Raw genomic sequence first — 109,305 nt, forward strand, 5'->3', positions numbered from 1 at the left:
ACCGATGCGCCCCAGGGAGGCGTGCCCACGCAGCCGCCGCTGCCGACCCTCGCGCCACAGGCGCCCACCGCTGCTCCCCAGGCACCGACCTTCACGCCGCCGGTTCCCACCGGCGCTCCCTTCGCGGTGCCGACCCTCGCGCCGACCCTGGTGCCGACGGCTGCACCGCCCCTTCCCACCGGTGCCCCCGCGGTGCCGACCCTTGCGCCATCCCTGGTGCCGACGGCTGCACCGCCGCTGCCCACCGGTGCTCCCGTGGTGCCGACCCTTGCGCCATCCCTGGTGCCGACGGCGGCGCCGCCCCTTCCCACCGGCGCTCCCTTCGCGGTGCCGACGGCTGTACCGCCGCTTCCCACCGGCGCCCCCGCGGTACCGACCCTTGCGCCATCCCTGGTGCCGACGGCTGCGCCGCCGCTTCCCACCGGTGCTCCCGCGGTGCCGACCCTCGCGCCACAGCCGCCCACCGCTGCTCCCCAGGCACCGACCTTCACGCCGCCGGTTCCCACCCCAGCTCCCTACGCCGTTCCGACGGCGGCGCCGCCGCTCCCCACCCAACCGCCGTCCACCGGCACGCCGACCGACGCGCCACCGGCGATTACACAGCCGCCTCAGACCGGTGCGCCCACCCAGCCGCCGTCCACCGGCACGCCGACCGACGCGCCGCCGGCGATCACACAGCCGCCACAGACCAGCGCACCCACCCAACCGCCGTCCACCGGCACGCCGACTGACGCGCCGCCGGCCATCACGCAGCCGCCTCAGACCGGTGCGCCCACCCAGCCGCCGTCCACCGGCACGCCGACTGACGCGCCGCCGGCCATCACGCAGCCGCCACAGACCGGCGCACCCACCCAACCGCCGTCCACCGGCACGCCGACCGACGCGCCGCCAGCGATCACCCAGCCGCCCACCCAGCTCACCCAGCCACCCTCTGAAGCAACCAGCGCGCCCCCACCAGGGCAGCTAACCGCGCCTCCGGGGTTCCCAACCGACTGGCCCATCAAGCCATGGAGCGTGCAGTGGTGGATCGATCACCATCCGACGCAACCCCCAGTCCACACGCAGGCGCCCACGCAGCCGCCCAACGGCGGCGGCACGGAGACACCGACACAGCCGCCCGGTGGTATCACGCAGCCGCCCCAAGGCACACCCTCCACACCCGACCCCCTCACCGAGCCGCCCAACGCGGTACCCACCCAGCCGCCGTACATCGTTCCGCCGCAGTTCCGGCCCACGGTTCTGGATCCCGACAAACCACCGACGGGGACCCTCGCGCCGCCACTCGACCCGCACGGCAGCATTCCAGCCGTGGGCTTCGGCAACCCCGAACCAGGCCACCGCTGGGAGATCACCCAACACGGCCAGCCACCACCAACCGGTGGAGCGCCACAACAGCAGGCCGGCAGCGATTGGGGCCGGGTCACGATCGACAACACCGGTCAGGTTGGCTTTGAGCGCAATCAGGACCTGATCGAACAGTGGGCCCGCCAACATCCTGAGGATGTTGAAAGCCAGACGAGCACCACCACCCATCACAGTGGCAGTGGCAGCACCACGACCACTGCCGGTGAAGTGGTGAATCCCGGAGGACATGCCAGCGCCAAGCTGGCCTTCCAGACGGGCAATGCCTGGTGGAAACATCCCTCGGCACCGCAGCAGGGTCCGGAGGGCCACGAAGAATCGCGGTCGGAAGTAGCTGCGATGAGCTACTCCCATGTGTACGACGTCTACCGGGATGGCCAGTACGTCGGCAGCTATCTAATGACCGGCGATCTCAAGCGGGAGACCTCCACAACAGAGACCGTCACCAACCAATGGACTGGCTATTCAAGGCAAGGTGGTGGACACGTTGTCTATCAGGACAATCAGCCGCCTGGATCGGGTCACGGGGCCAATGCCGTGCACTACCAACTCACCCAGACAGGTGTCGTGGATCCTGGCTCGGTGCACACAACCAGCCAACTGGACATCGGCTACGTCGCCCCCCAGAACCTCGGAGCCATTGGCCCCAATGCCCAGGTCGTCACGGGCGACATCCACGATCCCCTCGCGCCGTCGCCAGCGCCGCCGCCGCCACCCCCAGGCGGCCTCGACGCGGAGGATGAGCCCGATCCGCTGGCGCCCCAGGGTGCCGGCAGCGGAGCTGCTGCAGCCCCGAACCCCATGGCCAATGCCCTGGCAGAAGCCGTGAAGAGCGTGGCCAGCGGCGAGATCCTGCCCGCTGCAGGAGCAGCCGACATCCCCAGGCCCCCCGAAGATCCAGCCCTGACGCCGCCGGATCCCCAGCAGCTGGCGGAGGCTGTTCAGGAGCTGGGCACAGCACCACCCAACCTGGCTACCGCCAACACGGCGACCCAGGCGGGTACCGGCGAAGCCGTACCCGTCACCAGCAACGTGGATCCGATGGCCGAGCCGATGCCGCAACCGACGGAATCGCTGGATTCGGACACTCCCAGCGACGATCCGCTCGCCGATACGCTGGGATCAGCGCCGGATGACAACGACGATCCAGGATTGCCCCCAGCCTGAGCTGGGGGCAGCGGGGCCTTGACTACATCTGCACGTTGAGCCGCTGCCAGAGGGAACGCACGTCATCAAAGGTCAACGGGGCTGCATCCAGTTGCCGCGTTTCCTGATGGCCCTCAGCCATGGCAGCCCCGGCACGCAGGGCCTCACCCACTAGGTCAGGATGGCCGGCGCGCGGTGAATAGAAGCGCTCCAAGGGCTCAGCAAAGCGCTCCAGAAACTCATCGCCAACGACAATCCGCCCACCCAGAGCCACATTGCGGAGGAATGCATCCAGGTCGAACGAGTACCCTCTCTTGCCAGACCAATGGCAGCCCCGTAGAGCCGGGTCAAGCAGAACCTGGCCTCCCTGGCGCCAATACTTCAGCTGGATATAGATCTCATCGCCACCGTAACCGCGGAATCCCGGATTGAATCCCCCCAACCGCTGCCAATCCGCACGGCGGGTCAACAGTGCCCAGTTACCGGACGCCGCCACGGGATAGGGATCAGCACACCCCTCGGGCAGCAACAGCTCCCAGGCCCCCCAGAAGTTCTCGTCGAGGGTTAAGCGGTAGCCACCATAGATATTTGGCCCTCCAAAGCTGATCCCGAAGTGCACCAGAGCGCCCTCAGGATAGGAACCCGCGGCGATGCGCCGGCTGAGGTCATCAAAGGTTCCTGGCTGAAGCAGCACATGGGAATCAATGGTCAGCAGCCAGTCTCCAGTAGCTTGCTCAGCCCCCACGGTGCGCGGGTAGTTGACCGACGCCACCTCCCCCGCAGGGATGTAGCGGAGCCAGGGCCTGTCGTAATAGCGGCAGACCTCCTCAACGTCAGCATCGGGTTCATTGTCGACCACGATGATCTCACTGGCCTCTCCAAATCCGGCATGGGCCAGGCCCTGCAACGTAAACCAGAGCTCGTTGGGCTTACCCCGAACAGGGATGATCACACTCACCAAGGGAGCCATGGTCAAACATCCTCACTGCGAATGAATTCATCCTTGGCGGCGCTTGCCACGGCCTGAGTCTGATCATTGATATAGCGACTCAGCAAAAGACCGATCATCAGACTCATATACAAGGTGCCAGCAATACTCAGGACAACCGCAAAGAACTCAGCCGGAGGGGTGGCCGGCAGGATATCTCCATAGCCGATGCTGCCCAGCGTGATGAAGCTGAAATACGTGAGCCGTTCAACAACCTCCGAACCAGGCAGCATCGTGCCGAGATTGAAGCTCCGAGGCTGTAGGACCTCAAGAAATGTGGCCAACTGCCCCGCCGTCAAGCCAAGGTGAACATAGCCAGCCGCACCAAGACACAGCGTGCTGACACTCACGCCTTCAACGCGTGCCAGGATCTTGACAATTCGCGTCACCGTGAGCAGGTAGAACCCGCAGCCCCCAACCAAGAGCAACAGCACAAGCCCATGGGACGCATTGCGGCCGAGAACATAGGGGAGGAAACCCGAGATCACCGTACAAATGGCCAGCCCGCGATAAGCGTAAGCCCCACCAGGGAGATGGCCAGCCTGAATGGAGGCCGGCATGATCCGCAGCGACTGCAACACAAGATTAGCCCCCACCACTGGCAGACACAGTCGCTCGAAAAGATTGCCATCCAGCCTGGTAAAGGGCATGGCCAGAATCGGCAAGAGCACAGCCAGCAGAAACCAGGGGAAGCGATGCTCCCTGGCGCGGATCTGCTCAGCCTGGCGCCTGGACATGACACTCATGGGCGCAGGGCCTCGTCTTCAACCTCGCGGATGGCCAGCTTGGTGCGCGAGTCAATGTAGCGACTCAGCAGAAGACCGATCAACAGACTCACGTAAAGCGTACTTGTGATGCTGAGAAGCACCACAAAGCTTTCACCAATGGGGCTCGCAGGCACCACATCGCCATAGCCGAGGGTGCCGATCGTCACAAAGGAAAAATAAGAAAGCCTGGCCACCAGCTCCTCGCCTGCCGCCATCGATCCCAAGCGAAAGCTATCGGCATCAATGACCTGGAGTGCCGTCGCCAGCTGACCACCGGTCAGACCCAGATGGATGTAGCCGGCGGCCCCCAGCATGAGGCTGCGAGCATTCACCACCTGACTCGCCGCCAGAACCTGAACGACGCGCATCGCCGTCAGGACAAAGAATGCGGCACGGATTGCGATGAAGACAAATCGCAGACCCAAGGGCACATTGTACCCCAGTAGAAACGGAATCCACGCATTGATGACACCCAGCCACCCCAGCCATCGATACAGATCATTGACCTTCAAGGGCCCGATGCACGACTGCCAGGCCGGCATTGCCCGCATCGACTGCAGAATCAGCAGATCCACGGCCAACGGCAGGCTATAGCGCTCCAGAAAAGAACCCTGAACGTCAGCAAACGGCAGCGCGACAAGGGGCAGCAGGGTGCAGAGCAGAAACAGCGGAAACTGCCGCTCCTTGGCCTGGATCTGACTGCCCCGCAGGCGCCGCATCTCCGCCTGAAACATCCAGACTCCCAATCGTGGTCAGGCTAGTGGGGCCTGGGTCCCCTGGCTCACCCTTGGGATCAGCGTCGGGGCCATTCCGGGGTTCGCGTCGGGCTGGGGGTGGCGGACGGTGGGAGCCGATGGATCCGTCATCCCCAACCCAGCAGGTTCGCCCCCTGGAAGAACACGAAGCTCACCAGCCAGGCCAGCAGCAGCGACCACAGCACGCTGAACACCGTGAAGCCCAGCCGCTTCGACTCGCTGCGGATCACCGCCACCGTGGAGAGGCAGGGCGTGTAGAGCAGGGTGAACAGCATGAAGCTGACGGCCTGGGTCCAGCTCACATCGCTGGCGACCGCGCGGCCCAGGGCCGCCGGATCGGCCTGGCCATAGATCACCGCCAGCCCGCCGAGCACGATCTCCTTGGCGATGAAGCCGAACAGCAGCGCCACGGTGAGCTTGGGGTTGATGCCGATCGGTCCGAGCAGGGGCTGCAGCAGCTCCCCCAGCCGACCCGAGAGCGAGGCGGCCGAGGCCGGCGCCACCCCCAGCGGCAGGTTGTTGAGCAGCCACACCGCCACCACGCCGAAGATGATGAAGCGACGCGCCCAGAACCAGAAGTGCCGCACCTCGGCCCAGGCGCGGTTGAACATCTGGCGCAGGGTGGGGAAGCGGTAGGGGGGCAGTTCCAGCACCAGCGGCTCATCGCTGGCGAAGCGTCCCTTGAACAGCAGGGCCGTGAGGATCGCCGCCGCAAAGCTCATCAAATACAGGCCGAAGATCACCAGGCCCCCCTGACGCGACGGGAAGAAGGCCGCCGCCATGAACAGGAACACATTCAGCCGGGCCGAGCAGAGCGAGAAGGGAATGATCAGCATCGAGAGCAGCCGCAGGCCGCTGCTGCGCATCACCCGGGTGCCCAGGATCGCCGGCACGTTGCAGCCGAACCCCATCAGCGACAGCACGAAGCTGCGGCCATCGAGGCCGAGCCGCTCCATGAAGGCATCCATCAGGTAGGCGGCCCGCGAGAGATAGCCGCTGTCCTCCAGCACGCCCATGGCCAGGAAGAACAGGAAGATCACCGGCAGGAACGCCGTGACCGTGCCGAGGCCCTGGTAGAGGCCATCGAGCAGGAAGCCCTTCAGAAACGGCGGCAGGCCGGAGAGCAGCGGCGTCAGCACGCCCTTGCCGAAGGCGTCGAGCAGGGACCCGAGGGCCTCCTGCAGCGGCACGCCGAGGGCATAGATGGCCTGGAACATCAGGGCCATCGCCAGGAAGAACAGCGGCAGCCCCAGCCACGGGTGCAGCAGCAGGCCATCGAGCCGGCGGGTGAGCCGGTCGCGCCACTGGGGCGGCAGGCGCACCGCCGCGGCCAGCAGGGCCGCCATCCGCTCCGGCAGCTCCGCCTCGCCGGCCTGCAGGATCGGCTCCAGCAGCGGAATGGGCGCGGGCCGGGCCGCCGCAGCGGAGGCCCCGGCGGGGACTGAGGGGTCTGAAGGTGGGGCGAGCTCACACACCATGGCCTGGCGCACCTGGGCCAGGCCGCGCCGGTACTTGGCGCTCACCAGCAGCACCGGCAGGCCCAGCTCAGCCCCCAGGCGCTCGGCATCGATGCTCACCCCGAAGCGGCGGGCCTCATCGGCCATGTTCAGCAGCAGCACGGCCGGCAGCCCCAGCTGGCGCACCTGCAGGGCCAAGCGCAGCTGGCGGTCGATCTGGCTGGCGTTGAGGATCACCACCACCAGGTCGATCGGGGTGGATTCGAGGAAGCGGCGCACCACGGCCTCGTCCTCGGAGTGGCCGCGCAGGTCGTAGATGCCGGGCAGATCCACCAGCTGGGCGGGGCGACCCTCCAGGTCGAGGTCGGCCTGCAGCAGATCCACGGTGAGGCCAGGCCAGTTGCCGATATGGGCGTGGCTGCCGGTGAGCTGGCTGAAGAAGGTCGACTTGCCCGTGTTGGGCATGCCCAGCACCGCGATGGTGGCCTGGCCGGCGGGGGCACTCCAGACGGGGCTCTGGCAGTGGCTCACGCGGCCCCTTCCAGGGCGATGAGGTCCACCCGGGCCGCGTCGCGGCGGCGCAGCATCAGCTCGGTCATGCCGACGCGCAGGTGCAGCGGCCCTCCCCAGGAGGCGCGGCGCAGCAGCTCCACGCGCTGGCCGGGGCGCAGACCGAGGGCAGCGAGGCGCTGGCCCAGGCCGGAGTCGGCCGCCAGGGAGCCGATGGTGGCGGACTGGCCGGGGGCCAGATCGGCGAGCCGGGGAGGCGTTCGCATCGACGCCGCTTATTGCAAGTGAGTTGCAATATCCTATGTCGGACCGGTCGCGCCCCCGTCTCCGGCCAGGGGCTCCAGCAGGCCGCTGGCGCCGTAGCGGCGGCTGATCTCCAGCACCAGCCCCGGCTCCGGACTCCAGCGCAGGCTTGTGCACACCGGATCCCCCAGGCAGCGGCCACTGGCCGTCGTGATCTCCAGCCCCGGCTCCGGACTCCAGTGGCCTGGGCCCAGCAGGGCCGCCACCAGGGGCGCTGCCGGCGCCGGATCCGCCAGGCCCGGCCGCGCCTCCACCACCACCAGGCTCTCGGGGTTCTCACTGCCATGGCGCAGCACCACCCGCCGCCGGCGATCGCCATGCACCAGGCACAGCTCCGCGAAGAAGGGCCAGGGCCCGATCCGATCGGGCCCGAGGCTCCAGTGGCCGGCGGGGCTGATCTGCATCTCCGGCGGCGGCTCGGCGAAGCGCATGCTGCGCACCTGGCCGGTGTGGACGTAGGTCAGGGAGGCGTCGATCGTGCCGTCCTGCTCCTGCACCGCCAGGCGGGTGGGGAACCGCTCCTGCTCCAGGCCATCGGCGCCGCAGCGGATGAAGGTGCCGTGCCAGGCGCCGGCATTGGGGCCCAGCAGCCACTGGCGGCGCTGCTGGGGGCTGGGCTCGGCGGGGCTGGGCGGAGCAGGGTTGGGCGCCGATCCGTTCGGCTGGGACACGACCACGGGGCAGGGCGGCACGGAGGCGCCGATGCTGGCAGGCCTGGCCCGGGCCCGCGCCGGCCGGCCCAACCCCGGCACCCCGCTGCTGCCCTGGGCCTGCCAGGCTGATGCCGCTTTGCTTCGCCGCGGTGATCACGCGTCGCCTGCGCTCCGGCTTCCAGCTGTCACTCCTGCTGGTGGGGGTGGCCTGGGCCCAGGAGCTGGTGGACCAGCTGCTGTTCGGCGGGCGCTGGAACCTGCCGATGCTGCCCGCGGCGGCCGGCGGCAGCCTGCTGGGCGTGTTCACCGCGCCCTTCAGCCACGGCGGCTTCGGCCACCTGATCAGCAACACGCTGCTGTTTCTGCCGCTCTCCTGGCTGGTGCTGGCCAAGGGCCGGCGCGACTACCTGGCGGTGTGGATCGGCGTCTACGCCACGGCCATCCCGGTGTGGCTGCTCTGGCCCAACGGCAGCCACGGCCTCTCGGGAGTCGTCTACGGGCTGCTGGGCTTTCTGATGGTGATCGGCTTTCTGGAGAAGCACCCCCTCAGCCTGCTGCTCTCGGTGTTCTGCCTGCTGACCTGGGGCGGCATCCTGCCGAGCCTGCTGCCCTTCGCCTCGCCGCCGGGGGTGAGCTGGATCGGCCATGTGGCGGGCTTCGCCGGCGGCGTGCTGGCCGCCTTCGCCATCCACCGGGACCCGGCCGGTCGCCCAGCCCGCTGATCCCCTGCCGCCGCTGCGTTAACAAGTGATGGCACGGCTTGGCCGCCATGGGAGACCCCGATAGGGTCGACCCACCGCCAAGGGAGCCATGATCGTCGGGGAGATCTACCTGGAGAGCGTCGCCACCGGCGTGATCACCGCCGAGGAGATCGCCTGGATCACCAGCCACCAGAGCGGCTTCGACCGCCAGGAGGAGGCCTTCGCCCTCAAGCTGGGCCGACTGCTGGATGAGGGCACCATCCAGATCGGCTGCCGCCTGCTGGGCAAGGCCTGAAGTCCGGGCCGGCAGGATGGAGCCATGAGCAGCCACCCTGAAACCCAGGCCAGCAGCGCCTTTGAAACCGCCGCGTTTGAAACCGCCTTCATCGACCTGTTGCGGTTGGCGCCGGGACCGATCTTTCCCCGGGCACGCCAGCTCTACTTCCGCAAGTACGCCCTGGAGGGCCAGGGCCACGACGGCTCCTTCCGCACCCACCTGCTGGCCGAACAGGTGGAGGAGGCCGAAGGGCTGGAGCAGCCCGGCTATCGGGTGCGGGCCGTGAGCTTCGCGGTCGTCTACTGGGATGGCACCCCCACCCGCAGCGATCCCGACTTCGCGGGCTATCTGGGCGAGCGCTGGGCCCTGGAGGCCCCTGACCTCACCCCCGAGCCCGACCTGTGGTTCCGCGGCGAAGGCCACTACGCCCGCTTCAGCGCACCGGCGCTGTACAGCAGCGCCGGCTGAGCCGGCACCGCCGGAGCCGGGCCACGCCGCCGATCCGGCCTCAGCCGGGGATGAAGGTGCGCAGCTTGCGGGCGTCCTGGCCGGCGCGGCGCTGCAGCTCCTCATCGCTGAGGCTCTCCTCCTCGCGGGCCTGGGCGGCGATCACATCCGCCTCGCTCACCGCAAAGCCCTCGGCGGCCGCCAGGGCCAGCAGCGCCTCCAGCTCCAGGGGCTGCTGCAACTGCTCCATCAGGCTGGGGCTGCGGCGGGCGTGGGCCAGGAAGGCGTCGAGTTGCTCAAGGGACAAGGGAGGGACCGGGGCGCAGTGGCCCTGTCCTAGCGACCGCTGCACCCACCTGGCAGCGCAGACCTGGGGACGCCGCCCCCACCCAGGGGCACCACGGCGGTCCGGACCGCTCGCCAGCGGCGCGACCAGCCCCCAGACTTGGCCTGCCAGCCCCCGGGCCGCCCCCCAGCGCCTCTCGCATGTCCGCCAGTCCCAGCTCGCCGCCGCCCGCCGCCGCCCGGCCCCTGGACCCCAGCCCCCTGCCCCCCTGGATGCGCTGGCTGGGCACGGGGCTCACCGCGATGGTGGCGGTGCTGTTCCTGGTGCTGCTGCAGCAGGTTCGCCAGCAGGCCGGCCGGCTGGAGGCCCTCCAGGGCCGGGTGCAGTCGCTGGAGAACGCCCGCGACCTGGAGCGCACCAACGCCCTGGAGGAGCAACTGCGCTCCACGGTGCAGCGGCTGCACCGCTTCGATGGACTGGAGGGCGCCGTGGAGGAGCTGCAGGCCCAGCAGGAGAGCCTGCGCCAGCAGCTGCGGCAGCGCCCGGCCACACCGGGCCCGCAGTCCCCATCGCTGCTGCCCCGCGAGGACCTGGGCGGCGGTCTGACGCCCCTCGCCCCCGGCCCGGCCCCGGCGCGGCCGGCGGCGCCGCCCCAGCCGTGAGCGCCACCTCCGGCCGGGGTGCCGGAGCGGCCCAGCGCCTGGCCGCGGTGCAGACCCCGGTGATTCCGGTGATGGGCGCCCTGATCCGGGACACCCCCGGCACCCTCTCCCTGGGCCAGGGCATGGTGAGCTGGGGGCCGCCGCCGGCGGTGCAGGCCGCCCTGGGCGACGCGCTGCTGCACGACCCGACGGGCACCGCTCCCCCACGGAGCCATCCCGACCTCAACGCCTACGGGCCGGTGGAGGGGGAGCCGGAGCTGCGCGCCGCCATCGCCCACCACCTGCGCCGGGAGCACAACCTCGACCTCGAGGGCAGTGCCCTGCTGGTGACCGCCGGCAGCAACATGGCCTTCAACGCCGTGGTGCAGGTGCTGTGCGACCCCGGCGATGAGCTGATCCTGCCGGTGCCCTACTACTTCAACCACGCCATGGCGATCCAGCTGGCGGGCGGGGTGCCGGTGGCGGTGGAGGCGGGGGTCGTGCCCGACCCCGAGCGGCTGGCGGCGGCGATCACGCCCCGCACCCGGGCGATCGTGACCGTGTCGCCCAACAACCCCAGCGGGGCGGTGCTGCCGCGGGCGGTGCTGGAGGCGATCAACCGGCTCTGCGCCGAGCGGGGCCTGCTGCACCTGCACGACGAGGCCTATGCCCTGTTCGGGTACGGCGGGGCCCAGCCCTGGAGCCCGGCCAGCCAGCCGGGCAGCGGCGCCCACACCGTGAGCTTCGGCTCCCTGTCGAAGAGCCACGGCATGGCGGGCTGGCGCCTGGGCTGGGCCGTGGTGCCCGAGGCCATGATGCCGGCCCTCGCCAAGGTGCAGGACACGGTGCTGATCTGCCCGCCGCGGCTGGTGCAGCACGCGGCCGTGGCGGCCCTGGAGGCCGGTGGCGACTGGTGCCGCGAGCGGATCGCGACCCTGGCCGACCGGCGCCGGCAGGTGCTGGAGGCGCTGGCCATCCCCGGTGCCCCCTGGCGCCTGATGGTGCAGCCGCAGGGCGCCTTCTATGCCCTGCTGGAGCTGCAGGCACCGCTCGCCGCCGACACGGCAATGGAGCGACTGATCCGCGAGCACCGGGTGGCGCTGGTGAGCGGCAGCAGCTTCGGCCTGGCGGGCTGCTGCCTGCGGCTGAGCTACGGGATGCTGGGGCCGGCGGACCTGGCGGAGGCCCTGGTGCGGCTGAGCCGGGGCCTGGAGCAGCTGGCCGCGGGCTGAGGGGCCAGGGCCTGCCGTTTCAGCCCTTCACCGCATCCCCGGCAGCGCTGGGCAGGATGTAGCGCTGCAGGCCGATGAACAGCACCAGCACCGGCAGAATCGAGACCACCGCACCGGCCGCCACCAGGCGCCAATCCAGGGAGAAACTGGTGGCCAGCTGCTGCAGTCCCAGCGGCAGCGTGTAGAGCTTGGGGTCGTCGAGGATCACCAGCGGCCAGAGGAAATCACTCCAGGTGCCGATGAACACGAACATCGCCAGGGTGATCAGATCGGCCCGTGCCGCCGGGATCATCACGTTCCACCACTCCCCCAGGGGCGTGCAGCCGTCGATGCGGGCCGCTTCCTCCAGCTCCACCGGCACCCCGGCGAAACTCTGGCGCAGCAGAAAGATGCCGAAGGCCGTGGCGGCCTGGGGCAGGATCAGGGCCCAGAGGGTGTTGCGCAGCCCCAGCTGCACCATCAGCAGGTAGAGCGGGATCATCACCACCTGGAAGGGGATCAGGATCGTGGCCACCACCAGGGCCAGCACCAGGCCCCGGCCGGCGAAGCGCATCCGCGCCAGGGGGTAGGCCGCCAGGGAACAGAACAGCAGGTTGGCGAGCACCGCCAGCCCGCTGACAATCGTGCTGTTGAGGATGTAGGCGCCGATCGGGTTCTCCCCGAACAGCCGGCCGTAGGCCTCCAGGCTGGGCTGGGCCGGCAGCAGGGCTGGCGGCATGGTGAAGATGTCCTCCGCCGGCCCCTTGAGCGAGGTGCTCACCAGCCAGAACAGGGGCACCAGCATGGCGATCGCCAGCAGCAGCAGCAAGGCCAGCTGCAGGGCACTGGCGAGAGGGGGGCGGGGCCGGCCGCTGGCTGGATCAGGCATCGGGGTCAGGCTAACTGCGGCCGCGCCGGCTCAGGGCTGGGCGAGCCATCGCTGCACACTGCGCAGGAACACCTCCATCGAACCCAGCGCCAGCACGACACTGAGCAGATTCACCAGCCAGCTGAACAGATAGAGGGCCGGCAACAACCCGCTGGCCAGGCCCTGCTGCAGGGAAGCGAACAGATAATCGAACGCCCCATCGAGAACCGAGAACAGCGAGGCCATGAACATGGCCAGCGCCGCCTGCAGGACGCGCCGGGAGTCCTGCGGATCCGGTCCCTGGGCCAGGTACCGCGCGAAGCTGAGCTGAAAGCTGGCCACCAGAAACAGCACCGCGAAGACGGTGATCTGCGTGAGCTGCCGCTGGGTCGCCACCTCCCTGGCCTCGAGGGCCAGATAGGCCAGCCCCGCGGCCCAGAGCAGCAGACGCAGGGCGCTTGAGCTCCAGCGTTGAAGGACCAGCAGCGCGGGGCTCATCGGCCTAGAGCCTCGGGATCTCGGCCACCGGCAGGGGTGCCTTCTGGGGATGGAGCGGGCTGCGCTGGGTGCCGGCCACCAGACGGTTGAGGGCGTTGACGAAGGCCTGGGCCGCCGCCACCACGATGTCGGTGTCGGCCGCGTGGCCGGAGTAGAGCACGCCGTTCTGGCGCAGGCGGATCGTCACGTCGCCCATGGCGTCGATGCCCTCGGTGACCGACTTGACGGAGAACTCCACCAGTTCGTTCGGCACCTGGGCCAGGCGGTTGAGGGCCTGGCAGACGGCATCCACCGGGCCTGTGCCGATGGCCGCCTCCCGGAGCTCGGCCCCATCGGCGCTGGTGAGGGTCACCGTCGCGGTCGGCAACAGATCCGTGCCGCAACTCACCTGCACGGCCTTGAGGACATAGCGGGCCTCATCCTGCTGCTGCACCTGCTCGCTCACGATCGCCTCGAGATCGCGGTCGGTGATCTCGCGCTTGCGATCGGCCAGCTCCTTGAAGCGGCTGAAGGCCTCATCGAGGTCCTCGCGATCGAGGTTGTAGCCGAGCTCCTCGAGGCGGGCGCGGAAGGCACTGCGGCCGGAGAGCTTGCCCAGGGAGATGCGGTTATCGGCGAGGCCGATGGTGCGGGCGTCGATGATCTCGTAGGTGAGGCGGTTCTTGAGCACGCCGTCCTGGTGGATGCCCGATTCGTGGGCGAAGGCATTGGCCCCCACGATCGCCTTGTTGGGCTGCACCGCCATGCCGGTGAGGTTGCTCACCAGCCGCGAGGTCTTGTAGATCTCCTCGGTGCGGACGCCCGTGAGCGGCTCGGTGCTCTCCACCGGCCGGCCCAGGAAGGGATTGAAGTAGCTGCGGCGCACGTGCAGCGCCATCACCAGCTCCTCGAGCGAGGCATTACCGGCCCGCTCACCGATGCCGTTGATCGTGCACTCCAGCTGGCGGGCGCCGTTCTTGACGGCCTCGAGGAAGTTGGCTACGGCCAGGCCCAGGTCGTTGTGGCCGTGCACGGAGATCACGGCCTGGTCGATGTTGGGCACATGGCGGTTGATGCCGTCGATCAGGGCACCGAACTCGGCCGGCGTGGTGTAGCCCACGGTGTCCGGAATGTTGACCGTGGTGGCACCGGCGGCGATCGCCGCCTCGATCACCTGATAGAGGAATTCCGGGTCGGAGCGACCGGCGTCCTCGCAGGAGAACTCCACGTCGTCCACGAGGGAACGGGCGTAATCCACCATCTCGGCGGCGATCTGCAGCACCTCGGTGCGGCTCTTGCGCAGCTTGTGCTCGAGGTGGATGTCGCTGGTGGCGATGAAGGTGTGGATGCGCCGGTGGGCGGCGGGGGCCACGGCGTCGGCGCAGGCCTTGATGTCGCCGCGGGCCGCCCGGGACAGGCCGCAGATGATCGGCCCGTCGGGGGTGCCGACGCTGGCGGCGATGCGCTGCACCGCGTTGAAGTCGCCGGGGCTGGCGAAGGGGAAACCCGCCTCGATCACGTCCACACCCAGCCGGGCCAGCTGCTGCGCAATCGCCAGCTTCTCCTCGAGATTGAGGCTGGCGCCCGGGGACTGCTCCCCATCGCGCAGGGTGGTATCGAAGATCAATACCCGGCCGGGATCGCGGGCCATGGCGGTTACAAAGCGGAATGGATATGACTTAGCCCCATCCTAGGGGGCGGCTGGTCGAGCGTTCAGGTGCGGCTGAACACCGGCGCCTGCAGCGCCTCGGCCTTCTCCAGCTGGGGCCGCAGCGTGGCCAGATCCACGAAGCGGTCGGCGGCGTTGCGCAGCTCGCGGGGCACCATGCCGTCGGTGTTGAACACCGTGATCCGCAGCCCCCGGGCCCGCAGCACCTCCACCAGACGCTCCAGGTCGCGGCTGCCGCTGAGCAGCCACAGCTCGTCGCTGCGGTGGGCCACCGCCATCAGGTCGATGGCGATCTCCACGTCCAGGTTGGCCCGGGCGAACTGGCGCTGTTCGGGGTCGTGGCCGAATTCCCGCAGCGGCTTGGTGCGCACCGTGTAGCCCAGGGAGGTGAGCGCGTCGCGAAACGGGCGCTGGTCGGTGGGATCCTTCAGGCCCGTGTACCAGAAGGCGCTGCCGATCTCCACCCCCGGGGTGGCCGTGGCGTACTCCAGCAGCCGGCGCGGATCGAAGAACCAGCCCAGCTTCTGCTGGGCGTAGAACATGCTGTGACCATCCACCGCCAGGGCCAGCTGCATCGGCGCTCCATCGCGGGGTTCAGCCTAGGTGCAGCGCCTAAGCTGGCCTCCAATCCGGGGGAGTGCCGTGGCCGGCGGCGAACGGGCACCAGCCCATGGTGATCCGGCTCTGGCCAGCGGCCCAGCAGCCTTGGCCAGCGGCCCAGCGGCAATGCCCGGCGATGGCCCTCGGGCCAGCAGCGGCGACCTGGCGATCGTCCTGCACGCCCACCTGCCCTACGTCCACAGCAGCCAGCCCGGCTCCCTCGAGGAGGACTGGTATTTCCAGGCCCTGCTGGAGTGCTACATCCCGCTGCTGGAGGTGCTGGAGGCCGCCGCCGCCGATCCGGCCCAGCGACCGCGCCTGAGCCTGGGGCTCTCTCCCACGCTGCTGTCGCTGCTGGCCAGTGCCGAGCTGGCGGCCCGCTTCGTGCCCTGGCTGGAGGTGCGCCTCGAGCTGCTGGCCCAGGCGCCGCCGAGCCACGCCGCCGCCGCCAGCGCCCAGGCCGCCCGCCTGGAGGCCACCATCGCCGCCTGGCGGGCCTGCGGCGGCGACCTGCTGCCCCGCTTCCGCCGGCTGCAGCAGGCCGGCGTGCTCGATCTGCTCACCTGTGCCGCCACCCACGGCTACCTGCCGCTGCTGCGGGAGTTCCCCGAGGCGGTGCGCGGCCAGCTGCTCACGGCGGTGCGCGAGCACGAGCGGTTGCTGGGGGTCCGGCCCCAGGGGATCTGGCTGCCGGAATGCGCCTACTACGAGGGGCTGGATCGGATCCTCACGGGCGCCGGCCTGCGCTACGCGATCCTCGATGCGCACGGCCTGCTGCATGGGCTGCCGCGGCCCCGCTTCGGGGTCTACGCCCCGATCGTGAGCCCGGGCGGCATGGCCTTCTTCGCCCGCGACAGCGGCTCCACCCTGCCGGTGTGGAGCGCCCGCGACGGCTACCCCGGCCAGGCCGCCTACCGGGAATTCCACCGCGACCTGGGCTGGGACCTGCCCGCCGACGCGCTGGTGGAGCGGGGCATCGGCAGCCCCCGGCCCCTGGGGCTGAAGCTGCACCGCGTCAGCGGCCGCGACTGCCCCCTGGAGCAGAAGCAGGCCTACGAGCCGGAGCGGGCCGCCGCCACCGCCGCCGCCGATGCCGGCCACTACCTGGATGGACGGCACCAGCAGCTGCAGCAGCTGGCCGGGGCCATGGAACGGCGGCCGCTGCTGGTGGCCCCCTTCGACGCCGAGCTGTTCGGCCACTGGTGGTACGAGGGGCCGGCCTTCCTGGCCGAGCTGTTCCGCCAGGCGCCGGCGGCCGGCGTGGGTCTGGTGACCCTGCGGGAGAGCCTGGGCGGCGGCCAGACCCTGCAGCTCTGCCAGCCCTCCCCCTCCAGCTGGGGCCAGGGCGGCTACCACAACTACTGGCTGAACGAGACCAACGCCTGGATCGTGCCCGAGTGGCACCGCGCCACCGGCGCCATGGTGGCCCGGGTGAACCGGGGCGTGGCCAGCACCCAGGCGCGGGACCTGCTCAACCAGGCCGCCCGCGAACTGCTGCTGGCCCAGAGCTCCGACTGGAGCTTCATCCTGCGGGCCGGCACCACCACCGAGCTGGCCCGGGAGCGGATCCACCGCCACCTCAACCGCTTCTGGCGGCTGCTGGCCGCCGTGGATGGCCGCGACACGCTGCCGCCCGACTGGCTGGCGGCGGTGCAGCGGGAGGACGGCCTGTTTCCCCTGGTGAATGCCGCCGACTGGGCCAGCCTGACGCTCCGATCACCGCCCGCGGGGTGAGGGTGCCGCTGCTGGGCCCCGCCCCTCAGGGCCACAGCAGCCGGCCCAGCAGCGCCAGCTCCCGGCCGCGGGGTTCGATCAGACCCCAGCGCACGCCCCAGGGGGCCGTGACAAACAGCCGCAGCATCGCGGCGATCAGCTGCTGCAGGGGCAGGGTGTTGGTGAGAAAGCCATACCACTGGGCGGTGGGCATGGCGAAGAAGTTGGCGAAGAACGCCCGCAGCTGGGCCTCGGGGAAGCGCATCAGCTTCTCGAGGCCGAAGCGGTAGAGGGCGTGCTTGCGGCGCAGCTCCAGGGGCCAGAGCGCCGCCCAGGCCAGGCGAGCCACGCTGGCGGACTCCAGCCCCGGCGTGCGCAGGCCGGCGGCGATCGCGGCCGCCAGATCGGGGGCCCGGCGCAGCAGGGAGCCCACCATGTAGCCGGAGGCGGGATGCACCATCGAGGCCGCCCCGCCGAAGCCCACCACCTGCTGGCCGAGATCCGGCAGGGGCAGGTTCATCGGGAACAGGCAGAACTCCTCGTGCTGCACGTCCAGCACCTGCACGCCGCGATGGGCCAGCCGGCGCTGCAGCCGCTGCTTGAGCGTGTCGTAGGGAACGGGCGGCGCCAGGGCGAGTGACGTCTCCTCGACGAAGAACACGCCGCCGCCGAGATCCATGGCGTAGAGAAAGGTGGGCGGCTCCAGGCGCTCCTCCGGCGTGAGGTGATCGCAGCGGTAGTCCATGAGCACGAACTGGCCGGGCTGCACCGGCGGGGCCGAGAAGGTGCCCACCACCCCATAGGCGGCCTGGCCCGCCACCGGGCCGTCATCGGGGCGCTGCACGAACACCGGCTGATGGCCGCTGGCGTCCACCACCAGCCGGGCGCTCAGCTCCAGGCCCTCCTGGGTGGTGACGGTGGACTGCAGCGCCCCATGCCGGATCGCGGCGGCCAGGCCGCGGTGCCAGCGCAGCCCACCGGCGCGGCACTGCTCCAGCCAGTGCTGCTGGAGCCTGGTCTTGTCGAACAGGCCGTAGTCGATGCCATGGGCCACGACGCCGGGCTCCACTGCCCCTGGGGTAAGCGCCGCGCCGAAGTCGCTGCGGGTGTCGCTCCAGCGGTGGCCCAGCAGGGCCTCGAGGCCCTGGGCATCCACCTCGGGGCCCCAGATGCCGTAGGTGTTGGCCCAGGGCGCCTCGGGATCGGCGGCGGCCAGGGCTTCCACCGTGAGGCCCTGCTCCAGCAGGGCGGCGGCGATGGCCAGGGCAGCGGGCCCCGCGCCGACCACGAGCACGTCAGCCGGCATCACACCACCACATCCAGGGCGGCCCGGTTGTTGGCCTGCAGCTCCGGAGCCTCGAGGATCTCGCCCTCGGGGTCGGCGATCACCTCCAGCCGATGGGCGCCGGCCGCCAGGGCCAGGGGCACGCTGAACCGTTCGCTCGCGCCGGCGGCCAGCCAGGGCAGGCGCAGGTAGCGGTGGCCGGCATAGCGGTCGTCGATCACCACGGCGACCCCCACATCGTTCACATCCAGCGAGCCGCGGTTGGCCACCGTGAACCGGGCGGATCCCGCCTCAACGCGCAGGTCCTCCACCGCCAGGTCGCTGGCCAGATGATGCAGCTGCCCCAGCGGATAGATCGCCAGCGACTCCAGACTGCCCAGGCGGCTGCCGGGATGTTCGTGGTGCAGGTGCCCGCCATGGCGCAGATCGGTGCTGCAGCCATGCAGGTGCAGATGGGCACCGGCCTGGGGCACGGTGACCCGGCCGCTGCCGGGGTCGGTGTCATAGAAGCCGCAGCAATCCCAGTGCAGGGAGCGGCCGAGGAACCGGATCGGATCGGCGGGATCGCCCGGATCCTCGGGGGCGAGCCGGTAGTGCTGCAGCAGGTCGTAGAGGCTGCGGCCGGCCGTGCCGTAGCTGGTCGCGCTGCTGGCCACGGCGGTGTTGCGGCGCTGCTGGCCCATGCACAGCTTGGAGGCCACCGTGATCACCAGCGAATGCCACTGGGCCATCAGGCGCACGCCATAGATGGGGGCCTCCGCCAGCCGTCCGTCGGAACGCAGCCGGGCGATGGCCGCGGCCACCAGCTCCTGCAGCGGTCGCCCCTCCACCGGGCCTAGCGCGGCCGGATCGAGCGGCACCCGCAGGGCTGTGGCATCACCGCTGAAGCACACATAGGGGAAGTGGCCGCTGCCATCACCGGACCGCAGCGCCCGGATGCCACCGTCACCGGCCTGGCATTTCCAGATGGTGGTGTCGCCGGCGGCGTTGCGCAGGAAGGTGAGCTCGCCGTTGTCAACGCTGGTGGTGGTGCCCAGCCCCAGCACATCCCCCTGCAGGGGAATGGCCTCCAGGGGGAGATGCTCCTTCACATCCCCCTGGATCAGGTCGCTGATGCTGTTGGCGATCCAGAGCTCGCCGCTGCGATCAGGCATCGGGCTCGGGAGCCTCGGCCTGGGCCGCATCCGATGGCGTGGCATCCGCTGGCGCCACATCCGATGAAGCGGCATCCACTGGGGCCTCGTCGTCCTCACCCTCCGGCGCGGGCGGCACCAGCACCACCTCGGCCAAGCGGTCGCCGGAATCGAGCTTCTGCAGCCGCACGCCCGTGGCGGCGCGGGACTGCTGGGGCACCGCATCGGCCTGCATGCGCACGATCACACCCCGCTCGCTCACCAGCAGCAGCTCCTCGCCGGCGCCCAGCACCTTGAGGCCCACCAGCACATCGCCGTCGCGGCGGAACTTGATCGCCCGCAGGCCCATGCCGGCCCGCTTCTGCAGCCGGAACTGGTCCACCGGCACCCGCTTGCCCAGGCCGCTGGCGGAGGCCACCAGCACCCAGGGCCCCTCGCTCGGGGTCACCTCATCGCCTTCGGGGTCGCTGTCGTCGCCCGCGGCGGCGGCGGCACCTTCCACCCGGTCGGCCAGCTCCACCGGCAGCACGTCCATGCTCACCAGCGAATCGCCCTCGCGCAGGTTCATCGCCCGCACGCCGCGGGCGGTGCGGCCCAGGGGACGCAGCTCCTCGTCGCTGAGACGGAAGTGGATCGTCATGCCGTTGCGCGAGCCGATCAGCACGCTGTCGCCGGGCATTGCCAGCCGCACCCAGGTGAGGGCATCGCCATCCTCCAGGGAGATGGCGATCAGGCCGTTGGAGCGGATGTTGGCGAAGGCCGAGAGGCGGGTGCGCTTCACGTAGCCGCCGCTGGTGAGCATCACCAGCACCATGTTGTCCTCGAAGGCACCCACCGCCAGCAGCGAGGTGATCAGTTCCTCGCGGGGAATCGGCAGCAGCTGCACGATCGGCGTGCCCTTGGCGGCGCGGCTGCACAGGGGCACCCGGTAGGCGGGCACCGAATACACCACGCCGCGATCGCTGAACAGCAGCAGGTTGTCGTGGTCGTTGCAGCTGATGAACAGCTTCACGGCCTCCTCGCCCTGGCCCTTGGCGCCGGGGCTGCGGGTGCCGGCCTTGCCGCGGGTGCCGCGGCTGGTGGCCTCGAATTCGCTCACCGGCATCCGCTTGAGGTAGCCGTTTTCGGTGAGCAGCACCACCGAGCGCTCGTTGGCGATCAGGTCGATGTCTTCCAGGCCGCCCTCGAGGTCGAGGATCTCGGTGCGGCGGGGGGAGTCGTAGCGGCTGCGGATCGCCTGCAGCTCGTCGGTGATGATGCCGAGCACCCGCTCCTTGCGGGCCAGGATGTCCTGGTAGTCGGTGATCTTGGCCAGCAGATCCTCATGCTCGAGCCGGATCTTGTCGGCTTCGAGGGCCGTGAGCCGCCGCAGCTGCATCTGCAGGATCGCGTCGGCCTGGATCTCGCTGAGGCCGAACTGCTCCTGCAGCTCCAGGCGGGCCGTGGCGGTGTCGGCGGCGCCGCGGATCAGGGCGATGATCGCGTCGAGGTTGTCGAGGGCGATCAGCAGACCCAGCAGGATGTGGTCGCGCTCCTCGGCCTTGCGCAGCAGGTAGCGGGTGCGCCGCTCGATCGTCTCGACGCGGAACTCGAGGAACACCTCGAGCATCTTGCGCAGGGTGAGCAGCACTGGCTCGCCCTTCACCAGCGCCAGCATGTAGGCGCTGAAGTTGTTCTGCAGCGGCGTGAGCTTGAACAGGTTGTTGAGCACCACCTGCGGGTAGGCATCCCGGCGCAGCTCGATCACGATCCGCATGCCGTCGCGGTCGGATTCGTCGCGGATGTCGGCGATGCCCTCCAGCTTCTTGTCGTTCACCAGCTCGGCGATGCGCTCGATCAGCGCCGCCTTGTTGGTCTGGTAGGGCAGCTCGGTGATGATCACCGCATCGCGATCGGGGCGGCCCTTGGCCTCGATGGTCTCGATCGAGGCTACGCCGCGCATGGTCACCGAGCCACGGCCGGTGGTGTACATCTCGCGGATGCCGCGGCGCCCCAGGATCTGGCCGCCGGTGGGGAAGTCGGGGCCGGGAATCAGCGACGTCAGCACGCGATCGTCGACGTCCGGGTCGGCGATCAGGGCCAGCAGGCCATCGATCAGCTCGGTGAGGTTGTGGGGCGGGATGTTGGTCGCCATCCCCACGGCAATGCCGGTGGAGCCGTTGAGCAGCAGCTGCGGGATGCGCGCCGGCATCACCGTGGGCTCCTGCTGGGAGCCGTCGAAGTTGTCGATGAAATCGACGGTCTCGCTCTCGATGTCCTCCAGCAGGCTGTCGGTGGTGAGCGCCTGCAGCCGCGATTCCGTGTAACGCATGGCGGCCGGCGGATCGTTGTCCACCGAGCCGAAGTTGCCGTGGCCGTCGATCAGCGGCATGCGCATGGAGAAGTCCTGCGCCATGCGCACCAGCGCGTCGTAGACGGCCGTGTCGCCGTGGGGGTGGTACTTACCCAGCACCTCGCCCACCACACGGGCGCACTTGCGGTAGGGCCGGTCGCTGGTGAGGCCCAGCTCGTACATCGCGTAGAGGATGCGCCGGTGCACCGGCTTGAGGCCGTCGCGGGCATCGGGCAGGGCCCGGCCCACGATCACGCTCATCGCATACTCCAGATAGGAGCGCGACATCTCGTTGCGGAGGTCGGCCTGGATGATCCGGGAATCCCCGTTGTTGCCGGATTCGCCGGGACCTGTGGGACCGGTCCCTACTGGATCCGCCATCGATGACCGCCTGAGTTGACGCCATTTTATCGAGTGTTGCGGCCATGACCCCCCAGTCCCGGCTCCTGGAGCCCCGCAGCGAGTTGGAGCTGCGGGAACGGCAGGGTCGGGGGGAGCTGCGGGTGTGCACCGGGGCCGCCTTTCGCGGGCGGGTGGCGGCCGAGGGCCTGGAGGCCGCCTACGCCGCCACCGACGTGGTGGTGGCGGCCAACGCCGAGTTCACCGACCAGGCCTCACTGCTGCTGGGCCTGGGCCCGAGCGACCCGCCGATCCGCGTGCGCGAATTCCGACTGGGGGGCGTGGCGGGCCTGGGTGGCAGCGGCGCCACCGATCTAGTGCTGCCCATCGGCGGGGGGCTCACGGACCCGGGCCACCGCGGCGGCGCCCAGGTGCTGGCCGATCTGCTGACGGGGGCGGAGCTGCCGCTCACGGCCAGCGGCGAGGCCACGCCGCTGCACCCCCGCCGCGAACTGGAGACCCGCCTTTCCCTGGAGCGCATCGGCAGCGGCCGGCTGCTGCTGCACCGCGGCATCGGCGAGAACGGCGTGGTGGCGGTGAGCAGCGCCGAGGGGCTGACCCGCAGCCCCCTGGGCCCCCTGCTGGGCCCCTACACGACGGCCCTCTACAGCTGCGGCGGCAGCGCCAGCATCGGCCTGACCATGCCGGGGCTGTCGCTGCTGGGGCCAGGCTCGCCGGTGCTGGTGGGGGGAGCCCTGGGCTGGGTGCTGGGCCCCGGCAGCGGCCACAACCCCGCCCCCCGGCGCCTGCCCAGCGGCCACGCCCGCGTGCCCGGCGCCGCCTGCGCCCTGGCCGTCGACCTGCAGGGCCTGCGGCCCGCCTGGGTGCGGGCCACCCACTTCGAGGGCCACGGCAGCGGCCTGCTGGTGGGGGTGGCGGCGCCGGTGCCGCTGCTGGATCTGGCGGTGGCGCGCCAGGCCGCCGCCGGCGACCACGAGCTGGAGGCGCCGGTGCTCGACTTCTCGATCCCGCGGCGGATCAAACCGAGCTTCGGCTGCGTGCCCTACAGCCAGCTGCTGGCGGGCGAGATCCAGGTGGACGGCCGCAGGCTGCGCTGCGCCCCGGCCCACAGCCCGCGCATCGCCGCCGAGATCGCCGCCGAGCTGGTGGCCCAGCTGCAGGACGGCCGCTTCCCGCTGCGGCTGCCCCTGGCGCCCCTGGGGGAGCGACCGGGCCTGATTCCCCTGGAGGGCTAGGCGGAGGGCGGGAGCGGTCCAGGCGGCGGCCCCGGGGGAACCCTGAAGCCGGGAAACGGCCGTAAACTCCCGCACCGACCTGCGCGCTCCGGATCCATGGCTGATGCTTTCGCCGCCTCGAACGAAGGCCTCCAGCCCACCGACTCCAGCCCCGAGGGCGCGACCGGCTCCGGCCAGGGCGACACCCCCCTGGAACCCCCGAGCCCCCTGTTCCGGCACACCGAGACACCCGTCAGCACCGACGCACCGATGGCTGCGGAGGCACCGCTAGCGAGCGAGGAGGCCCCCGTCTCCCAGGACGCCCCCACCGGCGACCCCCAGCCCCTGGAGCCCGCCGAGGCCACGGCCAGCGCCTTCAGCGCGCCGGCACCGCAGCCCAGCGAGCCCGTGCCAGCGCCCCAACCCGTCCCAGCGGCGGCCTCCGAAACGGCTGCGAGCCCGGTGGCAGCCGCCGCGCCGGTCGAAGCCAGCGTCGCCAGCACGATCGAGATTCCAGCGCTGGAGCCCGGCGACGGCGGTGAGTGGGAGCTGCTGGTGGCCAAGGTCCGCCAGTGGCTCGCCAGCGGCCAGCTGCAGGAGCTGGTCGACACCGCCCGCACGCCGCTCACCCTGCTGGCCTACCTGGTGGTGGCGGTGCTGGTGCTGCAGATCTACACCGCCCTGCTGGATGTGCTCGAGGGCCTTCCCCTGGTGCCGGGCCTGCTGGAGCTGGCGGGCGTGGTCACCGTGGTGCGCTTCGCCCTGACGCGCCTGGTGCGCAGCAGCGACCGCCAGCAGGTGATCGCCGGCCTCAAGAGCCGCTGGAACGCCTTCCGCGGCCAGGGCTGAGCGGGGCTGAAGCCGCCGGCCCGGAGCGGACGCCATCGGGCCGGTTGATAGCTTGGCCCGATTGCGTCAACGTTCCCGGTGGACATTCAGCTCGGCCGTTCCCGTACCGTCCGTCGCGCCTATGGCATCGACGAGATCGCCCTGGTGCCAGGCGGTCGCACGGTCGATCCAGCCGTCACCGACAGCAGCTGGACCCTGGGCGGCATAACCCGTGAGATCCCGATCATCGCCAGCGCCATGGACGGCGTGGTGGATGTGGGCGTGGCGGTGGAGCTCACCAAGCTCGGCGCCCTGGGGGTGCTGAACCTGGAGGGGGTCCAGTGCCGCTACGACGACCCCAATCCGGTGCTGGATCGCATCGCAGCGGTGGGCAAAGACGAGTTCGTGCCGCTGATGCAGGAGCTCTACAGCCAGCCGGTGCGCGAGGACCTGATCCGCAGGCGCATCGCCGAGATCAAGGAGCGGGGCGGCATCGCCGCCGTGAGCGCCACCCCCGTGGCAGCCCTGAAGTTCGGCAAGGCGATCGCAGAGGCAGGCGCTGACCTGTTCTTCGTGCAGGCCACGGTGGTCAGCACCGAGCACATCGGCCCCGAGGGCCAGGAGACCCTGGACCTGGCGGCCCTCTGCCGCGATTTCGGCGTGCCCGTGGTGATCGGCAACTGCGTCACCTACGACGTGGCCCTGCAGCTGATGCGCGCCGGCGCCGCCGGCGTGATGGTGGGCATCGGCCCCGGCGCCGCCTGCACCAGCCGCGGCGTGCTGGGCGTCGGCATCCCCCAGGCCACCTCCGTGGCCGACTGCGCCGCCGCCCGCGACGACTACTTCGCCGAGAGCGGCCGCTACGTGCCGATCGTGGCCGACGGCGGCATCGTCACCGGCGGTGACATCTGCAAGTGCCTGGCCTGCGGCGCCGACGCTGTGATGATCGGCTCGCCGATCGCCCGCGCCGCCGAGGCCCCCGGCCGTGGCTTCCACTGGGGCATGGCCACCCCCAGCCCGGTGCTGCCCCGCGGCACCCGCATCAAGGTGGGCACCACCGGCAGCCTGGAGAAGATCCTGCGCGGCCCCGCCGGCCTCGACGACGGCACCCAGAACCTGCTGGGCTGCATCAAGACCTCCATGGGCACCCTCGGCGCCCGCACCCTCAAGGAGATGCAGAAGGTGGACGTGGTGGTGGCCCCCTCGCTGCTCACCGAGGGCAAGGTGTATCAGAAGGCCCAGCAACTGGGCATGGGCAAGTAGGGAGGATCCCCGCCCCGGGACCGGTTCAGGCCCCCCGGGGCACAGGACCTAATCTGAGGGTGTGCGGGCTTCGGCCCACACACTCCTCACACCCCCAAGCCCGGCGCGTCCGGGCCTTTTGTCTTCATTACGAGCCCCCTGCGCCACCGGGGCAAACCCGGGGGGCATTGCTAGATTTCAGCCATCCTGATCCTCCTTCGGATGTCCAGCGCAGCCGCCGTCACCGACGCGTCCTTCGAGCAAGACGTGCTCAAGAGCGAGGTGCCCGTGCTGGTGGATTTCTGGGCTCCCTGGTGCGGCCCCTGCCGCATGGTGGCTCCGATCGTCGACGAGATCGCCAAGGAGTTCGAGGGCAAGATCAAGGTGTTCAAGCTCAACACCGACGAGAACCCCAACGTCGCCAGCCAGTACGGCATCCGCAGCATCCCCACCCTGATGGTGTTCAAGGGCGGCCAGAAGGTGGACACCGTGGTCGGTGCCGTGCCCAAGACCACCCTGTCGGGCACCATCTCCAAGTACCTCTGAATCCCCCGTTCTGAGTTCCGCTTTCTCGCCCGCCTACTCCACAGGTCAGAGTCCACTGGAGGCCCTGGGGTCCCTGCTGCGGGGCCACCCCCAGCGCCGTGAGATCGAGCGGACCATCGTCAGCCTGCTGGAGATCAGCCGCAGCAGCACGGACGCCAACGAGTGGCGCCTGATCCGTGGCGCCCTGGCCGACATCCGCGACGGCCTGGCGGTGTTCGGCCCGCGGCGCCAGACCCGCAAGGTCACGGTGTTCGGCTCGGCGCGCACCGCCACCGAGGACCCGGCCTACAAGCTGGCCGAGCAGCTGGCCACCGAGGCGGTGGCCCAGGGCTTCGACGTGATGACCGGGGCCGGCGGCGGCATCATGGAGGCGGCCAACCGGGGCGCCGGCTGTGAGAACAGCATCGGCCTCAACGTGGACCTGCCCTTCGAGCAGCACGCCAACCGCTACGTGAGCGGCTGCGACGGGCGCCTGCTGCACTTCCGCTACTTCTTCACCCGCAAGCTGTTCTTCCTGCGCGAGAGCGATGCGCTGGTGGTGCTGCCGGGGGGCTACGGCACCTTCGACGAGCTGTTCGAGTCCCTCACGCTGATCCAGACCGGCCGCACCCCGCCGATCCCGCTGGTGATGCTGGCGCCCCCCGGGGACGACTTCTGGCCCACGTTGATGCGGGATGTGCAGGCGGGGCTGGCGGCCCGGGGCCTGATCTCGGCCGAGGACACGGCCCTGCTCAAGCAGGCCACCACCGCCGCCGAGGCGATGGAGCACATCTGCACCTTCTACCGGGTGTTCCACGCCGCCCAGCTCGGCGAGGACCGCATGGAGCTGCTGCTGCACGTGCCGATCCCGCCCGACCTGCTGCCGGATCTGAACCGGGAGTTCGCCGATGTGGTGAGCGAGGGCACGATCAGTGCCGGTGAGAGCTCCGATGAGGAGGGGATCCTGCGGCCCTGCCTGCGCTTCCAGCTGGATCGGCGCCGCATGGGCCGGCTCTATCAGCTGATCGACCGCATCAACGCCATTCCCCTGCCGGCCTCACCGGCCCTGGAGCAGCCGTGCCAGCGGCTCGGGGTCAGCGTCGTCTGAGGATGGGCACCTTGCCTGCGACCGGCTTGACCATGGCCAGCCCGACCCCGCTCCGCATCGGCCTGATCGACTACGGCATGGGCAACCTGCACTCGGTGCAGCGGGCCTTCGAGCGGCTGGGGGCTGAGGTGGTGGCCGTCCACGGCACCGCCGACACCGCCGGCTGCCGGGCCCTGGTGCTGCCGGGGGTGGGCGCCTTCGATCCGGCGATGGAGCGGCTGCACCGCTCGGGCCTGGTGCCGGTGATCGCCGACTGGTACGCCGCCGGCCGGCCCTTGCTCGGCATCTGCCTGGGCCTGCAGCTGCTGTTCGAGGCCAGCGACGAGGGCCAGGCGGCCGGTCTGGGCCTGCTGAAGGGGCGGGTGCGGGCCCTGCCCCGCAGCCCGGGCCATCCGGTGCCCCACATGGGCTGGGCGCCGCTGCTGCCGGCTGAGCCCAGTCCCCTGCTGCCGGCGGGCACCCCGGCGAGCTGGGTCTACTTCGTGCATTCCTATGCCGCCGAGCCCAGCGACCCGGCCTGCACCACCGCCCGGGTCGACTTCGCCGGCAGCCCCGTGACCGCGGCGGTGTGGCAGGGGAGCATCGCCGCCTGCCAGTTCCACCCGGAGAAATCGAGCGGCACGGGCGAGGCGATGCTGCGCCGCTGGCTGGACTGGCTGGCGGCGGGGCGCCTCAGCCCATGAGCCTGCGCCTGAGCGGCGGTCGCCGGCTGCAGAGCCCGCCCGGCGCCACCGCCCGTCCCACCCCCTCACGGCTGCGCCTGGCGGTGATGAACATGCTGGCGGCTGAGCTGCCGGGGGCCCGGTGGCTCGACCTGTTCAGCGGCAGCGGCGTGATGGGCTGCGAGGCGCTGCAGCGCGGCGCGGGGTGCGTGGTGGCGGTCGACCAGGACCGGCAGATGGCCGCGACCAGCCGCGCCAACCTGGAGGCCGTTGCCCAAGGCCTGGCCGGCCGGCCCCAGGGATCCGAACGGAGCGCCGCAACGGTGGAGGTGGCGCAGCAGGAGGTGCTGCGCTGGCTGCAGGCTGGTGCGCTGCAGCGGGGCCAGGGCCGCGACTGGAGCGGCGGTTTCGAGCTCATTTACGCCGACCCGCCCTACGCAGCGGGCCTCTACGGCCCCGTGGCGAGGGCCGTGGCGGCGGGGGGCTGGCTGACCCCTGGGGGAGAGCTGCTGCTGGAGTGCGCCTCCAGTGCCGTTACCGAGGTGCCCGAGGGCTGGCTGTTGCACGACCAGCGCCGCTACGGGAGCAGCACCCTGGTGCGGCTCAGGCTGGAGGGCTGAGCGGACCTCAGCCGCCGAGGGCGCCGCCGCGGCGGTACTGGTTCCAGGCGGCGACGAACAGACCGGCCAGGGTCACCGGGATCAGACCGAGCACGATGCCGCAGAGCAGGGGTTCGATCATGGCGCGCTGGAACGGGATGGCGTTGCAGAATTGTCCCACGGCCCAGGCGGCCACCGAGACGCCCGTAGAGCAACTGTGATCGCCGAGCCCAACGCCATTCCGCCGCCACCGCTTCCCTCCGCCTCGGCGCTCACGCCGGCGCTCGCCGCCCTGCCCATGGCGAGCGCAGGGAGCGTGGACAGCGCCGCCGGCACCAGCGATGCCCCTGCGGGCGGAGCCCCGTCGCGCCGCGGCCTGATCGGCGCCCTGGTGCTGCTGGCGGCCATCGCCTCGATCCTGCTGGTGCTGCTCGGGGCCCTGCCGGCGGCCCGCAGTGATCCCTACACCCGCAGCACCCTGCAGCTGGCGGGCTCCGAGGAGCGGGGCGGCCAGCTGTTCATGATCAACTGCGCCGGCTGCCACGGCATCGCCGCCCAGGGCCTGGTGGGCCCGAACCTGCATGGCGTGGCGGGCCGCAAGAACGACCGGCAGCTGATCCAGCAGGTGGTGAGCGGCCGCACGCCGCCCATGCCCCGCTTCCAGCCCGAGCCCCAGGCCATGGCCGACCTGCTCGCCTACCTGCACGCACTGGCGTGAGCGCGCCCGCGGCGCGGCAGTCCGCCCGCCCCCCGGCCCCCGTCGTGGTGGTGCTGGTGGAGCCGGCCGGCCCGCTGAACGTGGGCGGCGTGGCCCGGCTCTGCGCCAACTTCGCCATCGCCGAACTGCGGCTGGTGGCCCCCCGCTGCGACCACCTCGGCGAGGAGGCCCTGCGCATGGCTGTGCACGGCGGGGGGCTGCTGCAGCGGGCCCGCCTGTTCCCCGACCTGGCTGCAGCCCTGGCCGACTGCCGGCGCGTGGTGGCCAGCTGCGGCCAGGTGGCCCGCGACAGCCTGCCCCTGCACAGCCCCGCCGATGCCCTCGGCTGGCTGCTGGCGGCAACCGCCCTGCCGGCCGGCGAGGCGCCGCCGCCATCGGCGCTGGTGTTCGGGCGCGAGGACCGGGGGCTGAGCACCGATGAACTGCTGCAGGCCGGCCGGGTGCTGCGCATCGCCACCGGCGAGGCCTACGCCTCCCTGAACCTCGCCCAGGCGGCGGCCATCTGCCTGCACGAACTCCACCAGGCGCAGCTGCGGCAGGCATGCCCGGACGAACCGGGCCCAGGGGCCCCCCTGCCCGCGCCGTCCGCCGTGGCAGCGGCCACGCCGCAGGCCCGTGACTCCCCGGCCGATCCCCTCGGGGATCCGGCCCCCCGCGCCGCCGTCGAGGCCATGCTCCAGGACGCCGAGGAGCTGCTGCTGGCGGTGGGCTTCCTCTACCCCCACACGGCCCACGCCCGCATGGCCAAGCTGCGGGGCCTGCTGCAGCGCGGCCAGATCCGCGACGGCGAGGTGGCCCTGGTGCGGGGCATGGTCCGGCAGCTGCGCTGGGCAGCACAGCGGCGAAGCCCCTAAGGTCTGGCCCTGCCTGGATCCGCCCGCCCGTGAGTTCCCCTCGCCCCGCCCGCTCCGGCTCCGGCACCTGGGGGCCGCTGCGCCTGCTGCTGCGGTTGCTGGTGATGGGCATCGGCCTGGGGCTGATCAGCGGCACGGCCCTGAAGCTGCTGGCGCCGCGGCTGGCCCAGGGCTCGATCAACGCCCCCCGCCTCACCGGCAGCCCTGCCGGCCAGCCCCTCCAGGCCCTGCAGCGGGGCATCCCCCTGGGCCGCTTCGAGCCCCACCGGGAACTCACGGGCCTGAGCAGAAAATGGGCCGCCCTGGCGGCGGTCCACAAGGACCTCAAGGCCAGCGGCTACCTGCTGGTGCTCGATGACGGCCGCTTCGCCCAGCTGCAGAGCGAGCTGCCCCTGCCGGCCGCCAGCTCGATCAAGACGCCGATCCTGCTGGCGGCCCTGGAGGACCTGGACGCCGGCCGCGTGCGCTGGGACCAGCCCCTGACCATGACCAAGGAGGTGGTGGGGGCCGGCGCCGGCTGGATGGCGAACAAGCCGGTGGGAACGCGCTTCCCGTTCCACGAGGCCGCCACCGAGATGATCCGCGTGAGCGACAACACCGCCACCAACCTGCTGATCAAGCGGCTCGGCGGCAAGACGGCCCTCAACGCCCGTTTCCAGGCCCTGGGGCTGCCGGGCACGGTGATCAACAACTGGCTGCCGGACCTGGAGGGCACCAACACCACCAGCGCCCACGACCTGGCCCGGACCATCGCCCTCGTGGACACCGGCGAGAAGCTCAGCCCCCGGGCCCGGGACCTGTTCCGCCAGGTGATGGGCACCTCGCGCACCAACACCCTGCTTCCCCTGGGCCTGCTCCAGGGCCTCGGTGGCGACTCGGCCGATCCCGACGCCGATCTGATGCCCTACGGCGTGACCGTGCTCAACAAGACCGGCGACATCGGCATCGCCTATGCCGACGGCGGCCTGATCGAACTGCCCAATGGCCAGCGGGCCGTGGCCGCCTTCATGGTGAAGGGCCCCTTCAACGACCCCCGCTCCACCGACCTGATCCGGGCCATGGCCGCCGAGGCGGCCAAGCTGCTGGTGCCCCGCGGCGCCGCGGCCGCGCAGCCCGCCACGGCGTCCGCACCCCCGTCCGCCACGACACGATCCACCGAGCCCCGCTGATGCTGTCCATCCTGCTGGCCGCCGCCCTGCCGGCCCCCGTGGCCGCCCCCGCTCCGGCAGCGGCCAACCCACCGCCCGCCACCACGCTGCTGCGCCCCCAGACGGTGGCCCCCCTGCCGGGCGGCCTGGACCCGGTGCTGCTGGTGAACGACAACAACCCGGAGCTGATCACGGCGCCGGGGATCCTGCTCTCCACCTTCCCCCGGCAGGGCCGGGGCGTGCCGGAGGCCCACCTGGATGTGCCGCTGAGCGGTCGCTTCGACCTGTTCAGCCACCACGTGTATGCCGGCCGGCCCGAGAGCCTCGATTCCACCCTGTGGCTGGCGGTGCTGGCCCAGCCCCGCGGCAGCCAGCCGGTGAGCCTGCAGCTGCTGGCCGGCTCCACTGCCCTCTCCCAGGCCACCGACGCGGTGCAGCCCTCGGCCCCCTTCCTGCCCCTGCCGGAGCTGCTGCCCCAGGACGGCACGGTGTTCTCCGGCCCCGGCAGCCGCGTGGCCACGGAACTGCTGGACCGCTACCGCAGCCCGCTGCTGCCCGCCAGCTGGACCCTGCAGCCCGGAGCGCCCACCACCCTGGTGGTGCTGCCCCTGCCGGTGAAGGGGCTCGATCCGCTGCTCAACGGCCGCAACCTGCAGCTGCGGCTGCAGAGCCAGGGCCCCGTGAGCCTGGCCACCCTGGCGGCCTTCGGCACGGGCGATCAGCCGCCGCCGCCCGGGAGCTGGGCGGCGCTGCTGGAGGGTCCCCTGAGTCCCAAGGAGCACCAGCCCACCCCCCGCGGCAGCAAGGGCAAGCTGATCTACTCGCGGGTGAGCGGGGTGCAGATCGGCAGTGTCTGGCGCACGACCCTCACCGATCCGGGCCGGCGCTGGCTCAGTGCCAGCCGTGCCCCGATCTCCTGGCCGATCAGCTCCCTGGAGCGCGGCAGCCTCGGCACGGGCCAGGTGCAGACCGCCGAGCTGCAGGCCCTCTACTCCGGCACCGCCTGGGCCGCCCACGGCAACTACGGCGTGGAGTACGACCTGGCCATCCCCCTGCGCAACGACACCAAGGCCCCCGTGCAGCTGCAGCTGGCCCTGGAATCGCCGCTCAAGACCGATGCAACGGTGGGGGGCCTGCGCTTCAACGCCAGCCCGGCGCGGGCCGTGATGTTCCGCGGCAGCGTGGAGGTGAGCGGCCTCGATGCGGCCGACGGCCAGGCCGCCGGCCGCCGCAGCTTCCACCTGATCCAGCGGGCGGGCCAGCAGGGTCCGGTGCTGGGCACGCTGAGCCTGGCCCCCGGCAGCCAGCGCCAGCTGCGGGTGCGGCTGATCTACCCGGCCGATGCCACCCCGCCCCAGGTGCTGAGCCTGCTGCCGGTGGCCGTCCCGGTGCCTCAACCGGCTGTGAAACAATCGCCTGCTCCCCCAGCCAGCAGCCAACCGTGACGCAAGCCCGCAAGCGCCGGGTCTTCCCCTTCACCGCCATCGTGGGTCAGGAGGAGATGAAGCTGGCCCTGCTGCTGAACGTGATCGATCCGCGCATCGGCGGCGTGATGATCATGGGCGACCGGGGCACGGGCAAGAGCACCACGATCCGGGCCCTGGCCGATCTGCTGCCCGAGATCGACGTGGTGGCGGGCGACCCCTACAACAGCTCCCCAAGCGACCCGGATCTGCAGAGCGCCGAGGTGCGCCAGCGGGCCGAGCACGGCGAATCGCTGCCGATCGAGCAGCGCCAGGTGCCGATGGTGGACCTGCCCCTGGGCGCCACGGAAGACCGCCTCTGCGGCACCATCGACATCGAGAAGGCCCTCAGCGAGGGCGTGCGGGCCTTCGAGCCCGGCCTGCTGGCCAAGGCCAACCGCGGCCTGCTCTACGTGGATGAGGTGAACCTGCTGGACGACCACCTGGTGGACGTGCTGCTGGATTCGGCCGCCTCGGGCTGGAACACGGTGGAGCGCGAGGGCGTGAGCGTACGCCACCCGGCCCGCTTCGTGCTGATCGGCTCCGGCAACCCCGAGGAGGGCGAGCTGCGGCCCCAGCTGCTCGACCGCTTCGGCATGAGCGTGGAGGTGCGCACCGTGCGCGACCCCGAGCTGCGGGTGCAGGTGGTGGACCAGCGCACCAGCTTCGACAACGACCCCGACCGCTTCAACGACGGCGTGCAGCCCACCCAGGACGCCCTGCAGGAGCGCGTGATCGCGGCTCAGACTCTCCTGCCACAAGTCCAGATCGACGACGACCTGCGCATCCGCATCAGCGCCATCTGCGGCGAGCTGGATGTGGACGGCCTGCGCGGCGACATCGTGACCAACCGCGCCGCCCGCGCCCTGGCCGCCTTCGAGGGCCGCACGGAGGTGACGGAAGACGACGTGGCCCGGGTGGCCGCCTGCTGCCTGCGCCACCGCCTGCGCAAGGACCCGCTGGAGCAGATCGACTCGGGCGACCGGGTGGTGAAGGTGTTCTGCAAGGTGTTCGAGCGGCCCGAGGCCAGCGACCGCAGCGCCTTCGAGCTGGCCCTGGCGGCCTGAGCGGCGGCCGGCCCGCGCCGGCTCCTGCACACTGGGCCGATCGCCGCCCGCCCATGCGCATCCTCGGCCTGGATCCGGGCCTGGCCCGCGTCGGCTACGGCGTGATCGACACGGGCGGCGGCCAGCAGCGCCTGCTGGACTGCGGCATCATCCGCACCGACCCCGGCCGCAGCGAGGGCGAGCGGATGGTGGAGATCGCCCGGGACCTGCGCCAGCTGATCCGCGCCTGGCGGCCGGAGCTGGCGGCGGTGGAGAAGTTCTTCTTCTACCGCTCCAGCACCACCATCGCCGTGGTGCAGGCCCGCGGCGTGCTGATGATGACCCTGGCCCGCTTCGCCATTCCGGTGGTGGAGTTCCCGCCGATGCAGATCAAGCTGGCCCTCGCCGGCCACGGCCACGCGGGCAAGGACGACGTGCTGGCGGCGGTGATGCGCGAGCTGAACCTCGAGATTCCCCCGCGGCCGGACGACGCCGCCGACGCCCTGGCCGTGGCCCTGACCGGCTGGTTCCAGCGCTGAGCCGGGGCGCGGCGGTTACAACAGGGCTGGAAGCTGCCGAAGCCCATGCCGATCCGCCTCCTGCCGCCATCCCGCCGCGCCGTGCTGCGCTGGGCCCTGCTGGGGGGGCTGGCCCTCACGGGGAGCGTGGCCGTGACGGCGCTCCTGGGCGTGGCCGGCTCCCGGGACGCCATGGCCGCAGGCCGCGGGCCCAGCCGCGTGCGCCTCGACTATGCCGCCTACAACCCGGTGAGTCTGGTGCTCAAGGAGCGCGGCATCCTCGAGCAGGCGCTCAAGAAGCAGAACATCCAGGTGGAGTGGGTGCTCAGCCAGGGCAGCAACAAGGCCCTCGAATACCTGGCAGCCCGCCGCATCGACTTCGGCTCCACGGCGGGTGCGGCGGCCTTCGTCGGCAGGGCCAACGGCGCCCCGATCAAGGCCATTTACGTCTACTCCAAGCCGGAATGGACGGCGCTGGTGGTGCGCAACGACTCCAAGCTGCGCACCGTGCGGGATCTCAAGGGCCGACGGGTGGCCGCCAACCGCGGCACCGATCCCTACATCTTTCTGCTGCGGACCCTGGATCGCAACGGCCTGGCGCCCCGCGACGTGACGATCGTGCAGCTCTCCCATGCCGACGGAAAGACGGCCCTGGAGCGGGGCTCCGTGGACGCCTGGGCTGGCCTGGATCCGCTGATGGCCAAGGCCGAGGTCGACAGCAAGGCCAGGCTGCTCTACCGCAACCCCGACTTCAACACCTACGGGATCCTCAACGTGCGGGACCAGTTCGCCAGGGAGAACCCCGCCACGGTGCAGACGGTGCTGCGGGCCTACGAACAGGCACGCCTCTGGGCCCTGAAGAATCCCCAGGAACTCCGGAAGGTGCTGATGCGGGAAGCGCAGCTCAGCGACGCCGTGGCCGCCCGCCAGCTGCAACGCACCGACCTGCGCCACAACAGCATCGGTGCCCCCGAGAAGGCCTCGATCCTGGCCGCCGGGGATGTGCTCAGGAAGTCCGGCGTAATTCCGGCCAGCACCGATGCCAAGCAGGTGCTCAAGGACCTGATCGACACCCGCTACACCACCAAGCTCAGCGGTGGGCGATGACCAACCGGGGGCACCGGGCCCGGCCGTGGCCGTGAGTTCCGCGAGTAAGTCCGACCTGCGCCAGCAGTTCCGGCAGCGCCGGCTGCAGGCCCTGCCGGCGGTCGAGGCGGCGATCCAGGCCAACGCCCGCCGTCACCTGGCGCCGCTGGTGCCGGCGGACGCGTTCCTGGGGCTCTACTGGCCCCTGGCCGGCGAGGCGGATCTGCGCCGCCTCGCCGATCCCCTGGCGGACCGCCTGGCCCTGCCGGCCATCGAAGGCGGTTCCCCCGACCAGGCGCGGATGGTCTACCGCCCCTGGCGGGCGGACAGGCCCCTGCGGCCGGACGGCTGCGGCATTCCCGCCCCGGAGCCCGGCGAGGGCAACGAGCCACCGCTGGCGCCGGAGCGGATGGCGTTGCTGCTGGCCCCGTCCCTGGCCTGCGATGCCAGCGGCATCTGCCTGGGCTACGGCGGCGGCTGGTTCGACCGGCTGCGCGCCGACCCGGCCTGGGCCGCCGTGCCCACCCTGGCGGTGCTGCCTTCGGCTTGCCGGCTGCCCGCCCTGCCCCGCGACCCCTGGGACATCCCGCTGCAGGGCTGGCTGGATGAGACGGGCCTGCACTGGTTCTGAGCCGGGCCAGCCCTTGGGGCTTGATTGCAAGCTGTGTCGCGCGGCGGCCGGGCCACGCGCCGCTGGGGGCTGTTTGGCAAGATCGGACTGTTGCTCCCCCGAGACGCCGTGGAACCCCAGGCCGAGTCCTCGCACCTCTTCCGCGGCACCACCTCCGACAACAACGCCTTCAGCAGCACGGCCTTCGGCAGCTCCAACGGCAGCGCAGTGCTCCCCAGCCCGGCGAGCCGCCACCACAGCGCCAGCAGCGGCTCCGCCGTGCACCACGTGATCGCCTCCGAGCTCAAGAACCGCAACCAGCCGAGCGATGCCCTCTCGATGATGGTCAACTCGATGGTCTCGATGGTGCAGGCCGGCAAGGCGAGCCGCAGCCGCTGGTCCGCCTCCTGAGCGCTGCTGCGGCCCATCGGCCCGTCCCGTACGCGCCATCCGAGGCCCACAAGCTCCCTGGCCAGGCCTCCCGTTCTTGAGCTCTCCCTTCACGGGGGCTGGCGGTTCCAGGAGCCGACTCGATAGCCTCCCTGCAACGGTTGGTTCCACCGCGGCCATGGCCCGTTCCCTTCCCCTGGTCCTGATCACGGCAGCCCTGGCGCTGGCCCCCAGCGGCGCCCGGGCCCATGGCATCGAGACCAGCCTCAGCCGCCTGCCCTCCCTCAGCGAGGGCCTGCTGCTTCAGAGCCAGTTCTCCAGCGGCGAACCCACCCGCGATGCCGTGGTGCGGCTGGTGCCCCCCGGCGGCGCACCCATCGAGCTGGGCCGCACCGATGCCCAGGGGCAGCTGAGCTTCGCCCTGCCCAAGGGCGCCAGCGGCGACTGGGAGCTGCAGGTCGACGGCGGCCCCGGCCACCGCGACTTCCTGGAGATGCCCGTGAGCCAGGGGCGCCCCGAGCTGGACCGCCTCAGCGAGACCCACGCCCCCGGCCTCCGCGGCCTGCTGGCTGAGGCCGGCGAAAACCGGGATCGCCTGCTGCTCGGGGCCGTCGCCGGTCTGGCGGGCCTCGGCGGTGCCGGCCTGCTGCGGCGCCGCTCGCGCCGGCCCCTGCGGGGGCCCTCCGCCAGCGAGGGGCACCAGTCCTGATGGCCACCGGCAGCGAAACCCTCGATCGGATCGTCGAGCGGCTCAAGGGCACCGCCGATCCCAAGCGCCGCTACGAGTACGTGCTCTGGCTGGCCAAGAAGCTGGAGCCCCTGCCCGGCGAGTTCCGCAACGACGCCTTCAAGGTGAAGGGCTGCGTCTCGCAGGTGTACGTGGTGGGGCAGCTGGTGGACGGCAGGCTCCACTGGCAGGGCGATTCCGACGCCGCCATCACCAAGGGCCTGCTGGCCCTGCTGATCCAGGGCCTGGAGGGCCTGGAGCCCGCCACCGCCGCGGCCATCGATCCGGCCTTCCTCGGCGAGATGGGCCTGCAGGCCAGCCTCACGCCCTCGCGGGCCAACGGCTTCCTCAACATCCTGCGGGCGATGCAGGCCCAGGCCCTGGCCCTGGCGACCGGAGCCAGTGAGCAGGCTGCGGCCGCCGGCAGCAGTGCGGATCCCGTCAGCGCCTGAGGCCCGCCGGCCGATTTCTAGGATCGGCGCCACGACGGCAACACAGGCATGACCATCGGCATCGGCTTGCTCGGGCTCGGCACGGTGGGGGCAGGGGTTGCCGGCATCCTGGCCACCCCGGAGGGGCGCCACCCGCTGGTGGGCGATCTGGCCCTGCGGCGCGTGGCCGTGCGCGACCTGCAGCGGCCCAGGCCGGTGGAGCTGCCCGCCGCGATCCTCACCACGGACCCCGAAGCCGTGGTGGACGACCCGGCGGTGGACATCGTGGTGGAGGTGATGGGCGGCCTGGAGCCGGCCCGCAGCCTGATCCTGCGCGCCATCGCCGCGGGCAAGCCGGTGGTGACCGCCAACAAGGCCGTGATCGCCCGCTACGGCGAGGAGATCGCCGCGGCCGCCGCCGAGCAGGGCGTGTACGTGCTGATCGAGGCGGCCGTGGGCGGCGGCATCCCGATCATCGAGCCGCTGAAGCAGTCGCTGGGGGGCAACCGCATCCAGCGGGTGAGCGGCATCATCAACGGCACCACCAACTACATCCTCAGCCGCATGGCCGATGAGGGTGCGGCCTATGGCGACGTGCTGGCCGACGCCCAGCGCCTGGGCTACGCCGAGGCCGATCCCGCCGCCGACGTGCAGGGGGGCGACGCGGCCGACAAGATCGCCATCCTGGCGGGCCTGGCCTACGGCGGCTCGGTGCAGCGCAGCGCCATCCCGGCCGAGGGCATCGATCGGCTCGACTCCCGCGACGTGAGCTACGCCGCCCAGCTGGGCTTCGTGGTGAAGCTGGTGGCCGCGGCCCAGTTCCTCGGCACCGACGCCGATGGCACCGTGCAGCTGGACGTGCGCGTCAGCCCCACCCTGCTGCCGAAGGAGCATCCCCTGGCGGGGGTGCATGGGGTCAACAACGCGATCCTGGTGGAGGGCGACCCGGTGGGCCGGGTGATGTTCTACGGCCCGGGAGCAGGCGCCGGCCCCACCGCCTCGGCCGTGGTGGCCGACATCCTCAACATCGCCGGCATCCGCCAGGTGGGCGGCAGCGAGGCCGGGCTGGATCCGCTGCTGGCCGCCAGCCGCTGGCGCCAGTGCCGCCTGGTGGATCCCGGCCTCACCCAGCACCGCAACTACGTGCGGCTGCGCACCAGCGACGAGCCCGGCGTGATCGGCCGCATCGGCACCTGCTTCGGCGATCAGCGGGTGTCGATCCAGTCGATCGTGCAGTTCGAGGCCAAGGGCGGGGCGGCAACCGGCGCTGGCCCCGATGCGGCGGGCGGCGCCGCCGAGATCGTGGTGATCACCCATGAGGTGGGTGAGGCCCGCTTCCGCGCCGCCCTGGCCGCGATCGAGGCCCTGCCCGAGGTGGTGAGCGTGGCGGCTTGCCTGCGCACCCTGTAGGGAACACCGGCCGCCGAGCCACGCACGGGGGCGTCCCTGGTGCAAAGTGGAAGCAAATGTGTAGGAGGCCTGAGCGCTGCCCTGTCCGTCCCGCGTCCCGGTCATCCCAGGTCGGGAACCCCTGACGCGGACCCGGCTTCGTATCGCATCGAACCCTGGGCTGGGATAAGACGAAGAAGGCTGGTTCCACCGGCCCTCTCAGCCATCCCCGGGCCGGCACTCCAGCCGCCCCCCAACCGCCAGCTGCCCACCGTCACCCCGCCCCCTTGACCGGGGCCGCAGCCCGGCCATCACCGCCCCAACCCCTCCAAGCCACCACCACCGTCCCCGTTCCGCCCCAGCGACGGACCCGCCCCTCGATCCTTTCCCGCCTGAACCGATGACTCTCCATCAGGGCGACTGCATCCAGCTCACCAGCGACGAACACCTGTACCAGGTGGTCGGCGTGGATGATCGCCACAACCGCTACTGGGTGCGCCGCTGGCCCCTGGCCCGCCACGGCTGTCCCGTGTTTGAAATTTCCCTGCAGCAGGTGGCCACCCCGGCCCACAACCACCCGCCACGCCAGCTCCAGAACGCTTGAATGGCGCGGTCAGTGCCCGTGCCGGACCCATCGCAGCCCTGACCCCACCACCAACCCAGAGCCGCGGCCGGGCCGCGTTGCGCCCGCTGCTGGGGCTCCCGCTCCTCGGCCTGGCGGCCCTGGCGCTGCAAGCCTGCCAGCCCAGCCACCCGGCGGGCCGCCTGATCGTCGCCACCCGCAGCGGCAGCAGCTTCGACTCGGTGGACCCGCTGGACATCACCAGCTTCGCCGGCGCCCAGCTGCTCAGTGCCGTCGGCGACCCCCTCTATGGGAGTGACGCCCAGGGCCGCATCCAGCCCCGGCTCGCCACCGCCCTGCCGCGGCTGAGCGCCGATGGCCGCACCGCCACCATCCCCCTGCGCCGGGATGTGCGCTTCCACGACGGCAGCCGCTTCGATGCCGCCGCCATGCTGTTCAGCCTGGAGCGCTACCGGGCCAAGGGCAAGTTCAGCTACCTGCTGGCGGGCCGGATCGAGAGCATGGCCACCCGGGGTCCCGACGAGCTGGTGCTGCGGCTCAAGCGCCCCTACAGCGCCCTGCCGGCCCTGCTGAGCTCGGTGAACCTGATCCCGCTCTCGCCCAGGTCCTACCGGGACCACGCCCGCAGCTCGCTGCGGCAACGGCTGGTCAGCACCGGCCCCTACCGGCTGACGAACTTCAACCCCCAGCAGCAGACCCTCGAACCCTTTGCCGGCTACTGGGGAGCGCCGCCCGCCAACCGCGGCCTGCACCTGGTGAGCCTCAGCAACTCCACCGCCCTCTACGGCGCCCTGGTGAGCGGCGAGATCGACGTGCTGCTCTCCGATGGCCTGGAGACCGACCAGCTGCGCTCGCTGCAGCGGCGGGCGGCCCGCGGCGAGTTTGTGGAGGGCACCGGCCCCTCGGTGGAGATCGGCTACCTCACCCTGCTGGCGGACCGCCCGCCCCTGGACAACGCCCTGCTGCGCCGGGCCGTGGCCCTCAGCCTCGACCGCCGCCTGATCAGCGAGCGGGTGAGCTTCGGGCTGCGGGATCCCCTGCGCACCCTGGTGCCCGCGCCCCTGCCGGGTTCGGCCACCCCGCTCTACCCGGGCTACGACCCGCCGGCGGCCCGCGCCCTGTTCCGCCAGGCGGGTTACTGCAACGGCCGGAAGCTGGCCCTGCCGCTCACCTTCCGCTCCAACGTGCCCGCCGATCGCCTGTTCGCCCTCACCTGGCAGGCCCAGCTGCGGCGCGACTTGGGCGACTGCGTGGCCCTGGAGATCAGTGGCGTGGAATCCACCACCGCCTACAACCAGCTCGACAAGGGCGTGTTCCCGATGATCCTGCTGGAGTGGCGGCCCGACTATCCCGACCCCGACAACTACCTGGTGCCGCTGCTGGGCTGCGACAGGTCCCGGGGCACGGTGTGCCTGGAGGGCAACAGCGCCCTGAGCGGCAGCTTCTGGACGGCTCCCGGCCTGGAGCAGCAGCTGCAGGCCACCGAGACCGCCACCGGACCGGCGCGCACCCGGCTGTTCGAGACGATCCAGCGCCAGGCCGCCGCCGGGGCCTCGTTCCTGCCCCTGTGGCGGGTGCCGCCCCGGGCCTGGGCCCAGCCCGGCCTGGAGACGCCCCGCTTCGACGGATCGGGCCGGGTGCTGCTGCAGGCCCTGCGCCGGAGCCAACCATGAGCCGGCGCCGCGCCCTGCTGGGCTACCTGGCCAGCCGCCTGGCCCTGCTGCCGCTGATGCTGTGGCTGATCGCCAGCCTGGTGTTCCTGCTGCTGCGGGTGGCCCCCGGGGATCCGATCGACGCCCTGCTGGGCAACCGGGCCCCGGCCGAGGCCCGGGCCGCCCTGCGCCAGCAACTGGGGCTGGATCAGCCCCTGCTGAGCCAATACGGCCACTACCTCGCCGATCTGCTGCACGGCCAGCTGGGCACCTCCCTCACCAACCAGGAGCCGGTGACGGCGGTGATCGGCCGCAGCCTGCCCGCCAGCCTGGAGCTGGGGGTGGTGGCCCTGGTGATCGCCGCCGTGGTGGGCCTGGCGGTGGGCTTCAGCGGCATCGCCAGGCCCGAGGGGAAGCTGGATCTGGCCGGCCGGCTGTTCGGGATCGGCACCTACGCCCTGCCGCCCTTCTGGGCGGCGATGGTGGTGCAGCTGGTGTTCGCCGTGGGGCTGGGCTGGCTGCCGGTGGGGGGTCGCTTCCCGCCCACCCTGGTGCCGCCCAGCGGCAGCGGCTTCTACCTGCTCGACAGCCTGCTGGCGGGCAACGGCCCGCAGTTCTGGGGCAGCGTGCGCCACCTGGTGCTGCCCGCCTGCACCCTGGGGCTGCTGCTCAGCGGCATCTTCGCCAACGCCCTGCGGCTCAACCTGCGCCGCGCCCTCGATTCCGACTACGTGGAGGCGGCCCGCAGCCGCGGCCTGAGCGAGCGGCGGGTGGTGCTGCACCATGCCCTGCCCAATGCCCTGCTGCCGGTGCTCACCATCGCCGGCATCACCGTGGCGTCGCTGATCGGCGGGGCGCTGCTGATCGAGGTCACCTACTCCTGGCCGGGCATCGCCGCCCGCCTGCAGGAGGCCATCAGCCAGCGCGACTACCCGGTGGTGCAGGGGATCGTCGTGGTGGTGGCTGCGCTGGTGGTGGCGGTGAGCGTGGCGGTGGACCTGCTGGTGGCCCTGCTGGATCCGCGCATCGAGTTCTGAATCGGCTGCTGCAGCACCGCAGCTGAGCGGCCGCGGCCCCCGGGCCGGCCAGGGTCGAGGGTGAGCTCAGGGGCGCACCCCATCCCACCAGCGCCGGGCCGCGCCCCGATCGAGCACGTAGGCCGTGACCCCCTCCAGCTGGCGCCGCTGCACGGGGATCGGGCGCCCCTGGGGCAGGCCCTGCAGGAACTCGCTGCTCAGGCTCAGCAGCAGCGCCTGCACTCGCTCCGGCTGCAGCCCCACCAGCCCATCACCCAGGCGGAACAGGGCCTGGTCGCCGCCGCGGATCCGCACCGGCGAGAAGTGGCTGCCCCCCTCCACCAGCGCCAGGCGATCCATCGGCCGGGCCGCCGGCAGGAACAGCTCCAGCTGCTCGCTCAGGGGCGGGGTGACCAGATCGAGGCTGCCGCCCACCAGCAGGGCCGGCACCCCCAGCCGCCCCAGGCCCCGGTGGGGCCAGAGCAGGCTGCCGAAGCCGTTGAAGCTCACCACCCCGGCCAGGGGCTCGCCCAGGGGGGTCGGCGGGGGCAGGGGCACCTGGGTGAGCTGGCACTGCAGCAGGCGCGAGAGGTTGGTGAGGGGGATGCCGTCGAGGGCGCGCTCGCAACGCCGGGCCAGGCCGGGCTCGGGCCGCAGCCCAGCGGCCAGCAGGGTCGTCAGGCCGCCGAGGGAGTGGCCGATCAGCACCACCGAGTCCCCCAGGGGCGGCAGGCGGCCGTCGTGCTCGGCCGCCACCACCGCCTGGGTGTCCCGCAGCCGGTCCGGCAGGGTCTCGGCGCCCGGCGGAGAGCCGCGGCCGTCGAGCAGGTCCCGCAGCGCCTCCTCGCCGCTGTCGGGATGGTCGAGCACCAGCACCGGCCAGCCCCGCTGGGCCAGGGGGGCCGCCAGCCACTCCAGCTGGGCCGGGCTGCCCCCCAGCCCCGGCATCAGCAGCACCCAGGGGCCCGGGCTGGCGGCCGGCCGCTGCGGCTCCCACAGCTGCAGCCGCAGCGGGGCCAAGCGGTGCGCCACGGTCAGCTCCAGGGTCCTGGGCGCCACCGCCGGAGCCAAGCCGGCCTTGCCGCGGGGGCGGCTGGAGGCGGGCTCGGGGCGCAGGGCCACGCCGTCGGTGAGGGGCAGCAGGGGGCCCCGCTCCGGCAGCTCCAGACGGCGCAGGGCCCCCAGGCCGCGGCGCTGCCGCTGGATCTGACGCCGCCAGCCCTCCGCCAGCTCCAGCAGGCCGTCGAGATCGAGGCTGAGCTGCTGCACCGGCACCGCCCGCAGCAGCTCGATGGTGGTCACCTGGCTCTGGCGCTCCAGCAGCCGCTGCAGGGCGCTCAGCAGCAGCGGGCCGGTCCTGCCCGGCTGACCGACATCGATCAGGTCGCCCACCTCGTCGAGCACCCGCTGGCCGGCCCAGCTCTGCAGCAGCTGCTGGCCCAGGGAGCGGTCCCGCACCAGGGGGGCCCGCAGCAGCCGCAGCAGGTCGCGGCGGCTGGAGGGCTCGATCAGGTCCACCCAGACCGCCAGATCCCCCGGTGGGCGCTCCGGCTCCAGGCTCCACTGCTCCAGATCGCGCAGGTCGAGGGGCAGGCGCAGCTGATCGAGGCGCACCTCCAGCTGCTCGGCGGCCCGGACAGGGCCAACGGCCAGCAGGGCCAGACCCGGCAGGGAGGCCGCCAGTCCCAGGGCCGCCAGCCGCGGCGCAGCCAGCAGCAGACTGGCGGGCAGCACGCCGACGCGGCGACCACACCTTGGGCGACGAGACCGTGAACGAGCCTGGGGTGGAGCGGCAGCTGGAGGCATCAGACAGCCGCGGCTGGCTCTCCCAGTTTCCCGCGCCGCTGCGGGATGTGGCGCTGCTGCGCCTGGTGGGCAGCATCGGCGCCGGTGGGGTGCTCTATCTCACGCCGATGGTGTTCCACCGGGAGGCGTTCTCGGCCTCGGCGGTGGGCCAGGGCCTGGCCCTGGCGGCCCTCGCCGGCACCGTGGGGCGCTTTGCGAGCGGGGCCCTGCTGGATCGGGGCCTGAACTGCTCGGTGCCGGTGCTGCTGGCGGTGCTGTTCTCGGCCCTGGCGGACAGCCTGCTGCTGGGGGCCCGCAGCTTCGGGGCCTTCGCGGCCGGCCAGGTGCTGCTCGGCAGCGCCATGGGGCTCTACTGGCCGGCCATCGAGCTGGCGGTGCCCCTGTGTGCCCCGCCGGTGAGTTCGGCCCGGGGCTACGCCCTGGCCCGCAGCGCCGATGCCCTCGGCATCGCCAGTGGGGCCCTGATCGGGGCGCTGCTGGCGGGGCTGGGGCGGCTGCGGGGGATCTATCTGGTGGACATGGCCTGCGTGGCGGTGCTGGCGGTGCTGCTGCTGCGGCGCCCCCTGCCGGCGGCGCCCCGGGCCCGGCGCCCGGGCCGCAGCGACTGGCGGCGCTGGCTGCCGCCGCTGCTGCCGATGCTGGCGGTGGCGGTGCTGGCCACGGCGATCCCGGCCCTGATGCAGAGCGCCCTGCCCCTGGATCTGGTGCGCGGCGGCCTGGCGCGGGGGCCGCTGCCGGAAAACGTGGGGGCCCTGCTGATCGGCCTGCAGCTGGCCCTGCTGCTGCTGATCCAGTGGCCGGTGGGGCGGTTCCTGTCGGAGCGACCGGTGGCGGTGGGGCTGGGGATCAGCCTGATCTGCTTTGCCCTGGGCACGGGCCTGCTGGCCCTCTCGGCCCTGAGCAGCGCCGGCGTGCTGCTGGTGGTGCTGGCCCAGCTCCCCCTGGCCCTGGGGGAGGCCGCCTTCCTGCCCACGGCCACGGAGGCGGTGGTGGAGCTGAGCCCCCGCCACCACCAGGGCCTGGCCATGGCCCTGTTCTCCCAGTGCTTCGCCATCAGCGCCTTCGGCGGGCCGCTGCTGGCCGGCTGGATGCTCGATGGCCAGCGCCATGGCGCCGGGCTCTGGCTGGTGGTGGCGCTGCTGTGCCTGCTGGGCCTGCCGCTGGTGGCCCGGATCGAGCGGGTGCAGCGCCAGACCCTGCTGCGGGTGCTGCAGGGGGCGGGATCCAGCGCCGACGCCCTCTCCGGAGCGGTCGACGACGACGAAGACGACGACGGGACCCCGGACATCCTCTACCGGATCGGCCCGGAGCCCAGGGGCTGACGCCAGCCCTCAGGCGGCCGGCGGGTTGCCCTCGGCGTTGCGGCGGGCCACCCAGGCCTCGTGGGGCAGGGGCTCGGTGCCGTACTCCCAGTCGTCGTAGTCGGGGTCGTTGCGGATCTTGCGGTGCAGTTCCTTCTGCACGTCGAAGTCGTGGGGATGGTCGGCCACCACGCCGATGGGATCGGCCTCAGGGCCGACCGGGGCGCCGGCGGCGGCGGAGGCGTCCTGGGACTGGCTCATGGCAGACCACCACGTGAATTCTCATTCTCGCTGACCGACAGCCTCCAGGCCGACGGGTCGAGGGATCCGCTGCAGACTGACGGGACGCCAAACCGAGGGGGGCCAAGCCGCTGGGCCGGATCCGGGCGATCGACGATCTGCGCAGCGCCGTGATCGTGCTGGTGGTGGCCCACCACGCCGCCCTGGCCTACATCCCCCACGCCCAGCGCGACCCCCTGCACTACATGCGCTCCACGGCGCCGGTGGTGGATCCCCAGCGCTGGTGGCCCCTGGATCTGCTGGTGAGCTGGAACGACCAGTTCTTCATGGCCCTGCTGTTCCTGCTCTCGGGGCTGTTCGTGCTGCCGGCGATCCGGCGCAAGGGGATCGGGGGGTTCGTGCGGGAACGCTGCCAGCGGCTGGGGCTGCCCTTCCTGCTGGCGGCCGGGCTGCTGAGCCCGCTGGCCTTCTATCCCTCCTGGCTGCAGGGGCCCCAGCCGCCGGGACCGCCCTACTGGCAGCGCTATGTGGTGCTGGATGGCTGGTCGCCGGGGCCGGCCTGGTTCCTGTGGCTGCTGCTGGCCTACAGCCTGCTGCTGGCCCTGGCCTACGCCCTGGCGCCGCCGAGTCTGCGTCGCTGGAGCTGGCGGCCCCGCAGCGCCCGGCAGCTGCTGATCACCTGCCTGCTGGCCAGCGGCCTGGCCAGTGGCCTGATGGCCCTGGGGGTGGGGGCCCAGACCTGGATCACCCTGGCGGGCCCCCTCGCGGCGCAGGCCTCACGGCTGCTGCTCTACGGCGCCTGGTTCCTGGTGGGGGTGGCCCTGGGAGCCGGCGATCTGGAGCAGAGCCTGGCGCCGGAGCGGCTGCGGCCCTGGCGCCAGTGGGCGCTGCTGGGGCTGCTGGCCTATCTGCTCACGGTGGGGCTCCAGGCCCAGCCGGCCGGGCTCGCCCCCCTGCCGCCGCTACCGCTGCGGCTCAGCCTGGCCCTGAGCAGTGCCGCCGCCGGCACCTTCACGATCCTGGCGGCCCTGGGCTGGGCCAGACGCCACCTCGGGGCGCCCAGCCGCCTGGCGGACAGCCTCAGCCGCCACTCCTACGCCATCTTTCTGCTGCACTACCCGCTGGTCACCTGGATCCAGTTCGGCCTGCTGGAGTCAGCGCTGCCGGCCGCGCTGAAATTCCTGCTCAGCTTCAGCGGCGCCCTGGCGGGCAGCTGGCTGCTGGCGATCGGGCTGCGGCGCACCCCCGCCGGCCAGGTGATCTGAGGCCCCGACTGGGCCCTGCCCACACCCCGGCTCAGACGTTGAACAGAAACTCCATCACGTCGCCCTCGGCCACCACATACTCCTTGCCCTCGGCCCGCAGCCAGCCCTTGGTGCGCGCCTCCGCCAGGGAGCCGGCCTCCAGGAGCTGCTGGTAGCCGATGGTCTGGGCGCGGATGAAGCCCCGCTCGAAGTCGGTGTGGATCACACCGGCGGCCTGGGGGGCCGTCATGCCGGCCTGGATGGTCCAGGCGCGGGTTTCCTTCTCACCGGTGGTGAAGTAGGTGCGCAGGCCCAGCAGGGTGTAAGTGGCGCGGATCAGGCTCTGCAGGCCGCCCTCTTCGACGCCCAGGCCGGCCAGGAATTCGGCCCGGTCCTCCTCGGGCAGCTCGATCAGCTCGGCCTCCACCTGGGCCGAGATGCGCACGGTGCCGGCGCCTTCCCGCTCCGCCAGCTGCTTCACCTCCTCCACGTAGGCGTTGCCTGTGGCCAGATCGTCTTCGCTCACGTTGGTGGCGTAGATGATCGGCTTGGCGGTGAGCAGCCCCAGGGGCTTCACCATCAGCGCCTCCTCATCGGTGAGCTCCACGGAGCGGGCGGCGCCGCCCTGTTCCAGCACCGCCTGGATGCGCTCAAGGGCGGCGTCCTCGACCTGGGCCTCCTTGCTGGTGCGCACCTGCTTCTTGAGGCGCTCGCGCCGCTTCTCCACCTGGGAGAGGTCGGCCAGGCCCAGTTCCAGGTTGATCACCTCGGCGTCGCGGGCCGGGCCCACCGAGCCGCTCACGTGGATCACATCGTCGTTCTCGAAGCAGCGCACCACGTGCACGATCGCGTCGACTTCGCGGATGTTGGCCAGGAACTTGTTGCCCAGACCCTCGCCCTGGCTGGCCCCCTTCACCAGGCCGGCAATGTCCACGAACTCCACCTTGGTGGGGATGATCTCCTTGCTGCCACTCACGTCGGAGAGCAGCTGCAGGCGGGGGTCCGGCACCGACACGATGCCCGAGTTGGGCTCGATGGTGCAGAAGGGATAGTTGGCCGCCTCCGCCTGGGCATTGGCGACGAGGGCGTTGAAGAGGGTGGACTTGCCCACATTGGGCAGTCCCACGATTCCGGCTTTGAGCATGGCTCGAATGTAAGGGGCGCCCGGCCGGAGATCCGCCCCCGCAGCCCGCCACAGCGGGTCGATCCAGCAGAGAGACTGGTGGGAGCGTTAGCCGCCTGCCATTTCCCCCGTCAAGCTCCCGAGCGCGCCCCGGGCGGAGGCCACGAGCCCCAGCGCGGCCCCCCAGACCCCCCTGGCGTCCCAAGCCCTGGGCAGCCGCCGCCCGGGCAAACCCTGGCTGCGGCGACGGCGCCTCTGGGCCGGCGTGGCCGCGGCCGTGCTGATCCTGGGTGCCGGTAGCCAACTGCTGGCCCGGCGGCGCAGCGCCGGCCAGGGCCAGTCCCTCGCCAACTACACCGCGGTCGCCCGCCAGGGCACGCTGCCCGGGGTCGTCACCGCCAGCGGCGAACTGGCGGCGGTGCGCCGGGTGAACGTGAGTCCCAAGCGCCAGGGCCTGCTGCAGGAGCTCTACGTGGAGGAGGGCGACAGCGTGAAGGCGGGCCAGCCCCTGGCCCTGATGGACAGCGGCGACCTGCAGGACCGGCTGCGGGAACTGCAGGCCCAGCTGGACTCGGCCCAGGCCCAGGCGGCCCGCAGCCGCAGCGAACTGCAGCGCAACCAGGCCCTGTTCCGCCAGAACGCCATCACCCTGGACGCTTACAACAAGATCCGCAGCGAGAACCTGGTGAATCAGGCGGCGGTGCAGGCGGCCCAGCAGCGGCTCAGCCAGCGGCGCATCGAGCGCAACGAACTGATCGTGCGCGCCCCCTTCAACGGCGTGATCACCGCCCGCTACGCCGATCCTGGCGCCTTCGTGACCCCCACCACCTCCGCCAGCGCCTCGGCCGGCGCCACCAGCTCCTCGGTGGTGGAGCTGGCCCAGGGCCTGGAGGCCGTGGCCAAGGTGCCCGAGAGCGACATCGGCCGGCTCAAGCTCGGCCAGGGCGCCAGCGTGAGGGTGGACGCCTTCCCGGATCGCCGCTTCGCCGCCCGGGTGCGCCAGATCGCGCCGCGGGCCGAGAAGGTCAACAACGTGACCTCCTTCGAGGTGAAGCTGGAGCTGCTCAACCCGCCGCCCGAGCTGCGCATCGGCATGACCGCCGACATCGACTTCAACACCGGCACCCTGGCGGCCCGCACCCTGGTGCCCACCGTGGCGGTGGTGACCGAAGACGGCAAACCGGGGGTGCTGCTGGTGGGCAAGGGCAACCAGCCCACCTTCCAGGCCGTGAACCTCGGGGCCAGCAGCGGCCGCGACACCCAGATCCTCAGCGGGCTCAAGCCCGGCACGCGGGTGTTCATCGATCTGCCCCCCTGGGCCAAGAAGCAGCGCGACAAGGACTGAAGCGCAGCTGGTCGGGGGGCAGCCCCTGGGGTCAGGCGCCGGCCCGGCGCGCCTCGAGGAAGGCGCGGCTGGCCGCCAGGATCCGGCCGCTGGCCTGGCCGTCGCCGAATGGGTTGTGGGCGCGTGCCATGGCCTCGTAGGCCGCAGGGTCCTCCAGCAGCAGGCTGGCCTCCCGCAGGATGTCGGCCGCGTCGGTGCCGATCAGCTTGGCGGTGCCCGCCTCCACCGCCTCGGGCCGCTCGGTGGTGCGCCGCAGCACCAGCACGGGCTTGCCCAGGGCCGGCGCCTCCTCCTGGAGGCCGCCGGAATCGGTGAGCAGCAGGGTGGCGCCGCGCATGGCCGCCACCAGCCGGTCGTAGTCGAGGGGCTCGGTGAGGAACACCCGCGGGTGATCCCCCAGCAGGGCCTGCAGCGGCTCGCGCACGGTGGGGTTGCGGTGCAGCGGCAGCAGCAGGGCCGTGTCGGGGAAGCGCTCCAGGAGCGCCAGGAAGCCGCGGCCGATGTCGAGCAGGCGCCCGCCCCAGTTCTCACGCCGGTGCACCGTGGCCAGAATCACCCGCTGGCGCTCGAAATCGAGGCCCGGCAGCTCGAAGGGCGGGGCCTTCTCGGCCATCAGCAGCAGGGCGTCGATCACCGTGTTGCCGGTGGTGATCGTCTCGCCCACCACGCCCGAGGCCGCCAGGTTGCGGGCGCTCACGGGGGTGGGGGCGAAGTGCAGCAACGCCAGCTGGGAGATCAGGCGCCGGTTGGCCTCCTCGGGGAAGGGATCGAGGAGGTTGTCGGTGCGCAGCCCCGCCTCGACGTGGCCCACCGGGATCTGCTCATAGAAGGCCGCCAGGGCCGAGGCGAAGGCCGTGGTGGTGTCGCCCTGCACCAGCACCAGATCGGGGCGGTGCTGCTCGAACTCCTGCTTGAGCCCCTGCAGGGCGGCGCAGGTCACATGGGTGAGGGTCTGCTTGGGGGCCATCAGGGCCAGGTCGCGATCGGCCGTCAGGCCGAACAGCTCCATCACCTGGGCCACCATCTCGCGGTGCTGGCCGGTGAGCACCACGCGGGTGTGAAAGTCGGGCGCCGCCTGGAAGGCCTGGATCACCGGCGCCAGCTTGATCGCCTCGGGCCGGGTTCCCAGCACGATTGAGACGTTGTGGGGGGTGGTCAAGGCGCAACCGCATCCGGGCGGATCCTAAAGATGCCGCGGCGCAACGGCCCAGGTCCTGCGCCACGGCGGTCGCGACCCGGCCGTCCTGACCGGAGACATGACAAGCGGGCCGTTTGCCGTAAAGCTGATGGCACCCCTGGTGTTCCGAGGATGACGGACTCGGTCTTTCCTCCCTCCCTGTTTCCGCCGACCCCGGCGGCCCCCGCGCCGCCGGCCCCCGGCCCCGCCGTGGGCGCGCCGGCCACCGTCGTGGCGCCACCAGCCCCCATCGCGCCCCTGGGGATCCCGGCCGTGGCCGCCCCCATCGCCGAGGTGCGGCCGGCCGGTGCCGCGGGGGCCATCGGTGGCGCGATGCCCGGCAGCCTCGAGGGCATCGTGCGCATCGCCTACGACAACAACTTCTCCGACGTGCACGTGGGCGTGGGCGAGGAACCCCGCTACCGGGCCCGCGGCGACATGGCCAAGACCGGCTGGCCCGTGACCGACCAGGCCACCTTCCACGGCTGGCTGCGGGAGATGCTCAGCCCCAGCCAGATCGACACGTTCATCCAGGACAAGGAGTTCGACGGCTCCCACGCCTTCCCCTTCGTGCGGGTGCGGATCAACGTGATGGATTCGCTGCGCGGCCCCGCCCTGGTGCTGCGCCTGATCCCCCAGAAGATCGCCACCCTGGAGGACCTGAACCTGCCGCCGGTGCTGTCGGATCTGTGCTCGCGGCCCAAGGGGATGATCCTCGTGACCGGCCCCACCGGCTCCGGCAAGAGCACCACGCTGGCCGCGATGATCGACTGGATCAACACGAACATGGCCCGCCACATCCTCACCATCGAGGATCCGGTGGAATTCGTGCACGAGAGCCGCCAGTCGCTGATCCGCCACCGGGAGGTGGGCCAGCACACCAAGCTGTTCCACAACGCCCTGCGGGCCGCCCTGCGGGAGGACCCGGACGTGATCCTGATCGGCGAGATCCGCGACCAGGAGACCCTGGCCACCGCCCTGGAGGCGTCCCAGACCGGTCACCTGGTGTTCGGCACCCTGCACACCAACTCCGCCGTTCGCACGGTGGAACGGGTGCTGGGCATGTTCCCGCCGGAGGAGCAGGAGCCGGTGCGGCGGGCCCTCTCGGAATCGCTGCTGGGGGTGATCGCCCAGGGCCTGCTCAAGACCACCGACGGCAAGCGCTGCGCCTACCACGACATCCTGATCAATACCGATGCCTGCCGCGATTACATCCAGCGCGGCGAACTCGATGAGATCGAGACGATCATGCAGCGCAGCGCCTTCGATGGCATGCAGACCAGCAACCAGGCCCTGCTCAAGCTGGTGCAGGACGGCAAGGTGAGCGAGGACGACGCCCTGGCCCAGAGCCTCAAGCCCAACGAACTGGCCCAGTTCTTCCGGGGCAAGATGTGACCCAGGCCGGGTCCGGTCAGCCCTCGGGGCTGGCCGGACCCGCTGGGATCGCCGGTGTTGACGGAGCTATCGGAGGCCGCAGGGCCGGACGGGCTCAGTGGGCGCCGCCGATGTCGCCGATCAGGCGCACCAGCAGCAGGCTGCCCAGCCCGATCGAGAGGCCCAGCATGGCCATGCGGCCGTTCCAGATCTCGGCCTGGGGGGTGAAGCCCCGCTTCCACTGGTTGATCTCCTCGCGGCCCACCTCGATCAGCACCACATCGGAACCGGCCAGGTCCGGCGCGGCCACCTCAAGGGCTGCGCTCGCACTGGACTCGGATCCGGGGGTGGGGGCGGAGGCCATGGCGGCAGCCGTTGGATAGGGTCTCAGCCTAGAAGGGTTAGAAGGGCGCCTGCGGGTCGTAGAGCCGCACCGCCTCCTCCAGGGCCAGCCGCGGCGCCACCGCCAGGCGAATGGCACTGCTGGCGCCCTCCCGCAGGCGCTGCTCGGCCGCCACGCCGATCATGGCGGCGTTGTCGGTGCAGTAGGCCAGCGGCGCCACGCGCCACTCCAGCCCCAGCTCGCGGCAGCGCCGCTCCATGCCCGCGCGCAGGCGCCGGTTGGCGGCCACCCCGCCCACCATCACCAAGGTGCCCAGGCCCTGCTCCCGGGCGCAGCGGGTGGTGCGCTGCACCAGCACGTCGGCCACCACCTGCTCAAAGCTGGCCGCCACATCGGCCAGGGGGAAGGGGGCGCTGCCGCCGGGGCCGCCGCCGGCCTGCTCCTCGGCCCGGAGCTGGGTCACCAGGCGCAGCACGGCGGTCTTGAGGCCGCTGAAGCTGAAGTCGTAGGGGTGGAAGCCCCCCTCCGGCAGGGACACCCGCCCCTTCGGCAGCGGGAAGCGCTGGGGATCCCCGCCGGCCGCCGCCGCCTGGATCGCCGGACCGCCCGGGTAGCCCAGCTCCAGCAGCCGGGCCACCTTGTCGAAGGCCTCGCCGGCGGCATCGTCGCGGCTGCGGGCCAGGCGCCGGTAGGCCCCGGGAGCGTCGACGCGGATCATCTCGGTGTGGCCGCCGCTCACCAGCAGCACCAGGTAGGGCCCTGGGGGCAGGGGCTCGCCCAGGTGCACCGAACAGAGGTGGCCCTCCAGGTGGTGGACCCCGAGGAAGGGCTTGCCGTGCAGCCGCGCCAGGCTGCGGCCCATCATCGAACCCACGAGCAGCGCGCCCACCAGGCCGGGGGCCGCCGTGGCGGCGATCGCATCGAGCTCGCCATAGGCCAGCCCGCTCTCGGCCATCACCTGCTCCACCAGGCCCGGCAGGGCCTCCACATGGCGCCGGGAAGCAATCTCCGGCACCACGCCGCCGAAGCGCGCATGTTCCTCCACCTGGGAGGCCACGGCACTCGCCAACACCCGCTGATCCCGCACCACAGCTGCTGCGGACTCGTCACAACTTGTTTCGAGGGCAAGCACCGTGGGCATCGCTTCTGGAGGGCTCCCTTACTGTCCAAACGTGACATCCTGCCGTGCGGCTGACGGGCTGCCTGCAGGGTTATTACCAGCACGCCAGCACCGCCCCCGAAGCTCTGGACCCGATGCGTCGCCTCTTCGCTGTTCTGATTTCCGCCCTGCTGATCTTCGGCTTCGCCCCTGTGGCTAAAGCCGATGTCGCAGGCCTCACCCCCTGCGCCGAGAGCGCCCGTTTCCAGCAGCGGGCCAGCGCAGCCAAAACCGAGCAGGCCAAGGCCCGCTTCGAGCGCTACAGCCAGGCTGTCTGCGGCGCTGACGGCCTGCCCCACCTGATCGTGGACGGCCGCTGGAGCCACGCCGGTGACTTCATCATCCCCGGCATCGCCTTCCTCTACATCGCCGGCACCATCGGCTGGGCCGGTCGCAGCTACCTCATGGCCATCCGCGGCGACAAGGACGCCACCATGAAGGAGATCCAGATCGATCTGCCCCTGGCCCTCAAGAGCACCCTGGGCGCCGCCACCTGGCCCCTGGCCGCCTTCGGCGAATTGACCGGCGGCAAGCTGACCGAAGCCGACAGCAAGGTCACCGTCTCCCCCCGCTGATTCAGCGGATCTCCTTCCATCCACCAGGGTCTGATTCGATGAAGAAATTCCTCACCACCGCGCCGGTCTTCGCCGCGATCTGGTTCACGCTCACCGCCGGCATCCTGATCGAGTTCAACCGCTTCTTCCCCGACCTGCTCTTCCACCCCCTCTGAAGACAGCTCCCATCCGAAGCCATCGAAGCGGCCCCCAGGGGCCGCTTTTTTGTGCGCCTCCCCCCTGCGGCCAGCCTGGTTGGCTCAGCGGGATGGCGCTGCCGCCACCGCCTAGCTCCCTGCCCGGCGGCGGCCGCCAGGGCCCCTCAGCGGCCGAGCCCCATCAGCTGCTCCAGTTCCAGCAGCGCCTGATCCAGATCGGCATTCACCAGCACGGCATCGAACTCGGCCTCGGCCGTCAGCTCCACCCGGGCCCGCTCCAGCCGGCGGGCAATGGCCTCCTCGCTGTCGGTGCCGCGGCCGCGGATGCGCCGCTCCAGCTCCTCGAACGACGGTGGCTTCACGAAGATCTGGAAACCGGCGGGAAAGCTGCGCCGCACCTGGCGGGCGCCTTCCAGCTCGATCTCCAGCAGCACCGGCCGGCCCTCGGCCAGGTGCTGCTCCACCGGCTGCCTTGGCGTGCCGTAGGCATTGCCGGCGAACTCCGCCCACTCGAGCAGGCCACCGGCGGCCACGGTGGCCTCGAAGCCCTCGCGGCTCAGGAAGAAGTAGTGCTGGCCCTCCACCTCGCCGCTGCGGGGCGCGCGGGTGGTGGCCGAGATCGACAGCCAGATCTGCGGGTGGCGCTGCAGCAGGGCCGCCACCAGGGTGCCCTTGCCCACGCCGCTGGGGCCGGTGATCAGAAAGAGCCTGCCGGCGGGGGCCGCCGCGGAGGTCGCCATCGCTGCGCCAACCATGGGCCTGCAGAGTAGGTGTGGCTTCACCCCGCCCCATGGCCCCGCCGACCCTCCAGGCCATGGACCTCACCGCCCTGCGGGCGGTGCTGGCCGAACTGCGGCCCCTGCTGGTGCCCAGCCGCTTTGAAAAGGCCCAGCAGAGCGATGCCCACACCCTGCAGCTCGGCTTCCGCAGCCTGGCGGGGCGCCCCTGGCTGGAGCTGAGCTGGCTGGCGGAGGCGCCGCGGCTGCTGGCGATCGATCCGCCCGCCCGGGGCGGCGACGGCAGCACCCTGGCCCAACAGCTGCAGCACGGCCTCGGGGGCCTGGCGCTGGTGGAGCTGCGGCAACCCGGCTGGGAGCGGGTGGTGGAGCTGGGCTTCGCGCCCCGCCCCGGGGAACCGATCCAGCGGACCCTGGTGGTGGAGCTGATGGGACGCCACAGCAACCTCTTCCTGCTCGACGAGGACCGCCGGGTGGTGGCGGCCGCCCGCCAGGTGCGCGAGCGCCAGTCGCGGCTGCGGCCGATCGGCACCGGCGACGCCTACACACCGCCACCAGCGCCGGCGGGCCGGCTGCCGAGCCTGGGGGAGAGCTTTGAGCACTGGCAGGCCCAGCTGCAGCTACTGCCGCTGACCCTGAAGCGGGCCCTGCTGGACAGCTACCAGGGCGTCAGCCCGGCCCTGGCCCTGCAGCTGGCCGGCGACCGCCAGCCCGAGGCCGCGGCGCTGCTGGCGCGCCCGGTGGACAGCCTCACCCCGGAGGAGTGGCAGGGACTCTGGCGGCGCTGGCGGGCCTGGCTCAGCGCCCTGGACGCCGAGGCGTTCGCCGTCGCGGCCGGCGGGGCCACCGCCTACCGCTGCTGGCCCGACCCGGACGCGACCACCGCACCCGAGCGGCCCCCGACGCCCGCCAGCCCGTCAGCCGCCACCTCAGCCGCCTCGCCGGCCGCTGGCATCAATGCGTTCCTGGCGGCCTACCACCGCCAGCAGCTGGGCGGCCGCCAGCGGCGCCAGCGGCTGCACAGCCTGGGCCAGCAGCTGGGCCAGGCCCTGGAGCGCGAACGGCAGCAGCGGCAGCAGCAGCAGAGCCTGCTGGATCAGGTGGAGAACAGCGACGCCCTGCAGCGGCAGGCCGATGCCCTGCTCTGCCTGGCGGCACCGAACCGGGAGCAGATCGACGAGGCCCAGCGCCTCTACCGGCGCGCCCGCAAGCTGCGCCGCTCGGTGGCCGCGATCACGCCCCGCCTGGATCAGCACGACCAGCGCCTGGCCCAGCTGGAGGCCAGCCTCACCTACCTCGACCAGCTGGGGGTCGACCTGGCGGCGGATCCAGGCCACGACGGGGCGGAACTCGAGCGGCAGCTCGATGCCCTGGAGGAGGAATGCCAGGAGCTGCTGGCGGGGCGGCGGGGCGGCCGGCGCGCGCGGCGGGCCCAGCGCAGCGGCGGTGAGCCCCAGCCCCTGGAGCTGCGCAGCGGCGGCGGCCTGCGGCTGCAGGTGGGCCGCAACCACCGCCAGAACGAGTGGATCAGCCTGCGCCAGGCCCGCCGCGGCGACCTCTGGTTCCACGCCCAGGAATGCCCCGGCAGCCACGTGGTGCTCAAGGGCTCCGAGGCCCCCGCCGGCGACGCCGACCTGGAGGACGCCGCCGCCCTGGCCGCCCACTTCAGCCGCGCCCGCGGCAATGCCCGGGTGGCGGTGGTGATGGTGCCCACCGACGAGCTGCAGCGCATTCCCGGCGCCGCGGCGGGCACCGTGCGCCACCGGGGCGGCACGGTGCTGTGGGCGGAGCCGGGCCGGGCCCTGGCCCTGCTGGGGGCAGTCCCTAGCCTCGGGCGGGATCCAGAGCCATGAGCGACACCGACAGTCCAGCCAAGCCCGACACCCCGCCGGCCCCGGTCAGCGCCCCGGCCCCGATCCGGATCCCGCCGCCTGCGGCGGACCAGCCCCTCCAGGCGGCGCAACCACTGGGCCCGGATGACTTCCCGGGCGAGGTGGAGATGAGCCTGGTGGATCACCTGGAGGAACTGCGGCGCCGGGTGCTGCGCAGCCTGCTGGCGGTGGTGCTGGCGGCGGCGGGCTGCCTGGTGCTGGTGCGGCCGCTGGTACGGCTGCTGGAGGTGCCCGCCCAGGGCATCCGCTTCCTGCAGCTGGCCCCGGGCGAATTTCTGTTCGTGTCGCTGAAGGTGGCGGGCTATGCCGGCCTCAGCCTGGCCCTGCCCTGGGTGCTCTACGAGGGCCTGGGCTTCGTGCTGCCGGGCCTCACCCGGCGTGAGCGGCGGCTGGTGGCGCCGGCGGTGGCGGGCTCCGCCCTGCTGTTCGCGGCCGGGCTGGCCTTCGCCTGGTGGGCCCTGGTGCCGGCGGCCCTGCGCTTCCTGGTCAGCTACGGCGCCGATGTGGTGGAGCCGCTGTGGTCGATCGAGCGCTACCTCGACTTCGTGCTGCTGCTGATGGTGGCGACGGCCCTGGCCTTCCAGCTGCCGGTGCTGCAGCTGCTGCTGGCGGCCCTGGGGGTGGTGAGCGCCCCCACGATGCTGCGGGCCTGGCGCTGGGTGGTGCTGGTGGCCGCCCTGGCGGGGGCCGTGCTCACCCCCTCCACCGACCCGGTGACGATGCTGCTGCTCACCGGGGCCATCACCGCCCTCTATCTGGTGGGCGTGGCCCTGGCGGCCCTGGCCGGGGGCCTGCGCCCAGCTGCGGCCAGCTGAACGCTGGGCCGCGCGGGGATCCGGCCGCGGCGGCCCAGGGCTAGATCAGGAATTCAGAGGCCCGGCCCTCGGGCAGCTCCAGCGCCAGGGTCATGGCCTTGCCCAGCCGCGGGCGATCGCTGGTGGTGGTGAGCCACTGGCGCACCTGGGCCGCTACCCCCAGGCCATTGAGCTGCCCCACCAGCTCCTCCAGCCGCTCGGCGTAGGCCTCGGCGGTCATCGGAAACGACTGCTGCTCCAGGTAGGCCCACATCACCTGCAGGTAGAGGCGGCCGCGCCGCACGATCAGCTGCAGGTCGTAGGAGGCCTGCCAGCGGCTGCGCAGCAGCTCGAGCACCTCAGGGGCACTGAGGGGAGCGGCATCGCCGGGAGCGGGACCGGATTCGGGAGCGAAGAACAAGGCTGGCTTGCGGTGGAGCGCAAGGGGCTCGCAACAGCATGTTGCAGGCTGACGGCGGGGCCCGGTGGCGCCGGGCCGGGCGGGTGAGGGCAAGGTTCATAATGGGCGCCACGTTGCAGTGGCCACCCCCAGCCGCCCCGTATGACCCAGATTCCAGCGTCCTCGTCCAGCGGTGATGTGCCCGGAATGGGTCGTCGGCAGTTCATGAATCTGCTGACCTTCGGGTCGGTCACCGGCGTGGCGCTGGGTGCCCTCTATCCGGTGGTGAGCTACTTCATCCCCCCCAAGGCCGCCGGCGGCGGCGGCGGCACCACCGCCAAGGATGCGGCCGGCAATGCGGTGACCGCCAGCGGCTGGCTCAGCACCCACAAGGAGGGCGACCGCAGCCTGGTGCAGGGCCTCAAGGGCGACCCCACCTATCTGGTGGTGGAGGGCGCCGATGCCATTGGCAGCTACGGCATCAACGCCATCTGCACCCACCTGGGCTGCGTGGTGCCCTGGAACGAGGGCGCCAACAAGTTCATGTGCCCCTGCCACGGCTCCCAGTACGACGCCACCGGCAAGGTGGTGCGCGGTCCTGCTCCCCTCTCCCTGGCCCTGGCCCACGTGTCCGTCGAGAGCGACAACGTGTTCCTCAGCCAGTGGACCGAAACCGATTTCCGCACCGGCGAGAAGCCCTGGTGGGCCTGATCTCCTCCCCCCCGTCCCCGTCTCGCCCCGACCGCCCCATGCGCCGTTCCCTCCAACTGCTGCTGAGCTCCCTGCTCGTGCTCGGAGCCGTCTTCGCGGCTCCCCAGGCCAGCTGGGCCTACCCCTTCTGGGCCCAGCAGAACTACGCCACCCCCCGCGAAGCCACCGGCAAGCTGGCCTGCGCCAACTGCCACCTGGCCAAGAAACCCACCCACGTGGAACTGCCCCAGGCCGTGTTCCCCGATGAGGTGTTCAAGGTGGAAGTGGAGATCCCCTACGACACCAGCGTGCAGCAGGTGGCCGGCGACGGCAGCCGCACCGGCCTGAACGTGGGCGCCGTGGTGATGCTGCCCGACGGCTTCAAGCTGGCCCCTGCCGATCGCCTCAGCGAGGAACTCAAGGAGGAGACCGCCGGCGTCTACGTGACCCAGTGGAGCGACAACGACCCCAACATCCTGCTGGTGGGCCCCCTGCCCGGCGACCAGCACCAGACGATCGTCTTCCCGATCCTTTCGCCTGATCCCGCCACCGACAGCGCCATCCACTTCGGCAAGTACCAGCTGCACGTGGGCGGCAACCGCGGCCGCGGCCAGGTGTACCCCACCGGCGAGAAGAGCAACAACGGCGTGTTCAACGCCTCTGTGGCCGGCACCGTCCAGTCCGTGGACGCCGGCGAGAACGGCGGCTCCGTGGTGGTCATCCAGACCGCCGACGGCAACAGCGTCAGCGACGTGATCCCCGCCGGCCCCAGCGTGATCGTCCAGGCGGGCGAGAGCGTCAGCGCCGGTGCGCCCCTCACCAACGACCCCAACGTGGGTGGCTTCGGCCAGCTGGATGCCGAGGTGGTGCTGCAGAACCCCGTTCGCATCTATGGCCTGCTGGCCTTCTTCGCCAGCATCGTGGTGGCCCAGATCATGCTGGTGCTCAAGAAGCGCCAGGTGGAGAAAGTGCAGGCCGCCGAAGGCATCTGATGCCCCACACCCTGGCTGCGGTCCCGGCTCTGGTCGGGACCTTCACCTCCCCCGGGCCCCTGCTGTTCCAGCTGGGGCCCTTTTCCCTGCGCTGGTATGGCCTGCTGATCGCCCTGGCGGTGCTGCTCGGGCTGCTGGTGGCCACCCGCCTGGGCCAGCGCCGGGGCATCGATCCGGCGGTGATCGCCGACCTGCTGCCGATCCTGGTGCTGGCCGCCGTGGTGGGTGCCCGCCTCTACTACGTGGCCTTCGAGTGGCGCCAGTACCAGCTGAACTGGCTGGATGCCCTGGCGATCTGGCGCGGCGGCATCGCCATCCACGGCGCCCTGATCGGCGGCACCCTGGCCCTGATCCTCTACACCCGCTGGCGCCGGATCCCCTTCTGGACCCTGCTGGATGTGCTGGTGCCCTCGGTGGCCCTGGGTCAGGCGATCGGCCGCTGGGGCAACTTCTTCAACTCCGAGGCCTTCGGTCTGCCCACCGACCTGCCCTGGAAGCTCACCATCCCCTTCGCCAACCGGCCGGTGGAGTTCCTCGACCAGAGCGGCTTCCACCCCACCTTCCTCTACGAGTCGCTGTGGAACCTGGGGGTGTTCGCCCTTCTGCTCCTGCTGTTCGGCCTCGGGCAACGGGGCAGGATCCAGCTGCCGGCCGGTGCCCTCAGCTGCGTCTACCTGCTCAGCTACAGCACGGGTCGGGTGTGGATCGAGGGGCTGCGCATCGATCCGCTCTGCCTGGTGGGGTTGCCCCCCTTCTGTGAGGGCGGGCTGCGCATGGCCCAGCTGGTGAGCCTGCTGCTGATCGCCGCCGGTGGCCTGGGCCTGTGGTGGCTCTACGGCCGCGGCCGCGCCCTGCCCGATCCCAGCGGCGTGGCCAGTGCCAATCCCAACGGCGGAGCAACCCCTTGAGCGCCAGCCCGAGCAACACCCACCCCGCCGGCAACGGCGCCGCGGGCGGTCCAGCTGACAGCCCCAACCGCCCGGACGGTGCGGGCCAGGAGGCCGCGAGCCGCGGCAAGGTCTGGATCGTCGGGGCCGGCCCCGGCGCCCCCGACCTCATGACCCAGCGGGCCCTGCGGGCGGTCGAGACGGCGGAGGTGCTGGTGTGGACCGATTCCCTGGTGAATCCCCAGATCGCCGCCCTGGCGCCGCCGGACTGCGAGCGGCTGCGCACCAGCACCCTCACCCTTGAGGAGCTGATGGCCGTGATCATCGCGAGGGCCCAGGCCGGCAAGCGGGTGGTGCGGCTGCACGATGGCGACACAGCCCTCTACAGCGCCCTCAACGAACAGCTCTGCCGACTGGCCGATGCGGACATCGCCGTGGAGGTGGTGCCGGGCCTGAGTGCCTACCAGGCCACCGCCGCTGCCCTCAGCAGCGAGCTGACCATTCCGGGTCTGGTTCAGACGATCGTGCTCAGCCGGGCCGGTGGCCGCACCGGCGTGCCGGAGCGCGAATCGATCGCCCACCTGGCCGCCCTGGGGGCCTCCCTGTGCCTCTATCTCAGTGCCCGGCATGTGGAGGAGGTCCAGGCCGAGCTGCTGCGCCACTACCCCGCCGACACGCCCGTGGCCATCGGCTATCGGGTGAGCTGGCCCGACCAGTGGCTGAGCGTGGTGCCCCTCAGCGCCATGGCGGCGGTGAGCCAGGAGCGCCAGCTGATCCGCACCACCCTCTACATCGTCAGTCCGGCGCTGGCGGCGCCCGGGGAGGCGCGCTCGAAGCTCTACTCGGCCAGCCACCACCACCTGTTCCGGGGCGGCGCGGCCTAACCGGCCGGCCCGGCCCCAGGGACTCCGCCAGGGCCGGAACCCCGATGTTCTAAAGTCTGGGGGTGCGGGCGATTAGCACAGCGGTAGCGCACTTCCTTCACACGGAAGGGGTCACTGGTTCGAATCCAGTATCGCCCATTCAAAGCCCCTGCGCTGCAGGGGCTTTCTTGCTTTTCAGGGGTGCCGGCGCACCGGCGCAGCCCCGGGTGCTGCACAGGTGGGGATTTCACGTGACAATGCGGCCATTGTCGATGCGGCCGCGGCCGGGGAGTGCCCATGCGTGCAGGCGATCCAGCCCCGCCGAACACCGCTGCCGCCCCACCGGGTGCAGACGCGGAGCCGGGCAGCGAACGCCAGCAGGCCGGCGACCCGCTGGTTCAGCTCGGCACCAGCCTGCTGGAGGCCCGCCAGGCCCGGGGCCTGGATCGCGCCACCCTGGCCGGCCAGCTGCACATGGGCGTGGAGCAGCTGGAGGCCCTGGAGACCGCTGACCGCAGTCGCCTGCCGGAACCGGTGTTCGTGATCGCCCAGGCCCGCCGGGTCGCCTCCAGCCTGGGCCTCGATGTGGCCCCCCTGGTGGAGCCGCTGCGGGCGCTGGAGGCACCGCAGCGGGCCGCTCCCCTGCCCCGCTCTGGCGGGGGCGAGGCCCGCAGCCGCCAGGCCCCCGAGGGGCGCCGCTGGGCTCAGGCCCTGCCGCCAGGCCAGCGGCGAGCAGGGCAGGGGCGGGGGGGAGCCGGGCCCCGGCCCCAGGCCCTGGCTCTGCTGACGGCCACCGCCCTGGTGGCGGCCCTGGCCGCCGCCGGCTGGTGGACCCTCCGGCGGGCCGGTGACAGCCCGGCCAACCCCCAGGCCCAGACCGCCAGCACCGGGGAACCAACCCGCCCGGCCCCGACGGCCGCAGGACTCCCGGAGGGCGCGACAGCCACCGCCAGCAGCGCCACGGAGCTGGTGCTGCGCAGCGCCGAACCCAGCTGGCTGGCGGTGCGCTCGGCCGATGGCACCACGCTGTTTGAGGGCACCGTCCGGGGTGAGCGGAGCTTCCCCCTGGGCCGGGGGCTGGAGGTGCGAGCCGGCCGGCCCGACCTGGTGACCGCCCGCGTGGGGGCCGGCCCGGCCCGGGTCCTGGGGCCCATTGAACAGATCCGCTGGTGGAGCTTCAGGCCCGCCGGGACGGCAGCGCCGGCTCCGCGACCCTGAGCTCCACCCCCACGGCCTCGCGCACCACGGGGGCACAGGCCTGCAGGCTCCAGCGCTCCAGGCTGAGGTCGGCGTCGGCCGTCATCGGCTCCAGGCGGATCAGCAGACCGTGGTCGCCCTCCGGCCGCACCTGGATGCCGGCCACGGTGGCCTGGGGGCGGCGATCGAGGGCGACGGCCAGGCGCAGCAGCAGCGCCAGCTCCGCCACGGTGCGCCGCTGCTCGCGGGCCTCGATCAGCTGCCAGGCCTCGTGGCGCTTCTTGGGCAGGCTGCGGCGGTGGTAGCGGGCAATGGCGGCCACCATCAGGTGCTCGCTCTCGGCGTAGCCGAGCAGGTCGCCGTGGCGGATCAGATACCAGCTGTGCTTGTGGTAGGCGCTGAGGTTGATGTGCTGGCCGCAGCTGTGCAGCATCGCCGCGGCCCAGAGCAGCTGGCGGCCGCTGCCGTCGTCGTGGTGGAGGATCCCGCGGGTCTGGCTGTAGAGGCTGAGGGCGTAGCCGGCCACCCGTTCGGCCCGGGTCTGGTCCACGCCGTAGCGCTGCACCTGGTGCAGCACCGTGCGCTGGCGGATGCTGCTCTGGAAGGCGAAGCGGTCGACGATCAGCCCCTTGCGCAGCATCCAGTCGACGATCAGGCCCTCGCGCAGGGCCCGTTCGCTGATCACCAGCTCCCGGGCCCCGAGCATGGCCATGGCGGTCTGCAGCACTAGAGCGCCGGGCACGATGATCTCGGCCCGCCGCTCGTTGAGGGCCGGATGGGCCCTGCGCTGGTCGGGCGTCATCTCCAGCAGGCGCGCCACCAGGCCATCAAGCCGCTCGCGGCTGAGCCGGTAACCCTGCATCCGCAGCGGCGGCCGCGGATCCTCGGCGGCCGCCATGGCGGCGACGGCCATGGCCGTGCCGCTAGTGCCCACCATCACCGGCACCTCCCCCGGCTCCAGCCGCTCCTTCACCTTGAGCACGGCGGGCTCCAGGGAGCCCTGGATGAAGGCCCGCAGGAACTGGCGGCGCTTGGGCGACAGCGGGTCCTCGCTGACGAAATCCCGCTGCAGCCGCACCGCCCCCACGCGGGTGCTGGTCAGGGCGCGGGCGTCACGCCCATCCGCCAGGATCAGCTCGGTGGACCCGCCGCCGATGTCGAGGATCAGGTGGGGCTGCTCGCCGAAGGCCATACCGGACAGCACGCCGAGGTAGATCAGCCGCGCCTCCTCCGGGCCGCTGATCAGGTCCACCTCCAGGCCCAGCTGCTCCTGCACCGACTGCAGGAACTCGCGGCCGTTGGGCGCCTCGCGCACGGCGCTGGTGGCGGCGGTGAGGATGTCGCCGAGGTCCACGCCGTGGCTGGCGGCCAGCTCGCGGCAGTGACGCAGGGTGATGAAGGCCCGCTCGATCGCCTCGGGGCTGAGGTCGCCCGTTTCGGGATCGCGCTCCCCCAGGCGGGTGGCCGATTTCTCGGTGAGCACCACCGAGAAGCTGCGCAGCTCCGGATCCACCGCCGCCACCAGCAGGTGAATGGAGTTGGTGCCGATGTCGATGGCGGCCACGGGGCGCTGGCCGTTGGCCGGCGCGGCGCTGCTGGGGGTGACGGTCACGCGGCCAACCACGCGGCGGTGGCGCCCACTTTGCCACTGCTGGGTGGGGCCTCCGCCGCGAGGCGTAGGCCCTGGCGGGCCTGGGGGCCGGGGCACAGGCCCCAAGGCCCCCAGGGCGGGGCGCCGCCCGATGGAGCCCGCGGCGCGAGGGCCTGGGGCTCCGCCCGCAGCCGACCGCCCTAGGGTGCCGGCCACGACGCCTCCATCCGCCCGCCCGTGGCCTCCGCCCCAGCACCCGCCACCGCCGGCCCGGGCGGCCTGCTCCGGGCCTGGCTGGGTCTGCTGCGCTGGGACAAGCCCAGTGGCCGCCTGATCCTGCTGATCCCGGCCGGCTGGAGCCTGTGGCTGCAGCCCGGCGCCCCGCCGCCGGCCCCCCTGGTGGGCTGGATCGTGCTGGGGGGGCTGGCGGTCAGCGGCGCCGGCTGCGTGGCCAACGACCTCTGGGACCGGCGCATCGACCCCCAGGTGGAGCGCACCCGCCAGCGCCCCCTGGCCAGCGGCCGCATCGGCGTGGCCGGGGCCCTGGTGCTGCTGCTGCTCTGCCTGCTGGCGGCCCTGGCGGTGGTGCTCTGGGGCCTGCCGCCCGCCAGCCGGGGCCTGTGCCTGGCCCTGGCCCTGGCCACCCTGCCGCCGGTGCTGCTCTACCCCTCCGCCAAGCGCTGGTTCGCCTACCCCCAGGCGGTGCTGGCCCTGTGCTGGGGCTTCGCGGTGCTGATCCCCTGGGCCGCCGCCAGCGGTTCGCTGGCGGGGGGCTGGCCCCTGGCCTGCACCTGGCTGGCCTGCCTGCTGTGGACCTTCGGCTTCGACACGGTGTACGCCATGAGCGACCGGGAGGACGACCGGCAGCTGGGGGTGCGCAGCAGTGCCCTCAGCCTGGGCGAGCGCGCCCCCGCCGCCGTGGCCCTCTGCTACGGCGCCACGGCCCTGCTGCTGGCCCTGGCCGCGGCCCTGCAGGGGCTGGGCCCAGCGTTCTGGCCCCTGGGGCTGCTGGCCGCCGGCGGCATGCTGCGGGAGGCCTGGCGCCTGCGCCGGCCGGACCTGCCCCGCTCGGCCTACGGCCTGCACTTCCGCCACCAGGTGTGGCTGGGGGGCCTGCTGCTGCTGGCCCTCGTGGTCGGCCGGCTTCCATGACGGACCCCGGCAGCCGGCCCTCGGCGGTGCCCAGCAACCCCCAGGACTGGCCGGCGCCGCTGCGCCCCGGCGATCGCGTGCGGCTGGCGGCCGCCAGCTCCGCCCTCGACGACACCGAGCGGCTGGAGGCCGGCAGCGCCGTGCTGGCGAGCTGGGGCCTGGTGGTGGAGCCCCACCCCAGCCCGCTACGGCGCTGGGGCTACCTGGCCGGAGGCGATCCGGAGCGCCGCGCCGACCTCGAAGCAGCGGCGGCCGCCCCGCTCACCGCCTGCGTGCGCGGCGGCTGGGGCGCGGCGCGGCTGCTGGAGCAGCCCCTGCAGCAGCCGGCCGGCTGGCTGCTGGGCTTCTCGGATGTGACCTCCCTGCTCTGGTCCCGCTGGGCCCGCGGGCTGACCGGCGGGATCCACGGCCCCCTGCTCACCACCCTGGCGGCGGAGCCGGCCTGGAGCCAGGAGCGGCTGCGGCGCCTGCTGTTCGGCGAGCCCCTCGAGCCGCTGACCGGCGAGGTCTGGAGCCGGGGTCCCGGCGCCGGCGTGGTGGAGGGCCCCCTGCTGGTGGGCAATCTCACGGTGGCCACCCACCTGCTGGGCACCGCCCACCTGCCGGAGCTGCGCGGGGCGGTGCTGGTGCTGGAGGACGTGGGCGAGGCCCCCTACCGGATCGAGCGGATGCTCACCCACTGGCGCCTGGCGGGCGCCCTGCAGCAGCTGGCGGCGATCGGCTTCGGCAGCTTCAGCGGCTGCGACGAGGACGAGGACGAGGAGGACGAGGCTGGCGGCGCCGGGGCCAAGGCCGCGGAACGCCGCGGGCAGCGCTTCAGCTGCGAGCAGGTGCTGCGGGAGCGCAGCGCCGACCTCGGCATCCCCGTGCTGGCGGGCCTGCCCATGGGCCACCGGCCGGGCAATGCCGCCCTGCCGGTGGGGGCCCGGGCCCGGCTGGATGCCCACCGCGGCCTGCTCAGCCTCGTGCCGCCAGCACCGCCTCGGCGACCGTGAGGTCGAAGGGGGTGGTGATCTTGATGTTGGCGGGGGTCGCCTCGATCACCCGCACCGGCCAGCCCAGCCGCTCGAACAGCGAGGCGTCGTCGGTGACGCTCCAGCCCTCGGCCTCGGCGCGGGCGTGGGCGCGGCGCAGCTGCTCCACCGGGAAGCCCTGGGGGGTCTGGGCGCCCCAGAGCAGGGAGCGGTCGGGGGTCTCCTGAATCAGACCGGCACCGTCCACCCGCTTGATCGTGTCGGTCACCGGGGCGGCGGCGATCACGGCCTCCCCCGCCGCCGCGGCCTCGGCGCAGCGGGCGATCAGGGCCGGATCCACCAGGCAGCGCGCACCGTCGTGGATCAGCACCGCCGTCGCGTCCGCCGGCAGGGCCGCCAGGCCGTTGCTCACCGAGGCCTGGCGGGTGTCGCCCCCCTCGATCCACACCACCGGCCGATCCGGCTGGGCGGCCGCCACCAGGGCCTGGATCTCCAGCGCATCCACGGGCTGGCCAACGATGCCGATCCACTGGATCAGCGGGCAGGCCAGGGCCGCGTCCAGGGTCCAGGCCAGCACCGGCCGGCCCGCCACCGTGAGCAGCAGCTTGTTGCGCTCGGCCCCCATGCGGCGGCCGCTGCCGGCGGCGGCGATCAGCAAATGCACAAGTAGTCGGTCTCCAAGGGGTGATGACGTTGGTGCGTCATACAAGGTGATCCATACAATCAGCCGGCGATCCGCCTGCCCGCCCGCCGCCATGCGCGTTCTGTTCCTGCTCCCGGGCGGCATCGACTCCCAGCTTCAGGCGATCCCGGCGGCGGCCACCGTGGCCGCACGGCTGGGGGCCCAGGTGCAGGTGGCCTGCGCCCCCGAGGCCGCACCGGCCTGGAAGCTGCTGCCGGCGGTGGAGAAGGTGATCCCCTTCGGGTTCGATGGCGGCCCCACCCTGGCGGACTGGGCCAACCTGCTGGGCAACGTGCGCGAGCCCGACTTCCAGGCCTGCATCAGCCTGGCCCGCGGTCGCCAGGTGGATCTGATGCTCTCGATGAGCCACATCCCCACCCGGGTGGCAACCGGCGGCTTCTCCGCCACCGCCACCGTGACGCCGGAGCCGGGCTGGCCCCAGCAGGCCTTCGCCCCCTACCTGCGGGCCATGGGGCTGGAACTGGATGCCACCGCCTTCCGGCTCAGCCTGCCCAAGGCCGCCCTGGAGCAGGCCGCCGCGGCCCTGCCGGCCGGCCAGGGTCCGGCCCTGCTGCTGGCGCCGGGCGGTGGCAGCAACGATTGGCCCGCCGCCCAATGGGAGCAGCTCGGCGGCCAGGTGCGCGCCAAACTCGCGGACGTGCGGCTGCTGCGGGCCGGCGCGGGCCCGCTGGTGGAGCGCGCCGCCCAGGTGGCCAGCAGCGATGTGGTGCTGAGCAGCGATCCGGTCACCACGGAGCTGGCCCTGCTCAGCGGCACCCCCCTGGTGGCCCTGGGCCGCGATCCGGCCAGCCTGCCCGGCCGTGAGGGGGTGCAGGGTCTGGGCGGCGGCCTGAGCGAGCTGGCGGTGGCGGATGTGCTGCGGGCCCTCGGGCTCGGATGAGCGCGCCGCGCTCCAACCTCCAGCGACCCAGTCCGAGGCCCCTGGGGCGACGCTTCCGCCGGGGCAAAGGCCAGGCGCGGCGGCGGCCCCTGGGGAGGGGCTGGGCCCTGCTGCGGGGCCGCCCCTGGGCCGTCCCCCTGCTGGCGCTGACGTCGCTGGTGAACCTGGGCGCGGGCGCCTACCGGATCACCGAGGGCTGGGACTGGGGCGACTGCTACTGGATGGTGCTGATCACCCTCAGCACCCTGGGGTTCAGCGACGAGCGCACGGCGCCGCTCACCACTTCGGGCCGCCTGGTCACGGCGCTGATGATCGTGGGCGGCCTGGTGGTGGTGCAGCTGACCATCCAGAGCCTGCTGGAATTGGCCAACTCCGGCTACTTCCGTCGCCTGCGGGAACGCCGCTACCGCCAGCAGCTGCAGCACATGCACAACCACGTGATCCTCTGCGGCTATGGCCGCATCGGCCGCGAGATCGCCGAGCAGCTTTGCGCCGAGGACGTGCCCCTGCTGATCGTGGAGATGGCCCCCGAGCGGGTGGCCGAGGCCCAGCAGCGGGGCCTCACGGTGCTGCAGGCCGATGCCACCCTCGACGAGACCCTGCAGGAGTCGGGGATCCACCACTGCCGGGCCCTGGTGGCGGCCCTGCCCAGCAACGCCGCCAACCTCTACGTGACCCTGAGCGCCCGGGGCCTGGCGCCCCGCTGCCGCCTGATTGCCCGGGCCGACAGCGCCGAGGCCGAGGGCAAGCTGCGGCTGGCCGGGGCCGACCAGGTGGTGAGCCCCTACGTGGCGGGCGGCCGCACCATGGCCGCCACGGCGCTGCGGCCCCTGGCGGTGAACTTCATGGAGCTGCTGACCGGCTCCGACTGCGAGGTGGAGGAGTTCCAGCTCAGCCGCGACCCGGCCCGGCTGGGGGCCCTAAACGGCCGCAGCCTGGCGGAGCTGCAGCTCGGTCGCCGCAGCGGCGCCCTGGTGCTGGCGATCCGCACCCCCCCGTCGCTGCTGAGCAACCCCTACAAGGCCCATGAGCCGGCCCTGATCGCCAACCCCGGCGGCGACGTGCGCCTCGGCCCGGGCCAGCTGCTGATCGTGCTGGGCAGCTCCGAGCAGCTGGAGCGCTTCGGGGAGCTGCTGGGCGAGGCCCTGGCCGGCGTGGAGAGCATGCAGGCCTGAGCGCTGGCGGGGCCGGACGGCGGCCAGCGGGGCGACCGCCAGTCGCGGCCTACGCTCGCGGGCGCACGCTCCGCCCCCAGCCCCATGGCCCACGCCGCCCCCCTCGCCGGTCAGGTCGCCCTGGTGACCGGCGCCAGCCGGGGCATCGGGGCCGCCATCGCCCGGGAACTGGCCGCCGCCGGCGCCACGGTGGTGGTGAACTACGCCAGCTCCCCCGGCGCCGCCGAGGCGGTGGTGGCTGAGATCCAGGCGGCCGGCGGCCAGGCCTGGGCCCACCAGGCCAACGTGGCCGAGGAGGAGCAGGTGGAGGCGATGGTGAAGGCGGTGCTGGAGAAGGAGGGCCGCCTCGACGTGCTGGTGAACAACGCCGGCATCACCCGCGACGGCCTGCTGATGCGCATGAAGACGGCCGACTGGCAGAGCGTGCTCGACCTCAACCTCACCGGCGTGTTCCTCTGCACCCGCGCCGTGAGCCGCACCATGCTGAAGGCCCGCAGCGGCCGCATCATCAACATCACCTCGGTGGTGGGCCTGATGGGCAACCCGGGCCAGGCCAACTACAGCGCCGCCAAGGCCGGCCTGATCGGCCTCACCCGCAGCAGCGCCGCCGAGTTCGCCAGCCGCGGCGTCACCGTGAATGCCGTGGCCCCCGGCTTCATCGAGAGCGACATGACCGCCGAGCTCGACAAGGAGCCGATCCTCAAGGCGATCCCCCTGGGCCGCATGGGCCAGCCGGCGGAAGTGGCGAGCGCCGTGCGCTTCCTCGCCGCCGATCCCGCCGCCGCCTACATGACAGGCCAGGTGCTGCAGGTGGATGGCGGCATGGTGATGCGCTGAGGGCTGCACGGAGCGGCGTAGGGCCGCTTCAGGTCTCCAGGGGCTGGGTGAGCTCCTCCCGCAGCCGGCGGATGCGCTGCAGCAGCTTCAGGCGCCGGCTGCGGGCCGTGATCGTGAGGAACAGCCGCAGCGGCACATAGATCAGGGCCATCCCCGCCCCGAAGCTGGCGATCACCAGGAAGGCGATGGCATTGCTGCCGCCCACGGGGTTGGCGAGGGCCTCGCTGAGGGGTCCGCCCAGGGCATCGGCCAGGTTGTCGGTGAGGATGTCCTCCATGGCCGGCACCCTATCGGGCCCGGCCCCGGGGAGCAGCGCTGCCCGCGCCACGGCTGTCCACGCCACTGCTATCCACGCAACGGCTGTTCACGCCAAGGCGGTCGGCGCCGCCCTTGCCCGGCCGCCGCCACCCCCGCCGATTCGGCTTTCCCCACCAGTCAGGGGCCCGGTCGCCGTGGGACGCTGCCCCCAGTAGCCCCCAGCCCGCCGAGACGATGGCCAAGCTGATCAAGTTCTCCGATGCCTCCCGCGCCGCCCTCGAGCGGGGCGTCAATGGCCTGGCCGATGCGGTGCGGGTCACGATCGGGCCCAAGGGCCGCAACGTGGTGCTGGAGAAGAAGTTCGGCGCCCCCGATGTGGTCAACGACGGCGTGACCATCGCCCGCGAGATCGAGCTCGAGGATCCTTTCGAGAACATCGGCGCCAAGCTGCTGCTGCAGGTCGCCACCAAGACCAAGGACAAGGCGGGCGATGGCACCACCACCGCCACGGTGCTGGCCCAGGCCCTGGCCCGCGAGGGCCTGCGCAACGTGGCCGCCGGCGCCAACCCGGTGGGCCTGCGCCGCGGCATGGAGAAGGCCGCCGCCCGGGTGGTGGCCGGCATCGAGGCCCGCGCCAGCGCCGTGGCCGGTGACGCCATCCGCCAGGTGGCCACGGTGAGCTCCGGCGGCGACGAGGAGGTGGGCCGCATGATCGCCGAGGCCATGGCCAAGGTGACCGCCGACGGCGTGATCACGGTGGAGGAGAGCCGCAGCCTGGCCACCGAGCTGGAGATCACCGAGGGCATGGCCTTCGACCGGGGCTACAGCTCCCCCTACTTCGTGACCGACGGCGACCGCCAGGTCTGCGAGTTCGACAACGCCCTGCTGCTGGTCACCGACCGCAAGATCAGCGCCATCAACGACCTGGTGCCGGTGCTGGAGGCCGTCTCCCGCAGCGGTTCGCCCCTGGTGATCCTGGCCGAGGAGGTGGAGGGCGAGGCCCTGGCCACCCTGGTGGTGAACAAGAACCGCGGCGTGCTGCAGGTGGCCGCCGTGCGGGCCCCCGCCTTCGGCGAGCGCCGCAAGGCCGCCCTGCAGGACATCGCCATCCTCACCGGCGCCACCCTGGTGGCCGAGGACCGGGCCATGACCCTCGACAAGGTGACCCTGGCTGACCTGGGCCGGGTGCGTCGCATCACCATCACCAAGGACAGCACCACCCTCGTGGCCAGCGGTGAGCACCAGGCCGCCGTGGCCGACCGGGTGGCCGCCATCCGCCGCGAACTGGAGGACACCGACTCCGAGTACGACCGCGAGAAGCTGCAGGAGCGCATCGCCAAGCTGGCCGGCGGCGTGGCCGTGATCAAGGTGGGCGCCCCCACCGAAACCGAGCTGCGCAACCGCAAGCTGCGCATCGAGGATGCCCTCAACGCCACCCGCGCCGCCGTGGAGGAGGGCATCGTGGCCGGCGGCGGCAGCACCCTGCTGCAGCTGGCCTCCGAGCTGGATGGGCTCGCCGCGGGCCTGGTGGGCGATGAGCGCACGGGGGTGGAGATCGTGCGGAGGGCCCTGGCGGCACCGGCCCAGCAGATCGCCCTCAACGCCGGCCACGACGGCGACGTGGTGGCCGAGGAGATCCTGCGCAGCGGCAAGGGCTTCAATGCCGCCACCGGCGTCTACGAAGACCTGCTGGCCGCCGGCATCCTCGATGCCGCCAAGGTGGTGCGCCTGGCCCTGCAGGACGCCGTGTCGGTGGCCTCGCTGCTGCTGACCACGGAGGCCGTGATCGCCGACAAGCCGGAACCGGCCGCCGCGGCGCCGGCCGGCGGGATGGGGGGGATGGGCGGCATGGGCATGCCCGGCATGATGTGAGCCCCAGCCGGGGGGCCCGTCCCTAGAGGGCCTTCACCAGGCGGGCGTGGATGCGGCAGACGCTCAGCGCCTGCCGCGGCGGATCGGTGCACAGCCGACCCAGCTCCCGGTTCAGGGCCTGCACCTCTCCCAGCGGCAGACCCGCGACGGGCAGGCCCGGCAGGGTGGCCACGGGCATCGCGACCAGCAGCGAGCCGAGCACCAGCGGCAGGGCGGCATGCAGCTGGCCGCCGCTCTGGGGCGCCTCAGCAGCGGCTCCACCGGGTCGAACGGCAGACAGGGCCAGCCAGGGCCTACGCAGGGAGCCCATCTGCACCTCCTCTCGGGAACCGGACACAGGGACAGTCTGACCACTGTCCGGCCAAGTCTGGACGCAGGTTCAGAAAAGTTTCCCCTGGGGCCCTACCGGCGGGCGGTTCAGGCCCGCGGTGCCAGGGCCCGGGCGTAGGCGGCCACCTGCAGGTCCACCCCCGTGATGGCGGTGCCGACCACCACCGCATCGGCGCCCCCCTCGCAGGCCCGGCGGGCCTGGTCGGCGCTGGCGATGCCGCCCTCACAGATCAGGGCCACAGCCTCGGGCAACTGGGCCCGCAGCGGAGCCAGCAGCTCCCAGGCCGGCGGCCGGAGGGCGGCGGTGGCTTCCGTGTAGCCGTAGAGCGTGGTGCCCACCCAGCGGCAGCCCAGGGCGGCGGCCCGTAGGCCGTTGGCCACGGAATCCACATCCGCCATCAGCGGGGCCCCCAGTTCAGTCGTGGCCCGGGCGATCAGCGCGGCCAGATCCTGGCCGGCGGGCCTGGGGCGCTCGGTGGCGTCCAGGGCGATCACGTCGGCGCCGGCGGCCCACACCGCCTGGATCTCCGACCAGCCCGGCGTGATGTACACGGGGCTGTCGGCAAACGTGCGCTTCCACAGGCCCACGATCAGGGCCTCGGGGCAGCGCCGCCGCACGGCGCCGATGTGCTCCGGACTCTCCAGGCGCACGCCGATGGCGCCATTGCGCAGGCTGGCTTCGGCCATGGCCGCGATCACCTCCGGCTGACGCAGGGGCGAACCCTCCGGCGCCTGCACCGACACGATCAGCCCACCGGCGAGGGCAGCGGGCGCGAGCCGCGCATCGAGCTCAGGCGGCACGGTCGAGGTCCTCGGGGGTGATAGCGGCGGCGCCGGGATCCTCGGCACTCACGACCCCAGGCGCGGACAGCCAGGCCCGCAGGCTGGCGAGACCGGGATGGGCCGGTGCCGGGGCGGGCCGGCGGCGGGCGGAGGCCTGGGGGAAGGGCAGAACCCGGGCTCCGGTCGTTAGTTCGCCAGTCGGTGGTGTGCCGCTCGAACGTGCGCCGTTCGGTGTTGCGTCGCTCTGGAATGGGCCGCTCGGAGATGGGGCGCTCAGGGTGAGAACTGCCGGCGCGGCGGGCTCCCGAGCGGGACTGACCTCTCCGGGGGCCTGGCGGGGTTCAGCCTGGGCCACCGGCTCGTGCAGCACCTGCCGCCACCACGCCAGCAGCTCGGAGGTGGACGCCTCACCAGGCGCAGAGGTCAGCTCGGCCGGCACCAGATCCAGCATCAGCGGCTCCAGGGAGATCACGCCGTGGCGGTGGACCCACTGGGTCGAGAGGCGCAGCACGGCGCTCCGATCCCGTTGCGTCAGGGCCAGGGCCAGCTGCTGCCGCAGGGCCTCTCGGCGGGCCAGGGGCGAGGGAGTGGGGGGACGCACGGGGCGGGCTCCGTCAGGGGGGTGGGCGCTCAGCTGAGCTTGCGATCCAGCAGCGGGCGGATCAGCAGGAACAGGCCCGCCGCCAGCACCGCCAGCACCGCCAGACAGGTGGCGGCACTGAGGGAGCCGTAGGGCGCCTCCAGCACCACCGCCGAGAGCGAGAACTGGCCGGCGTAGGCGGCACGGATCGGTTCAATCGCGAAGGTAAGGGGATTGAGGGCGGCGAGCCAGCCCAGCCAGGCCGGCATGAAGGAAATCGGCGCCAGGGCGGTGCTGGCGAACAGCAGCGGCAGGTTGGCCACGAAGATCACCGCAATCAGCTCGATGTGACCCGGCAGGGCGAAGGCCAGCCCCAGGCTCAGGGCCGTGACGGCGAACACCAGCAGCAGCAGCGTCACCAGCACCAGCACCAGGCCGACGCCACCGGGCCAGCCATAGCCGAGGGCCGCGGCGGTGCCCATGATCGCCAGGCTCTGCACCAGGCTCAGGGAGGTGATGTAGAGCACCGAGGCCAGCACGATCGAGCTGCGGGCCCGCAGCGGCGCCACCAGCAGCCGGTTGAGGAAGCCGAACTCCCGATCGAACATCAGCGGCAGCCCGGCGTTGAGGGCCGCGCTGAAGGCGGTGAACACGATCACCCCGGCCCCCAGGAAGCGGCCATAGCTCATCCCATCCGGCAGCAGACCCGCGGGGGCGTTGGCGAAGAGCGCCCCGAACAGCACCAGCCAGATCAGCGGCTGCAGCACCCCGGCCACCAGGGTGGAGGGGCGGCGGGCCAGCTGCAGGAACAGGCGCTTGGTGAGGGCCAGGGTCTCCTGGCTGAGCTCCGCCAGGGCCGAACGGGGCGCCTCGGCGGGGGCGACCGGGCTGAGCAGGGTGGGGGTGGCGCTGGTCATGGCAGGGGGAGGGAGCAGGGGAACGATCGGGGGGATCCAGGCGCCGGCTCTTGCCGGCCCACGGGCGACAACTCAGCGCATCGCCTGCTTGCGCTCCGCCTTGGGATCGCGGCTGCCAGCCACGGCCAGCTCGGCGTCCATCAGGGTGCGGCCGGTGGCCTGCAGATACACGTCATCGAGGCTGGGACGGCTCTGGGCCAGGGCGAACACCGGCAGCTGGGCCTCGGCCAGCTGCCCGCGCAACTGCTCGATCACGCCGTCGTGCTCCACCACGAGGTTGAGGGAGTAGCCCTGGGCGCGGTTCACCACCACCTGGCGCACGCCCTCACAGCCCTGCACCAGGGCCTGCACCCGCAGGGCCTCGGGCTCATCGCTGAACTCCCGCACCCGCAGGGTGACCCGATCCCCGCCCAGGGCGGCCTTGAGCTCGCTGGGGCGACCCTCGGCGATCACGCGGCCGCCATCGAGGATCGCCAGCCGGTCCGCCAGGGCATCCACCTCCTCCAGGTAGTGGCTGCTGAGCAGCACCGTGGTGCCGGAATCGCGCAGCTGGCGCAGCACCTGCCAGATCGCCGCGCGGCTCTCGATGTCCAGGCCAACGGTGGGCTCATCGAGCACCAGCACCGCCGGCCGGTGCAGCAGTCCGGCCGCCAGGTCGAGGCGGCGGCGCATGCCGCCGGAGTAGGTGCCGCAGCGGCGGTCGATCCAGTCCTCCATGCCCAGCAGGCCGCTGAGTTCGGCAATGCGGCGGTCGCGCTCGCCGTTGGGCAGGTGGTAGAGGGAGCCCTGCAGCTGCAGCAGTTCGCGGCCGCTGAGGATCTTGTCGAGGGCCACCTCCTGGGCCACGTAGCCGAGGCGCTCGCGCACACCGCGGGGATCGGCCAGGGCATCGAGGCCCGCCACCCGCACGCTGCCGGCATCGGGGGCCAGCAGGGTGGCCAGGATCCGCAGGCTGGTGGTCTTGCCGGCGCCGTTGGGCCCCAGCAGGCCGTAGAGGCTGCCCTTGGGCACCGAGAGGTTCAGCTCCTGGAGGGCCGTCACGGCCCGATCGCCACGGCCGTAGCGCTTGGACACCTGTTGGAGCTCGATCACCGCTTCTGGCACCGCCGGGGAACTCCGCTCAGCCGAAAGAAGAGATCAATTTAGAAAGTCCCCCCCAACCCGGGGGCCATCAGCGCCAGGAGCTGGCCTCCCTGCTGGCCCAGCTGGTCGCCGAGGGGCAGCCGCGCCAGCAGCAGCAGCAGGCAGACGCCGAAGAGATAGAGGATCGACCAGCGGAACAGGCCCTTGGCCCGCTGCAGGTCGTCGGGGGCCTGCAGCAGCCGGCCGCTCATCTGCAGCAGCCGGCCGTTGAAGGGCAGCAGCAGCAGGGCGTAGAGCAAGCCGCCGGAGGGCAGCACCAGCGCCCCGAGGCTGCTCACCACCACGGTGGCGATGGCGTAGGCGGCGATGCCCCGGGCCGTGGCCACCGTCCCCTTCACCACCGGCAGCATCGGAATCCCCACCGAGCGGTAGTCGTCCTTGAGCAGCAGGGCCAGGGCCCAGAAGTGGGCGGGGGTCCAGACCATCACCAGGGCGAACAGCCACCAGCTGCCCAGGCCCAGGTGGCCCGTGGCGGCGGCCGCCCCCACCAGCGGCGGGATCGCCCCAGCCACTCCCCCCACCACGATGTTCTGGGGCGTGCGCGGCTTGAGCACCACGGTGTAGAGCAGCACGTAGCTGCACAGCCCCAGCAGCGACAGGCCCGCCGCCAGGCAGTTGACGCCGCCCACCAGCAGCGCCGAGGCCGCGCAGGCCAGGGCCACCGCCACGGCGAAGGCGGTGGAGGCCGAGAGCCGGCCGGAGGGGAGCGCGCGGCCGCTGGTGCGGAGCATGCGGCCGTCCAGCTCCTGCTCCCAGAGGCAATTGAGCACCCCGGCAGCGGCGGCGGCCAGGGCGCCACCGCCCAGGGTGCAGGCCAGCCGGGGCGCCGGCAGGGGCCAGCCCTCGGAGAGGGCCATGCCGCCCAGGGTGGTGGCGAGCAGCAGCGGGATCAGCCGCGGCTTGGCGATCTCCAGCCAGGGGGGCAGCGCCACCCGGGCGCGGGAGGGCACCACGTCGGCGCGGCTGAGGCCGGAGGCGGGCGTGGGGGCGGCGGGCGAGGCCGCCGGGAACGGGACCGTGGGAACCGTGACCATGGCTAGGCGAGCTCCAGCGGGGTGAAGGCGGATAGGGAGGGGCGCCGCAGCCCCCGGGCGCTGAGGGCGGCCAGCACCGCCACCAGCAGGGCGGCCGTGAGCTGATGGGCCACCGTGACGGCCGGCACGGCCAGGGTGAGGCGCAGGCTGGCGATGCCGAGGCCCACCTGCAGGGCCACCAGGCCGCCGGCGACCAGGGCCAGGGGCAACTGGCGACGGGGCCAGCCGGGCAGCAGGGCCAGCAGCGGCAGGGCCAGCACCAGCAGGGCGGCGGGATTGGCGCCGAGGCGATGGGCGAGCAGCCAGCCGCAGGCCTCGCCGCTGCCGAAGCAGCGGCCCGCGGCCCACTGGGTGGCCATCAGACCGCCGAGCAGGCACTGGGCCAGCACGGCGACCAGGGCACTCCCCGACACCCAGCTCCACCAGGCCGGAGCCTCCTCCCCGGAGGGGTGGAGCGCAGCGGAAGCCTCGATGGCCTCAGGGGTTGAGGCCGCGCCGAGATTCCCGGAGGCCACCAGGCCCTGATGGATGCCGCTGGCCAGGGCCACCAGGGTGAGGGCCGTGATCAGGTGGGCGCTCACGATGCCGCTGGGCAGCAGCTGGGTCACCGTCAGGGCACCGAGGGCGCCCTGGCCCGCCACCAGCACCAGGGTGGCGCCCCCCAGCCAGGGCAGCCAGGCCGGCAGGTGGCGGCGCTGCAGCAGGGAGGCGCCGAACAGCACCAGCACCGCCACGCCCACGAGAAAGGCATCGAGCCGGTGGAACCACTCCAAGAACACCTGCACGTTCATCTGCCGCCGTGGCAGCAGCGAGCCGTAGCAGAGGGGCCAGTCGGGACAGGCCAGGCCCGCCTCCATGACGCGGGTGGCACCGCCGATGCCCACCAGGGCCACCAGGGCAACCACCAGGTGGGCGCTCAGCAGGGCCAGCTGCCGTTGCAGGCGGGATTGGGGGAACTGGGTTGGTGGTGCCATCCCTCCCTCAGATGCCGTGGGGCGCAAGCTAGCCATGCCGTCCGGGACGGCCGAGGGGGCGTCAGCGAATCCCAGCAGCCCCTTGCGGGGCGGTGTCGCCACGGCGGAGCCGATCCACAGCCAACGTCGCGGATTTCCACACGCAAGCCCCGCGGTCGGCGCCAGCCCCGGCGAATCTCCATAGGCTTGGCCCCAGAGCCGCCCAGGGACGATGACGATTCCCGCCCCCGTCCTCAGCCTGATTCTCGGCATGGTGCTGGTGCTCAGCGGCCTGTGGATCGGGCAGAACGTGAATCTGCTGCCGGTCGATGCCAGCAGCAACGCCCCCGTCTACGACGAGCTGTTCAGGGTGCTCTTCAGCATCGGCACGATCCTGTTTCTGGGCATCGTGGGGCTGCTGGTGTTCAGCCTGGTGCGCTTTCGGCGCAGGCCAGGCGAACTGGGGGACGGGATCGCCCTCGAAGGCAATCTGCCGCTGGAAATCGTCTGGACCGCGATCCCGGCGATCGTGGTGCTGTTCGTGGGGATCTACAGCTACGACATCTACGAGCGCATGGGCGGCATGGCCCCGCTCAACGACCATGCCGTGCACGCCATGCACCACGAGGCCCACGGCGGGGACGGGGCCATGGCCATGGCCGCGATGACGGACACAGCGATGGAGCCGGAGGAGCGGATCTGGGGCGGCATCACCCCAGCGAGCGCCGATGCGCTCACGGTCGATGTCACGGCGATGCAATTCGCCTTCATCTTCCGCTACCCCGATTCGGAGATCATCAGCGGTGAATTGCACGTTCCCGCCGGCCGCCCCGTGGCCCTGCGCATGCAGGCCAATGACGTGATCCACGCCTTCTGGGTACCCCAGTTCCGGCTCAAGCAGGACATCATTCCCGGCCAGCCCACCCTGCTGAGCTTCACGCCCACCCGCCCCGGCAGCTATCCGATCATCTGCGCCGAACTCTGCGGGCCGTACCACGGCGGCATGCGCACCACCGTGGTGGTGGAGGAACCGGAGAGCTTCCAGGCCTGGGTGAGCAAGAACAGCCCCAATCCACCGCCGACACCGGTCACGCCCGTCGCCACCGCCGCCATCGTCCCCGCCCCCCTCCAGTCATGACCCTCACCCTGCCCCCCCAGGCGGCTCCGGCGCCCACCCTGCAGCCCACGGGCTGGTTGCGCTATTTCAGCTTCAGCGTCGATCACAAGGTGATCGGCCTGCAGTATCTGGTGTGCGGCTTCCTCTTCTATCTGGTGGGCGGCGCCCTGGCTGGGGCGATCCGCACCGAGCTGCTCACCCCCATCTCCGACTTCCTGCCGCGGGAGACCTACAACGAGATGCTCACCCTGCACGGCACGGTGATGATCTTCCTGTGGATCGTGCCCGTGGTGAATGGGGCCTTCGGCAACTACCTGATCCCCTTCTATGTGGGGGCGCGGGACATGGCCTTCCCCCGGCTCAATGCCGTGGCCTTCTGGCTGATCCCGCCGGCGGGTCTGCTGCTGATCGGCAGCTACTTCATCGCCGGGGCAGGGGCCTCCCAGTCGGGCTGGACGGCCTACCCGCCCCTGAGCCTCACCACGCCGGCCACCGGCCAGGTGATCTGGATCCTGAGCGTGCTGCTGCTGGGGGGCAGCTCGATCTTCGGCGGCATCAACTTCATCGCTACGGTGCTGAAGATGCGCCGGCCTGGCCTCAAGATGATGCAGCTGCCGATGTACTGCTGGGCGATGCTCGGCACCAGCATCCTGGTGGTGCTCTCCACGCCGGTGCTGGCCGGCACCCTGGTGCTGCTCAGCTTCGACATCATTGCCCACACCGGCTTCTTCAACCCGGCCCTGGGGGGCAATGCCGTGGTGTACCAGCACCTGTTCTGGTTCTATTCCCACCCGGCCGTCTACATCATGGTGCTGCCGGCCTTCGGCCTGGTGAGCGAGATCCTGCCGGTGCACGCCCGCAAGCCCCTGTTCGGCTACACCACGATGGTGTATTCGATCCTGGCCATCGTTTTCCTGGGGCTGATCGTGTGGGCCCACCACATGTTCACCAGCGGCACACCACCCTGGATGCGGCTGTTCTTCACGATCGCCACCTCCTTCATCGCCGTTCCCACCGGCATCAAGTTCTTCAACTGGCTGGCCACCCTCTGGGGGGGCAAGCTCAACCTGAACAGCGCCATGCTGTTCTCCTGCGCCTTCATCGTGAACTTCGTGTTCGGCGGCATCACCGGCGTGGCCCTGGCCCAGGTGCCGTTCGACATCCACGTGCACGACACCTACTTCGTGGTAGGCCATTTCCACTACATCGTCTACGGCGGCACGGTGTTCGTGATCTTCAGCTCCGTCTACCACTGGTACCCCAAGTTCACCGGGCGCCTGCTGAATGAGCCCCTGGGCCAGGCCCACTTCTGGCTCACCTTCGTGGGCTTCAACCTCTGCTTCGCACCCCAGCACTGGCTCGGCCTTAACGGCATGCCCCGCCGCGTGGCCGAGTACGACCCGCAGTTCACCTGGATGAACCAGCTCAGCAGCGCCGGCGCCCTGCTGATGGCGATCAGCACGCTGCCCTTCCTGGTGAACGTGGTGGTGAGCGCCTTCCAGGGCAAGGTCGCCGGCGACAACCCCTGGAACGCCCTCACGCCCGAATGGCTCACCAGTTCGCCGCCGCCGGTGGAGAACTGGAAGGGCGAGGCCCCGCTGGTGACCCACCCCTACGGCTACGGCAGCGCCCCCGATGCGATCGACCTGAAGGCCACCTCAGGCCGGGACCTGTGGAGCAGCGGCCGCCGCTGACCGCCGCCCGCCCCCCGTGGCGATCGCCCTTTCCTCCCCCAGACCCGTTCCCGCCACCCCGCCGCCATGACCAGCCTCAGCCCCGGCAGTGCCACCAGCCCCCCGCCGCTGGGCCAGGGCGATCCGGCCGCCCACGACGCCCTGGCCGCAGGCCACGACCATGAGGGCGGCCACGGCGGCCATCCCGACCACCGCCTGTTCGGCCTGGGGATGTTCCTGGTGGCCGATGGCATGACCTTTGCGGGCTTCTTCGCGGCCTACCTCACCTTCCGGGCCGTGAACCCCCTGCCCACGGGCTCCAGCTATGAGCTGGAACTGCTGCTGCCCAGCATCAACACGGTGCTGCTGCTGGTGAGCAGTTTCACGTTCCACCGGGCGGGCAGCGCCCTCAAGGCGGGCGATGGCCCCCGCACGCGCCGCTGGCTGCTGATCAGCGCCGCCCTGGGCCTCACCTTCCTGGCCGGCCAGCTCAAGGAGTACTTCTCCCTGCCCTTCGGCCTCACCGACAACCTGTTCGCCAGCACCTTCTACGCGATCACCGGCTTCCACGGCCTGCACGTGAGCCTGGGGGCCCTGATGATCCTGATCGTGTGGTGGCAGTCGCGCCCCGGCGGCTCCGTGAGCCGCGACAACCCCTTTCCGCTGGAGGCCACCGAGCTCTACTGGCACTTCGTGGATGGCATCTGGGTGGTGCTCTACGGGCTGCTGTATCTGCTCTGAACGGTTGGTGCGAACCGGTTGGTCCGAACCGGTTGCTCCCGCTGGGGCCACCCTTTTCGGCGCGGTCTCCGCTCAGAACGGCCAGCACCGACCCATCAGCCCTGGTCGGAGCCATCTCCGCGGACCAAGCCTCCCTGGCCGTTCTGAGCGAGCCAGGCCGGTTGCGCTTGGGGCCATTGCCACCAGGCACTGCACCTGAGGTGCGCGAGTGGTGCCATGGACCCCGCCAGTTTCGATGGGTGAGCCAGCACACCAAGAGCACCTTTGAGGGGAATCCCCCCTTGCCCGGCTTCACAAAACCTCGGCACAATTACCGCGTTGCAGCACCAGGGCCAGCGGCGATGGCAGAAGAGAAGCAGGGGCCCAGGGGCGGCATGCTGGAAGGGAAAGCCCTGCTTGAGAAGGCACGGTCCCTGAGCAATCGTCCGGAGGACCAGATCGCCAAGGCCTGCGGCTATGTGGGCCCGAGTGGACGCATCCTCAAGAAGAGCTTCTACCGGGCCCTGGTGGAAGCCAAGGGCTATGCCCTGCCCTCGAGTACGGCCGTGGCCGGCGCCAGCAAGGGCCGCCAGGCCGAATTCCGCACGCGGGTTCACGGCAACGGCAACCTGCTGATCGGCCACGCCTACACCCGCCGCCTGGGCCTGGAGCCCGGCCAGGAATTCCGGATCGAGATCCACCGGGAAACGGGCGCCATCTGGCTGCTGCCGCTGGAGGGCCGAGGCCATGGCGACGGCTCCGAGGCCGAAGCCAGCGAGGCCGACGGAGCGGGGGACGACTCAGCGCTCTGAGCGGCCCTCTCCGCCGTGGAAGGCGGCGCTGAACAGCAGCAGGTCGATGCCGCTGAACAGGAAGCTGATCCCTACCAGGATCCCCAGCACCGAGAGCAGCCCGGCGGGGTTCATGGTCACGATCAGCAGGCCGAGGGCGATGGTCACCGCGCCGTTGGCCAGACCCCAGCCCCAGCCGGCGGTCTCGCGGTGGGAGAGGGCCACGATCGCGGTCACGACGCCCTCCACCAGGAACACCACGCCGATGGCGAAGGCCAGGCTGGCCACCTGCCGGGCCGCTGGCACCACGCCCGCTCCGAAGCCGCGCAGGATCCAGAAGCCTGTCACCACGAACAGGGTGGACACCACCAGCCGCAGGAAGGTGTGCACCCGGCTGAGGCGGCGTGAGCGGTTGAGGTTGTTGACCCAGCCGACGATGCCGCCCAGCAGGAAGGCGATCGCCACCACCACGGTGAGGCCCGCCGAGGCCAGCACTGGGAACAGCAATGCGATCACGCCGAGGGCGAGCAGCAGGATGCCCTCGGCGATGGTGAAGCTGCGCAGGGCGCTCAGCTCCGCGGAGGCACGACCCAGGGGCCCGGGGGATTCGCCGTCGGAGGGGCTGGGGCCGGCGCTCGGAGGGGTGGCGGTCATGGGTCGGGATGGTCACCGCGAACGCCCGGACCCTAGGCAGCGCCACCGGAGCCGTCAGCCTCTGGCCACTGGCCCGAGAGCCAGAGCCGTCAGCCCCAGCCGTGCTCGGCGAGCCAGGCGGCGCTGATCCCTCCACCGCCGGGCCCATCGGCGGCCCCTGGGCCGTGGCCTGCGGCAGCCCCGGCGCTCAGCAGCCGCTCGGTGTACTTGGCCAGCAGGTCCGCCTCCAGGTTCACCGCATCGCCCACCGCCCGCTGGCAGAGGCTGGTGCTGGCCCAGGTGTGGGGGATCACGGCGATCCAGAAGTCGGCGCCATCGGCGCTGCAGCCCGCCACCGTGAGGCTGATGCCATCCACGGCCACGCTGGCCTTCTCGCAGATGTAGCGGCCATAGGCGGGATCGCGCCAGCGCAGGGCCAGGCGCCAGGAGGCGGGCTGCTGTTCGATCGCCGTCACCGTGCCCAGGCCATCCACGTGGCCGCTCACCAGGTGGCCGCCGAGGCGATCGGCGAGCCGCAGGGCCGGCTCCAGGTTCACCCAGCCGCGCCGCTCGGCCTTGGCCGCCAGGGTGGTGCGGCCCAGGGTCTCCTCGCTCACATCGGCCCGAAAGCCGCTGGGCAGCCGTTCGGCCACGGTGAGGCACACCCCGTCCACCGCCACGCTGTCGCCCAGGGCCAGGCCGGCCGGATCGAGCCCGGAACCGGGCGCCAGGCGCAGCTCTACCCCGCTGGCGCTGCGCTGCAACTGGCCCACGGCCTGCACCAGTCCGGTGAACATCCGCGCGTCGGCAACGGTGGCCATAATCGGGCAGAGGGCAGCGGCGGCGAGGGCCATGGTCGAGATGCGCGTAGCCGGAATCGCCCTGGACGCGGCCAGCCGCAGCCCGATCGTGCTGCTGCGCGACCCCTCCGGCCGCCGCCAGGTGCCCATCTGGATCGACCAGGCCCAGGCCCAGAACATCATGGCCGGCCTCAGCGACCAGGTCCCGCCCCGGCCCCTCAGCCACGACCTGATGGCCAACCTGATGGCCGTGGGCGGGCTCACCCTGGAGCGGGTGATCGTCCACACCATCGAGGACAGCACCTTCCGGGCCGTGCTCAAGCTCACGGATTCCGAGGGCACCGCCAGCGAGCTGGACGCCCGCCCCAGCGACGCCATCGCCCTGGCCCTGCGCACCGGCAGCGGCATCTGGATGCTGGAGGAGGTGGTGGCCGACGCCTCAATCCCCGTGGATGCCGAGGCCGACGCCGAGGACGCCGCCGACTTCCGCCGCTTCCTCGACGGCGTCAGCCCGGCGGAGCTGGTGCGCCAGATCGCCAAGGCCCACCCGGACATGGCCGCAGCCGCCGAGGGTCCCGCCGCCCCGGCGCCGGACGGCGAGCCTCCGGCGGCCGAGGAGCCCGGCAGCGGCGAGGAGCCTCCGGCGGAGCCCCCCGCTGGCTGAGCTGCGCCCCTTCGGCCGGGGGCGGCCGGTGTCGCCCTTCACCCTGGGCACGATGCGCGCCCTCGACAGCCCCGCCCAGCTGGCGGGAGTGCTGGAGGCGGCGATCGCGGCCGGCATCAACCACATCGAAACCGCCCCGGCCTACGGCCCCGCCGAGGCCTACCTGGGCCAGGCCCTGGCGGCCCTGGCGGAGCGCGACCCCAGCGCCCGAAGCGCCCTGGTGCTCACCAGCAAGCTGCTGCCCGGCCCCGATCTGGCCAGCGGCCAGGAGCAGCTGCGCGCCTGCCTGCGGCGTCTGGGGGTGGCCCGGCTCGACAACCTGGCCGTCCACGGCCTCAACCGCCCAGACCACCTCGACTGGGCCCTGCGGGGCCCCGGCGCCGAGCTGCTGGCCTGGGCCGAGGGGGAGGGGCTGGCCGGCCAGGTGGGCTTCTCCAGCCACGGCAGCCCGGAGCTGATCGCGGCGGCCCTGGCCAGCGGCCGCTTCGGCTTCGCCAGCCTGCACGTGCACCTGTTCGACCAGAGCCGCCTGCCCCTGGCCCGCGCCGCCCTGGCGGCCGGCATGGGCGTGCTGGCCATCTCCCCCGCCGACAAGGGTGGCCGCCTCTACGACCCACCCGCCGAGCTGGTGGCCGACTGCGCCCCGTTCCACCCCCTGGAGCTGGCCTACCGCTTTTTGCTGGAGCAGGGGATCTCCACCCTGAGCCTGGGGGCGGCCCAGCCGGGCGATCTGGCCTGGGCCGCCCGCCTCACGGCCGCCCCCGGCCACCACGGCCCGCCGAGCCCCCCGGCTCCCGCGCCGGAAGCCTCGGCCGCGACGCCAGCCGGCCCTGACCCAGGGGAGGCGGAGGTCCTGGCAGGAGCAGCCCCGGCCGCCACGCCTGAGCCAGACCTTCCGATCGCGGGCGCCCTGGAGCGCCTGGCCGCCGCCGGACGCGGGCGGCTGGGGGCCGAGGCCTGCGGCCAGTGCCGCGCCTGCCTGCCCTGCCCCAGCGAGGTGCCGATCCCGGAGCTGCTGCGGCTGCGCAACCTCGCCGTCGGCCACGGCATGACCGCCTTCGCCCAGGAGCGCTACAACCTGATCGGCCGGGCCGGCCACTGGTGGGAGGAGCGCAACGCCACGGCCTGCGCCGGCTGCAACGCCTGCCTGCCCCGCTGCCCCCACCAGCTGCCGATCCCCGCCCTGCTCGCCGACACCCACCGCCGCCTGGCCGCGGCGCCGCGGCGGCGTCTCTGGGGCTAGCGATCCGGCCTGCTGGCGGTGGCGCCGGCCGGCGTCAGATGGCCGTGGCGTCCCAGAGCTGTTGCCAGCGCTGGCGCTGCTCGGGCGTGAACGGGGCCAGGCTGCTGCAGCGCTCCAGCAGCGCCGCCGGCGGCAGCAGCAGCTCCCGCAGCGGCTCGGGCCAGCGGGCCAGGGCCGGCGCCAGCCGCTGCCGCGGCAGGGGCGGCACCCAGCCGCCGGCCAGCAGCCGATCCAGCAGGGGCAGGCTCAGGCCATCGGCCAGCCACTCCAGGGGCGGCGGCGGCGCCACCTGGCCTGGCCCCACGGCGGGGCGCAGCAGCAGCTGCCACCACAGGGGCGCGCCGCTCTGGGGCAGCAGGGCGGTGAGGCGCGGATCGCGGCGCAGCAGCGGCAGCACCTGGTGGCTGGGCAGCACGGCCGCCTCGGCATCGCCCGCCAGCAGCAGGTTGAGACCGTCGCGCTCATCGAAGGCCAGGGCCTGGGCCCGCAGCCGGCGCAGCCAGGCGCTCAGACGCGGATCCTCAAGGGCGGCGGCATCGGCCGCGGGATCGGCCGTGCCACGGGCAGCGCCAGAGCCCTGGACCAGCACCGGCGGCTGCAGGCCCAGCTGGTGCAGCCCCAGGGCGATCACCAGCCGTGGGCTGGAGGGCAGCAGCACCCGGCCCCGCAGGCTGGGATCGAGCAGCAGGTCCCAGCCCTCGGCGCGGCGCCGGGCCAGGTCCGGGCGGCTGCGCAGCAGCAGCAACCAGGGGCCGAAGGCCCAGGGGAAGGCCAGGGCCGGCGACCCCTGGGGCCGGAACAGCCGACTGACCGGAGCGGCCATGGGATCGAGATCCGCCAGCAGGCGCTCGGCCCCGAAGGGCTGCAGGGCTTCGGAGGCCAGCAGCGGCGCCCAGCCATCGCCCAGGGCCAGCAGGGCAGAGTCGGGACGGCCAGCGGCGGCGAGCACGGCCTGGGGCGTCTCCAGGAGTTGGGGTCGCCAGGGCTTCGGCAGCGCCTTGAGCCAGGCCGGCGGCAGGGACCCCCGCACCGCCAACAGCTGCGGGCCCGAGCGGCCGCAGCCGGCCAGCAGTCCCAGGCCACCGAAGGCCGCGGCCTGCAGCAGCTGGCGTCGGGAGAGGGAAGCGGGCAAGGCCATGGCGCGACCCTAGGCGTGGGGCACCCGGCGGCCGCCGGGCGTGCCGCCGAGGGAAACCATGCGGCGCCGGGGGCGCCTCGCGCCGCCGGCAGGCGGCGTCAGCCGTTGCAGCCCTGCACGGAGATGCGGTAGCTGAAGCCCAGGGCACCGGGCTGGGTGCTGGAGCCGATGCGGAAGTTCATCAGGCTGGTGCGGCGGCCGGGCACCGTGGGGAACGGCCCGAACATGCGCCCCGTTCCCTGGGGCGGAGAGAGCGTCACGTCGAACAGGCGCAGGCTGGCGCCATCGGTGAAGCGCATGTAGCCCCGCACCGGGTAGGTGGCCTGGTCGGTGGAGGTGGCCGTGAAGAAGAAGCGGTAGCTGGTGAAGGGGCGATCGACGACGAAATCGGTGTTCCAGTTCGTGCGGCCCAGCAGCCGATCGGGCCCGACCCGCTTGGACACGACAGGATCGCCGCTGCCGCCGACGGGCATCAGGAAGCTGCACTGGGGCTGAGCCTGGGCGGCGAGCGGACTGGCCAGGCCCAGCAGCAGGGCCAGGGACCAGCCGGCGGCCCGTGGGGGAGCGATCAGCCGAGATGGACGGGGCAGGGTCATGGGCTCGAACGCCGTCGCCGAGGGGTGCGCGGAGCGTAGGGCCCAGCCGCGGATTCGCCGAACCGAACGGGATGGTCCTGGATCGCACGGTCCCGGATCGCCCTGGCAGCGAACGCCCCACGGGCACGGGGGGCGGCGTGGCGGGACCGGCAGGAACGAGGCCCACGGCGGCCGTCCGCCTGGACTGCGCTGGAGCCGGGGGCCTGGATCAGGCCCGATCGGCCTGCAGCAGCTCGGCGCAGGCCCGATCGCAGGCCGAGGCGAGGGCCTGGGGCGAGCGGCCCAGCAGTTCCCAGAGCAGGGCCAGCCCGCCGGCCCCGACCCCCTCCTTCACGTAACCGCGCTCGTAGTCGCGCAGCTCGGCCCTGGCGCAGTCGCCGAAACGCAGGCCCGCGGCGAAGGCCAGGGGCTCGACGGACCAACGGGCGCCGATCTGCTCCAGCAGGGCCACCAGGTCGCTGCCGGCCTCGCCCGCCACCCAGGCGGTGGTGCCGATCGCCACGGACGCCGCCAGCCGGGACCGCTGCTCCGGCGCGGCCAGGGCCAGGGCCAGGGCCAGCACCGCCGCCATCTGGCTGCCGCCCGCCAGCAGCACCGGCACGCCGCGGCGGCCCGCCTCCAGGGCCAGGGCCGCAGCCAGCACCTGCATCGGATCCCCTACCGCGGCCAGCACCGCCCGGACATGCTCCCGCCGCTCGGGGATCGGCCCCTGAGGGACCCCCGGTTCAGAAGCCAGACCGGCGGCCGCCAGGCCCCGGGCCACCAGCTCGGCCTTGAGGGCGTGGGCGGGCGTCCGCAGGCTGCCGCTCACCAGCCCCTGCACCGGCAGGCCGAGGCCGGTCAGCACCGCCTGGGCCGTGGTGGTGCCGCCGGGCACGCATTCCGCCAGCAGCAGGGGCCGGTCGGCCTGGTGCGCCAGGCGCTCCCCCCAGCGGCGCCCCAGCGCCAGCAGGGCCTCCACCCGCTGGGGCTCCAGGGCCCGGCCGCCGCTGAGGCAGCGGGCCGGGCCGCCGGCCAGGCGCAGGTGGGGGACGGCCGGCGCCACCGGCGCCCCCAGGTCCAGCACCAGGGGCTCGAGGCCCAGCTGCGCCACCACCACCTGGGCGATCAGCGCCGGGGTGACCCCGGCCGGCAGGGGCGGCAGGGCGTGGGGGCGCCGGGCGCCGGGGCCGAGCAGCAGCAGCTCGGCGTCGGCGGCGGCGGTCCAGCGGCGCGATTCGGGGGTGGCGCCGGCGGCGGAGATGCCCGCCACCGCCGCGGTCTCGGTGCCGGCCAGCAGCAGCAGCACCCGGGCGGAGCCGCCCGTGGCCGCCAGCTGGGCGCACCAGGCCTCGGCCCGCTGGGGATCGCCGCTGAGCCGGCGCGGCAGGGCCATGGGCCTCAGAGCGGATCGAGGGCCACCAGGCCCCGCAGCAACTCCGGGGGCTCACTGATGGGGGCCTGCAGGCGCGGGAAAATCCAGTAGGCCACGGCGTGCAGGGCCAGCACGTAGACCAGGTTCTGCACCAGCACGAGCGCCAGGGCCGCCAGCTGCACCTGCAGCAGATCCGGACCGCCGCCCAGCTGCAGCAACCCGGCCAGGCGATCCAGCAGACCGGAGGCGGCGGTGGTGATCAGCACCCAGAGGTTCTCGCCCACCAGCACCGAGAGCACGGCCACCCGCACCAGGAAGCCCGCCGCGCCGATCAGCAGGCCCACCCCCCAGGTGAGCCACCAGCTCCAGCGCCGCCGCCAGCCCCAGCCCAGCCACAGGGCCAGCAGGCCATAGGGGAACAGCACCAGGGGCCCGCGGATCGGCCCCATCAGGGCCACCAGCAGCAGCCCCGTCACGGCCACGCCCTCCACGGCGCAGCGGTCGTTCTGGCGCAGGGCCAGCAGGGCCAGCGGCAGCGGCAGGGCCAGGCGGAACAGGGCGCCTCCCACGGGCAGGTAGTAGAGGGCCACCCAGAGCAGGGCGGTGGCGGCGGCGAGGTAGGCCGTTTCGGTGAGCTGGCGGGCCTGGCGGCGGCTGAGGCGGGCCGGGGACTGGGAGGAGGGGGGCGTCATGGCGCGGCTCAGCGGGGCGCCGGCGCTGGGGTGAGCACGGGGGCCGGCTGGGCCGCAGCGGCGGGGGCCGCCGTGCTGCCGGCGGGGGGGATGCGCTCGATCGTCTCCACCTCGAAGCTCACGCCGGCGGCCCGCAGGGCCCGGGTCACCGCTTCAGCCGGGGCGGAGGGATCGGCGCCGGGCAGCTTGATCGTGACCCGGTAGGGCGCGGGGCTGAGGGGCTGGGCCCTGGGGGGGGCGGACGGACCGGCCGCCGCAGTGGGCTGCCCGCTGGCCGCTGCCTTGGTGGCCGTAGTGGCGCCCGCCGACCTGGCGGTGGTCGCGGGGTCCTGCCCAGCCCCAGGGGCGGGCCTGACGCCAGCCGTGGCGCCACTCGCAGAAGCCCCCGGACTCAGCCCAGCAGCCCCGGAGCCGGCGGGGGCCTGGGGGGAGGGCGCAGGAGTCCCGGAGCTGGAGAAGCTGCGGGCGAGCTGATCGCCGAAGCGGGTGCCGCTGCAGCCAGCCAGCAGCAGGCTCAGGCCCACGGCGGCGGCCCCGCTCCAGCCCCATCCCCTAACTGGGAGTTCACGCCCGGGCCAGCCAGGGCCGCCAGAGCGTCGGGGGGACCGGGCGGCGGCGGACGCCATCAGCTGCCCGCGGGCTTGATCACCCGCACGGCGCTGGCCCGCAGCCGGCCGGTCTTGGTGGTGGCGGGGGCCTTCTTGGCGGCGGGCTTGTCGGCAGCAGCGCGGGTGCCGGTGGTCTTGGCGGCCGCCTTCTTGGCCGTGGTGCCGGCCGTCTTGCTGGCCGTGGCTTTGCCGGCGGCGGGCTTACGCCCCTTGCCCTTGCCACTGGCGGCCTTGGCGGCCAGCAGCTCCACCGCCTGCTCCAGGGTGATCGTGTCGGCGGTGGCGCCCTCCGGCAGGGAGGCGTTGACCTTGCCCTGCTTCACGTAGAGCCCGTAGGGGCCATCGAACAGCTGGATCGCCTCGCCATCCCCCTCGGGGGTGCCCAGGTCCTTGAGGGCGGTGCGGCCGCCGCGGCCCTTCTTGGGCATGGCCAGCAGCTCCAGGGCGCGGCTCAGGCCCACCATCAGCACGTCGTCCTCGGCCTTGAGGGAGCGGTAGTCCTTCTCGCCCTTGCCCTTGTGGTGCACCACATAGGGACCGAAGCGGCCCAGGCCGGCCTCCACCTTGCCGCCGTCCGGGTGCTCACCCAGGTGCCGCGGCAGCCGCAGCAGGCCGAGGGCATCCTCGAGGCTGAGGTCCTCCGGCTTGACGCCCTTGGGCAGGGAGGCGCGCTTGGGCTTGGGGTTGTCGTCGCTCACCTGGCCCCGCTGCACGTAGGGGCCGTACTGGCCGAACAGCAGGTACACCAGATCGCCCGTTTCCGGGTCTTCGCCCAGGGATTCGGGGCCCTCGGCCTTCTGCTTGAGGATCAGCTCCGCCTTCTCCGCATCGAGATCGGCCGGGGTGATCTCCTGGGGCAGGGTGGCCTTGAGCAGTTCCTCGCTGCCGTCGTCGGCGACGCGCTTGGTTTCGAGATAGGCGCCGAAGCGGCCGATGCGCACCACGCAGGGCAGGCCCTCCAGCTCGATCGTGCGCGAGGCGGTGGGGTCAATGTCGCCCTCGCGCTGCTGCACCTGGGTTTCCAGCCCCTGCTCGCCCCTGTAGAAGCTCTCCAGATAGGGCAGCCACGACACCTTGCCGTGGGAGATCTCATCGAGGGTGTTCTCCATCCGGGCGGTGAAGCTGGTGTCCACCAGGTCCGGGAAGTGCTCCTCCAGCAGGGCCGTCACGGCGAAGGCCGTGAAGCTGGGGGTGAGGGCGTTGTTGGCCAGGGTGGCGTAGCCCCGGTCGACGATCGTGCCGATGATCGAGGCGTAGGTGGAGGGACGGCCGATGCCCTCCTTCTCCAGCATCTTCACCAGGGCCGCCTCGCTGTAGCGGGCCGGCGGCTGGGTCTGGTGGCCGAGGGCCTCCACCGCCTGGCAGGCCGGGCTGTCGCCCGCTTTCAGGGAGGGCAACAGCACCTCCTGGCCCTCCAGGGCGGCATCGGGGTCGTCGGAGCCCTCCACGTAGGCGCGGAAGAAGCCGGCGAAGTCGATGCGCTTGCCGGAGGCGCGGAAGCTGGCGGGGCCCAGGCTGCCGCCATCCACCTGCAGCTCCACCGCCAGCATCGTGAGCCGGGCATCGGCCATCTGGCTGGCCACCGTGCGCTTCCAGATCAGCTCGTAGAGGGCCAGATCCTTCTCCTTGAGGCCGGTCTCATTGGGCGTGCGGAAGCGCTCGCCGGCGGGGCGGATCGCCTCGTGGGCCTCCTGGGCGTTGCGGGCCTTGGTGGAGAACTGGCGCGGACCGGGGCTCAGGTAGTCCTGGCCGTATTTCTCGGCCACGCAGCTGCGGGCCGCCGTGATCGCCTGATCGCTCAGGTGCACCGAGTCGGTGCGCATGTAGGTGATGAAGCCGCGCTCGTACAGCCCCTGGGCCGTGCGCATGGTCTCGCGGGCCGAGAGCCGCAGCTTGCGGTTGGCCTCCTGCTGCAGGGTGCTGGTGGTGAAGGGCGGCACCGGCTTGCGCACGGTGGGCTTCTCCTCCACCTCCGCCACCCGCCAGGGGGCGCCCTGCACGGCGGCCTGGAGCGTGCGGGCCTCGGCCTCGCTCAGCAGCTTCACCTTGCTGCCGGCCTTGAGGGCACCGGTGCTCTCATCGAAGTCGGCGCCGCCGGCGATGCGCTCGCCCTTGAGGTGGGTGAGCTTGGCCTCGAAGCCGGCGCCCGCCTGCTCCAGCCGGGCCTTGAGGTCCCAGTAGCTGCCGCTGCGGAAGGCGCGGCGGGCCCGCTCGCGCTGCACCAGCAGCCGCACCGCCACCGACTGCACCCGGCCGGCCGAGAGGCCCCAGGCCACCTTCTTCCACAGCAGCGGCGAGAGGGTGTAGCCCACCAGCCGGTCCAGGATTCGGCGGGTCTCCTGGGCGTGGACCAGCTGCATGTCCAGCTCGCGGGTCTGCTCCAGGGCGCGGCCGATCGCCTCCTTGGTGATCTCGTGGAACACCATCCGCTTGACCGGCACCTTGGGGGCCAGCAGCTGCAGCAGGTGCCAGCTGATGCTCTCGCCCTCGCGGTCTTCGTCCGTGGCCAGCAGCAGCTGGTCGGCGCCCTTGAGGGCGTCCTTGAGTTCCTTCACCACCTTTTTCTTGTCCTTCGGCACCACGTAGAGCGGCTCGAAGTTGTTGGCGGTGTTGACACCGAGGTTGGCCCACTTCTCGCCCTTGTGGGCCGCGGGGATCTCGCTGGCGTTGTTCGGCAGGTCGCGCACGTGGCCCATGGAGGCCTCCACCTTGAAGTCCTTCGGAAGGAACCCGCGGATGGTGCGGGCCTTCGTGGGGCTCTCGACGATGACCAGGGTGTGCGCCACAGGCAGGCGGAAAACCGGTTCCCTCTTTATCGCACCGTGCGCCCGACGCGGCGAGGCCGGCCGCAGCGGACCACGCCCAGGCCACCGCCCCAGCCCGACCAATCCGCCCCGGGAGCGCCGCTACAGTCCGCAGCGACGGGCGATCTCCCCAAGCCGTGATGACCCTGGTAGCCGCCGCAGACCCCAGCACCGCGGTGACCGCCATCACCTCGCTGCAGCTCAATGCCGGCGCCATTGCCCCCGAGGGGGCCGTACTGATCGCGATGCTGGCCTGCCTGCTGGTGGACCTGGCCGGCGAGAAGGCCGCCAGCCGCTGGGTGCCCCCCATCTGCTACGGCGGCCTCGGCGCTGCCCTGGTGCTGCTGGCGCTGCAGTGGAACGCCAGCCCGCTGGAGCCCGCGTTCCTGGGCTCCTTCCTCGCCGACAACCTCGCCATCGCCTTCCGGGGCGTGGTGGCGGCCTCCACGCTGCTCTCGCTGCTGATCAGCTGGCGCTACGTGGAACAGAGCGGCACGCCGGTGGGCGAATACGCCGCGATCCTGCTGGCCGCCACGCTCGGCGCCATGTTCCTGTGCGGCTCCACCGATCTGGTGAGCATCTTCGTGTCGCTGGAAACCCTCTCGGTGGCCAGCTACCTGCTCTCGGGCTACATGAAGCGCGACGCGCGCAGCTCCGAGGCCGCCCTCAAATATCTGCTGGTGGGCTCCGCCGCCGCGGCCGTGTTCCTCTACGGCGCCTCGCTGCTCTACGGCCTCACCGGCGGTGCCACCAGCCTGGAGGCCGTGGGCCTGGCGCTGCAGACCAGCACCACCCCCGTGGCGGCCCTGGCCCTGGTGTTCGTGCTGGCCACCGTGGCCTTCAAGATCGCCGCCGTGCCCTTCCACCAGTGGACGCCCGACGTCTATGAGGGCTCCCCCACCCCGGTGGTGGCCTTCCTCTCGGTGGGCTCCAAGGCGGCCGGCTTTGCCCTGGCCCTGCGCATCCTGGTGGGCTGCTTCGAGGGCTTCGAGACCCAGTGGAAGCTGCTGTTCACCGTGCTGGCGATCCTCAGCATGGTGCTGGGCAACGTGGTGGCCCTGGCCCAGACCTCGATGAAGCGGATGCTGGCCTACAGCTCCATCGGCCAGGCCGGCTTCGTGATGATCGGTCTGGTGTGCGGCACCGAGGACGGCTACGCCGCGATGGTGCTCTACATGGCGGCCTACCTGTTCATGAACCTGGGGGCCTTCGCCTGCATCATCCTGTTCTCCCTGCGCACCGGCAGTGATCGCATCTCCGACTACGCCGGCCTCTACCAGAAGGATCCGCTGATCACCCTGGGCCTGAGCCTGTGCCTGCTGTCCCTGGGCGGCATCCCGCCGATGCTGGGCTTCTTCGGCAAGATCTACCTGTTCTTTGCCGGCTGGGCCGATCACCAGTACCTGCTGGTGGTGGTGGGCCTGGTGACCTCTGTGGTGTCGATCTACTACTACATCTCGGTGATCAAGATGATGGTGGTGAAGGAGCCCCAGGAGGCCTCGGATGTGGTCAAGGCCTATCCCACTCCCAGCTGGAACATCGCCGGCCTGCAGCCCCTGCGCACCGCCCTGATCACCTGCGTGGTGGTGACCGCCGTGGGCGGCATCCTCTCCAACCCTCTGTTCAACTGGGCCAGCGGCGCCGTCGCCGGCACGCCGATGCTGCAGAGGGTGCTGGCCGCCAGCGCCGCCCTGCCGATCGGATGAGCGCCCTGCAGCGCGCAATAGCAGGCTCCACCCCATGCCCCACGCCATGAGCGAACCGGTCGCGCTGCTGGAGAACGTGCGCAAGACCTACGGCAGCGGCGACACCGAGGTGGTGGCCCTCGACGACCTCTGCCTGAGCGTGCGCCGGGGCGAATACCTGGCGGTGATGGGCACCTCCGGCTCCGGCAAGAGCACGGCCATGAACATCCTGGGCTGCCTGGATCGCCCCAGCAGCGGCCGCTACCGGCTCAACGGCACCGCCGTGGAGCTGCTCAGCGACGACGAGCTGGCGGACCTGCGCAACCAGGAGCTGGGCTTCGTGTTCCAGCAGTTCCACCTGCTGCCCGAGCTCTCGGCCCTGGAGAACGTGATGCTGCCGATGATCTACGCGGGGGTGCCGCTGGAGGAACGGCACGAGCGGGCCACCGCGGCCCTGCAGCGGGTGGGCCTGGGCCAGCGGCTGCAGAACAAGCCCAACCAGCTCTCGGGCGGTCAGCAGCAGCGGGTGGCGGTGGCGCGGGCGATCATCAACCAGCCCAACCTGCTGCTCGCCGACGAACCCACCGGCGCCCTGGATTCCAGCACCACGAAGGAGGTGCTGGACCTGTTCGATGAGCTGCACCACTCCGGCATGACCGTGCTGCTGGTGACCCACGAACACGACGTGGCCGACCGGGCCCAGCGGGTGGTGCAGTTCCAGGACGGCCACATCATCGGCGACCGGCCCGGCAAGGCTGCCCTGCCGGCGTGAATCGCCGCGGCGGTCAGCCCGCCTTGGTGGTTGCCGGCCTGGGGCGCTCCAGGCTCTGCAGCAGCTGACCCATCAGCAGGGCCACCGCATCGGAGCCGGCCACGCCCTTGCCCGGATCCAGCTCGCCCGGATCGATCGCCACCCAGCCGCCGTCGGCGGGCTGGCGCAGCTCGAAGTGCAGGTGGGGCCCGGTGCTGAGGCCCGTGCTGCCCACCCGGCCGATCACCTCGCCCTGGCGCACCCGCGCCCCCTCCTGCACGTAGAGCTCGGAGAGGTGGCCGTAGAGGGTGCGGCGCAGGGGGTGCTGGTGCTCGATCTCGATGGCCAGGCCGTAGCCCCCTGCCAGGCCACTGCTCACGACCCGCCCGCCCAGGGCAGCCACGACGGGCGTGCCCTCGGGAGCCGCCAGGTCGCGGCCGGCATGCATCAGCCAGCTGCCCAGCACCGGATGCAGGCGCCAGCCGAAGCTGCTGGTGGTGAGGGCCGAGCCGATCACCGGAAACAGCAGCCGTCGGTTGCCGTTGCCCAGGATCGGCGCCGGCCGCGGCGTCACCCGGAACACGGAGGCCAGGCTGAAGTTGCCGCCGCTGCCGGCCAGCAGCGCCGACACGGGCACCGTGATCGGCGGCAGGGGCATGCCGTCGGCACCGAGGCGGGTGCCCCCGAGCAGCGCCTCGCCGTCACGCTCCTCGCCGCTGCCGGCGCGACCGCGCCAGCGCACGGCCAGGCCGGAGCGGCATTCCTGGCTCGAGAGGGCACCGCTGCGGCAGGCCTGCTGCTGGGCCAGGGCCTCGATCGGGCTGAGGGCCGAACCGTTGCGGATACGGGCCCGCTCGCCGGGGGTGACGATCCCCTGGCGCACCAGCTCATCGAGCGACTGATCAAAGCGACGCGGCGGCGGTGTGCCGCCGAGCTGGTCGAGGTTGGGGCGCAGCGGCGGCCTCTCCATGGCAGCCGGTGGCACCACCAGGGGGCCCTGGCCGGCGGTGCCGGCACTCCCGGCCCCCGCAGCCGGGGAGGCCGGGGGCGGCGGGGCCGGCAGGGCGGGAGCCGGTGGGGGCGTCAGGGCCGGGGCGGGAGGGGCCGCCGCCGGCCCGGCCCCCTCCAGCTGGGCCCAGGCCAGGCCGCCCCCCAGCAGTGGCGGGATCCCCAGCAGCAGGGTCAGCAGGCGGGGGCGTGGCACCGGGGCAGGCAGGCGATGGGGTGGCAGCAACTCTAGAAATGCCGGTGCAGGGCGTCACGGCGCTGGCCCTGGCCCAGGGCCAGGCTGCCGTCGGCGTTGAGGCCCAGCACCTGCCACAGCTCGCCCCGGTGACGCACCGGCCCGGGCGGCAGCCACAGCCGCCGCTGGGCCTGACGCCGAACCAGCTCCGGCGCCCCCGCCGCGGCTACCGCCCACTCCAGGGCCCGCAGCACGCGGGCCGCCAGGCGCTCCGGCCGCGCCTGGGGATGGTGACGCCGGCTGGGCCCTGGCGCGGGCTGCCGGCAGGCCAGGGCCTGCGCCAGGCTGATGCCCTCGGGCGGCACGCGGTTGCAGCCGTTGATCCCGAGGCCCACCTGGGCCCCGAGGATCCGATCGCCGCGCCAGCGCAGCCGCGGCAGCATCCCGGCGAGCTTGCGGCCCTCCAGCAGCAGGTCGTTGGGCCACTTGATCTGGGGCCGCAGGCCCAGGGGCTCCAGCTGCAGGGCCAGCCCCACGGCCACCGCCAGGGCCAGGGAGGCCGATCCCTGGGGCTGCTCGGGCCAGGGCAGTGCCGCACTCAGCCACACCCCGCCGGGCGGGGAGCACCAGAGCCGCCCGGCCTGGCCGTGGCCGCGGGTCTGGCGGCGGGCGATCACGGCCAGGGGGGCCGATGCCCCGCCGCGCAGCAGGCGATCGAGTTCAAGCTGTGTGGTGGCACACACCGGAACGTGATGCACATCCCAGGAGAGGAGCAACGGTGTACCCCCATCTCTGGCTGCCCGCAGCATTTGCCCCTTCAACGTTTTCGCAACAAAGAAACAACCCCTGATGCCCTGTGATCAGGCGGACCCAAGGCCTATTCTGGCCAGGACAACTCCTGGGCGACGCCCATCTCCAGTCGCCTGTGACCAGCCCAACCGACGCCGCCACGCTGAGCCCAGAGCTGGTGGCACTGCTGGCTCGCCACAGCCTTCTGCAGCCACTCCTACGCCAGCAGTTGATCGATTCGGCCACGGCCGACGTCGAACTGAGCCCGGAGGAACAGCAACAGGCACTGCAGCGCTTTGCCCACGAACGCCAACTGCGCAGCGGCGAGGATCTGGAGCGCTACCGGCTGCAGCAGCTGCTTTCGCCTGAGGCCCTCAACCGCCAGATCCAGCAGCCAATGCGGGTGTTGCGCCATTGCCAGTTGCACTTCCGTGCCAAGGCCGAGGCGCGCTTTCTGGAGCGCAAGACCCAGCTCGATCGTGTGGTCTACAGCCTGCTGCGGCTGCAGGATCCCCACCTGGCCCGGGAGCTGTTTCTCCAGATCGAGGAAGGAGAAGCCGACTTCGGCGACCTGGCGGCCGTCCATGCAGAGGGGCCGGAAAAGGCCACCCGGGGCGTGATCGGCCCGGTGCCGCTCACCCAGGCCCATCCCCAGCTGGCGAATCGGCTGCGCACCGCCAAGCCCGGGCAGGTGCTTGAACCCTTCGCCATCGAGTCCTGGTGGCTGGTGGTACGGCTGGAATCCCTCACCGCAGCCAGTTTTGACGACGCCACCGCACTGCAGATGAGCCAGGAGCTCTTCGAGCAGTGGCTGAAGGAAGCGGTAGAGCGGCAGCTTGCCGCCCTGCGGGAGCCGCTGTCCGTCCCCTCCCCTGCCTCGACCCCCAGCGCATGACCAGCCCCATTCCGATGCACGAGGCCCTGCTGGAGCATCCCGCCTTCGCTGACTTGACGGGTCGAGGGCGCGCCAGGCTGGAGGAGCAGGCCAGCCGCCGCACAGTGGCCCTGGGGACGCCCCTCTGCCGCGATGGGCTGATCCCCAGTGAGGTGGTGCTCATCGGCTCAGGCGATGCCCGGCTGCTGATCCGCGACGGCGGCCGCCTGCGCACCGCCGAGCGCCTGGGTGCGGGGAGCTTCGTTGGCCTGGCCTCGCTGTTGCGGGCCGCCCCCTGCGAGGAGATCAGCGCCGCCAGCGCCATGGAGCTCTGGGTGTTGCCCGATGCCCTGGTACTGGAGCTGCTGGAGGGGGAACCCAGCTTTGCCGCCTGGTGTCAGAGCACCCTTCTCCCCGGCGAGCTGCAGGCCCTGTTGCAGCTGCTGCAGGAGCGACATCCCCAAGCCGAGGGATCCCTGCTCGACTGGCTGGGGCAGGTCCGGCCCAGTGCCCGGCTGATCGCGGCGAAGGCCAGCGTCTTGGCCAATCTGTCTCCGGACGAGGCAGTGCTGGTGGGCAGCAACAACCTTGAAGCCCACCCCATCGGCTCACGCCTCGACCCCAGCGCTGGGGTCCCTACGAGCCTGCCGCCGCTGCCGCCCCGGCTGATCGTGATGCCGGAGCAGCTGCTGCTGCCCCCCTCACTCCAGCCAAGGGGCGCCGTGGTGAAATCGGCTCTGGTGGGGCCTGAGGTCGCCCCAAGTGGTAGCTCCGGCCTCAGTGGCCCCCTGGCCACGGGTCTGGATCTGGGCCAGCGCGACCGCCCCGCGCTCCAGCTGTTGCGGGGCCAAGGCCCCCTGGAGGAAACCCTGGCCTGTTTCCAGATGCTGGCCGCTGAACTGCGGCTGCCCTTCCGCCGCGATGCCATCGAGAAGATCCTGAGGGATGCGCTGCGCCGCGGTCAGACCCCCGACCTCCAGCTCTGCGGCAACATTGCCGCGATGATGGGCCTGCACGTGAGTGGCGTGCGGGTGCCGGCCAACCAGGGCACCCGACTGCAGACCCCAGCACTGATCCCCTGGCAAGGCGGTTTCGCCCTGGTGCGCGCCTCAACGGCGAGGGGAATGCGTCTGGCATCCCCCAGGGAGGGCTGGGTGGAGCTGGCCCCGGCCGCCATCGCCGAGGCCTTCCCCGAAGGCATCGAACTTCTGCTGATCGAACGCAGCAGCAGCACCCCCGATCAGCGCTTCGGCTTCAGCTGGTTCTGGCCAGCCCTGAGCCGCTATCGCGGCGTGCTGATCCAGGTGCTGCTGGCCTCCTTCGTCGTGCAGCTGTTCAGCCTGGCCAACCCCCTGTTGATCCAGGTGATCATCGACAAGGTGATCAGCCAGCGCAGTCTGGACACGCTGCAGGTGCTGGGCATTGCCCTGGTGGTGGTGACGCTGATGGAGGGGCTGATCGGAGCCCTGCGCACCTTCCTGTTCACCGAAACCACCAACCGCATTGACCTGCGCCTTGGCTCCGAAGTAATTGATCATCTGCTGCGGCTGCCGCTCAACTATTTCGACAGGCGACCCGTGGGTGAACTGGGCACGCGCATCGCCGAGCTGGAGAAGATCCGCAACTTCCTCACTGGCCAGGCTCTCACCACATTGCTGGATACCGCCTTCTCAGTGATCTACATCCTGGTGATGGTGCTCTACAGCTGGCTGCTCACCCTGATTGCCCTCTCTGTCCTGCCCATCCAGGTGGGCCTCACACTGCTGGGGGCACCCCTGTTCCGCCGTCAATACCGCGATGCTGCCCAAGAGAATGCCCGCACCCAGAGCCATCTGGTGGAGGTGCTGACGGGAATCCAGACCGTCAAAGCTCAGAACGTGGAGATGATCAGCCGCTGGAAATGGCAGGACCTCTACAGCAAGTATATTGCCCGAACATTCGAAAAGACGATCACCGGCACGGCCCTCAATGAAACCTCCCAGGTTCTGCAGAAGCTGTCACAGCTGATGGTGCTGTGGGTTGGCGCCACCCTGGTCCTCAAGGGAGAGATGAGCCTGGGGCAGTTGATCGCGTTCCGCATCATCTCCGGCTATGTCACCCAGCCATTGCTTCGTCTCTCCGGCATCTGGCAGAGCATCCAGGAATTGAAGGTTTCGTTCGAGCGGCTGGCCGACGTGGTCGACACTCCCGAAGAATCCGATGAGGCCGATAAGCAGAAAATCCCCCTGCCACCAGTTCTGGGAGACGTGCGGTTTGAAGACGTGTGCTTCAGCTTCAGTCCCAACACCACCCAAGTGCTGCGCCACGTGGATCTATCGATCCCCGCCGGCACCTTCGTTGGAGTGGTCGGCCAAAGCGGCAGCGGCAAGAGCACCCTCACCAAGATGCTCTCCCGACTCTATGCGCCCCAATCCGGCCGCATTCTGGTGGACAACTACGACATCGGCAAGGTGGAGCTCTATTCGCTTCGCCGCCAGATTGGCATCGTCCCCCAGGAGCCCCTGCTGTTCTCCGGTTCCGTCGCTGAAAACATCGCCCTCACCGATCCCGATGCGAGCAGCGAAGCGATCGTGGAAGCGGCCAGGCTGGCCTGTGCCCACGACTTCATCATGGAATTACCTTCCGGATACAGCACCAACGTGGGCGAACGTGGCGCCAGCATCTCCGGCGGGCAGCGTCAGCGATTGGCGATCGCACGGACCCTACTGAGTCGACCACGCTTGCTGATTCTCGATGAGGCCACCAGCGCGCTTGATTACGACACCGAGCGCAGGCTCTGCGAGAACCTGCTCGACAATCTGCAGCACTGCACCGTGTTCTTCATCACCCACAGACTCTCGACTATCCGCCGTGCTGATCGCATCGTGATGCTGCACGAGGGAGCTGTCGTGGAAACGGGAAGCCACGACGAGCTCATCGCCCAACGGGGTCGCTACTACGCCCTTTATCGCCAGCAGGAGTCCATTTGATGTCTGTGTTCCGCAAGCCAGGCGCCATCGTCAAGGCAGCCCAGACCAGCATCGAACGGCGAGTACAGACCAGTCACCAGGAGATGGGGCTTCAGCAGTCACGCTTCCTGGCCAGGGCCGTGACCTGGGCACTGATCAGCACCACGGGCCTGGGTCTGGCCTGGCTGGCGCTTGCCCAGACGGAGGAAGTGGTGGTGGCACCCGGCAAATTACAGCCGATCGGCGATGTGAAGGTGGTGCAGATGCCAGTGGGCGGTGTGCTCGACACCATGCTGGTGAAAGATGGCGAGCGAGTGAAGAAGGGGCAGGTGTTACTGAGGCTCGACAACGAGGCCACGCTGGATCGCCAGCAAAGCACCCTCAAGACCATCAGCGCCAAGCAGCAGCAACTCAAGCTCAAGGAGATCGAGTTGCAGCGCTACCTCAGCCTCAACGACACGGAACAACAGGTGCTTCGGCGCAATCTGCAGCTGGAGGCACAGATCCTCAACCGACTGGAATCGCTACAGAAAGTGGGAGCCTCAGCTGAGCTCCAATACCTTCAACAGCGCAACAAAGTGCGCGAAGTAGAAGGAGATCTGTCCAAGGTTTCCGTAGACCGACTGCGCCAGAGCGCGATCCTTGAGCAAGCCCTGCAGCAGCTCAAGGGAGAACTGGCCGAGCTGCGCAGCAAGCTGACCGAACTGCAGGTGAACATCCGCTACCAGGATGTGCGATCCCCAGTTGATGGGGTGGTGTTCGATCTCAAGCCCACAGGCCCTGGATTTGTGGCCCAGGGCAGCGAACCGGTAATGAAGATCGTTCCTTACGACGCGCTGCAGGCCAAGGTGGAAATTCCAAGTAGCGACATCGGCTTCGTGCGGGTGGGCAAGCCAGTGGAGATCAGCATCGACTCCTTTCCAGCCAGTGATTTCGGCGTGGTGGAGGGCACGCTCAAAGGCATCGGCTCCGATGCTCTGCCACCCGATGAACGGCACCAGAACTATCGCTTCCCAGCGACCGTGAGCCTCAACTCCCAGCAGTTGAAGCTGAAGAACGGCAAGATCCTGCCCCTGCAGGTGGGCATGTCGCTGACGGCCAACATCAAACTGCGCAAGGTGACCTACCTGCAGCTGCTGCTTGGAGGCTTCAAGGACAAGACCGACTCGCTCAAGCAGATCTGAAGGGCCTCACAGCCCCGCCACCCACTGCCCCATGCGTGCAGCGCCGGCCTCCAGCGCGTCGGCCGGATGCACCAGGGCCAGCCGCGCCCAGCCCTCGCCGGCGGAACCGAAGCCGTTACCGGGGGTGAGGCAGACACCGGTGCGCTCCAGCAGCTGGGCGCAGGCGGCCTCCGAATCCAGGCCCCGGGCCGCCGCCGCCTCGGGCAGCTGCAGCCAGAGGTAGAGGGCCATCGAGGGCAGGCGCACCGGCCAGCCCACGGCCTCCAGCGCGGCGGCCGTGCGGTCGCGGCGCTCGCGGTAGACGGCGCGCAGCCGGGCCGGCCATTCGGGCGCCTGCTCCAGGGCCGCGATCGCACCGGCCTGCAGCGCCAGCGACTGGTTGAAATCGACGACGCCCTTCACCTGGCGCAGGGCCGTGATCAGCCCCTCGGCGCCGATGGCGAAGGCCAGGCGGTAGCCCCCCAGGCACCAGCTCTTGGAGAAGGAGAAGAACTCAATGCCGCAGTCGCGCCAGCGGGGATGGCGCAGCAGGGCCGGTGCCTCGCCGTCGAGGGCCAGGTCCACGTAGGGGTTGTCGTGGGCGAAGACGACGCCATGGCCCAGGGCCCGCTCCACCGCCTGATCCACCCAGGCCTGCTGGCCGGTGGTGGCCGTGGGGTTGTGGGGAAAACCCAGCACCATCAGCTTGAGCTGATCCCACTCGGCGGGGCTGAGCTGGTCGAAGTCGGGGGCGAACCCCTGCTCGGCGCTGAGAGGCAGGAAGCGGGGCTCGGCCGAGGCCAGGTGCAGGCCGCCCAGGTGCGAGGGGTAGTAGGGATCGAGCAGCAGGGCGCGATCGCCGGGATTCAGCAGCGCCAGGGGCAGGTGGGCCGTGCCCTCCTGGGAGCCCACCAGCAGCAGCACCTCCCGCTCCGGATCCACGGCCGTGCCGAAGCGTCGCTCGGCCCAGGCGGCGGCCGCCTCACGGAAGGGCCGCGTGGCGCCGTGGAGGCAGTAGGAGGCGGCCTGGGGCAGGGCGAGGGCGTCGCGGATCGCCGCGATCGCCACCGGTGGCGGCTGCAGGTCGGTGGAGCCGAGCGAGAGGTCCAGCAGGGGGGGCAGGCCCCGCTCCTGGGCCGTGGTGCGATAGGCGAGCTTGCGCTGGTCGTTGCGGGCAAAGACGCCGCTGCCGAGGCGACCAACCCGCTCCGAGAGCTGGAGCCCGAGGCTCAGCCGCGCGTCGGGCCGCGACTCAGAGATGGGCATCCAGGAAGGCCTGCAGCTGGGGCTTGGCCATGGCGCCCTCGTGGCGGGCCACCTCCTGACCGGCGCGGAACAGGATCAGGGTCGGCAGGCCCTGGATGCCATAGGTGTCGCGGCTGGAGGGGTTGGGATCGGCCTCCAGCTTGCCCACCTTGAGGCGGCCGTCGTACTCGGCGGCGGCCCAGTCCATCAGCGGCGCCATCAGGCGGCAGGGGCCGCACCAGTTGGCCCACACGTCCACCAGAACGGGCGTGGCCGCCTCGAGCACCTCGGCTTGGAAGTTGGCGTCGGTGAGCGCGGCGACGGTCACGGGTGTCTCAGGTGCTGGGACCGATTGTATGAACTGGCCCCGGCCCCACGGGGCCTTCCCTGCCGACTCCCGGTGTGGGACGGACCCGGAAGGGAAGGCCCGGGGGAGCCTCAGAGCTTGTCGATCGAGCGCTTGAGCTGCTCCAGATCGGCATCCACCTCGGCCACCTTCACGGGCTCCAGCTGGGGCAGCGGGCCTTCGGGGGCCGGCAGGGCCACGGGCGCCGGGGCGCCAGAGAGACGCGTCTTGAGGGCCGCCAGCTCGTCGTCGACATCGTTGCCGCCCTGCAGGGCCGCGAACTGGCTCTCCAGATCGGCGCCGGCCAGCTCGGCGGCCGCCTGGCTGCGGGCCTCGAGCACCTGCACCTTCTCCTCCATCTGCTCGAAGGCGGCCATGGCGTTGTTGGTGCCCAGGCCGTTGACGGCGCTCTGCAGCTGCTCCTGGGCCTTGGCCGCCTGGGCCCGGGCCTTGAGCATGTCCTTCTTGGTCTTGGCCTCGGCGATCTTGCCCTCGAGGGCCACCAGGCTCTTCTTGAGCTGCTCCACCTGGCCCGCCTGGCTCTGCAGCTGGGTGTTGAGGGTGGTGGCGGTGTCCTGGTAGGTCTTGCGGCGGCTGAGGGCCTCGCGGGCCAGGTCCTCCTCGCCCTTCTTGAGGGCCAGCTCGGCCCGCTCGTACCAGGTCTTGGCCTGGGCCTCGGACTGTTCGGCCTGGTTCTGGATCCGCTTCTGGCTGGCGATGGCGGTGGCCACGGCCTGGCGCAGCTTCACCAGGTCGGACTGCATGTCCGCCACGGACTGATCCAGGATCTTGCCGGGATCCTCCACCGAGCTGAGGGCGGCGTTGGCGTTGGCCCGAAGCAGACGGCTGAGCCGATCAAAAAAGCCCATGGATCAGGGATGGGGCGATGCCTGAGCGTAGCCAGGGCGGAGCAGAGCGCACCAGCGGGAAAGCCGCACCCCTTCCGGCCAGGTTCCCCGCCCGTAGCCTGGGTCCTGGCCCACGCGCCAGGCTCCGCCCCATGGCCATCGCCCCCCGCAACCAGAGCCGGCGCCAGGGGGCGGTGACCGTGCTGCTGCCGCCGCCGCGCCCGCCCGCCACGGGCCTGGCCGCCTGCCTGCAGCAGCTCCAGAGCGAATGGCGCCAGGACGGCAACCTGGCGGCCCTGTGGCAGGCCTGGCCGCGCATCGCCGGCCCCCAGCTGGCGCCCCACTGCCGGCCCCTGCAGCTGCGGGGCGGCCGGCTCACGGTGGGGGCGAGCCATCCCCAGTGGCTGCAGGCCCTGCGCTTCAACCGGCACCAGCTGCTGGGCGCCCTGCGGGGGGCGGGGTTCAACGTGAAGGACCTGACCTTCCAGCAGCACTACCCCGGCGGCACCCCCAGCAGCGGCGCCGAGCAGGAGGCGGCCGTGTGGGCCGCCCATCCCAGCCGGGTGGATGTGCACGGCATGGCCGCCTGCCCGGCCTGCGGCCGGCCGGCCCCCATCGGCGAGATGGCCCGCTGGGGCCACTGCAGCTTCTGCCAGCGGGCCGCCATGGATGCGGGGATCACGATGGGCACGCCGAGCACAGCCGGGGGGCCGGCGGCCGCTGATCCGCAGCGCTCTTCCCTGTCGGGCTCGTCTCAGTAGCGCTCCGGCCGCGGCAGCTGCCAGTCCGGCACCGGCACGCCCGCCTGGCGCAACTCCGCCGCCCTGCGCTGCAGCGCAGGCCGCGGCACCCGCCAGAGCTGGTAGAGGCCCTCACGGCCCAGCTGCTCGTGGGGCAGGCCGCGCCAGTGGGGCAGCTGGGCCGTGCCCCGATCGATCACCACCAGCACGCTGGAGCCTGCCCGGGGCGGCGTGGGCTCCAGGCCCCGGCGCCGCTCGCGGGCCAGGCGGTCGTTGAGGTTGAGCAGGCCCACGGGGGCGATGCCCTCGTAGAGCACCACCTGGCGGGTGTAGTAGTGCAGCGAGGGCTTGAGGATGCCCACCATCGCCAGGGGTTCGGCCGGCCGGCGCTGGGCCACCACCGCCGCCGCCACGCGCCGCACGGGCAGCTGGCGCACCCGGTCGCCGAGCCGGGTCATGGGCTGCAGGGCCGCCACGGCGAACAGCAGCAGCGGCGCCTGCAGAGCCACCAGCCAGGCGCCGCGCCAGGGCCGGCGCCCCAGCGCCACCCCCAGCAGCAACGCCAGGGCAAAGCAGGCCGCCGCCCGCAGCACCAGGCCGCTGGCCAGCAGCTCCGCCGGCAGGGTGGGCATCTCGGGATCGCGGATCAGGGGGATCCACAGCGGCGAGGCCGCCAGGCCCGAGGCCAGCACAGCCACCAGCGCCAGGGTGCTCCCCATCACCGCCCAGCGACCCCAGCGCTGCCGGGCCGCGGCCGGGAGCTCCAGGGCCAGATCCTGGGCGGCCAGGGCCATCAGCAGGCCGGCGGCCGGGGTGGCGGGGATCCAGTAGCTGGGCAGCTTGGTGGCCGCCAGGGTGAAGAAGCCCAGCACCGCCAGCAGCCAGCAGCCGGCGAACAGCCGCAGCGAGCGCGCCGGATCCAGCGGACCCCGTTGCCGCAAGGCCGCCACCAGGCCCGCCAGCAGCAGCGGCGTGAACGGCAGGCTCGCCACCACCAGCACCGGCCCGAAGAACCACCAGGGCTGCAGGTGGTGGTTCACCACCGCCGTGAACCGCTGCAGGTTGTGGTAGCCGAAGAAGCTGTCCCAGAAGGGCTGGCCCTCCACCAGCAGCTCCAGCCCGTACCAGGGCAGGGCCACCGCCGCCGTGACCGCCAGGCCCGCCAGGGGCCGCAGCCGCTGACGCAGCCGCGCCGCCTGGCCGCTGCGCCAGGCGAACAGGGCGAGGGTGATCGCGGCCAGCACCACGGCCACTGGCCCCTTGGCCAGCACCGCCAGGCCCAGCACCAGCCAGCCCAGCCACCAGGGTCCGCCGCCACCGCCCTCGGCACCGCTGGCGGCAAAGCGACGCCACAGCAGCAGCAGGGCCAGGGCGACGCAACCGCTGAACAGGGCGTCGCTCACGGCGATGCGGCTCCAGAGCAGCACCAGCGGCGAGAGGGCGAAGGCCAGGGCCGCCGCCAGGGCCGTCAGCCCCCGCTGCCGCTCGCCCGGGGGCGTCGAGCCGCTGGGCTGGGGCCAGCGCCAGAGGGTGGCGGCCAGGGCCAGCATCACCGCCAGGCTCGAGAGGGCGGAGGGCAGCCGCGCCGCCCAGGTGCCCAGGGGATTCCACTGGGCCTGGCCCGGCAGCAGGTAGCCCAGCCCCATCAGCCAGTACACCAGGGGCGGCTTGTCGTAGCGGGGCAGGCCGTTGACCCGCGGCGTCAGCCAGTCGCCGGTCTCGGCCATCGCCCGGGCCGCGGCGGCGAACAGGGGCGGCGTCTCGTCCACCAGGCCGGTGTCGCCGAGGCCCAGCAGGAACAGCAGCACCCCGCAGCCGGCCACCAGCAGCAGCACCAGACCCCGACTCCGGGCCCCGATGAGGACGGCCCCGCGATGCCGCGGCCGGGCCGGCGTGGGTCGCTCAGGAGACACGGCGCACGGCGGGAGCAGGCCGACCCTATCGCCCGAGCCCGGAGCGCACCCAGGCCTCGATCCGCTCCGCAAAGGCCTGGCGCGAGGCCTGGCGCTCCACCCAGGCGCGGCAGGCCCGCCGCTCGATCCCGCCCAGCTGGCCCACCGCCGCCGCCAGGGCCGCCACGTCGTCGGGCTCCACCAGCAGGCCGGTGAGGCCGTGCTGCACCAGCTCGCCGGGGCCGCCGCGGCGATAGGCCAGCACGGGCACACCGCAGGCCAGGGCCTCCACCACCACGTTGCCGTAGGCCTCGTTCCACTTGGGCGTGTTCAGCAGGGCCCGACAGCGACCCAGCTGGGCCTGGAGCTGGGCGGTGGGCAGGAAGCCGCGCCAGTCAAGGGTGCCGCTGGGCACCGAGGCCTCCACCGCCGCCGCGTAGGCCGGATCCTCCACCAGGCCCCACACCGCCAGGCGTTCCCCCAGCTGGGCCGCCACCGCGGCCGCATCCTCGAGGCCCTTCTCCGGGGCCACCCGCCCCACCCAGCCCAGCAGCGGCTCCGGCTCGGCCACAAAGGCGTAGGCCGCCAGATCGAAGCCGTTGCCCACCACCACCGGCGGCTGGGGCAGGCTGAAATCGGCCGCCTGGGCGTGGCTGTGGAAGGCCAGGCGCCGCTGGTCCCAGCGGGCCACCTCGGCGATGGCCCCATCCATCACCGCCGCCACCGAGCCCATGCTCACCAGGTGGAACAGGGGCGCGGCGGTGCTGGGAGTGAGCCAGAGGGGCAGCCAGTCGTAGGCCAGGTTGAGCAGCGCGTCGAAGTCGGCGGCCCGATCCAGGGCGCGGCGCCACAGCCGCGGCAGCAGCCCGTCGGCGGGGATCTGCACGGCGGACTGGCGCTGCTGGTGCTGCCAGCTGGGCTGGTCCACGCCGGGGCAGGTCCACAGGGTGGCGCCGGCGCAGGCGGGGGGCAGCTGCGAGCCCTCGGCCGCCAGCACCGTGAGCTGATGGCCCCGCTCCAGCAGGCCCGCCACCAGTGAGGTGAGGGTGAGCTCCACGCCGCCACCGCGGCCGCTGCCCAGGGTCCCCACCGGGGTGCTCACCACCAGGATCCGCAGGCGATCCCCGGGCGGGGCGGTGGGGGTCAGATCCGCAGCGGTCATGGCAGCAGCTCCTGGGGCTCGGGGTGAAGCCGGCCGGCGGCGGGCTCCCAGAGCTGCTGGCGCCGGTTGATCAGCACCACCGACACCAGGGCCAGGGCCGCCCCGCCCCACTGCAGCGGCTGCAGCTGCTCGCCCAGCAGGGCCATGCCGCAGAGCAGGGCGAACAGGGGGGTGAGGAAGGTGAGGGCGGTGAAGCTGGTGAGGTCGCCGCTGCTGGCGAACCAGAAGAAGAGCCCGTAGGCCAGGGCACTGCCGAACAGGGCCGCATAGGCCATCAGGGCCCAGTCCGTGGGGGTCCAGGCCGGCCAGAAGGCGGGGGCCGCGGGATCCAGCAGCGGCGCTGCGGCCGAGGCCAGCAGCAGCGGCAGCGCCCCCAGGGCCATGTGCCAGCCCGTGACCGCCACCGGATCGCTGCGGCGGCAGGCGTAGCGGCTCAGCACCGTGCCCACCGCCATCGCCAGGGCGGCACCGAGCATCCACAGCTCGCCATGGCTCCAGGCCCGCTCCCCCAGGGCCCGCGGCCCCTCCAGCCACCAGTGCTGCAGCACCGACCCCGGCAGCCCCAGGCAGAGGATGCCCAGCAGCCCCAGCAGCAGGCCCGTCCAGCCCACCGGGTTGATCGCCTCGCCGAACAGGCTGCGGGCCAGCAGCGCCACCAGCAGCGGCTGGGAGTCGATCAGCACCGAGCCCAGGCCGGCGCCGGTGCCCCCCAGGCCCTGGGCCAGCAGCCCCTGGAACAGGCTGGCGTCCACCAGGGCGAACAGCAGCAGCCAGGGGCGATCGGCCGGGTGCACCGCCAGGGAGCGGCCCAGCCCCACGGCCACCAGCAGCAGCACCAGCCCCGCCGGCAGCAGCCGCAGCCAGGCCACCGTGAGCGGGCCGGCGCCGTCGAGCAGCGGGCGCATCGCCGCCATCGCCGTGCCCCAGAGCACGAAGGGCAACACCATCAGCAGCCAGCGCAGCATCACCGGCTCCAGACGGTCCACGGTCACCTTTTTAAGATCCAGCCACTACACACTGCTTCGATGGCCTGGCCCTGGCGCCGCAAGTCACGCCGCAAACTGGCTCGGATCGCCATCGAGGGCCCGATCGCCGGCCCCACCCGCGAGCGGGTGCTCAAGGCCCTGCGGGAAGTGGAGGAGCGGGAGTTCCCGGCCCTGCTGCTGCGCATCGACAGCCCGGGCGGCACCGTGGGCGACAGCCAGGAGATCCACGCCGCGATCCTGCGGCTGCGGGCCAAGGGCTGCCGGGTGGTGGCCAGCTTCGGCAACATCTCCGCCTCGGGGGGCGTCTACGTGGGGGTGGCGGCCGAGCAGATCGTGGCCAACCCCGGCACGATCACCGGTTCGATCGGCGTGATCCTGCGGGGCAACAACCTCTCCAAGCTGCTGGAGCGGGTGGGGATCAGCTTCGAAACCGTGAAGAGCGGCCTCTACAAGGACATCCTCTCGCCGGATCGGGCCCTGACGGGCGATGAGCGGGAGCTGCTGCAGGGCCTGATCGATTCCAGCTACGGCCAGTTCGTGGCGGCGGTGGCCGAGGGGCGCGGCCTGGAGGAGGAGCAGGTGCGCAACTTCGCCGACGGCCGCGTGTTCAGCGGGGCCCAGGCCAGGGAGCTGGGGCTTGTGGATGCCCTGG

The 109,305-nt window shown here is 72.0% G+C and carries 111 protein-coding genes and 1 tRNA gene (1 of these 112 cut by a window edge); 62 read left to right on the forward strand and 50 right to left on the reverse strand.

The window, feature by feature from the left end; translation table 11 throughout:
- Nucleotides 1-608: 608 nt before the first annotated feature.
- Nucleotides 609-746, reverse strand: a complete 138-nt coding sequence (locus ACLV7J_RS02900; RefSeq protein ID WP_411867636.1) for a hypothetical protein — start codon at nucleotides 744-746, stop codon at nucleotides 609-611.
- A gap of 562 nt (nucleotides 747-1,308) precedes the next feature.
- On the opposite strand from ACLV7J_RS02900, the gene ACLV7J_RS02905 reads away from it, so the two are divergent.
- Nucleotides 1,309-2,529, forward strand: a complete 1,221-nt coding sequence (locus ACLV7J_RS02905; protein ID WP_411867637.1) for a hypothetical protein — start codon at nucleotides 1,309-1,311, stop codon at nucleotides 2,527-2,529.
- A gap of 22 nt (nucleotides 2,530-2,551) precedes the next feature.
- Here the strand turns inward: ACLV7J_RS02905 and ACLV7J_RS02910 are convergent, their stop codons facing one another.
- The 6 genes from ACLV7J_RS02910 to ACLV7J_RS02935 form a co-directional block, all read right to left on the reverse strand.
- Complete coding sequence (locus ACLV7J_RS02910; protein ID WP_411867638.1) at nucleotides 2,552-3,466, reverse strand: glycosyltransferase family 2 protein; 915 nt, start codon at nucleotides 3,464-3,466, stop codon at nucleotides 2,552-2,554.
- Between the two features lie 14 nt (nucleotides 3,467-3,480).
- Complete coding sequence (locus ACLV7J_RS02915) at nucleotides 3,481-4,242, reverse strand: potassium channel family protein (RefSeq protein WP_411867639.1); 762 nt, start codon at nucleotides 4,240-4,242, stop codon at nucleotides 3,481-3,483.
- Complete coding sequence (locus ACLV7J_RS02920; RefSeq protein WP_411867640.1) at nucleotides 4,239-4,997, reverse strand: potassium channel family protein; 759 nt, start codon at nucleotides 4,995-4,997, stop codon at nucleotides 4,239-4,241. The genes ACLV7J_RS02915 and ACLV7J_RS02920 overlap by 4 nt, the downstream gene beginning before the upstream one ends.
- 128 nt (nucleotides 4,998-5,125) lie before the next feature.
- Entirely contained in the window at nucleotides 5,126-7,006 is a 1,881-nt protein-coding gene (feoB, locus tag ACLV7J_RS02925; RefSeq protein ID WP_411867641.1) for a ferrous iron transport protein B, read from the reverse strand.
- On the reverse strand, nucleotides 7,003-7,251 hold the full coding sequence (locus ACLV7J_RS02930; RefSeq protein ID WP_411867642.1) for a FeoA family protein: 249 nt from the start codon (nucleotides 7,249-7,251) through the stop codon (nucleotides 7,003-7,005). The genes feoB and ACLV7J_RS02930 overlap by 4 nt, the downstream gene beginning before the upstream one ends.
- A 33-nt stretch (nucleotides 7,252-7,284) precedes the next feature.
- Nucleotides 7,285-7,959: a DUF3598 family protein gene (locus ACLV7J_RS02935; RefSeq protein ID WP_411867643.1), complete on the reverse strand. Its 675-nt coding sequence runs from the start codon at nucleotides 7,957-7,959 to the stop codon at nucleotides 7,285-7,287.
- Nucleotides 7,960-8,069: 110 nt separating this feature from the next.
- Here ACLV7J_RS02935 and ACLV7J_RS02940 point away from each other — a divergent pair, with 110 nt between their 5' ends.
- The 3 genes from ACLV7J_RS02940 to ACLV7J_RS02950 all read left to right on the forward strand — a co-directional run bounded on the left by ACLV7J_RS02940 (nucleotide 8,070) and on the right by ACLV7J_RS02950 (nucleotide 9,387).
- On the forward strand, nucleotides 8,070-8,663 hold the full coding sequence (locus ACLV7J_RS02940) for a rhomboid family intramembrane serine protease (protein WP_411867644.1): 594 nt from the start codon (nucleotides 8,070-8,072) through the stop codon (nucleotides 8,661-8,663).
- Nucleotides 8,664-8,751: 88 nt separating this feature from the next.
- Nucleotides 8,752-8,937: a hypothetical protein gene (locus tag ACLV7J_RS02945; protein WP_411867645.1), complete on the forward strand. Its 186-nt coding sequence runs from the start codon at nucleotides 8,752-8,754 to the stop codon at nucleotides 8,935-8,937.
- Nucleotides 8,938-8,961: 24 nt separating this feature from the next.
- Nucleotides 8,962-9,387: a hypothetical protein gene (locus tag ACLV7J_RS02950; protein ID WP_411867646.1), complete on the forward strand. Its 426-nt coding sequence runs from the start codon at nucleotides 8,962-8,964 to the stop codon at nucleotides 9,385-9,387.
- A 40-nt stretch (nucleotides 9,388-9,427) separates the two neighbouring features.
- Here the strand turns inward: ACLV7J_RS02950 and ACLV7J_RS02955 are convergent, their stop codons facing one another.
- On the reverse strand, nucleotides 9,428-9,673 hold the full coding sequence (locus ACLV7J_RS02955) for a Nif11-like leader peptide family RiPP precursor (protein WP_411867647.1): 246 nt from the start codon (nucleotides 9,671-9,673) through the stop codon (nucleotides 9,428-9,430).
- A gap of 179 nt (nucleotides 9,674-9,852) precedes the next feature.
- Between ACLV7J_RS02955 and ACLV7J_RS02960 the strand changes: the two genes are divergently transcribed.
- Both ACLV7J_RS02960 and ACLV7J_RS02965 read left to right on the forward strand, forming a co-directional pair.
- Nucleotides 9,853-10,314: a hypothetical protein gene (locus ACLV7J_RS02960; protein WP_411867648.1), complete on the forward strand. Its 462-nt coding sequence runs from the start codon at nucleotides 9,853-9,855 to the stop codon at nucleotides 10,312-10,314.
- Complete coding sequence (locus ACLV7J_RS02965) at nucleotides 10,311-11,525, forward strand: aminotransferase class I/II-fold pyridoxal phosphate-dependent enzyme (protein ID WP_411867649.1); 1,215 nt, start codon at nucleotides 10,311-10,313, stop codon at nucleotides 11,523-11,525. The genes ACLV7J_RS02960 and ACLV7J_RS02965 overlap by 4 nt, the downstream gene beginning before the upstream one ends.
- Before the next feature lie 19 nt (nucleotides 11,526-11,544).
- Here ACLV7J_RS02965 and ACLV7J_RS02970 read toward each other — a convergent pair whose 3' ends face one another.
- The 4 genes from ACLV7J_RS02970 to ACLV7J_RS02985 form a co-directional block, all read right to left on the reverse strand.
- Nucleotides 11,545-12,393, reverse strand: a complete 849-nt coding sequence (locus ACLV7J_RS02970; RefSeq protein ID WP_411867650.1) for a carbohydrate ABC transporter permease — start codon at nucleotides 12,391-12,393, stop codon at nucleotides 11,545-11,547.
- A 30-nt stretch (nucleotides 12,394-12,423) separates the two neighbouring features.
- Nucleotides 12,424-12,870 (reverse strand): hypothetical protein, encoded by a 447-nt coding sequence (locus ACLV7J_RS02975; protein WP_411867651.1) that lies wholly within the window; start codon nucleotides 12,868-12,870, stop codon nucleotides 12,424-12,426.
- Nucleotides 12,871-12,874: 4 nt separating this feature from the next.
- Complete coding sequence (locus ACLV7J_RS02980; RefSeq protein ID WP_411867652.1) at nucleotides 12,875-14,500, reverse strand: 2-isopropylmalate synthase; 1,626 nt, start codon at nucleotides 14,498-14,500, stop codon at nucleotides 12,875-12,877.
- Nucleotides 14,501-14,562: 62 nt separating this feature from the next.
- Nucleotides 14,563-15,093: an NYN domain-containing protein gene (locus ACLV7J_RS02985; protein ID WP_255127027.1), complete on the reverse strand. Its 531-nt coding sequence runs from the start codon at nucleotides 15,091-15,093 to the stop codon at nucleotides 14,563-14,565.
- Nucleotides 15,094-15,244: 151 nt separating this feature from the next.
- Between ACLV7J_RS02985 and ACLV7J_RS02990 the strand changes: the two genes are divergently transcribed.
- Nucleotides 15,245-16,852, forward strand: a complete 1,608-nt coding sequence (locus ACLV7J_RS02990; RefSeq protein WP_411867887.1) for a 1,4-alpha-glucan branching protein domain-containing protein — start codon at nucleotides 15,245-15,247, stop codon at nucleotides 16,850-16,852.
- Between the two features lie 25 nt (nucleotides 16,853-16,877).
- Here ACLV7J_RS02990 and crtL read toward each other — a convergent pair whose 3' ends face one another.
- The 3 genes from crtL to gyrA are packed head-to-tail and all read right to left on the reverse strand — an operon-like array spanning nucleotide 16,878 to nucleotide 21,962.
- Nucleotides 16,878-18,137, reverse strand: coding sequence for a lycopene beta cyclase (gene crtL / locus ACLV7J_RS02995; RefSeq protein WP_411867653.1), 1,260 nt, complete (start codon nucleotides 18,135-18,137; stop codon nucleotides 16,878-16,880).
- Complete coding sequence (locus tag ACLV7J_RS03000) at nucleotides 18,137-19,270, reverse strand: CARDB domain-containing protein (protein ID WP_411867654.1); 1,134 nt, start codon at nucleotides 19,268-19,270, stop codon at nucleotides 18,137-18,139. Before ACLV7J_RS03000 ends, crtL begins: the two co-directional genes overlap by 1 nt.
- Nucleotides 19,263-21,962 carry a DNA gyrase subunit A gene (gene gyrA / locus ACLV7J_RS03005; protein ID WP_411867655.1) on the reverse strand — a complete coding sequence of 900 codons (2,700 nt, stop codon included), beginning with the start codon at nucleotides 21,960-21,962 and terminating at the stop codon, nucleotides 19,263-19,265. The genes ACLV7J_RS03000 and gyrA overlap by 8 nt, the downstream gene beginning before the upstream one ends.
- A gap of 44 nt (nucleotides 21,963-22,006) precedes the next feature.
- Here gyrA and ACLV7J_RS03010 point away from each other — a divergent pair, with 44 nt between their 5' ends.
- From ACLV7J_RS03010 to rsmD, 7 genes are all read left to right on the forward strand, one after another.
- The gene (locus tag ACLV7J_RS03010; RefSeq protein WP_411867656.1) at nucleotides 22,007-23,176 is read left to right on the forward strand and encodes a homocysteine biosynthesis protein; all 1,170 of its coding nucleotides are present in this window, start codon (nucleotides 22,007-22,009) and stop codon (nucleotides 23,174-23,176) included.
- Nucleotides 23,177-23,272: 96 nt separating this feature from the next.
- Nucleotides 23,273-24,004 carry a CAAD domain-containing protein gene (locus ACLV7J_RS03015; RefSeq protein ID WP_411867657.1) on the forward strand — a complete coding sequence of 244 codons (732 nt, stop codon included), beginning with the start codon at nucleotides 23,273-23,275 and terminating at the stop codon, nucleotides 24,002-24,004.
- A gap of 78 nt (nucleotides 24,005-24,082) precedes the next feature.
- On the forward strand, nucleotides 24,083-25,246 hold the full coding sequence (locus tag ACLV7J_RS03020; protein ID WP_411867658.1) for a GuaB3 family IMP dehydrogenase-related protein: 1,164 nt from the start codon (nucleotides 24,083-24,085) through the stop codon (nucleotides 25,244-25,246).
- Nucleotides 25,247-25,447: 201 nt separating this feature from the next.
- Entirely contained in the window at nucleotides 25,448-25,771 is a 324-nt protein-coding gene (gene trxA, locus ACLV7J_RS03025; protein ID WP_094588031.1) for a thioredoxin, read from the forward strand.
- Nucleotides 25,722-26,858 carry a TIGR00730 family Rossman fold protein gene (locus ACLV7J_RS03030; RefSeq protein ID WP_411867659.1) on the forward strand — a complete coding sequence of 379 codons (1,137 nt, stop codon included), beginning with the start codon at nucleotides 25,722-25,724 and terminating at the stop codon, nucleotides 26,856-26,858. Before trxA (ACLV7J_RS03025) ends, ACLV7J_RS03030 begins: the two co-directional genes overlap by 50 nt.
- Before the next feature lie 32 nt (nucleotides 26,859-26,890).
- A complete protein-coding gene (gene hisH / locus ACLV7J_RS03035) occupies nucleotides 26,891-27,541 on the forward strand; it encodes an imidazole glycerol phosphate synthase subunit HisH (protein ID WP_411867660.1) in 651 nt (216 codons plus the stop codon).
- On the forward strand, nucleotides 27,538-28,140 hold the full coding sequence (gene rsmD / locus ACLV7J_RS03040) for a 16S rRNA (guanine(966)-N(2))-methyltransferase RsmD (protein WP_411867661.1): 603 nt from the start codon (nucleotides 27,538-27,540) through the stop codon (nucleotides 28,138-28,140). The genes hisH and rsmD overlap by 4 nt, the downstream gene beginning before the upstream one ends.
- 7 nt (nucleotides 28,141-28,147) lie before the next feature.
- Here the strand turns inward: rsmD and petG are convergent, their stop codons facing one another.
- Nucleotides 28,148-28,261 carry a cytochrome b6-f complex subunit V gene (petG, locus tag ACLV7J_RS03045; protein WP_094588283.1) on the reverse strand — a complete coding sequence of 38 codons (114 nt, stop codon included), beginning with the start codon at nucleotides 28,259-28,261 and terminating at the stop codon, nucleotides 28,148-28,150.
- Between the two features lie 156 nt (nucleotides 28,262-28,417).
- Between petG and ACLV7J_RS03050 the strand changes: the two genes are divergently transcribed.
- The 15 genes from ACLV7J_RS03050 to ACLV7J_RS03120 all read left to right on the forward strand — a co-directional run bounded on the left by ACLV7J_RS03050 (nucleotide 28,418) and on the right by ACLV7J_RS03120 (nucleotide 41,771).
- Entirely contained in the window at nucleotides 28,418-28,837 is a 420-nt protein-coding gene (locus tag ACLV7J_RS03050; protein WP_411867888.1) for a c-type cytochrome, read from the forward strand.
- Nucleotides 28,834-29,691 (forward strand): RNA methyltransferase, encoded by an 858-nt coding sequence (locus ACLV7J_RS03055; RefSeq protein ID WP_411867662.1) that lies wholly within the window; start codon nucleotides 28,834-28,836, stop codon nucleotides 29,689-29,691. Before ACLV7J_RS03050 ends, ACLV7J_RS03055 begins: the two co-directional genes overlap by 4 nt.
- A 29-nt stretch (nucleotides 29,692-29,720) precedes the next feature.
- A complete protein-coding gene (locus ACLV7J_RS03060; protein WP_411867663.1) occupies nucleotides 29,721-30,860 on the forward strand; it encodes a serine hydrolase in 1,140 nt (379 codons plus the stop codon).
- On the forward strand, nucleotides 30,860-32,284 hold the full coding sequence (locus ACLV7J_RS03065; protein ID WP_411867664.1) for a DUF3370 domain-containing protein: 1,425 nt from the start codon (nucleotides 30,860-30,862) through the stop codon (nucleotides 32,282-32,284). Before ACLV7J_RS03060 ends, ACLV7J_RS03065 begins: the two co-directional genes overlap by 1 nt.
- Nucleotides 32,281-33,369: a magnesium chelatase ATPase subunit I gene (bchI, locus tag ACLV7J_RS03070; RefSeq protein ID WP_411867665.1), complete on the forward strand. Its 1,089-nt coding sequence runs from the start codon at nucleotides 32,281-32,283 to the stop codon at nucleotides 33,367-33,369. The genes ACLV7J_RS03065 and bchI overlap by 4 nt, the downstream gene beginning before the upstream one ends.
- Before the next feature lie 53 nt (nucleotides 33,370-33,422).
- Complete coding sequence (ruvC, locus tag ACLV7J_RS03075) at nucleotides 33,423-33,887, forward strand: crossover junction endodeoxyribonuclease RuvC (RefSeq protein WP_411867666.1); 465 nt, start codon at nucleotides 33,423-33,425, stop codon at nucleotides 33,885-33,887.
- 45 nt (nucleotides 33,888-33,932) lie between these two features.
- Entirely contained in the window at nucleotides 33,933-34,973 is a 1,041-nt protein-coding gene (locus tag ACLV7J_RS03080; RefSeq protein ID WP_411867667.1) for an aliphatic sulfonate ABC transporter substrate-binding protein, read from the forward strand.
- Nucleotides 34,974-35,004: 31 nt separating this feature from the next.
- Entirely contained in the window at nucleotides 35,005-35,583 is a 579-nt protein-coding gene (locus tag ACLV7J_RS03085; RefSeq protein ID WP_411867668.1) for a 5-formyltetrahydrofolate cyclo-ligase, read from the forward strand.
- A gap of 108 nt (nucleotides 35,584-35,691) precedes the next feature.
- Nucleotides 35,692-35,973 (forward strand): hypothetical protein, encoded by a 282-nt coding sequence (locus ACLV7J_RS03090; protein ID WP_411867669.1) that lies wholly within the window; start codon nucleotides 35,692-35,694, stop codon nucleotides 35,971-35,973.
- 157 nt (nucleotides 35,974-36,130) lie between these two features.
- Nucleotides 36,131-36,661, forward strand: a complete 531-nt coding sequence (locus tag ACLV7J_RS03095; RefSeq protein WP_411867670.1) for a hypothetical protein — start codon at nucleotides 36,131-36,133, stop codon at nucleotides 36,659-36,661.
- Nucleotides 36,661-37,131: a SufE family protein gene (locus ACLV7J_RS03100; RefSeq protein WP_411867671.1), complete on the forward strand. Its 471-nt coding sequence runs from the start codon at nucleotides 36,661-36,663 to the stop codon at nucleotides 37,129-37,131. Before ACLV7J_RS03095 ends, ACLV7J_RS03100 begins: the two co-directional genes overlap by 1 nt.
- 48 nt (nucleotides 37,132-37,179) lie before the next feature.
- A complete protein-coding gene (locus ACLV7J_RS03105; protein ID WP_411867672.1) occupies nucleotides 37,180-38,520 on the forward strand; it encodes a homoserine dehydrogenase in 1,341 nt (446 codons plus the stop codon).
- A 379-nt stretch (nucleotides 38,521-38,899) separates the two neighbouring features.
- Nucleotides 38,900-39,103 (forward strand): hypothetical protein, encoded by a 204-nt coding sequence (locus ACLV7J_RS03110; protein WP_255128681.1) that lies wholly within the window; start codon nucleotides 38,900-38,902, stop codon nucleotides 39,101-39,103.
- Nucleotides 39,104-39,180: 77 nt separating this feature from the next.
- A complete protein-coding gene (locus ACLV7J_RS03115; protein ID WP_411867673.1) occupies nucleotides 39,181-40,755 on the forward strand; it encodes an ABC transporter substrate-binding protein in 1,575 nt (524 codons plus the stop codon).
- A complete protein-coding gene (locus ACLV7J_RS03120) occupies nucleotides 40,752-41,771 on the forward strand; it encodes an ABC transporter permease (protein ID WP_411867674.1) in 1,020 nt (339 codons plus the stop codon). The genes ACLV7J_RS03115 and ACLV7J_RS03120 overlap by 4 nt, the downstream gene beginning before the upstream one ends.
- A 66-nt stretch (nucleotides 41,772-41,837) precedes the next feature.
- Here the strand turns inward: ACLV7J_RS03120 and ACLV7J_RS03125 are convergent, their stop codons facing one another.
- Nucleotides 41,838-43,484 (reverse strand): alpha/beta hydrolase family protein, encoded by a 1,647-nt coding sequence (locus tag ACLV7J_RS03125; protein ID WP_411867675.1) that lies wholly within the window; start codon nucleotides 43,482-43,484, stop codon nucleotides 41,838-41,840.
- Nucleotides 43,485-43,504: 20 nt separating this feature from the next.
- Between ACLV7J_RS03125 and ACLV7J_RS03130 the strand changes: the two genes are divergently transcribed.
- Nucleotides 43,505-44,878 (forward strand): MFS transporter, encoded by a 1,374-nt coding sequence (locus ACLV7J_RS03130; RefSeq protein ID WP_411867676.1) that lies wholly within the window; start codon nucleotides 43,505-43,507, stop codon nucleotides 44,876-44,878.
- A gap of 9 nt (nucleotides 44,879-44,887) precedes the next feature.
- Here the strand turns inward: ACLV7J_RS03130 and ACLV7J_RS03135 are convergent, their stop codons facing one another.
- Entirely contained in the window at nucleotides 44,888-45,118 is a 231-nt protein-coding gene (locus ACLV7J_RS03135; protein ID WP_411867677.1) for a hypothetical protein, read from the reverse strand.
- Between the two features lie 128 nt (nucleotides 45,119-45,246).
- Between ACLV7J_RS03135 and ACLV7J_RS03140 the strand changes: the two genes are divergently transcribed.
- The gene (locus tag ACLV7J_RS03140) at nucleotides 45,247-46,362 is read left to right on the forward strand and encodes an acyltransferase family protein (protein WP_411867889.1); all 1,116 of its coding nucleotides are present in this window, start codon (nucleotides 45,247-45,249) and stop codon (nucleotides 46,360-46,362) included.
- Nucleotides 46,363-46,393: 31 nt separating this feature from the next.
- Here ACLV7J_RS03140 and ychF read toward each other — a convergent pair whose 3' ends face one another.
- Nucleotides 46,394-47,485, reverse strand: a complete 1,092-nt coding sequence (ychF, locus tag ACLV7J_RS03145) for a redox-regulated ATPase YchF (RefSeq protein ID WP_411867678.1) — start codon at nucleotides 47,483-47,485, stop codon at nucleotides 46,394-46,396.
- Nucleotides 47,486-47,657: 172 nt separating this feature from the next.
- Between ychF and ACLV7J_RS03150 the strand changes: the two genes are divergently transcribed.
- The gene (locus ACLV7J_RS03150) at nucleotides 47,658-48,809 is read left to right on the forward strand and encodes an efflux RND transporter periplasmic adaptor subunit (RefSeq protein ID WP_411867890.1); all 1,152 of its coding nucleotides are present in this window, start codon (nucleotides 47,658-47,660) and stop codon (nucleotides 48,807-48,809) included.
- A gap of 31 nt (nucleotides 48,810-48,840) precedes the next feature.
- On the opposite strand, the gene wecB is transcribed toward ACLV7J_RS03150, so the two are convergent.
- A complete protein-coding gene (gene wecB, locus ACLV7J_RS03155) occupies nucleotides 48,841-49,968 on the reverse strand; it encodes a non-hydrolyzing UDP-N-acetylglucosamine 2-epimerase (protein WP_411867679.1) in 1,128 nt (375 codons plus the stop codon).
- A 150-nt stretch (nucleotides 49,969-50,118) separates the two neighbouring features.
- Between wecB and ACLV7J_RS03160 the strand changes: the two genes are divergently transcribed.
- The gene (locus tag ACLV7J_RS03160) at nucleotides 50,119-51,381 is read left to right on the forward strand and encodes a type IV pilus twitching motility protein PilT (protein WP_411867680.1); all 1,263 of its coding nucleotides are present in this window, start codon (nucleotides 50,119-50,121) and stop codon (nucleotides 51,379-51,381) included.
- 94 nt (nucleotides 51,382-51,475) lie between these two features.
- Here the strand turns inward: ACLV7J_RS03160 and ACLV7J_RS03165 are convergent, their stop codons facing one another.
- Together ACLV7J_RS03165 and tsaD are read right to left on the reverse strand one after the other, a co-directional pair.
- Entirely contained in the window at nucleotides 51,476-51,724 is a 249-nt protein-coding gene (locus ACLV7J_RS03165) for a high light inducible protein (RefSeq protein ID WP_411867681.1), read from the reverse strand.
- 37 nt (nucleotides 51,725-51,761) lie between these two features.
- Nucleotides 51,762-52,844 carry a tRNA (adenosine(37)-N6)-threonylcarbamoyltransferase complex transferase subunit TsaD gene (tsaD, locus tag ACLV7J_RS03170; protein ID WP_411867682.1) on the reverse strand — a complete coding sequence of 361 codons (1,083 nt, stop codon included), beginning with the start codon at nucleotides 52,842-52,844 and terminating at the stop codon, nucleotides 51,762-51,764.
- A 113-nt stretch (nucleotides 52,845-52,957) separates the two neighbouring features.
- Here tsaD and ACLV7J_RS03175 point away from each other — a divergent pair, with 113 nt between their 5' ends.
- Nucleotides 52,958-53,437 (forward strand): Photosystem I reaction center subunit III, encoded by a 480-nt coding sequence (locus ACLV7J_RS03175; protein ID WP_255128766.1) that lies wholly within the window; start codon nucleotides 52,958-52,960, stop codon nucleotides 53,435-53,437.
- Between the two features lie 38 nt (nucleotides 53,438-53,475).
- Nucleotides 53,476-53,592, forward strand: a complete 117-nt coding sequence (gene psaJ / locus ACLV7J_RS03180; protein WP_094588094.1) for a photosystem I reaction center subunit IX — start codon at nucleotides 53,476-53,478, stop codon at nucleotides 53,590-53,592.
- A 146-nt stretch (nucleotides 53,593-53,738) separates the two neighbouring features.
- Here the strand turns inward: psaJ and gmk are convergent, their stop codons facing one another.
- Entirely contained in the window at nucleotides 53,739-54,314 is a 576-nt protein-coding gene (gmk, locus tag ACLV7J_RS03185) for a guanylate kinase (protein ID WP_411867683.1), read from the reverse strand.
- A 50-nt stretch (nucleotides 54,315-54,364) separates the two neighbouring features.
- On the opposite strand from gmk, the gene ACLV7J_RS03190 reads away from it, so the two are divergent.
- Nucleotides 54,365-56,164, forward strand: a complete 1,800-nt coding sequence (locus ACLV7J_RS03190) for an NFACT family protein (RefSeq protein WP_411867684.1) — start codon at nucleotides 54,365-54,367, stop codon at nucleotides 56,162-56,164.
- On the forward strand, nucleotides 56,161-57,018 hold the full coding sequence (gene tatC, locus ACLV7J_RS03195; protein WP_411867685.1) for a twin-arginine translocase subunit TatC: 858 nt from the start codon (nucleotides 56,161-56,163) through the stop codon (nucleotides 57,016-57,018). Before ACLV7J_RS03190 ends, tatC begins: the two co-directional genes overlap by 4 nt.
- Nucleotides 57,019-57,058: 40 nt before the next feature.
- Here the strand turns inward: tatC and ACLV7J_RS03200 are convergent, their stop codons facing one another.
- Entirely contained in the window at nucleotides 57,059-57,418 is a 360-nt protein-coding gene (locus ACLV7J_RS03200) for a DUF3067 family protein (RefSeq protein ID WP_411867686.1), read from the reverse strand.
- 141 nt (nucleotides 57,419-57,559) lie between these two features.
- Between ACLV7J_RS03200 and petC the strand changes: the two genes are divergently transcribed.
- The 6 genes from petC to ACLV7J_RS03230 all read left to right on the forward strand — a co-directional run bounded on the left by petC (nucleotide 57,560) and on the right by ACLV7J_RS03230 (nucleotide 62,047).
- A complete protein-coding gene (petC, locus tag ACLV7J_RS03205; protein WP_411867687.1) occupies nucleotides 57,560-58,108 on the forward strand; it encodes a cytochrome b6-f complex iron-sulfur subunit in 549 nt (182 codons plus the stop codon).
- A gap of 38 nt (nucleotides 58,109-58,146) precedes the next feature.
- Nucleotides 58,147-59,079 (forward strand): cytochrome f, encoded by a 933-nt coding sequence (gene petA / locus ACLV7J_RS03210; RefSeq protein WP_411867688.1) that lies wholly within the window; start codon nucleotides 58,147-58,149, stop codon nucleotides 59,077-59,079.
- Nucleotides 59,079-59,987 (forward strand): prolipoprotein diacylglyceryl transferase, encoded by a 909-nt coding sequence (gene lgt, locus ACLV7J_RS03215; RefSeq protein ID WP_411867689.1) that lies wholly within the window; start codon nucleotides 59,079-59,081, stop codon nucleotides 59,985-59,987. Before petA ends, lgt begins: the two co-directional genes overlap by 1 nt.
- Nucleotides 59,988-60,103: 116 nt before the next feature.
- A complete protein-coding gene (gene cobM, locus ACLV7J_RS03220) occupies nucleotides 60,104-60,850 on the forward strand; it encodes a precorrin-4 C(11)-methyltransferase (protein WP_411867891.1) in 747 nt (248 codons plus the stop codon).
- A gap of 66 nt (nucleotides 60,851-60,916) precedes the next feature.
- Nucleotides 60,917-60,988: transfer RNA gene (locus tag ACLV7J_RS03225), tRNA-Val, on the forward strand.
- Between the two features lie 138 nt (nucleotides 60,989-61,126).
- Nucleotides 61,127-62,047 (forward strand): RodZ domain-containing protein, encoded by a 921-nt coding sequence (locus ACLV7J_RS03230; RefSeq protein WP_411867690.1) that lies wholly within the window; start codon nucleotides 61,127-61,129, stop codon nucleotides 62,045-62,047.
- On the opposite strand, the gene ACLV7J_RS03235 is transcribed toward ACLV7J_RS03230, so the two are convergent.
- Entirely contained in the window at nucleotides 62,007-63,638 is a 1,632-nt protein-coding gene (locus ACLV7J_RS03235; protein ID WP_411867691.1) for a Ppx/GppA phosphatase family protein, read from the reverse strand. The genes ACLV7J_RS03230 and ACLV7J_RS03235 overlap by 41 nt on opposite strands.
- A 216-nt stretch (nucleotides 63,639-63,854) precedes the next feature.
- On the opposite strand from ACLV7J_RS03235, the gene ACLV7J_RS03240 reads away from it, so the two are divergent.
- Complete coding sequence (locus tag ACLV7J_RS03240; RefSeq protein WP_411867692.1) at nucleotides 63,855-64,769, forward strand: 4-hydroxybenzoate polyprenyltransferase; 915 nt, start codon at nucleotides 63,855-63,857, stop codon at nucleotides 64,767-64,769.
- A complete protein-coding gene (locus tag ACLV7J_RS03245) occupies nucleotides 64,766-65,764 on the forward strand; it encodes a S66 peptidase family protein (protein WP_411867693.1) in 999 nt (332 codons plus the stop codon). Before ACLV7J_RS03240 ends, ACLV7J_RS03245 begins: the two co-directional genes overlap by 4 nt.
- Here ACLV7J_RS03245 and ispD read toward each other — a convergent pair.
- Nucleotides 65,727-66,407, reverse strand: a complete 681-nt coding sequence (ispD, locus tag ACLV7J_RS03250; RefSeq protein WP_411867694.1) for a 2-C-methyl-D-erythritol 4-phosphate cytidylyltransferase — start codon at nucleotides 66,405-66,407, stop codon at nucleotides 65,727-65,729. The genes ACLV7J_RS03245 and ispD overlap by 38 nt on opposite strands.
- Nucleotides 66,408-66,498: 91 nt before the next feature.
- On the opposite strand from ispD, the gene ACLV7J_RS03255 reads away from it, so the two are divergent.
- From ACLV7J_RS03255 to fabG, 3 genes are all read left to right on the forward strand, one after another.
- Nucleotides 66,499-67,326, forward strand: a complete 828-nt coding sequence (locus ACLV7J_RS03255; RefSeq protein WP_411867695.1) for a glycosyltransferase family 9 protein — start codon at nucleotides 66,499-66,501, stop codon at nucleotides 67,324-67,326.
- Nucleotides 67,323-68,501, forward strand: a complete 1,179-nt coding sequence (locus tag ACLV7J_RS03260) for a potassium channel family protein (protein ID WP_411867696.1) — start codon at nucleotides 67,323-67,325, stop codon at nucleotides 68,499-68,501. Before ACLV7J_RS03255 ends, ACLV7J_RS03260 begins: the two co-directional genes overlap by 4 nt.
- A gap of 84 nt (nucleotides 68,502-68,585) precedes the next feature.
- Nucleotides 68,586-69,338 (forward strand): 3-oxoacyl-[acyl-carrier-protein] reductase, encoded by a 753-nt coding sequence (gene fabG / locus ACLV7J_RS03265; protein WP_411867697.1) that lies wholly within the window; start codon nucleotides 68,586-68,588, stop codon nucleotides 69,336-69,338.
- Nucleotides 69,339-69,366: 28 nt separating this feature from the next.
- Here fabG and ACLV7J_RS03270 read toward each other — a convergent pair whose 3' ends face one another.
- Nucleotides 69,367-69,615, reverse strand: a complete 249-nt coding sequence (locus ACLV7J_RS03270) for a hypothetical protein (protein ID WP_411867910.1) — start codon at nucleotides 69,613-69,615, stop codon at nucleotides 69,367-69,369.
- A gap of 215 nt (nucleotides 69,616-69,830) precedes the next feature.
- Between ACLV7J_RS03270 and groL the strand changes: the two genes are divergently transcribed.
- The gene (gene groL, locus ACLV7J_RS03275) at nucleotides 69,831-71,468 is read left to right on the forward strand and encodes a chaperonin GroEL (RefSeq protein WP_411867698.1); all 1,638 of its coding nucleotides are present in this window, start codon (nucleotides 69,831-69,833) and stop codon (nucleotides 71,466-71,468) included.
- Between the two features lie 22 nt (nucleotides 71,469-71,490).
- Here groL and ACLV7J_RS03280 read toward each other — a convergent pair whose 3' ends face one another.
- The 7 genes from ACLV7J_RS03280 to ACLV7J_RS03310 form a co-directional block, all read right to left on the reverse strand.
- The gene (locus ACLV7J_RS03280; RefSeq protein WP_411867699.1) at nucleotides 71,491-71,805 is read right to left on the reverse strand and encodes a hypothetical protein; all 315 of its coding nucleotides are present in this window, start codon (nucleotides 71,803-71,805) and stop codon (nucleotides 71,491-71,493) included.
- A gap of 80 nt (nucleotides 71,806-71,885) precedes the next feature.
- Nucleotides 71,886-72,599 carry an N-acetylmannosamine-6-phosphate 2-epimerase gene (locus tag ACLV7J_RS03285; protein WP_411867700.1) on the reverse strand — a complete coding sequence of 238 codons (714 nt, stop codon included), beginning with the start codon at nucleotides 72,597-72,599 and terminating at the stop codon, nucleotides 71,886-71,888.
- Nucleotides 72,589-73,182: a hypothetical protein gene (locus ACLV7J_RS03290; RefSeq protein ID WP_411867701.1), complete on the reverse strand. Its 594-nt coding sequence runs from the start codon at nucleotides 73,180-73,182 to the stop codon at nucleotides 72,589-72,591. Before ACLV7J_RS03290 ends, ACLV7J_RS03285 begins: the two co-directional genes overlap by 11 nt.
- Before the next feature lie 29 nt (nucleotides 73,183-73,211).
- Nucleotides 73,212-74,078 carry an ABC transporter permease gene (locus tag ACLV7J_RS03295; protein ID WP_411867702.1) on the reverse strand — a complete coding sequence of 289 codons (867 nt, stop codon included), beginning with the start codon at nucleotides 74,076-74,078 and terminating at the stop codon, nucleotides 73,212-73,214.
- Between the two features lie 72 nt (nucleotides 74,079-74,150).
- Nucleotides 74,151-75,170 carry an ATP-binding cassette domain-containing protein gene (locus ACLV7J_RS03300; RefSeq protein WP_411867703.1) on the reverse strand — a complete coding sequence of 340 codons (1,020 nt, stop codon included), beginning with the start codon at nucleotides 75,168-75,170 and terminating at the stop codon, nucleotides 74,151-74,153.
- A gap of 50 nt (nucleotides 75,171-75,220) precedes the next feature.
- Entirely contained in the window at nucleotides 75,221-76,255 is a 1,035-nt protein-coding gene (locus ACLV7J_RS03305; RefSeq protein ID WP_411867704.1) for a heme o synthase, read from the reverse strand.
- Between the two features lie 2 nt (nucleotides 76,256-76,257).
- Nucleotides 76,258-77,229, reverse strand: a complete 972-nt coding sequence (locus ACLV7J_RS03310; protein ID WP_411867705.1) for a COX15/CtaA family protein — start codon at nucleotides 77,227-77,229, stop codon at nucleotides 76,258-76,260.
- 211 nt (nucleotides 77,230-77,440) lie between these two features.
- On the opposite strand from ACLV7J_RS03310, the gene ACLV7J_RS03315 reads away from it, so the two are divergent.
- The 4 genes from ACLV7J_RS03315 to ACLV7J_RS03330 all read left to right on the forward strand — a co-directional run bounded on the left by ACLV7J_RS03315 (nucleotide 77,441) and on the right by ACLV7J_RS03330 (nucleotide 81,530).
- The gene (locus tag ACLV7J_RS03315) at nucleotides 77,441-78,346 is read left to right on the forward strand and encodes a cytochrome c oxidase subunit II (protein WP_411867706.1); all 906 of its coding nucleotides are present in this window, start codon (nucleotides 77,441-77,443) and stop codon (nucleotides 78,344-78,346) included.
- Complete coding sequence (ctaD, locus tag ACLV7J_RS03320) at nucleotides 78,343-80,019, forward strand: cytochrome c oxidase subunit I (RefSeq protein WP_411867707.1); 1,677 nt, start codon at nucleotides 78,343-78,345, stop codon at nucleotides 80,017-80,019. The genes ACLV7J_RS03315 and ctaD overlap by 4 nt, the downstream gene beginning before the upstream one ends.
- A gap of 210 nt (nucleotides 80,020-80,229) precedes the next feature.
- Nucleotides 80,230-80,739: a heme-copper oxidase subunit III gene (locus ACLV7J_RS03325; RefSeq protein ID WP_411867892.1), complete on the forward strand. Its 510-nt coding sequence runs from the start codon at nucleotides 80,230-80,232 to the stop codon at nucleotides 80,737-80,739.
- 374 nt (nucleotides 80,740-81,113) lie between these two features.
- Nucleotides 81,114-81,530: an AbrB family transcriptional regulator gene (locus tag ACLV7J_RS03330; RefSeq protein WP_411867708.1), complete on the forward strand. Its 417-nt coding sequence runs from the start codon at nucleotides 81,114-81,116 to the stop codon at nucleotides 81,528-81,530.
- Here ACLV7J_RS03330 and ACLV7J_RS03335 read toward each other — a convergent pair.
- A complete protein-coding gene (locus ACLV7J_RS03335) occupies nucleotides 81,519-82,163 on the reverse strand; it encodes an HdeD family acid-resistance protein (RefSeq protein ID WP_411867709.1) in 645 nt (214 codons plus the stop codon). The two genes, ACLV7J_RS03330 and ACLV7J_RS03335, sit on opposite strands and share 12 nt — an antisense overlap.
- An 89-nt stretch (nucleotides 82,164-82,252) precedes the next feature.
- Complete coding sequence (locus ACLV7J_RS03340; RefSeq protein ID WP_411867893.1) at nucleotides 82,253-82,939, reverse strand: riboflavin synthase; 687 nt, start codon at nucleotides 82,937-82,939, stop codon at nucleotides 82,253-82,255.
- Between the two features lie 55 nt (nucleotides 82,940-82,994).
- On the opposite strand from ACLV7J_RS03340, the gene ACLV7J_RS03345 reads away from it, so the two are divergent.
- A complete protein-coding gene (locus ACLV7J_RS03345; RefSeq protein ID WP_411867710.1) occupies nucleotides 82,995-83,606 on the forward strand; it encodes a bifunctional nuclease family protein in 612 nt (203 codons plus the stop codon).
- Nucleotides 83,607-83,658: 52 nt separating this feature from the next.
- On the forward strand, nucleotides 83,659-84,849 hold the full coding sequence (locus ACLV7J_RS03350; protein ID WP_411867894.1) for an aldo/keto reductase: 1,191 nt from the start codon (nucleotides 83,659-83,661) through the stop codon (nucleotides 84,847-84,849).
- A gap of 34 nt (nucleotides 84,850-84,883) precedes the next feature.
- Here the strand turns inward: ACLV7J_RS03350 and ACLV7J_RS03355 are convergent, their stop codons facing one another.
- The 6 genes from ACLV7J_RS03355 to topA form a co-directional block, all read right to left on the reverse strand.
- Nucleotides 84,884-85,987, reverse strand: a complete 1,104-nt coding sequence (locus tag ACLV7J_RS03355) for a hypothetical protein (RefSeq protein WP_411867711.1) — start codon at nucleotides 85,985-85,987, stop codon at nucleotides 84,884-84,886.
- A gap of 98 nt (nucleotides 85,988-86,085) precedes the next feature.
- On the reverse strand, nucleotides 86,086-86,583 hold the full coding sequence (locus ACLV7J_RS03360) for a hypothetical protein (protein WP_411867712.1): 498 nt from the start codon (nucleotides 86,581-86,583) through the stop codon (nucleotides 86,086-86,088).
- Nucleotides 86,584-86,791: 208 nt separating this feature from the next.
- Nucleotides 86,792-87,958, reverse strand: a complete 1,167-nt coding sequence (cobT, locus tag ACLV7J_RS03365) for a nicotinate mononucleotide-dependent phosphoribosyltransferase CobT (RefSeq protein WP_411867713.1) — start codon at nucleotides 87,956-87,958, stop codon at nucleotides 86,792-86,794.
- Nucleotides 87,959-87,963: 5 nt separating this feature from the next.
- Nucleotides 87,964-88,629, reverse strand: coding sequence for a DUF2232 domain-containing protein (locus tag ACLV7J_RS03370; protein ID WP_411867714.1), 666 nt, complete (start codon nucleotides 88,627-88,629; stop codon nucleotides 87,964-87,966).
- Between the two features lie 8 nt (nucleotides 88,630-88,637).
- Nucleotides 88,638-89,153, reverse strand: a complete 516-nt coding sequence (locus ACLV7J_RS03375; RefSeq protein WP_411867715.1) for a hypothetical protein — start codon at nucleotides 89,151-89,153, stop codon at nucleotides 88,638-88,640.
- A 101-nt stretch (nucleotides 89,154-89,254) separates the two neighbouring features.
- Nucleotides 89,255-92,023 carry a type I DNA topoisomerase gene (topA, locus tag ACLV7J_RS03380; protein WP_411867716.1) on the reverse strand — a complete coding sequence of 923 codons (2,769 nt, stop codon included), beginning with the start codon at nucleotides 92,021-92,023 and terminating at the stop codon, nucleotides 89,255-89,257.
- Nucleotides 92,024-92,181: 158 nt separating this feature from the next.
- Between topA and ACLV7J_RS03385 the strand changes: the two genes are divergently transcribed.
- Nucleotides 92,182-93,747 (forward strand): NAD(P)H-quinone oxidoreductase subunit N, encoded by a 1,566-nt coding sequence (locus tag ACLV7J_RS03385; protein WP_411867895.1) that lies wholly within the window; start codon nucleotides 92,182-92,184, stop codon nucleotides 93,745-93,747.
- Nucleotides 93,748-93,793: 46 nt separating this feature from the next.
- Nucleotides 93,794-94,498 (forward strand): ABC transporter ATP-binding protein, encoded by a 705-nt coding sequence (locus ACLV7J_RS03390; protein ID WP_411867717.1) that lies wholly within the window; start codon nucleotides 93,794-93,796, stop codon nucleotides 94,496-94,498.
- A 13-nt stretch (nucleotides 94,499-94,511) separates the two neighbouring features.
- On the opposite strand, the gene ACLV7J_RS03395 is transcribed toward ACLV7J_RS03390, so the two are convergent.
- Nucleotides 94,512-95,447, reverse strand: coding sequence for a M23 family metallopeptidase (locus ACLV7J_RS03395; protein ID WP_411867896.1), 936 nt, complete (start codon nucleotides 95,445-95,447; stop codon nucleotides 94,512-94,514).
- 266 nt (nucleotides 95,448-95,713) lie between these two features.
- Complete coding sequence (locus ACLV7J_RS03400; protein ID WP_411867718.1) at nucleotides 95,714-96,469, reverse strand: biotin--[acetyl-CoA-carboxylase] ligase; 756 nt, start codon at nucleotides 96,467-96,469, stop codon at nucleotides 95,714-95,716.
- A 116-nt stretch (nucleotides 96,470-96,585) separates the two neighbouring features.
- Here ACLV7J_RS03400 and ACLV7J_RS03405 point away from each other — a divergent pair, with 116 nt between their 5' ends.
- The 3 genes from ACLV7J_RS03405 to ACLV7J_RS03415 are packed head-to-tail and all read left to right on the forward strand — an operon-like array spanning nucleotide 96,586 to nucleotide 101,455.
- On the forward strand, nucleotides 96,586-97,344 hold the full coding sequence (locus ACLV7J_RS03405; RefSeq protein WP_411867719.1) for a peptidylprolyl isomerase: 759 nt from the start codon (nucleotides 96,586-96,588) through the stop codon (nucleotides 97,342-97,344).
- Nucleotides 97,341-100,292 (forward strand): ABC transporter transmembrane domain-containing protein, encoded by a 2,952-nt coding sequence (locus ACLV7J_RS03410; protein ID WP_411867720.1) that lies wholly within the window; start codon nucleotides 97,341-97,343, stop codon nucleotides 100,290-100,292. Before ACLV7J_RS03405 ends, ACLV7J_RS03410 begins: the two co-directional genes overlap by 4 nt.
- A complete protein-coding gene (locus ACLV7J_RS03415; protein ID WP_411867721.1) occupies nucleotides 100,292-101,455 on the forward strand; it encodes an HlyD family secretion protein in 1,164 nt (387 codons plus the stop codon). The genes ACLV7J_RS03410 and ACLV7J_RS03415 overlap by 1 nt, the downstream gene beginning before the upstream one ends.
- A 6-nt stretch (nucleotides 101,456-101,461) precedes the next feature.
- Here the strand turns inward: ACLV7J_RS03415 and ACLV7J_RS03420 are convergent, their stop codons facing one another.
- The 3 genes from ACLV7J_RS03420 to ACLV7J_RS03430 form a co-directional block, all read right to left on the reverse strand.
- On the reverse strand, nucleotides 101,462-102,700 hold the full coding sequence (locus ACLV7J_RS03420) for an aminotransferase class I/II-fold pyridoxal phosphate-dependent enzyme (RefSeq protein WP_411867722.1): 1,239 nt from the start codon (nucleotides 102,698-102,700) through the stop codon (nucleotides 101,462-101,464).
- Entirely contained in the window at nucleotides 102,687-103,007 is a 321-nt protein-coding gene (gene trxA / locus ACLV7J_RS03425) for a thioredoxin (RefSeq protein WP_411867723.1), read from the reverse strand. The genes ACLV7J_RS03420 and trxA (ACLV7J_RS03425) overlap by 14 nt, the downstream gene beginning before the upstream one ends.
- Nucleotides 103,008-103,117: 110 nt before the next feature.
- The gene (locus tag ACLV7J_RS03430) at nucleotides 103,118-103,894 is read right to left on the reverse strand and encodes a PspA/IM30 family protein (protein WP_411867724.1); all 777 of its coding nucleotides are present in this window, start codon (nucleotides 103,892-103,894) and stop codon (nucleotides 103,118-103,120) included.
- Nucleotides 103,895-104,025: 131 nt separating this feature from the next.
- Between ACLV7J_RS03430 and ACLV7J_RS03435 the strand changes: the two genes are divergently transcribed.
- Nucleotides 104,026-104,634: a DUF721 domain-containing protein gene (locus ACLV7J_RS03435; protein ID WP_411867725.1), complete on the forward strand. Its 609-nt coding sequence runs from the start codon at nucleotides 104,026-104,028 to the stop codon at nucleotides 104,632-104,634.
- On the opposite strand, the gene ACLV7J_RS03440 is transcribed toward ACLV7J_RS03435, so the two are convergent.
- From ACLV7J_RS03440 to ACLV7J_RS03450, 3 genes are all read right to left on the reverse strand, one after another.
- The gene (locus tag ACLV7J_RS03440; protein WP_411867726.1) at nucleotides 104,628-106,448 is read right to left on the reverse strand and encodes an ArnT family glycosyltransferase; all 1,821 of its coding nucleotides are present in this window, start codon (nucleotides 106,446-106,448) and stop codon (nucleotides 104,628-104,630) included. The two genes, ACLV7J_RS03435 and ACLV7J_RS03440, sit on opposite strands and share 7 nt — an antisense overlap.
- Nucleotides 106,449-106,551: 103 nt before the next feature.
- Entirely contained in the window at nucleotides 106,552-107,667 is a 1,116-nt protein-coding gene (locus tag ACLV7J_RS03445) for a glycosyltransferase family 4 protein (RefSeq protein ID WP_411867727.1), read from the reverse strand.
- Nucleotides 107,664-108,632 carry a DMT family transporter gene (locus ACLV7J_RS03450; RefSeq protein WP_411867897.1) on the reverse strand — a complete coding sequence of 323 codons (969 nt, stop codon included), beginning with the start codon at nucleotides 108,630-108,632 and terminating at the stop codon, nucleotides 107,664-107,666. The genes ACLV7J_RS03445 and ACLV7J_RS03450 overlap by 4 nt, the downstream gene beginning before the upstream one ends.
- A gap of 60 nt (nucleotides 108,633-108,692) precedes the next feature.
- Between ACLV7J_RS03450 and sppA the strand changes: the two genes are divergently transcribed.
- Nucleotides 108,693-109,305, forward strand: partial view of a signal peptide peptidase SppA gene (gene sppA, locus ACLV7J_RS03455; protein ID WP_411867728.1) — the 5' portion only. The gene runs 200 nt beyond the window's last position; the window shows 613 of its 813 coding nt (coding positions 1-613); the start codon lies at nucleotides 108,693-108,695; its stop codon lies beyond the right edge, outside the window.

The organism is Vulcanococcus limneticus LL (assembly GCF_943369875.1).
GTDB lineage: Bacteria > Cyanobacteriota > Cyanobacteriia > PCC-6307 > Cyanobiaceae > Vulcanococcus > Vulcanococcus limneticus_A.

Coding starts and splice junctions, on each gene's coding strand:
- ACLV7J_RS02950 (WP_411867646.1), top strand. CDS start 8,962: ATGAGCAGCCACCCTGAAACCCAGGCCAGCAGCGCCTTTGAAACCGCC.
- ACLV7J_RS03305 (WP_411867704.1), bottom strand. CDS start 76,255: ATGGTCACGGTTCCCACGGTCCCGTTCCCGGCGGCCTCGCCCGCCGCC.
- fabG (WP_411867697.1), top strand. CDS start 68,586: ATGGCCCACGCCGCCCCCCTCGCCGGTCAGGTCGCCCTGGTGACCGGC.
- ACLV7J_RS02985 (WP_255127027.1), bottom strand. CDS start 15,093: ATGCAGCTGGCCCTGGCGGTGGATGGTCACAGCATGTTCTACGCCCAG.
- ACLV7J_RS03395 (WP_411867896.1), bottom strand. CDS start 95,447: ATGGAGAGGCCGCCGCTGCGCCCCAACCTCGACCAGCTCGGCGGCACA.
- ACLV7J_RS03260 (WP_411867696.1), top strand. CDS start 67,323: ATGAGCGCGCCGCGCTCCAACCTCCAGCGACCCAGTCCGAGGCCCCTG.
- ACLV7J_RS03245 (WP_411867693.1), top strand. CDS start 64,766: ATGACGGACCCCGGCAGCCGGCCCTCGGCGGTGCCCAGCAACCCCCAG.
- ACLV7J_RS02915 (WP_411867639.1), bottom strand. CDS start 4,242: ATGAGTGTCATGTCCAGGCGCCAGGCTGAGCAGATCCGCGCCAGGGAG.
- ACLV7J_RS03430 (WP_411867724.1), bottom strand. CDS start 103,894: ATGGGCTTTTTTGATCGGCTCAGCCGTCTGCTTCGGGCCAACGCCAAC.
- crtL (WP_411867653.1), bottom strand. CDS start 18,137: ATGCCGGCTGACGTGCTCGTGGTCGGCGCGGGGCCCGCTGCCCTGGCC.
- petC (WP_411867687.1), top strand. CDS start 57,560: ATGACCCAGATTCCAGCGTCCTCGTCCAGCGGTGATGTGCCCGGAATG.
- ACLV7J_RS03065 (WP_411867664.1), top strand. CDS start 30,860: ATGCTGTCCATCCTGCTGGCCGCCGCCCTGCCGGCCCCCGTGGCCGCC.
- ACLV7J_RS03255 (WP_411867695.1), top strand. CDS start 66,499: ATGCGCGTTCTGTTCCTGCTCCCGGGCGGCATCGACTCCCAGCTTCAG.
- ACLV7J_RS02975 (WP_411867651.1), bottom strand. CDS start 12,870: ATGAGCCCCGCGCTGCTGGTCCTTCAACGCTGGAGCTCAAGCGCCCTG.
- ACLV7J_RS03370 (WP_411867714.1), bottom strand. CDS start 88,629: ATGACGCCCCCCTCCTCCCAGTCCCCGGCCCGCCTCAGCCGCCGCCAG.
- ACLV7J_RS03000 (WP_411867654.1), bottom strand. CDS start 19,270: ATGCCTGATCGCAGCGGCGAGCTCTGGATCGCCAACAGCATCAGCGAC.
- ACLV7J_RS03445 (WP_411867727.1), bottom strand. CDS start 107,667: ATGACCGCTGCGGATCTGACCCCCACCGCCCCGCCCGGGGATCGCCTG.
- ACLV7J_RS03415 (WP_411867721.1), top strand. CDS start 100,292: ATGTCTGTGTTCCGCAAGCCAGGCGCCATCGTCAAGGCAGCCCAGACC.
- ACLV7J_RS03420 (WP_411867722.1), bottom strand. CDS start 102,700: ATGCCCATCTCTGAGTCGCGGCCCGACGCGCGGCTGAGCCTCGGGCTC.
- gmk (WP_411867683.1), bottom strand. CDS start 54,314: ATGGCGACCTCCGCGGCGGCCCCCGCCGGCAGGCTCTTTCTGATCACC.
- ACLV7J_RS02940 (WP_411867644.1), top strand. CDS start 8,070: ATGCCGCTTTGCTTCGCCGCGGTGATCACGCGTCGCCTGCGCTCCGGC.
- ACLV7J_RS03350 (WP_411867894.1), top strand. CDS start 83,659: ATGCGCGCCCTCGACAGCCCCGCCCAGCTGGCGGGAGTGCTGGAGGCG.
- ACLV7J_RS03360 (WP_411867712.1), bottom strand. CDS start 86,583: ATGACCCTGCCCCGTCCATCTCGGCTGATCGCTCCCCCACGGGCCGCC.
- ACLV7J_RS03410 (WP_411867720.1), top strand. CDS start 97,341: ATGACCAGCCCCATTCCGATGCACGAGGCCCTGCTGGAGCATCCCGCC.
- ACLV7J_RS03105 (WP_411867672.1), top strand. CDS start 37,180: ATGACCATCGGCATCGGCTTGCTCGGGCTCGGCACGGTGGGGGCAGGG.
- ACLV7J_RS02930 (WP_411867642.1), bottom strand. CDS start 7,251: ATGCGAACGCCTCCCCGGCTCGCCGATCTGGCCCCCGGCCAGTCCGCC.
- ACLV7J_RS03015 (WP_411867657.1), top strand. CDS start 23,273: ATGGCTGATGCTTTCGCCGCCTCGAACGAAGGCCTCCAGCCCACCGAC.
- ACLV7J_RS03160 (WP_411867680.1), top strand. CDS start 50,119: ATGACGGACTCGGTCTTTCCTCCCTCCCTGTTTCCGCCGACCCCGGCG.
- ACLV7J_RS03355 (WP_411867711.1), bottom strand. CDS start 85,987: ATGGCCTTGCCCGCTTCCCTCTCCCGACGCCAGCTGCTGCAGGCCGCG.
- ACLV7J_RS02945 (WP_411867645.1), top strand. CDS start 8,752: ATGATCGTCGGGGAGATCTACCTGGAGAGCGTCGCCACCGGCGTGATC.
- ACLV7J_RS02920 (WP_411867640.1), bottom strand. CDS start 4,997: ATGTTTCAGGCGGAGATGCGGCGCCTGCGGGGCAGTCAGATCCAGGCC.
- ctaD (WP_411867707.1), top strand. CDS start 78,343: ATGACCCTCACCCTGCCCCCCCAGGCGGCTCCGGCGCCCACCCTGCAG.
- lgt (WP_411867689.1), top strand. CDS start 59,079: ATGCCCCACACCCTGGCTGCGGTCCCGGCTCTGGTCGGGACCTTCACC.
- ACLV7J_RS03330 (WP_411867708.1), top strand. CDS start 81,114: ATGCTGGAAGGGAAAGCCCTGCTTGAGAAGGCACGGTCCCTGAGCAAT.
- gyrA (WP_411867655.1), bottom strand. CDS start 21,962: ATGGCGGATCCAGTAGGGACCGGTCCCACAGGTCCCGGCGAATCCGGC.
- ACLV7J_RS03335 (WP_411867709.1), bottom strand. CDS start 82,163: ATGACCGCCACCCCTCCGAGCGCCGGCCCCAGCCCCTCCGACGGCGAA.
- ACLV7J_RS03340 (WP_411867893.1), bottom strand. CDS start 82,939: ATGTTCACCGGACTGGTGCAGGCCGTGGGCCAGTTGCAGCGCAGCGCC.
- ACLV7J_RS03120 (WP_411867674.1), top strand. CDS start 40,752: ATGAGCCGGCGCCGCGCCCTGCTGGGCTACCTGGCCAGCCGCCTGGCC.
- ACLV7J_RS02960 (WP_411867648.1), top strand. CDS start 9,853: ATGTCCGCCAGTCCCAGCTCGCCGCCGCCCGCCGCCGCCCGGCCCCTG.
- tsaD (WP_411867682.1), bottom strand. CDS start 52,844: ATGCCCACGGTGCTTGCCCTCGAAACAAGTTGTGACGAGTCCGCAGCA.
- ACLV7J_RS03400 (WP_411867718.1), bottom strand. CDS start 96,469: ATGCTGCGGGCAGCCAGAGATGGGGGTACACCGTTGCTCCTCTCCTGG.
- ACLV7J_RS02990 (WP_411867887.1), top strand. CDS start 15,245: ATGCCCGGCGATGGCCCTCGGGCCAGCAGCGGCGACCTGGCGATCGTC.
- ACLV7J_RS03080 (WP_411867667.1), top strand. CDS start 33,933: ATGCCGATCCGCCTCCTGCCGCCATCCCGCCGCGCCGTGCTGCGCTGG.
- ACLV7J_RS02900 (WP_411867636.1), bottom strand. CDS start 746: ATGGCCGGCGGCGCGTCAGTCGGCGTGCCGGTGGACGGCGGTTGGGTG.
- ACLV7J_RS03390 (WP_411867717.1), top strand. CDS start 93,794: ATGAGCGAACCGGTCGCGCTGCTGGAGAACGTGCGCAAGACCTACGGC.
- ACLV7J_RS03110 (WP_255128681.1), top strand. CDS start 38,900: ATGACTCTCCATCAGGGCGACTGCATCCAGCTCACCAGCGACGAACAC.
- rsmD (WP_411867661.1), top strand. CDS start 27,538: ATGAGCCTGCGCCTGAGCGGCGGTCGCCGGCTGCAGAGCCCGCCCGGC.
- tatC (WP_411867685.1), top strand. CDS start 56,161: ATGAGCGACACCGACAGTCCAGCCAAGCCCGACACCCCGCCGGCCCCG.
- petG (WP_094588283.1), bottom strand. CDS start 28,261: ATGATCGAACCCCTGCTCTGCGGCATCGTGCTCGGTCTGATCCCGGTG.
- ACLV7J_RS03095 (WP_411867670.1), top strand. CDS start 36,131: ATGGCCCGTTCCCTTCCCCTGGTCCTGATCACGGCAGCCCTGGCGCTG.
- ACLV7J_RS03315 (WP_411867706.1), top strand. CDS start 77,441: ATGACGATTCCCGCCCCCGTCCTCAGCCTGATTCTCGGCATGGTGCTG.
- petA (WP_411867688.1), top strand. CDS start 58,147: ATGCGCCGTTCCCTCCAACTGCTGCTGAGCTCCCTGCTCGTGCTCGGA.
- ACLV7J_RS03165 (WP_411867681.1), bottom strand. CDS start 51,724: ATGGCCTCCGCCCCCACCCCCGGATCCGAGTCCAGTGCGAGCGCAGCC.
- groL (WP_411867698.1), top strand. CDS start 69,831: ATGGCCAAGCTGATCAAGTTCTCCGATGCCTCCCGCGCCGCCCTCGAG.
- ACLV7J_RS03010 (WP_411867656.1), top strand. CDS start 22,007: ATGACCCCCCAGTCCCGGCTCCTGGAGCCCCGCAGCGAGTTGGAGCTG.
- ACLV7J_RS03190 (WP_411867684.1), top strand. CDS start 54,365: ATGGCCCCGCCGACCCTCCAGGCCATGGACCTCACCGCCCTGCGGGCG.
- ACLV7J_RS03050 (WP_411867888.1), top strand. CDS start 28,418: ATGGCGAGCGCAGGGAGCGTGGACAGCGCCGCCGGCACCAGCGATGCC.
- ACLV7J_RS03385 (WP_411867895.1), top strand. CDS start 92,182: ATGACCCTGGTAGCCGCCGCAGACCCCAGCACCGCGGTGACCGCCATC.
- ACLV7J_RS03295 (WP_411867702.1), bottom strand. CDS start 74,078: ATGACCAGCGCCACCCCCACCCTGCTCAGCCCGGTCGCCCCCGCCGAG.
- hisH (WP_411867660.1), top strand. CDS start 26,891: ATGGCCAGCCCGACCCCGCTCCGCATCGGCCTGATCGACTACGGCATG.
- ACLV7J_RS03325 (WP_411867892.1), top strand. CDS start 80,230: ATGTTCCTGGTGGCCGATGGCATGACCTTTGCGGGCTTCTTCGCGGCC.
- ACLV7J_RS03270 (WP_411867910.1), bottom strand. CDS start 69,615: ATGGAGGACATCCTCACCGACAACCTGGCCGATGCCCTGGGCGGACCC.
- ACLV7J_RS03230 (WP_411867690.1), top strand. CDS start 61,127: ATGCGTGCAGGCGATCCAGCCCCGCCGAACACCGCTGCCGCCCCACCG.
- cobT (WP_411867713.1), bottom strand. CDS start 87,958: ATGGCCCTGCCGCGCCGGCTCAGCGGCGATCCCCAGCGGGCCGAGGCC.
- ACLV7J_RS02970 (WP_411867650.1), bottom strand. CDS start 12,393: ATGCCTGATCCAGCCAGCGGCCGGCCCCGCCCCCCTCTCGCCAGTGCC.
- ACLV7J_RS03175 (WP_255128766.1), top strand. CDS start 52,958: ATGCGTCGCCTCTTCGCTGTTCTGATTTCCGCCCTGCTGATCTTCGGC.
- ACLV7J_RS03100 (WP_411867671.1), top strand. CDS start 36,661: ATGGCCACCGGCAGCGAAACCCTCGATCGGATCGTCGAGCGGCTCAAG.
- ychF (WP_411867678.1), bottom strand. CDS start 47,485: ATGCTCAAAGCCGGAATCGTGGGACTGCCCAATGTGGGCAAGTCCACC.
- ACLV7J_RS03450 (WP_411867897.1), bottom strand. CDS start 108,632: ATGCTGCGCTGGCTGCTGATGGTGTTGCCCTTCGTGCTCTGGGGCACG.
- ACLV7J_RS03135 (WP_411867677.1), bottom strand. CDS start 45,118: ATGAGCCAGTCCCAGGACGCCTCCGCCGCCGCCGGCGCCCCGGTCGGC.
- ACLV7J_RS03310 (WP_411867705.1), bottom strand. CDS start 77,229: ATGGCACCACCAACCCAGTTCCCCCAATCCCGCCTGCAACGGCAGCTG.
- ACLV7J_RS02980 (WP_411867652.1), bottom strand. CDS start 14,500: ATGGCCCGCGATCCCGGCCGGGTATTGATCTTCGATACCACCCTGCGC.
- ACLV7J_RS03435 (WP_411867725.1), top strand. CDS start 104,026: ATGGCCATCGCCCCCCGCAACCAGAGCCGGCGCCAGGGGGCGGTGACC.
- psaJ (WP_094588094.1), top strand. CDS start 53,476: ATGAAGAAATTCCTCACCACCGCGCCGGTCTTCGCCGCGATCTGGTTC.
- ruvC (WP_411867666.1), top strand. CDS start 33,423: ATGCGCATCCTCGGCCTGGATCCGGGCCTGGCCCGCGTCGGCTACGGC.
- trxA (WP_094588031.1), top strand. CDS start 25,448: ATGTCCAGCGCAGCCGCCGTCACCGACGCGTCCTTCGAGCAAGACGTG.
- ACLV7J_RS03345 (WP_411867710.1), top strand. CDS start 82,995: ATGGTCGAGATGCGCGTAGCCGGAATCGCCCTGGACGCGGCCAGCCGC.